This window comes from Duganella margarita (assembly GCF_009857535.1).
GTDB lineage: Bacteria > Pseudomonadota > Gammaproteobacteria > Burkholderiales > Burkholderiaceae_D > Rugamonas > Rugamonas margarita.
On the sequence record NZ_WWCS01000015.1, the window covers coordinates 57672 to 150438 of the forward strand.

Here is a 92767-nt window from a genome sequence, read left to right on the forward strand (position 1 = left end):
GCGTGCGCCACCAGGTGCAGGCCCAGTGCGTGGCAACGCGCAAACACGTTGGCAAACTTCTCCGGCGGATTGCCAACTTCCGACGAGTCCAGTCCGACGCCGATGAACTTGTCGCGGTACGGCAGCGCCGCCTCCAGCGTGGCGATCGCATCTTCTTCGGACAGGTGACGCAGGAAGCACAGGATCAGCGTGGCGCTGACCGGGCTGTCCTGGCAGGCGCGGTAGATGCCGTCAATCACCACCTTGATGTCGACGCCGCGCGCGGTGTGCGTTTGCGGATCGAAGAAGATTTCGGTGTGACGCACATTGTCTTCTTCCGCGCGCTTGAGGTAGGCGGCGGTCATGTCGTAAAAGTCCTGCTCCTTCAACAGCACGCTGGCGCCAGCGTAGTAGATGTCGAGGAAGGATTGCAAATCGGTAAAAGCGTACGCCGCGCGCAACTCTTCCACCGAACCGTACGCCAGCTTGACGCCGTTGCGTTCGGCCAGCGCAAAGATCAGTTCGGGCTCCAGCGAGCCTTCGATATGGATGTGCAGCTCGGCTTTGGGCATCTGCTGCAAAACACGGCGTAATTGATCGTTCAACATTTGATTTATTCCTGTTACCTGGTTCCTGAATTGATCCATCTTATCTCATGCGGCGGAGAGTGTGGCAGCACATCTTCGCAAGCCGTGTTACTGTGGTGTTGAAGGACCAAAAAACACCACGAAATTGACGTGATTAAATCGATATTTTCTTTTTAAATCATGAAGTTACAAAAGAGTATTAACGATATTACGACATACCTTTTGACTTCCTGCGGCAATAGCGCAATAATCAATTTCATAGACGTAAGAAGCGTTACGACCAACACATAAAAGCCGCCATCCGGCCAGAAAGCCAGCTCAAAGGCACGGGCAATCCGTGCCACCCAAGAGAAGCTGACCAGAAGAAAAATAAGAACGAAAGGGATTATACAAATCAGAGCCAGGGCAGGCGAACTGCCGGTGACTCGTGACCAGCAGGTTTTCATCATCAAAGGACATTCACATGACCATTTTTGACAACTACGCCGCACGATACGAACGGACCAAAGAAGAAGAGATGTCCATGAAGGAATATCTCGAACTTTGCAAGAAAGACCGGCTGACCTATGCCAGCGCCGCCGAGCGCATGCTGGCCGCCATCGGCGAACCCACCCTGATCGACACGCGCAACGACACGCGCCTGTCGCGCATCTTCGCCAACAAGATCATCAAGATTTATCCGGCATTTCGCGAGTTCTACGGCACCGAGGAAGTCATCGAGCAAGTGGTGTCCTATTTCCGCCACGCGGCGCAGGGGCTGGAAGAACGCAAGCAGATCCTTTACCTGCTGGGCCCGGTAGGCGGCGGTAAGTCGTCGATCGCGGAAAAGCTCAAGTCGCTGATGGAACATGTGCCCTTCTATTGCCTGAAGGGTTCGCCGGTGAACGAGTCGCCGCTGGGCCTTTTCAACGAGGAAGAGGACGGCACCATCCTCGAAGAAGACTACGGCATCCCGCGCCGCTACCTGCGCAATATCCCATCGCCGTGGGCGGTCAAGCGCCTGCACGAATTTAACGGCGACATCAACCAGTTCCGTGTGATCCGGCGCTACCCGTCGGTGCTGAAACAGATCGGCATTTCCAAAACGGAACCGGGTGACGAGAACAACCAGGATATTTCCTCGCTGGTCGGCAAGGTCGATATCCGCAAGCTGGAAGATTATTCGCAGGACGATCCGGACGCCTACAGCTACTCCGGCGGGCTGTGCCTGGCCAACCAGGGGCTGATGGAATTCGTCGAGATGTTCAAGGCGCCGATCAAGGTGCTGCACCCGCTGCTGACCGCCACGCAGGAAGGCAACTACAAGGGCACCGAGGGCTTTGGCGCGATTCCGTTCGACGGCGTGGTGCTGGCGCACTCGAATGAGTCCGAGTGGAAAACCTTCAAGAATAACCGCAACAACGAGGCTTTCCTCGATCGTATCTACATCGTCAAAGTGCCGTACTGCCTGCGCGTCAGCGACGAGATCAAGATCTACGACAAGCTGCTGTTCAATTCCTCGCTGTCGAGTGCGCCTTGTGCGCCGGGCACCTTGCGCATGATGGCGCAGTTCGCCATCCTGTCGCGGCTGAAAGATCCGGAGAACTCCAGCATCTTCAGCAAGATGCTGGTGTACGATGGCGACAACCTCAAGGATACCGATCCGAAGGCCAAGTCGATCCACGAGTACGTCGACTACGCCGGCGTCGACGAGGGCATGAACGGGCTGTCGACGCGCTTTGCGTTCAAGATCCTGTCCAAGGTGTTTAACTTCGACAACACGGAAGTGGCGGCCAATCCGGTGCACCTGCTGTACGTGCTGGAGCAACAGGTCGAGCGCGAGCAGTTCCCGCCTGAGCTGGAGCAGAAATACTTCTCGTACATCAAGGAGCACCTGGCGCAGCGCTATGTCGAATTTATCGGCAAGGAGATTCAGACCGCGTACCTGGAATCGTATTCGGAATACGGCCAGAATATCTTCGACCGCTACGTCACCTTTGCCGACTTCTGGATCCAGGACCAGGAATACCGCGATCCGGATACCGGCGAGAGCTTCGACCGCGAATCGCTGAACAACGAGCTGGAAAAAATCGAGAAGCCGGCCGGCATTTCGAATCCCAAGGATTTCCGCAACGAGATTGTCAACTTCGGATTGCGGGCGCGCGCTAATAATGGGGGCAAGAATCCCGCGTGGACCAGTTATGAAAAGTTCCGCACCGTGATCGAGAAGAAGATGTTCTCCAACACGGAAGAGCTGCTGCCGGTGATTTCGTTCAACGCCAAGGCCAGCGCGGAGGACGCCAACAAGCACGCCGACTTTGTCGCGCGCATGGTGGAGAAAGGCTACACCGCCAAGCAGGTCCGCTTGCTGTGCGAATGGTATCTGCGCGTGAGGAAGTCGTCATAAAGCCCGTCGCTCCCGCGCAGGCGGGAGCCCATAGAACGCGTGAATGCACGCTCAGCATGGGTTCCCGCTTTCGCGGGAACGACGCGGCAGGTATTCTGTAGGAGGCATCTTTTGACTTACCTCATCGACCGTCGTTTGCAAGGCAAGAACAAGTCCGCCGTCAACCGCGAACGCTTCTTGCGGCGTTACAAATCGCAGATCAAGGACGCGGTGGGCCGCGCCATCAAGGGCCGCTCCATCACCGACGTTGAGAACGGCGAAAAGGTCTCCATCCCGGTCAAGGATGTGAGCGAGCCCTCCTTTGGCCACGCCCATGGCGGCGTGTGGGAAGTGGTCAACCCCGGTAACCAGGAATACCTGAAAGGCGACCAGATCAACCGGCCCAAGGGCGGCGGCGGTTCCGGCCGCGGCAAGGCCGGCAATAGCGACCAGATGACCGAAGACGACTTCATCTTCGAACTGTCGCGCGAAGAATTCATGAACTACTTCTTCGAGGACCTGGAACTGCCGCACATGGTCAAGACCCAGCTGACCGCCAGCACCGATTTCAAGAACCAGCGCGCCGGCTACAACATGTCCGGCACGCCGTCGAACATCCACGTGCTGCGTTCGCTGCGCGGCGCCCTGGGCCGGCGCATCGCGGTCGGCGGCGGTTCGCGCAAGCGCGTCGCCGAGGCCGAGCGCGAACTGGAACAGCTGCTGCTGGACGGCGCGCCGCTGCTGGACCCGCGCGTGATCGAGCTGAAGAAACTGATCCACCACCTGCACACCCGCCTGCTGGCGATTCCCTTCATCGATCCGTTCGACCTGCGCTACACCAACCGCATCAAGGTGCCCAAGCCGATGACGCAGGCGGTGATGTTCTGCATCATGGACGTGTCCGGTTCGATGGACGAGACGCGCAAGGACACCGCCAAGCGCTTCTTCATCCTGCTGTACCTGTTCCTCAAGCGCGTGTACGACAAGATCGAGGTGGTGTTCATCCGCCACCATACGGCAGCGGCGGAAGTGGACGAGGAAGAGTTCTTCCACTCGCGCGAATCGGGCGGCACGGTGGTGTCGTCGGCGCTGCATCTGCTGGACAAGATCATCGACGAGCGCTACGGCGGCGGCAGCTACAACGCCTACGTGGCGCAGGCGTCGGATGGCGACAACTGGGACAACGACTCGGTGCTGTGCCGCCAGCTGCTGGTCAACACCATCATGCCCAAGGTCCAGTATTACACCTACGTCGAAATTACCGATGGCCCGCCGCAAAACCTGTGGGAACAATATTCGCATGTGCCCGACCACCATCAGCATTTCGCCATGCAGAAAATCGTCACGCCGGCCGATATCTATCCGGTATTCCGTGAACTGTTCAAGAAGCAGCCGAAGTAGTGGATCCCATCTATGAATGACATGACCGCCAAACCGCGTCACCCCAATGCCCTGCCCGAGCAATCGGAATGGACCTTTGAGCTGATCGAACAGATTCACCAGGAAATCCGCCGCGTGGCCGAAGGCTTCGGGCTGGATACGTATCCAAACCAGCTGGAGATCATCACCGCCGAGCAGATGATGGACGCCTACACCTCGGTCGGCATGCCGGTGTCGTACAACCACTGGTCGTTCGGCAAGCATTTCCTCAGCACCGAGAAGGGCTACAAGCGCGGGCAGATGGGACTGGCGTACGAGATCGTCATCAACTCCAATCCCTGCATCGCCTATCTGATGGAGGAAAACAGCCTGACCATGCAGTCGCTGGTGATCGCGCATGCGGCCTACGGCCACAACTCCTTCTTCAAAGGCAATTACCTGTTCCGCACCTGGACCGATGCCGAGGCCATCGTCGACTACATGGTGTTCGCCAAGAACTACATCGCCGAGTGCGAACAGCGCCACGGCATCGACGCGGTCGAGACGCTGCTCGATTCCTGCCATGCGATCCAGAACTACGGCGTCGACCGCTACAAGCGGCCAGCCAAGCTGTCGTTGATGGAAGAGCGCGCGCGGCAGAAGGAACGCGAAGCCTATGTGCAGTCGCAGCTTAACGACCTGTGGCGCACCTTGCCGCGCCGCGAGGAGGAAGAAACCGCCAAGGCGGCCAAGCGCTTCCCGGTCGAGCCGGAAGAAAACCTGCTGTACTTCATCGAGAAGTACGCGCCGCTGCTGGAGCCGTGGCAACGCGAGATGGTGCGGATCGTCCGCAAGATCTCGCAGTACTTCTACCCCCAGCGCCAGACCCAGGTGATGAATGAGGGCTGGGCCACCTTCTGGCATTACACCATCCTCAACCAGTTGTACGATGAGAGCGTGATCGGCGACGGCTTCATGATGGAGTTCCTCAAGAGCCATACCAACGTGGTGTACCAGCCGCCGGTCAACAGCCCGCACTACAGCGGCATCAACCCGTATGCGCTGGGCTTTGCGATGATGACCGACATCCGCCGCATCTGCGAAAACCCGACCGACGAGGACCGCGAATGGTTCCCCGACATCGCCGGCAGCGACTGGCAAAAGACGCTCGATTTCGCCATGCGCAATTTTAAGGACGAGAGCTTCATCGCCCAGTACCTGTCGCCCAAGCTGATCCGTGAGTTCCACTTCTTCGCCGTGCTGGACGACGACAATAACGAGAAGCTCAACGTCTCGGCCATCCACGACGACAGCGGCTACCGATACGTGCGCCAGCAACTTGCGGAACAATATAATCTGGGTAACCGTGAGCCCAACATCCAGGTATGGTCGGTCAACACCCAGGACGACCGCGCGCTGACCTTGCGCCATACCCAGTTCCAGCGCCGTCCGCTCAACCAGCAGGCTGGCGAGGTGCTGAAACATGTTGCCCGCTTATGGGGCTTCGACGTCCATCTGGAAACAGTGGCGCCAAACGGCGAAGTCATCAGTACCTTGGAGGTCAGACGGGAGAAACGCGGCAGGATCCCGTGACCAACTAATATATAAGGCTTTTTTCAGGCGTCGTGTCTGCACCAGTTTCAGGCACGGCTCTTGCAAGAGTCAAAACCGGGGGCAGCGACGGCGCGCTGACCCCGGTTTTTTTTCGCGAATGCATGAGGCGGGACAGAAGTCAATATTTTTCTGAAGCTACTTGTATAGTAGTGCCCGCTAGAATTTCACGAAAGAAACATTTACGGCCAAATTATCAACTGCCTGTAGTAAAACTACCGGCATAAAATTCCGTTTTTGGCCTTAAGGGAAAACTAAGTAACGTCGTGGTGCGTGTACGCCCAAAAATGCGCCGTAGAGTCTTGCTCGTTGAGCCAGAACGGTGCAAAGGGAGCGCTACCACATAGGAAAACCCTATGAAATTTAACCGGTTTTAGGGATGAAAATTCTATGTAAAATCAAGAATTCGTATGTATAATTCGCCGACGTCCCGGATGCGGCTGTTGTTTTGTGTCGCCATTTTGGGGTTTAAGTAGCACCAAAGAGAGTTGGTATTGGAGAAAGCAGGCATGAATTTCACGCACAACGAGAAAAGCACCGGGAAGAACTTTACAGGCATTACGATTGTCGTTTTGTTGCACATCCTGGTTGCTTATGGGATCGTGACGGGCTTGGGAAAACGTCTGGTGGCCAAAATGGTCGAACCAGTGGAGACCAAGATCATTGAGGAGGTCAAACCTCCTCCACCGAAGGAACTCCCACCACCGCCACCTCCGCCAGAGATGAAAGCGCCACCGCCGCCATTCATCCCGCCAGTTGAGGTGAACGTGCAGCAGCCGCCACCGCCGCAAAACGTGATCGCTAACGCGACCAACGTCAAGCCGGCGACCACCGAGCTCCAGAAAGCACCGCCAGCACCGCCTGCGGCGCCGCCTGGTCCGGCCAAAACCGGTGTGCGTACTGCAGCAGTGGTTGACTTCAGCACTTGCGCCAAGCCGGAATGGCCGAAGTCGTCGCTGCGTAACGAAGAAACCGGTACCGTGCAGCTGTCGTTCCTGATTGCAGCCGATGGCCGCGTCGCCGAAGGCAAGATCGTGAAATCCAGTGGTTTCCGCGATCTGGACAAGGCCGCGATTGCCGGTATCACCAAATGCCGCTTCAAACCGGCAACGGAAGATGGCGTACCAAAAGAAGGCTGGCAGCAGATGCAATACGTCTGGACGCTGGAGTAAAAACGAGGCAGAACACCGTCTCACATGTAGTTTTCGTTGTCATTACGCCAGCGATCTGATTATTTTATCAATTTGGAGGAAGCATGTTTAAGAATACCCGTTTGTCCGCTGTACTGGCCGCTGTGCTGTTCTCGGTGACCGCAGCCACCGCCCTGGTTAGCTCGGCTCAAGAGCAAGCCTCGGCAGCCGCTTCGGCTCCAGCAGCAGATGCAGCAGCAGCGCCTGCGCCAGCAGCGCCAGCAGCGGATGCGGCAGCAGCGCCAGCAGCAGAAGCGCCAGCAGCAGCTAAAGGCGGCAAAGAAGAAGTGGAAAATCCATACGGCTTCGCTGCTGTGTGGGAAGCTGGTTTCGTATCGCGCGGCACCCTGATCATCCTGTCGCTGATGTCGATGGGTTCGTGGTACATCATCATCACCAAACTGATCGACCAGACCAAGATCTTCAAACAATCGAAAGAAGCGTCGGCCAAGTTCTGGAAAGCTTCGTCGATCGCTGCTGGTTCGGCTTCGCTGGCCGACGGTTCGCCATTCCGCTTCATCGCTGAAACCGGCACCAAGGCTACCGCGCACCACGACGGCGCCCTGCTGGAACAAATCGACCTGTCGACCTGGGTGACCATGTCGATCCAGCGCGCTGTTGAGAAAGTCCAATCGCGTCTGCAAGATGGCCTGTCGTTCCTGGCAACCGTGGGTTCGACCGCACCGTTCATCGGTCTGTTCGGTACCGTGTGGGGTATTTACAATGCACTGATCGCCATCGGCATGTCGGGTAACGCCTCGATCGACAAAGTGGCAGGTCCAGTGGGTGAAGCGCTGATCATGACCGCTTTCGGTCTGTTCGTGGCAGTGCCAGCCGTTCTGGGTTACAACTGGCTGGTGCGTCGTAACAAGTCGGCAATGGAAGACGTACGTGCTTTCTCGGCTGACGTTCACTCGGTGCTGATCTCGGGCGCCATGTCGACCGCTACCGGCAACAAAAAAGTTGGGTAATTAACCATGTCCATGTCCGTAGGCTCCGATAGCGGAGACGAAGATCAAGTCATGTCAGAAATCAACACGACGCCCCTGGTGGACATCATGTTGGTGCTGCTGATTATCTTCCTGATCACGAGCCCGGTTGTTCTGAAGCTGATCAAGATCAAGCTGCCAGAGGAAACCAACCAGGTTATCCAGACCAAGCCGGAAGACGTCAACATTGTCGTTAGCAAAGATGGCGACATCTATTGGAATCAGCGCAAAATGCGCGACGCCAATGAGCTGTTCGACAATCTGAAGGTGGAAGCTGTGAAACTGCCTCAGCCGGAAGTTCATGTACGTGGCGACCAAGAAACCAAGTACGAAGCCATCGGCAAGGTTATTTTCACTACCCAGCGTGCTGGTATTCAGAAGGTCGGCTTCATCACCGAACCGCCTGATAAGGGTTAATACCCGACAGTGCATCGCAGGCCTGTCCGCAGGCCTGCCCTTCTCAAAAGGAAAACATCATGAGTATGAATGTGGGCTCCCCTTCCGCAGGCGCGGATCCGGAACCAATGATGGAAATGAATATGACGCCCCTCATCGACGTGATGCTGGTGCTGATTATCATGATGATCATTACGATTCCTAAGGCCAACCACTCGGTGAACCTGAATATGCCAGTCGGCACCCCGCCGCCTCCGACCAAGGAGCCAGTGGTGGTAACGATTGACGTCGACTTCGACGGGACGATTCTGTGGGATAACGCGGTTGTGCCTGACCGCGCCACCCTGGAAGCGAAACTGACCGACGTCGCCGCGCAAGCGGATCAGCCGGAAGTGCATCTGCGTCCGAACAAGCTGGTCTCGTACAAAGTTGTCGCAGGCGTCATGGCTTCGGCCCAGCGTCTGGGCGTGACCAAAATTGGTCTGGTCGGTAACGAACAGTTCCAGTAAACAGTCACATGTACAATAATAGGCAGGACCATTCCTGCCTATTTGCTTTTTTGAAGAAAGAAAATTCACCCATGACCAAGTTTCGTCTCGCTCATCTCGGCCTGGTAATGGCCGCTATTGGTTTTACCGCAGCAGCTCCCCTCGCAGGTTTCTCGTCGGTCGCCTACGCCGCCGAAACGGTACGCGCAGAAATCGGCAAACCATTGCAAGAAGCACAGAAACTGGCCGCGGCCGGCAAGAACAAAGAAGCACTTGCCAAACTGAAAGAAACTGACTCCGTCGGCGGCAAATCCGCCAACGAAACCTATTTGATCGAGCGCACCCGCGCCTCGGCTGCCGCTGCTGCCGGCGATAACGACGCCGCCGCCAAAGCCTTTGAATCGGTCATCAATTCGGGCAAGCTCTCGGCTGCCGAACAACCCAAATTCACCCAGGCCCTGGCCGGTATCTACTACCGCGCCAAGGACTACCCAAAAGCCATCACCTGGATCCAGCGCGCGCTGAAAGACAATCCAAACGATACCCAGATGCATGACCTGCTGATCCAGACCTACTACATCAGCGGCAAGTACGCTGAAGCAGCCAAGGAACTGTCGAGCGCCAAGGGTGCATCCGAACAAAACCTGCAAATGCTGGCCAATATCCAGCTGAAACAGAACGACAAGGCCGGCTACGTCCAGACGCTGGAAAAACTGGCCGGTTCGTATCCCAAAACCAGCTACTGGGCCGACCTGCTGAACCGCGTCTCGGGCAAGCCAGGCTTCTCGCCGACCCTGTCGCTGGACGTGCTGCGCCTGCGCCTGGTCAACGGCCTGCTGTCGAAACCGTCGGAATACATGGAAATGGCCCAGCTGTCGCTGCAGGCCGGCAACCCTGCTGAAGCGATCAAGATCATTGACCAGGGCTACAAAAAAGGCATTCTGGGCACCGGCGCCGACGCGCCGCGCCACCAGCGCCTGAAAGACCTGGCAGCCAAGACCCAGACCGAGTTCGACGCCAAAGCCGCCACCGAAGAAGCCGAAGCCGTCAAGGCCAAGGATGCGGACGCACTGGCCAACCTGGGCTACGGTCTGGTGTCGGCTGGCAAAGCCGACAAGGGCCTGGCGCTGATGGATCAAGCCGTCAAGCTGGGCACCGGCCGCAATCCGGAAGCCATCAAGCTGCACTACGGTATCGCCCAGAGCATCGCCGGCAAGAAAGCCCCGGCCCTGGCAACCTTGAAAACCGTTAAAGGCACCGACGGCACCGCCGATCTGGCCCGCTACTGGACCCTGAACATTAACCACCCGATGTAATTCGGGCGGTTGATCAGCAAAGCGCTGCTCCGGCCCAGCCGGACAGCGCTTTTTTTTCGCTTTGAGGGATTCCCCGTATAATCCCGTATTTGCGACAAGTTTTCCCCAGATTCCCATGAAGGTATTTCGAGGTCTTCCCAATGCTGCGGCGCGCGCGCCGTGCGCGCTCACGATCGGCAATTTCGACGGCGTCCACCTCGGCCACCAGGCCCTGCTGGCCCGCGTGCGCGCTGCCGCCACCGGTCTGGGACTGGAAGCGGCCGTGATGACCTTCGAGCCGCATCCGCGCGAGTTTTTCGCCCACAAAGCCGGCGACCTGTCACGCGCGCCGGCCCGCATCGCCAACCTGCGCGACAAGCTGCAATCGCTGTCCGACAACGGCATCGACCGCGTCATCGTCGAGCATTTCTCGGCGCCGTTCGCGGCGCTGACGCCACAGGAGTTCACCGAAAAAGTGCTGGTCGAAGGCCTGCACGTCAAATGGCTGATGGTCGGCGACGACTTCTGCTACGGCGCCCGCCGCGCCGGCAATGTGCAGATGCTGCTGGAAGCCGGCCAGCAATACGGCTTCCACGTCGAGACCCTGCCGACCGTGATGAACGGCAGCACCCGCATCTCTTCCTCCGCCGTGCGCGCCGCCCTGAACGAAGGCGACTTCCCGCACGCCGAAGCGCTGCTGGGTCATCCATACGCCATCTCCGGCCACGTGATCCACGGCCAGAAGCTGGGCCGCACGCTGGGCTTCCCGACGCTGAACCTGCGCGTGCCGCACCGCCCTGCGCTGTCCGGCATCTTCATCGTGCAGGTGCACGGCCTGGCCGATCATCCATTGCCGGCCGTCGCCAGCCTGGGCGTGCGTCCAACCGTCGACGACAGCGGCCGCGTGCTGCTGGAGGTGCACGTGTTCGACTTCGACCAGGGCTGCTACGGCCGTCAGGTGCGCGTCGAATTCCTGCAAAAGATCCGCGACGAAGAAAAATACATCGACCTGCCGACGCTGACAGCCGCCATCCACCGCGACGCCGACATCGCCCGCGCCTTCTTCGCCCAGCGTATAGCAACCGCCGCTACCGACCGAATTTGACCGCGCGATTTAGCTACGCGCGCCGGCTACCCAGCATTCCCGAATAAATCACTGAAGACCACTATGTCCGATAACAAATCCGCAAAAAAGCCTGAAAGCAAATACCCGGTTAACATGACCGAAACCCCGTTCCCGATGCGCGGCGACCTCGCCAAGCGCGAGCCGAACTGGGTCCAGCAATGGCAGACCAAGAAGATCTACGAGCGCGTGCGCAAGGCCGCCGCCGGCCGGCCGAAATTCATCCTGCACGACGGCCCACCGTACGCCAACGGCGACATCCACCTGGGCCACGCGGTCAACAAAATCCTCAAGGACATGGTGATCAAATCGCGCTCGCTGGCCGGCTTCGACGCCCCTTACGTGCCGGGCTGGGATTGCCACGGCATGCCGATCGAGATCCAGATCGAAAAACTGTACGGCAAAAACCTGCCGACCGCCGACGTGCTGACCAAGGCGCGCGCTTACGCGCTGGAGCAGGTCGACCGCCAGCGCAAGGACTTCATCCGCCTGGGCGTATTGGGCGAATGGCAGAACCCGTACCTGACCATGAACTACTCCAACGAGGCCGACGAACTGCGCGCGCTCGGCACCATGCTGGAAAAAGGCTATGTCTATCGCGGCCTGAAGCCGGTCAACTGGTGCTTCGACTGCCAGTCGGCGCTGGCCGAAGCGGAAGTGGAATACCAGGACAAGCGTGATCCGGCGATCGACGTCGGCTTCAAGTTCGCCGAATTCGACAAGCTGGCCAACGCCTTCGACCTGACCCAGTTGCCGACGCACGAAGGCTACATCGTCATCTGGACCACCACGCCGTGGACCATCCCGGCCAACCAGGCGCTCAACGTCAATCCGGAAGTGACCTACGCGCTGGTGCAGACCGAGCGTGACGGCCAGCTGCTGCTGCTGATCCTGGCGCAGGACCTGGTGGAATCGTCGCTGGCCCGCTTCAAGCTGGAAGGCGTGACCATCGCCACCTGCAAGGGCGAAGACCTGTCCGGCATCAGCTTCCTGCATCCGCTGCACGCCGCCGACACCTTCTACAACCGCCTGTCGCCGATGTACCTGGCCGACTACGTGACCACCGAGAGCGGTACCGGTGTGGTGCACTCGGCGCCCGCCTATGGCCTGGACGACTTCATCTCCTGCAAAGCCCACGGCATGCAGGACGACCACATCCTGACCCCGGTGATGGGCGACGGCAAATACGTCTCGACTCTGCCGCTGTTCGGCGGCATGACCATCTGGGAAGCCTCTAAGCCGATCTGCAACGCGCTGCGCGAAGCCGGCGCGCTGTTTGAAGTCAAGATGTTCGACCACAGCTACATGCACTGCTGGCGTCACAAAACCCCGATCATCTACCGCGCCACCTCGCAGTGGTTCGCCGGCATGGACATCAAGCCGAAAGACGGCGGCGCCAGCCTGCGCGAGACCGCGCTCAAAGGCATCGCCGAAACTAAATTCTTCCCGGACTGGGGCCAGGCGCGCCTGCACGGCATGATCGCCAACCGTCCTGACTGGACCCTGTCGCGTCAGCGCCAGTGGGGCGTGCCGATGGCCTTCGTGGTCCACAAGGAAACCGGCGCGCTGCATCCACGCACGCCGGAACTGCTGGAGCAAGTCGCCCAGCTGATCGAAAAGAGCGGCATCGACGCCTGGCTGGCGCTGGACCTGAAAGACCTGATCGGCGACGAAGCGTCCGACTACGTCAAGAACAAGGACACGCTGGACGTCTGGTTCGACTCCGGCACTACCCACCAGACCGTGCTGCGCGGTTCGCACAAACAGCAGCTGGCCTTCCCGGCCGACCTGTACCTGGAAGGTTCGGACCAGCACCGCGGCTGGTTCCACTCGTCGCTGCTGACCTCCTCGATGCTGAACGGCGCGCCGCCGTACAAAGCGCTGCTGACGCACGGCTTCACCGTCGACGGCGAAGGCAAGAAAATGTCCAAGTCGCTGGGCAACACGCTGGCGCCGCAGAAAATCTCCGACACCCTGGGCGCCGACATCCTGCGCCTGTGGATCGCCTCGACCGACTACACCGGCGAGCTGTCGATCTCGGACGAGATCCTGAAACGCGTGACGGAAGCCTATCGCCGCATCCGCAACACGCTGCGCTTCCTGCTGGCCAATATCTCCGACTTCAACCACGCGCAGGACGCCGTGCCGGTCGCCGAGCTGCTGGAAATCGACCGCTACGCGATCGCCAACATGGCCGCGCTGCAGAAGGAAATCGAAGCGCACTACGAACAGTATGAATTCCAGCCGGTCTACTCCAAGCTGCAGAACTACTGCTCGGAAGACCTGGGCGGCTTCTACCTGGACGTGCTGAAGGACCGCCTGTACACCACCGCCGTCACCTCGCACGCGCGCCGTTCGGCGCAGACCGCGCTGTGGCACATCACGCAAAGCCTGCTGCGCATCATGGCGCCGGCGCTGTCGTTCACTGCGGAAGAGGCATGGGCAATCTTCGCCGGCGAAGAAGCCTTCAAGGCCAGCGACGAAACCATCTTCACGCAGACCTGGTGGCAGCTGCCGGAACTGGCGGACGGCGACGCGCTGCTGGCCAAGTACGCAGCGCTGCGCGCAGTGCGCACCGACGTCACCAAGCAGCTGGAAGACCTGCGTACTTCGGGCGCGATCGGCTCGTCGCTGCAGGCGGAACTGGGCATCAAGGCGGCCGGCGACAAGTACCAGCTGCTGGCCAGCCTGGAAGATGACCTCAAGTTCATCTTCATCACGTCGCTGGCGAAAGTGACGGAAGTGGCGTCGGAAGCGGAAGAAGCGGTCACCGTGGCCGCATCGACCGCCGAGAAGTGCGAGCGCTGCTGGCACTACCGCGCCGACGTCGGCGCCCACGCCGACCACCCTACCCTGTGCGGCCGCTGCTACAGCAACCTGTTTGGTGCGGGCGAAAAACGCAAGTTCGCTTAATATGACGCACCGTCATTCCGGCGAAAGCCGGAATCCATACGTCGCTTGCTCTCATGCGTTCTATGGATTCCGGCGTGCGCCGGAATGACGGGTTTGAAGCTACGTAAATTAAATAACATGGCCACCAAAAAAATCTTCCCGACCAAATCCTCGGCCAGCATCACGCCTTGGCTGTGCGTCGCTGCGCTCGTGATCCTGATCGACCAGCTGACCAAGATCACCATCACCAAGACCTTCCAGCTGGGCGAAGAAAAAGTCATCACCTCGTTCTTCAACCTGGTGCTGGCGTATAACAAGGGTGCCGCCTTCAGCTTCCTGAGCAATAGCGGCGGCTGGCAGCGTTACTTCTTCACCGGCATCGGCATCTGCGCCGCCATCTTCATCGTCTACCTGCTGAAAAAGCACAGCGGCCAGCGCATGTTCGCGTGGGCGCTGTCGCTGGTGCTGGGCGGCGCGCTGGGCAACGTCATCGACCGTCTGCTGTATGGCCACGTGGTCGATTTCCTCGACTTCCACTGGCAAGGCCTGGGCCACTTCCCGGCCTTTAATGTCGCCGATTCGGCCATTTGCGTCGGCGCCGCCCTGTTCATCCTGGACGAACTGCGCCGGGTGAATAAATAACGGAGCCGCACCATGATGGAACTGACTGGTAAAAAAATCGTCCTCGGCCTGTCCGGCGGCGTGGCCTGCTACAAGGCGGCGGAACTGTGCCGCGCCTTCACCAAGGCCGGCGCTTCGGTGCAGGTGGTGATGACGGAAGCGGCCACCCACTTCATTACGGCGGTCACCATGCAGGCGCTGTCCGGCCGCCCGGTGTACACCGACCAGTGGGATGCGCGCGTCAACAACAACATGGCTCACATCGACGTCACCCGCGACGCCGACGCCATCATCATCGCCCCCTGCTCCACGGACTTCATCCGCAAGCTGGCGCACGGTGCCTGCGACGACCTGCTGTCGACGCTGTGCGTGGCGCGTCCGCGCCATGTGCCGCTGCTGATCGCGCCGGCCATGAACGTCGAGATGTGGCTCAATCCCGCCACCCAGCGCAACGTGCAGACGCTGCGCGACGACGGCATCGCTATCTTCGGCCCGGCGGCCGGCGACCAGGCCTGCGGCGAAGTTGGTTTCGGCCGCATGCTGGAACCGGAACAGCTGCTGGAAGAAGTCATCGCCGCCTTCCAGCCGAAAGTCCTGGCTGGCAAACGCATTTTGATCACCGCCGGCCCGACCTTCGAGCCGATTGACCCGGTGCGCGGCATCACCAATCTGTCCTCGGGCAAGATGGGCTACGCCGTGGCGCGCGCCGCGCGCGAAGCCGGCGCCGAAGTGATGCTGATTTCCGGCCCGGTGGCCTTGCCGACGCCGTTCGGCGTGCAGCGCATCAACGTCCAGAGCGCGCAGCAGATGTATGACGCGGTGATGGCCAATGTCGACCACCAGCACATCTTCATCGCGGTGGCGGCGGTGGCCGACTGGCGCATCGCCAACGCCAGCGACCAGAAACTGAAGAAGAACCCGAACGGCACCGCGCCGGACCTGAAGTTCGAGCAGAATCCGGACATCCTGGCTTCAGTGGCCGCGCTGACCAACCTGGCCGGCCATCCATACTGCGTCGGCTTTGCCGCCGAATCGGAAAACCTGGTGCAGTTCGGCGCCGACAAGCGCGAGAAAAAAGGCATCCCCCTGCTAGTAGGGAATATCGGCCACCACACCTTCGGCCAGGACGACAACACCATCATCCTGTTCGATGAAAACGGCCACACCATTTTGCCGCGCGCCGACAAGCTGACGCTGGCGCGCCAACTGATTTCCGAGATCTCGAAACGCATCTCGCAGAACTCTCTCTTTGCCAAGTAAATGAAAACTGTAGACGTAAAAATCCTCGACCCGCGCATGAAGGACCAGCTGCCGGCCTACGCCACCCCGGGTTCGGCCGGCCTGGACCTGCGCGCCTGCATCGACGCGCCGCTGGTGATCGAAGCCGGCCAGACCGTGCTGATCCCGACCGGCCTGGCGATCCACGTCGCCGATCCGGGCTATGCCGCCATGATCCTGCCGCGCAGCGGCATGGGGCACAAAAACGGCATCGTGCTGGGGAATCTGGTAGGCTTGATCGACTCCGACTATCAGGGCCAGTTGATGATTTCGACCTGGAATCGCGGTCACAGCGCCTTCACGCTGAACCCGATGGAGCGCCTGGCGCAGCTGATCATCGTGCCGGTACTGCAAGTCGGCTTTAACGTTGTGGAAGAATTCGAATCGAGCGAGCGTGGTGTCGGCGGTTTCGGCAGCACCGGCAAACAATAAAATGGAGACGGAGTGCAGGGATGAATATGACGAATAAATTTGGCAACTTCTCCCTTGTACCGGTGATTGCCGCCGGTGCGCTGCTCTCCGCCTGTTCCACTTTCCAATCGCAACCGGCCGCGCCGGAGCCGGCGCCGGCGGTGGTCAGCACCGTCACCGAAGCGCCGCCGGTGGTCACCGCCAAGATGGCCGCCGCGCGCCAGCAACTGAGCCAGATGGTGGCGCTGCAGGATCGCCTGTACCGCGTCGCCGGCCCGCTGCTGATCAACAATGCAGACCTGTGCCGCAACCAGGCGCGCAACCTGCTTGGCTTCACCGCCAAGAACAAATACTCCTACTCCGGCGAATTCGTCGACGCCGCGCAAGCGGTGCTGAACTACGGCGACCGCCTGGAAGTGGCCAGCGTGCTGGCCGGCAGCGGCGCCGCCCGCGTCGGCCTGCGCAAGGGCGACGTCCTGGTGGCCGCCGATGGCAAGCTGCTGCCGGTAGGGACCAATGCGGAAACCGAAGCGGCTGCGGTACTCGGTCCGCTGGTCAGCGCCAACAAGGTGCTGACGCTGACCATCGCGCGCGGCGGCAGCAACCAGCAGCTGCGGGTGCCGGTCACGCGCGCCTGCGCCTTCAAGATCGACATCGGCAACTCGGATAACATCAACGCCTATTCCGACGGCCAGCGCGTGATGATCACGCGCGGCATGGTCAACTTCGCGCAGAGCGACGACGCTATCGCCTACGTGCTGGCCAAGGACATCGCCCACAATGTGCTGGGCCACGCAGCCACCACCAAGCAGGCTTACACGATCGGCAGCATCATCGACAACCTGGTGGCGGTGCGTCCCGATCTGTCGATGCTGATCGGCACCGCCGGCGTCAAGCCGATGCCGCAGGAGCTGGATGCGGCGGCCGACAACCTGTCGCTGTACATGGTGGCGCGCGCCGGCTACAACGTCGATGGTGCGCGTGTCTTCTGGCAGCGCCTGGCCACGCAATATCCGGCCACGGTGTTGAACGGCTATACCGCCAACCATCCTGCCGTGGCTTATCGCCTGTCCACCATCGACAAGACCGTGGCGGCGATCCGCAACAAACGGTCGGCCAAGCAGCCGCTGGTTCCTTAATCGAGAGAGAACGCCATGAACAAGTCCGGCCTGATCGCAATCATCCTGATGTTGGCGGCCGGCTGGGCCCAGGCGGCGCAGTGGGTGCGCGTGGGCGGCAACAAGACCGCCACCTACTACATCGACAAAGCCAGCGTGATCCCGATCGACAAGACCCGCAAGGCATGGTCGATGCAAACCTATGCCCGCATGCAGAAGACGCCCGAAGGCAAGCTGTATAAGTCGGTGAAGATGCTGCACGTGTATGGCTGCGACGACCACACCACCACGCTGCTGGCGCAGGTCTATTACCCGGAAGCGATGGGCAAGGGCGAGCCGGTGGAGAACTACAAGTTCGAGAAGTTCAATCCTGAAGACATCGTGCCCGACAGCCCGTTCGACGCCACGCTGGCCGCCGCCTGCAAAAGCTAGCCGGGGAAGTTGGGGAACACGGTCGCCATCAGCCAGGTGAGGAAGGCGCACAGCAGCACCGCGCAGATCAACACGATCAATAATCGGCCGAATTTAGGGCTACCGTCGTCTTCCTTTTGAGGCATGTCCGTTCCCTGCAAGCTTTGATGAGCCGTAGTATATTCCATTCATGGACTCTATCGACCTCGAAGTATTAAAAACCAGCGTCGCGTGGATCGCATCCGGGCGCCGCTGTGAGCTGATCACCGTCATCAAGACCTGGGGCTCCAGCCCGCGTCCGGTCGGCGCCACGCTGGCCATCTGCGAAGACGGCACGGTGGTCGGCTCGGTCTCGGGCGGCTGCATTGAAGATGATTTGATCGCGCGCGTGCGCGACGAAGGCATCAGTCGCACGATTCCGGAAATCGTCAGCTACGGCATTACCGCCGACGAGGCGCACCGTTTCGGCCTGCCTTGCGGCGGCACGATTGAACTGTCGATCGAACCGCTGTCGGCGCACAGCCGCATCAACGAGCTGCTGGCGCGGCTGGAACAGCACGAACTGGTGCAGCGCCGGCTGGACCTGCGCAGCGGCGAAGTGGAACTGTCCAAAGCCGGCGCCGGCGCGCAGATGCAAGTCAGCGAGCAGGCCATGGTGACCTTGCACGGCCCGCGCTGGCGGCTGCTGATCATCGGCGCCGGCCAGCTGTCGCGCTTCCTGGCGCAGATCGCGCTGGCGATGGACTACAGCGTCACCGTCTGCGATCCGCGCGAAGAATACCGCGCCGGCTGGCATGTCGACGGCGTGCAGCTGGTGCACGACATGCCGGACGACGTAGTCCTGGCAATGAACCTGGACCACCGCAGCGCGGTCGTCGCGCTGACCCACGATCCCAAGCTGGACGACCTAGCGCTGATGGAAGCGTTGAAGTCGGACGCGTTCTACGTCGGCGCCATCGGCTCGCGCCTGAACAACAGCAAGCGCCGCGAGCGGCTGCTGGAATTCGACCTCACGCCGGAACAGCTGGCGCGCCTGCATGGCCCGATCGGCCTGTACATCGGTAGCAAAACGCCATCCGAAATCGCCATCTCCATCCTGGCCGAAATGACGGCGATCAAAAACGGCGTGCCGACCAATCTGATCGTGCCGCACGCCGCCGCGCCGACCAAGGCCGGCGATGCCGTGTGCGTGGTGGACAGCGGCGCAGTTTAAAAGCAAGAAACGAATAGCGCCACGCGGGCGGCTGGGCGACAATAGCGGACCGCCGCCGCTACCGTTCACCCACTGGAACCCGCATGAGCACCGCCAACCTGTTACGCCTTATCCTGCTTGCCGCCATCTGGGGCGGCTCCTTCCTCTTCATGCGCATCGCCGCGCCGGTGCTGGGCGCTGCGGTGCTGATCGAATACCGCGTGCTGTTCGCCGCCATCTTCCTCGCAATCGTCGGCGTATTCCTGAAAAAATCGCTGATGTGGAAGCAGCACTGGAAGCACTTCTTCATTCTCGGCCTGTTCAACTCCGCCCTGCCCTTTTTGATGTTTGCCTTCGCCGCGCGCACCTTGTCGGCTTCCGTGCTGGCGGTGCTGAACGCCACCACGCCGCTGTGGGGCACGCTGATCGCCGCCGTCTGGTCGCGCACCATGGTCAGCGGCAAAGTGCTGATGGGCCTCGGACTGGGCACCTGCGGCGTCGCGCTGCTGGTCGGCTTTGATCATGTCAGCACCAAGCCCGGCGCCGGCATCGCCATCGCCGCCGTGCTGTTCGCGTCCTTCAACTACGGCATCGCCAGCAACTACGCCAAGCAGGCCAAGGCGGTCGAACCGTTCGCCAACGCGCATGGCTCGATGTGGGCCTCGGCGCTGCTGGTGCTGCCGGTGGTGCCGTTCTTCCCGCCGCCGGCCGAGCCGACCATCGGCATCATGAGCGCAGTGATTGCGCTGGCGGTGCTGTGCAGCGGCGTGGCTTACCTGATCTACTTCCGCCTGATCCAGGACGTCGGCCCATCGTCGGCGTTGACAGTGACCTTCCTCAGTCCTTTGTTCGGCATCCTGTGGGGCGTGATGTTCCTCGGCGAGACGGTCGGCTGGTACACCTTTGCCGGCGCCGCCATCGTCATCACCGGCACCGCGCTGGTGACGGGATTCCGTCCGAGCTTCCGCCTCAAACCGCGCGCCGCATGAAGCCCTACACGCTGCCGCTGCCGGACGACTACCGCGCCGACGACGTGCTGGCCTTCCACCGCCGCGACATCGAAAGCGTCGCCGAAGACGTCAGTGCCGAACGGTTTCGCAAAGGCGTGCTGCTGGACGACGTGCCGGTGGTGCTGGACGTCGCGCTGTCGCCCTCCGCCGCCCACGTGACGGTGCATGCGGACGCCAAACTGACCGCAGCAGCGCAGCAGCAGGCGCGCGACGCCGTGCTGAATATCCTCGGCCTGCGCATCGATCCCGCGCCGTTCTGCGCCTTCGTCAAAAAGGACAAATTGTTTGCCGCGCTGGCGCGCAAGCAGCCCGGCCTGCGCATCGTACAATCGGCCACCGTGTTCGAAGCGCTGACATGGGCCATCATCGGCCAGCAGATCAACCTGTCGTTTGCGATCGCGCTACGCCGCACTTTCATACTGCTGGCCGGCCGTCAGCACAGCAGCGGCTTGTGGTGCTATCCCGACGCCCACCGCGCCGCCGCACTGACGCTGGAAGACCTCACCAGCCGCAAATTCTCGCGCGCCAAGGCCGAAACCATACTGCGTCTGGCCGCGCTGATCACCAACGGCGAACTGCGACTGGCGCCGGCGGACGACAACAGCATCGACCAGATCTCCGCCGCACTACTGGCCGTCAAAGGCATCGGCCCGTGGACCGTCAACTACGGCCTGCTGCGCGGCTACGGCCACGCCGATTGCTCGCTGCATGGCGATGTCGCCGTGCGCGCCGCGCTGCAAGCGCTGCTCGGCGAAGACGTCAAGCCGGACATCAAACGCACCGAAGAAATCCTCGCCCGCTACAGCCCCCACCGCACCATGGCCGCCGCCCATCTGTGGGCCAGTCTGCATCCGCGCGACTAAATTCCGCTTGAGCCTCACGTAACGTCAGGCTTTACGCTCTTCTCATCAACCACTAGGAGAGCACAATGCAGAAACCCAGCGCCTGGATGACCGCCACCGCCCGCGCCGCCCACCAGTTGTACGACCAGCCACTGATCCTGAACGACCCGCTGGCCGTGCGCCTGCTCGGCGTAGAACGCGAAGCGGAACTGCGCGCCGACGCCCAACGCCAGCAGCATCCATTGGCCGCCGCCATGCGCGCCACGATGGCGGTGCGCGCCCGGCTGGCGGAAGACAGCTGGCTGGCAGCGCAAGCGCGCGGCGTGCAGCAATACGTCATCCTCGGCGCGGGTCTTGACACCTACGCCTACCGTGCCGAGCACACCGCGCACATTTATGAAGTCGACCTGCCAGCCATGCAGCATTGGAAGCGCGACTGCCTGCGCGCCGCCGATATCAGCGAACCGGCCAACGTGCGCTACGTCGCCAACGACTTCACCGACGGCAGCCTGCTGGAAGACCTGCAACAGCAAGGCTTCGACGCCGCGCAGCCGGCGTGCTTCTCATGGCTGGGCGTCAGCATGTATTTGCAGCCGGATGAAGTCATGCGCACCTTGCGCGACATCGCCGACTGCGCGCCCGGCAGCAGCATCGTGTTCGACTACAGCGTGCACCGCCGGCACCTCAACGACAACGAGCGCGCGGGCCTGGACTTCGTCACCGCCGCGCTGGCGGCGCAAGGCGAACCTTTGCAGAGCAGCTTCGAACCGCCACTGCTGGAACACATGCTGCGCCACCACGGCTATCGTCACGTCGAGAATTTCGGCGCGGAGAAATTGAGTACGCTGTATGGTCCTCGCCTGAGCGGAATTTTCCGCCTGATCCGCGCCACGGTTTAAACTACGGGGCATGGAAAAAACCGTACTGAAAATCGGCGAACTGGCCGCGCGCTCCGGCCTCACGGTGCGCGCGCTGCACCACTACGACAGCATCGGACTGCTGACGCCATCGGCGCGCGCCGATTCCGGCTATCGGCTCTACAACCGCGACGACGTCGAACGCCTTCACAAGATCCAGGCGCTGCGCAAATTCGGCATGTCGCTGGCGGACATCGGCACCTTCCTCGCCAGTCCGGACGCGCAGTTTGCCGACATCGTCGCGCAGCAGATCGCTGCGCTGGACCAGCAGATCAAGCAGGCCAGCACGCTGCGCGACCAACTCAGCCTGCTGCAGCGGCAGATGCCGAGTGAGGAAGCGCCGGCACTGGAAGACTGGCTCGGCGCGCTGGAGCACATGAAGCTGTACGAACAATACTTCACGCCGGAGGAGTTGCGCCGCCTGCCGTTCTGGCAGCAGAGCGCGCGCCGCAACGCCAAATGGCGCGGGATGGTGAGCGAGCTGCAATCGCTGATGGAACGCGGCGTCGCCACCGACAGCGAAGAAGCCAGCGCCTTGTCGCAGCGCTGGATGGAGACGCTGGAGCACGACACCGCCACCAATCCCGCCTTCGCGCATCGCATGACGCAGTTGCTGCAGCAGGAGCGCACGGAAGGCCGGCGTTCGCCGATTACCGAAGCGATGCAGCACTACATTGGCGCCGCCTTCAACGCCCGCAAGATGGCGCTGTACGCGAAATATCTGAACGACGACGAGATGCGCTACCTGCGCGAGAACAGCCGCAAGTATCAGCAAGAGTGGATACTGCTCTTCATCGAGGTGCACAAGCAGATGGAGCAAGGTGTGCTGCCGGAAGCGCCGTCGTCGCAAGCGCTGGCGCAAGAGTGGATGCGCCTGTTCCACGCGCGCGCCGGCAGCGATCCGCAGACGCAAGCAAAAATCCGCCACGCCCACGAAACCGAGCCGGAGCTGCTGAAAGGCACCTGGGTCAGCCAGGACACCATCGCCTACATCCGCCAGGCCCTGGCCGCTTGCGGACCGGTTTGATACGACATAAAGTGTAAGCACACTCCCCGTTCTACGATGGTGTCTTATGGACGATCATCTCAACAACCTCTACGAAACCGACGCCCTGATCTGGACCGAAACCCAGATCGCCCTGCTGCGCGCCGGCAAATTCGATCAGCTGGATCTGGAAAACATCATTTCAGAACTGGGATACCAAGTGCGAAAAGACAAACGTCAGGTGGCGCACCGCATGGTGGGCTTGCTTAGCCATCTGTTGAAATACCAGTACCAGCCGCAACGCATCAGTAAAAGCTGGATCCACACCATCCACAACCACCGCATGAAGATCGACAGGATACTCAAGCAGATGCCCAGTCTGGCGCCAGTGCTGGACGAATACATCATGGACGCGTATCCCCGCGCGGTGCGAGAGGCCGCGCTGGAAACGCGCTTGCCGCCATCCACCTTCCCCAGGAAATGTCCTTTCTCGCAACAGCAAATCTTTGACGAAGATTTTTTCCCGGGCGAAAACGAAAAAGCCGTTGAACCTTAACGGTATCAACGGCTTTTGAATTTGGTTGCGGGGACAGGATTTGAACCTGTGACCTTCGGGTTATGAGCCCGACGAGCTGCCAGACTGCTCCACCCCGCGTCTGTATGCATGTATTATAGGGCAGATCAGGTGATTAGGCAATATTAATCCTTGAATCCGGCACGATAGATCGAATAAATGCTGAGCCGCGTGCGTAGCGGGCATGCCGTAGCGCTGGCAATCGGTGTAAAGTAAGCATAAACCGACCTCACGACTAGTTTATGAAATTTTGTTCCGAATGCGCTTCCCCTGTCAGCCTCAGCATCCCGGCTGGCGATAACCGTCCCCGTTATGTCTGCAGCCAGTGCGCCACCATCCATTACCAGAATCCGAAAATGGTGCTGGGCTCGATCCCGGTCTGGGAACGCGACGGCGAACTGAAGGTGTTGCTGTGCAAGCGCGCCATCGAGCCGCGCCATGGCTACTGGACGCTGCCGGCCGGCTTCATGGAAAACAATGAGACCACCGGCGAGGCCGCCATCCGCGAAACCGAGGAAGAAGCGGGCGCCAATATCAAGCTGGGTAAGTTGTTCAGCTTGCTCAACGTGGCGCGCGTGCACCAGGTACATATGTTCTACCTGGCCGAACTGCTGGACCTCGACTTCGCCCCCGGCGAGGAAAGCCTGGACGTGCGGCTGTTTGCGGAAAGCGAGATTCCGTGGGACGACCTGGCCTTCCCCACCATCCACACCACGCTGGAACTGTTCTTCGCCGACCGCGTCAAGATCCGCGAAGGCGGCGGCTACGGTTTTCACACCCAGGACATCACGCGCGCGATGCGCTCCGACGACCAGCCAACCTGACGCGGCCGCATGATTCCCTGGCTCGACACCGACACGCCTTTCCCCGACGTTAGCCAAGCGCTGACCACTGACGCGCCCGGCCTGCTGGCGGCCGGCGCCGACCTGTCGCCGCAGCGTTTGCTGATGGCCTACCGGCACGGCATCTTCCCGTGGTTCTCGGAAGGCCAGCCCATCCTGTGGTGGAGCACCGATCCGCGCATGGTGCTGCACACCGCGCAGTTCCGCATTTCCGACTCGCTGAAGAAAACCCTGCGCAGGGTCGAGCGCAGCCGCCAGGAAGACGGTCGCTGGCAGATCCGCTTCGACAGCGCCTTCGAGCAGGTAATGCGCAACTGCGCCGCCCCGCGCCGCGACGGCCCCGGCACCTGGATCTCGGAAGAAATCATCGCCGGCTACAGCGGCCTGCACCGCATGGGCCACGCGCACTCGGCCGAAGTCTGGCTTGATGGCGAACTGGTCGGCGGCGCCTACGGCGTCTGCCTGGGCCGCATGTTTTATGGCGAATCGATGTTCGCACGCGTCACCGACGCCTCCAAGATCGCCTTGGCCTACCTGGTGCGCTTCCTGCACGCCCATGGCGTGGCGATGATCGATTGTCAACAGGAGACCGGCCACCTGGCCTCGCTGGGCGCGGCGCCGATTGCACGATCCCAATTCCTGGCGCATCTGCGCAACAGTATCGACTTGCCGCAGATCACCGAATGGGCACCCATTGCACCTCTGGGCCCGGACGGTGTTAAGCTAGCCACAGACTCCACCACCGCTCGATAGGACGTGCATGACGCACCTGAACGACCTGCCTTTCGCGACGCTGCAGTTTTACACGACGGCGCCCTACCCTTGCAGCTACCTCGACGCGCGCCAGGCGCGCTCGCAGGTGGCGACGCCGTCGCACCTGATCAATGCGGATGTCTACTCGGAACTGGTGAAGAACGGCTTCCGCCGCAGCGGCATCTTTACTTATCGTCCATATTGCGACGGCTGCCAGGCCTGCATCCCGGTGCGCGTGGTGACCGACGCGTTCCGTCCCAACCGCACCCAGCGCCGCGCCTGGATGAAGCACGCCGAGCTGATCGCCGGCGTCGCCACGCTGTCGTTCTCCGACGAGCATTACGACCTCTACCTGCGCTACCAGAGCCGGCGCCACGCCGGCGGCGGCATGGACCAGGACAGCCGCGACCAGTACGCGCAGTTCCTGCTGCAAAGCCGCGTCAACACGCGGCTGGTGGAATTCCGCGAACCGGGCGGCACGCTGCGCATGGTCAGCATCATCGACGTGCTGTCGGACGGCCTGTCGTCGGTGTACACCTTCTTCGATCCGGATATGGAAGGCGCGTCCTACGGCACCTTCAACGTGCTGTGGCAAATCGAGCAGGCGCGCGAGCTCAAGCTGCCGTACGTCTACCTTGGCTACTGGATCAAGGAAAGCCCGAAGATGTCCTATAAAACCAACTTCAAACCGCTGGAAGCGCGGGTGAAAGGCGTGTGGGGCGTGCTGGACGCCTGATAAAATACGGGCGATCCACAACCTGAGCGCCCCATGTCCAACAAATTCCTGTATTCCCTGGCCCGTCCGCTGCTGTTCTCGATGGACGCCGAAGCCGCCCACCACTTCACCCTTCCCGCACTGAAACGCGCCGCCGCGCTGGGCCTGACCAAGCTGCTGGTATCGCAGCAGCCCAAGGCCGATCCGCGCACCGTGATGGGGATTACCTTCAAGAACCCGGTCGGCCTCGCCGCCGGCCTGGACAAGGACGGCGCCTACATCGACGCGCTGGCCGACCTCGGTTTCGGTTCGATCGAGGTGGGCACCGTGACGCCGCGCGCACAGCCGGGCAACCCCAAGCCGCGCATGTTCCGCCTGCCGGAAGCGCACGCCATCATCAACCGCATGGGCTTTAACAACGGCGGCGTCGACGCCTTTGTGGCCAATGTGCAGGCCTCGCGCTTCTACCAGAACAAGGAAGGCGTGCTGGGCCTGAACATCGGCAAGAACGCCGACACGCCGATCGAGCGCGCCACCGACGACTACCTGCACTGCCTGGAAAAAGTCTATCACTACGCCAGCTACGTCACCGTCAACATTTCGTCGCCGAACACCAAGAACCTGCGCCAGCTGCAAGGCGGCTCGGAACTGGATGGCCTGCTCAGCACGCTAAAAGAAGCGCAGCTGCGCCTGGCCGACCAGCATAAGCGCTACGTGCCGCTGGCGCTAAAAATTGCGCCGGACATGGACGGCGACCAGGTCAAGAACATCGCCGACGCGCTGCTGCGCCACAAGATCGACGGCGTCATCGCCACCAACACCACGCTGAATCGCGACGCCGTCACCGGCATGCTGCATGGCGCCGAAGCGGGCGGCCTGTCCGGCGCGCCGGTATTCCAGTTCTCCAACACCGTGATCCGCTTGCTGAAGGCCGAGCTGGGCGATGCGCTGCCGATCATCGGCGTCGGCGGCATCATGCAGGGACTGGACGCGCGCATGAAGATGGAATGCGGCGCGCAGCTGGTGCAGCTGTACAGCGGACTGATCTACGCCGGCCCGGCGCTGATCAAGGATTGCGCCGACGCCTTGCGCGGCCACTAACCCGGAGCTCGGCATGGACAAGGTACAACTGGGCAACAGCCACCTCAACGTCAGCAAAATCTGCCTCGGCACCATGACCTGGGGCGAGCAGAACACCGAAGCGGAAGCGCACAGTCAGCTTGATTACGCGATCGAGCGCGGCATCAACTTCATCGACACGGCGGAAATGTACCCGGTGATGACGCGCGCCGAAACCCAGGGCGCGACCGAGCGCTACATCGGCAGCTGGCTGAAGAAAAGCGGCCGGCGCGACCAGCTGGTGATCGCCACCAAGGCGGCCGGGCCGAACGCCAGCATCACGTGGCTGCGCGGCGGCCGTGCGCGCAACTTCGACGCCGCCAACCTGAAGGCGGCGGTGGAGACCAGCCTGAAGCGGCTGCAAATCGAGCATATCGATTTATACCAATTGCACTGGCCGAGCCGCAACGTGCCCATCTTCGGCAACAACGTCTTCAACCCCAGGCAGGAACGCGCCGCCGTCGCGATTGAAGAAACGCTGGCCGCGCTGGGCGATCTGGTCAAGGAAGGCAAGATCGGCGCGATCGGCGTCTCCAACGAATCGTGCTGGGGCGTGAGCGAATTCATCAAGCAGTCCGAGATGAACGGTCTGCCGCGCATCGCCACCATCCAGAACCTGTACAACCTGACCGCGCGCCACTACGAAACCAGCCTGCTGGACGAGACCTGCTACCGCGAGAACGTCAGCCTGCTGGCGTACAGCCCGCTGGCCTTCGGCCAACTGACCGGCAAATACCTCGACGATCCGGCCGCGCACGGCCGCCTGACCATCTTCCCGGCCAACTGGAGTCCGCGCTACGTACGGCCGGCAACCGTGGAAGCGGCACGGCGCTACGTCCAGCTGGCGCGCGAGCACGGCCTGACGCCGGCGCAACTGGCGCTGGCGTGGTGCTACTCGCGCTGGTTCGTGGCCTCGACCATCATCGGCGCCACCAGCCTGGCACAATTGCAGGCCAATATCGACGCCTACAGCATTGTGTTGCCGCTGGACGTCATCAGGCAAATCGACCAGATCCACGCCGAGATCACCAATCCTGGCCAGTAAATCCGGGCGCCGTAACAACAATATTCAAAATTCACATATGTTAATTGCTAACGAGTAGTGTGCTTTAGGGGACGTGGCATATAAGATTTACGTATTAATGCCACTTGAGAAAGAACCTCACCATGCAGAACCGCCGCACCGCTCCCCGCTTCGCTCTTGCCCCGCTGCCTCGCGCCCTGTTGTTGGGCGGGCTGATGGTGACTACTTTTGCCGTGGAGGCGCAGGAAAGCAGCGTAACGGACGGCGAATTGCAGTCCGTCGTCGTCACCGGCACCTACGCCAAGAACCGCCGCACCGTCGACTCCGAATCGCCAATCGACATCATCGGCGCCAAGGAACTGCAAGCCAGCGGCTCGACCGAGCTGGCCACCGTGCTGGGACGCGTGCTGCCGTCGCTGAATTTCCCGCGCCCATCCGGCGCCGACGCCTCCGACGCCGTGCGTCCGGCGCAATTGCGCGGCCTGTCGCCGGACCAGGTACTGGTGCTGGTCAACGGCAAGCGCCGCCATACGTCGGCAGTGGTCAACGTCAACGGCACCCAGGGCCGCGGCTCGGCGCCGGTCGACCTGAATGCAATTCCGCTGTCGGCCATCGACCACATCGAGGTGCTGCGTGACGGCGCCGCCGCCCAGTATGGCTCCGACGCGATTGCCGGCGTGATCAACATCATCCTGAAAAAAGGCGCCAGCGGCGGCGAAGCCGAAATCGGCTTTGGCGAGTACCAGAAACGTGACGGCCGCCAGCGCTCGGTGCGCGCTTCGGGCGGCCTGGCGCTGGGCGAAAACGGCTGGGTACGTCTGGCAGTCGATGCCGCCGACCGCGATCCGACCAACCGCGCCGGCGCCGATTTCCGCAATCCCGCCGAGCCGCTGTACGGCAAGGTCACGCAGCGCTTCGGCGATCCGGACACCAAGCCGGCCTCGCTGTTCCTCAACAGCGAATACCGCGTCAACGACGATATCGACTGGTACGCCTTCGCCAATTACGGCCAGCGCGACACCTCGGCGGCCGCCACCTGGCGCACCGCCTTCAACGGCACTGCGCTGCGCTCGCCGCTGTTCCCGCAGGGCTTCCTGCCGCTGGAAAACAGCCGCTCGACCGACACCGCGCTGGTAACCGGCGTGCGCGGCGAAAACACCGGCTGGCGCTGGGACCTGAGCGTTAATTACGGCGAGAACGAATTCAAGCTGAACCTGGACAACACCGTCAACCAGGACCTCGGCGCCAACAGCCCGACCCATTTCTATGCCGGCCGCCTGAAGAACTCGGAAACCGTGCTCAACTTCGACGTCGCCAAGGACTTCCCGGTCGAAGCCTTCAGCGGCCCGGTCACCGTGGCGCTGGGCACCGAGTACCGCAAGGAAACCTATGAAATCGGCGCCGGCGATGTGGCCTCGTACAGCGGCACCGGCGCGCAAGGCTTCTCCGGCTTCCGCCCGGTCAATGCCGGCAGCAACAGCCGCAACAACAAATCGATCTACGCCAACGTCGAAGCGGAAATCACCAAGCAGTTCTCGGCCTCCGCCGCGCTGCGTCACGAACGCTACAGCGATTTCGGCAACACCACCTCGGCCAAGGGCTCGGCCCGCTACGCCTTCAACGAGATCGTGTCGCTGCGCGCCACCGCTTCGTCGGGCTTCCGCGCGCCGTCACTGGCGCAGCAGTTCTACACCATCACCACCACCAACTTCTCGGTGGTCAATGGCGTCAATACGCCGATTGAAACCGGTACCTTCGCGGTCGGCAGCGCCGCCGCCACGGCGCTCGGCGCGACTCCGCTGAAGGCCGAGAAAGCCCGCAACTACAGCCTCGGCCTGGTAGTGCAGCCGAGCCGCAACTGGACTACCACGGTGGACGCCTACCGCATCAATATCGACGACCGCGTCGCGCTGTCGGCCAATATGACGCTGAACCAGACGCTGAAGAATGCGCTGGCCACGCAAGGCATCCTGGTCGGCGCCGGCCGCTACTTCACCAACGCCATCGACACCCGTACCACCGGCGTCGATGTACTGAGCACCTACCGCTGGGACACGCGTGACTACGGCCGCTTCGACTTCACCGGCGCGTACAACCACAACAAGACGGATGTGGAAGGCATCAAGGCCAACCCGGCGATCCTGACCGCCAACGGCCTGACGCTGATCGACCGCCAGACCGTCAACCGCCTGACCGTCGGTTCGCCGAAAGACAAGCTGAGCCTGACCACCGACTGGGCCATCAGCAACTGGGGCCTGCGCGCGGTGGTCAACCGCTACGGCAGCTTCACGGTGCCGCAGAATAATGCCACGCTGGACCAGACCTACGATCCGCAATGGACGCTGGACCTGTCGGGCAACGTCAAGCTGGGCAAGAACTGGCGCCTGACGGCCGGCGTGGATAACGCCACCAACCGCTACCCGGACCAGGTAACGTCGGCGGGCAACCTCAACACCAACGGCATCTACCCGTACAGCGGCTGGGCGCCGAACGGCTTCAACGGCCGCTACTACTACGCCAAGGCCAGCTACACCTGGTAACCCGCACGGCGGCGAGCTGGGGTCTGACCCGTGCCGGGTCAGACCCCGATGTGCCCGGGTTTAGCGTTACGGCTCACGCCACCGCCAGCCGATTCACGCACGGTTTTGCTGGCGGCGGGGTCCCCGCCAGCTTGAACACGCTCACCGCCTGCGCCAACAGGTCCGCCTGGTCGCGCATGCTTTGCGCGGCGGCGGCGGCCTGTTCCACCAGCGCCGCGTTCTGCTGCGTCACATCGTCAATCGACACAATCGCCTGATTCACCTGCTCGATCCCGGTGCTCTGCTCGCTGCTGGCGGCGCTGATCTGGTGCATGATCGCCGCCACCTGCTGCACCGACTGCACAATACCCTGCATGGTCGCCCCAGCCTGGCTGACCAGCGCCGCGCCGGCGTCTACCGTCTCCACCGACCGTCCGATCAGCTCCTTGATCTCCTTGGCCGCCGAGGCCGACCGCTGCGCCAGGTTGCGCACTTCCGACGCCACCACCGCAAAGCCCCGCCCCTGTTCGCCGGCGCGCGCCGCCTCCACGGCCGCGTTCAACGCCAGGATATTGGTCTGGAACGCAATGCCGTCAATCACGCTGATGATGTCGACGATCTTGCTGGAACTTTCCTTGATCGCGCCCATCGTGGTCACCACCTGGCCGACCACCTGGCCGCCCTGGGTGGCGTAGTCGCTGGCGGTCACCACCAGCCTGGTCGCCTGGCGCGCGTTTTCGGCGTTCTGTGACACGGTCGAGGTCAGCTCTTCCATTGACGACGCCGTTTCCTCCAGGCTGGACGCCTGCTGCTCGGTGCGTGACGACAGGTCCAGGTTGCCGCTGGCGATTTCATTCGACGCCGTGGCAATCGTGTCCGTACCTGATCGCACCTGCCCCACCGTGCGCGCCAGCGCGTCGTTCATGTCGATCAGCGCGCGCAACAGCTGGCCGGTTTCATCGGTGGTGTGGCATTCCATGCGCATGGTCAGATCGCCGCCGGCCACCGCCTGCGCCATGCCCACCGCGCGGTTGAGCGGCTGCGTGATGCTGCGCGTGATCACATACAGCACCCACGCCGCCAGCGCGGCCGCCACCAGCGTCAGCACAATCATCGTGGTGCGCGAACTGGCGTAGGAGCGCTCCGCCACGGCGCTGGTCTCCTCCACGGCGGCAATCTGAAACTTGACCATGTCGGTCAAGGCATTCAGATAGGCGGTCTGTTCCTTGCGCACCGTGGTCAGCAGATATTTGACCGATTCGTCGCGCTGGCCCTGATCGCTGGACATCTTCAGGAACGCGCTCTGCACCACCGCGTATTTTTCCCGCGCATCGAGCACCGCTTGCAGCTTGACTTTGCTTTGTGGATCTTCATCGTCGGCGATCAGCTTGCCCAGCTTGTCGAGCCGCTCGCCGTTTTCCACGCGCCGTTTCTCCACGCGCTCCAGTTCGGCCCTGACCACCGCCGGATCGGTCGACAGCATGGCGTTGCGCATCGCGCGCGCCACATCGTTCAAACCGCCTATCGTTTCGTAAGCCAGTATGACCTTGGGAACCTTATCGACCGCGAGATCCTTGGTGTTGCTATTGAGCTTGCCAAGATTGCTGATGCCTTCGACGGCGATCCCGATCATGAAGAGGATGGCCATGCCCAGACCGGCCGCCAGGCGGTAGCCGATTTTCCAATTACCGATACCCATGTGCGCTCCCAAAGTTGGTTGCAGGGATTCAGTATATGGTCATTTCGATATTAAAATACAAAAAATTCAATAACTGTTTTGCTGCCGCCACAACTGATGCGGCGGCAGCAACTGATCAGGCCAGATCGCCGCCGTTGAGGGCGGCGTCGATATCGGCGCGGGTCAGGTCCGGCGCGAATTCCTGGATGAAGTGGTAGGCATACGAGCGCAGGTATGCCCCCTTGCGGACTGCAAGCCGCGTGGTGTTCTGCGCGAACAGGTGCGAGGCTTCCACAGCGCGCATGCCCTTGTCGCGGCCGTGGTCGAACGCCATCGAGGCGACGATGCCGACGCCCAGGCCCAGCGACACGTACTGCTTGATCACGTCCGAGTCCATCGCGGTCAGCACGATGTCCGGCTTGACGCCGGCCTGCGCGAACGCCGCATCGATATGGCCGCGGCCGGTAAAGCCGACGTCATAGGTAATCAGCGGGAACTCGGCCAAGTCTTCCAGCCTGATCGGCGAGCGCGACAGCAGCGGATGGCCGTCCGGCACCACGATCAAATGGCTCCAGCGGTAGCACGGAAACGACACCAGGTCCGGGAACTGCGACAGGCCTTCGGTGGCGATGCCGATGTCGGTCTTGCCGGACAAGATCCATTCGGCGATGTGCTCGGGCGCGCTCTGCTGCAAGGCGATGCGCACGTCCGGATAGGCGGTGCGGAAACTCTGCACCACTTTCGGCAGCGCATAGCGCGCCTGCGTATGGGTGGCCGCCACGCTCAGCGTGCCGCTTTGCTGGCCGGTATATTCCAGGCTGGCCTGTTGCAGATTCTCGGCCTCGATCAGCAGGCGGTCGATGATCTTCAGGATGCCTTTGCCCGGCTCGGTCATGCCGGTCAGGCGCTTGCCGTTACGCTCGAAAATCACGACGCCCAGTTCGTCTTCCAGCTCGCGGATCTGGCGCGACACGCCAGGCTGCGAGGTGAACAGGGCATTCGCCACTTCGGTCAGGTTGTAGCCACGACGGGCTGCTTCGCGGATGGACCGCAGCTGTTGAAAATTCATATGGATGCTCCTTCGTCCACGAACACCCGCAGGCGCTTGGGACGTACAACTAACGTTTCGCCTTCTTTCAGGCCCAGGGCGCTGAAGCGCTCATTCGGAATCACGGCTTCAATCAATTCGTTGGTATCGTCGCGCTCCAGGTCCAGCTGGGCCAGCGGGCCGATCGCATGCGCGCGGCGCAGCTTGACCACGATGCCTTCGGCGCCCGGCGTGTAGCGGTCCACTTCCAGCTCGTGCGGACGGACGTAGGCGGTGCCCTTGCCGGCTGCGCCGCCTTCGCCCGGCACGGTAAAGCTGGCGTCGCCGCTGGCGAGGATGCCGTCCTGCACGCGGCCGTGGAATACGTTCACATTGCCGAGGAAGCCATAGACGAAGGGCGAGGCCGGATGGTTGTAGACCTCGTCCGGCGCGCCGATCTGTTCGACGTTACCCTTGTTCATCAGCACCACCTGGTCGGCCACTTCCAGCGCCTCCTCCTGGTCGTGGGTGACGAAGATGGACGTGACGTGCAGCTCGTCGTGCAGGCGGCGCAGCCAGCGGCGCAATTCCTTGCGCACCTTGGCGTCCAGTGCGCCGAACGGTTCGTCCAGCAACAGCACGCGCGGTTCCACCGCCAGCGCGCGCGCCAGGGCGATACGCTGACGCTGGCCGCCCGACAGTTGCGGCGGATAGCGGTCGGCCAGCCAGTCCAGCTGCACCAGTTCCAGCAGGTCTTTGACCTTGCGGCGGATCTGGTCTTCCGATGGGCGTTCGCTGCGCGGTTTGACGCGCAGGCCGAAGGCGACGTTTTCAAACACGGTCATGTGCTTGAACAGCGCGTAATGCTGGAACACGAAGCCGACCTGGCGCTCGCGCACATGGCTGCGGGAGGCGTCCTGCCCTTCCAGCAATACCTGGCCCGAGTCCGGATGTTCGAGGCCGGCGATACAGCGCAGCAGCGTGGTCTTGCCGCAGCCTGACGGACCGAGCAGCGCGGTCAGCTCGCCTTGCGGGAAATCCAGCGACACGTTGTTGAGGGCGACAAAATCGCCGAAACGCTTGTTGATGTTTTTAACTTGGATCGTCATGGTATTACTCCGAAAGGCGGGCGTCGTCAGCGACGGATTCGTTCAGGCGCCAGGCGATAAAGGTTTTCACTACCAGCGTCACCAGGGCCAGCAGCGCCAGCAGCGACGCCACGGCAAAGGCGGCGGCAAAGTTGTATTCGTTGTAGAGAATCTCCACTTGCAGCGGCATGGTGTTGGTCTCGCCACGGATGTGACCGGACACCACCGACACCGCGCCGAACTCGCCCATGGCGCGGGCGTTACACAAGATCACGCCGTACAGCAGGCCCCACTTGATATTCGGCAGCGTCACGCGGCGGAAGGTGTCCCAGCCCGACGCGCCCAGCACGATGGCGGCCTCTTCTTCTTCGCTGCCCTGCGCCTGCATCAGCGGGATCAGCTCGCGCGCCACGAACGGGAAGGTGACGAAGATGGTGGCCAGCACAATGCCCGGCACCGCGAACAGGATCTTGATGTCGTGGTCCATCAGCCATGGCCCGAAGTAGCCCTGCGCGCCGAACAGCAGCACGTAGATCAGGCCGGAAATCACCGGCGACACCGAGAACGGCAGATCGATCAAGGTCAGCAAAATGCTCTTGCCGCGGAACTCGAACTTGGCGATACACCACGAGGCGGCCACGCCGAACACCAGGTTCAGCGGTACGGCGATGGCGGCGGTGATCAGCGTCAGCTTGATGGCCGAGATGGCGTCCTCGTCAATGATTGCGGCGACATAGGCGTCCCAGCCTTTTTTCAGGCCTTCGTAGAATACCGAGACCAGCGGCACGAACAGGAACAAGGTCAGGAAGATCAGCGCAACGGCGATCAGGACGACGCGCACCCAGCCTGGTTCCAGGCTCTTCGGCGCCGACGGCAGTTCGCCGCGACGCGGTGCAGTGACAGGCGTAGCACTCATGATTATTTCCCCGACTTTCCGCGTGCCCAGGCCTGCAGCAGATTGATCCCCAACAGCATCAGGAAGGACACCACCAGCATCACCGTCGCAATCGCGGTGGCGCCGGCGTAGTCGTACTGCTCCAGCTTGGTGATGATGAACAACGGCGTGATTTCCGACACCATCGGCATATTGCCGGCGATGAAAATCACCGAGCCGTATTCGCCGGTGGCGCGGGCGAAGGCCAGCGCGAAGCCAGTCATCAGCGACGGCATAATGGTCGGGAACACCACGCGCGAGAAGGTCTGCCAGGCGTTGGCGCCGAGGCTGGCGGCGGCTTCTTCCAGTTCGCGTTCGGCGTCTTCCAGCACCGGTTGCACGGTGCGCACCACGAACGGCAGGCCGATAAAGGTCAGCGCGATCACCACGCCGATTGGCGTGAACGCCACCTTGATGCCCCACATGCCTTCGATCACCTGGCCGAGCCAGCCGTTGGCCGAATACAGCGCGGTCAGCGTAATGCCGGCCACGGCGGTCGGCAGCGCGAACGGCAGGTCGACCAGCGCGTCGATAATGCGCTTGCCGGGAAATTCATAGCGCACCAGCACCCAGGCCACGATGCCGCCGAAGATGACGTTGATGAACGCGCCCAGCAGCGAGGCGCCGAACGTCAATCGGTACGAGGCCATCACGCGCGCCGAGGTCACCGTGGCCCAGAACGATTCCCAGGTCAGCGTGAACGTTTTGAGGAATACGGCAGACAGCGGGATCAGGACGATCAGCGTCAGGTAAAAAATGGTGAACCCCAGCGAGAGCCGGAATCCCGGCATCACGCGGAATGGTGCGCCCCGCTTGGCCACTGGCGGGGTGACCTCGGATGCTGCAAGAACAGCTGACATGAATGCTCCCTTATTACAAAACCTTCTATAAGGGCTGCATGTTCTCACCTCTGCTTCATAATACAAACGAAGCAATAGTCATTTGATTAGATGATTCAGCTATATACGAGCTTTGCCGCCACGGCAACAAGTGTTACCGCAAGCAAGCCCCGCAACAGGCGTTCCGGCACCGCGCGCGCGGCGTAGGCGCCGATGGTGATGCCGGGCAGCGAACCGACCAGCAGGGTCAGCAGCAAGCTCCAGTTGATCGAGCCCAGCCACCAATGCCCGACGGCGGCGATGGCGGTCAGCGGCACCGCATAGGCGATGTCGGTGCCGGCCACTTCGGCGGCGGTCAGGCGCGGATAGAGCATCACCAGCAAGGTGGCCCCAATCGCGCCGGCGCCGATGGAGGAAATCGTCACCAACGTGCCCAGCACGGCGCCGGAAACGATGGTGGCGGTGCTCAGCGCGCGGCCTTGCAGCTGGCGTTCGGGATGGGCGTTGATCCAGGCCAGCATCTTGCGTTTGAACAGCAGCGCGATCACGGTCAGCAGCACCGAGCTGGCGATCATGTAGCGGATGATCTGGCCCATCTCCTTGTTGAGGGTGCCGAAGTGCTTGAGCGCCAGGCTGGCGCAGAAGGCGGCCGGCAATGCGCCGATGCACAGGCGGCGGACAATGTCCCAATGGACGGTGCCGCGCATTCTATGGGTGAAGGTGCCGACGCCCTTGGTCAGCGAGGCAAACGCCAGGTCGGTACCGACCGCCACGGCGGGCGTGACACCGAACAGCAAGGTCAGCAGCGGCGTCATCAGCGAACCGCCGCCGACACCGGTCATGCCGACCAGTAAGCCGACTGCGAATCCTGAAACGACGAATTGCACATCCATGCGATTTCCCCAAAGTAAGCCCGAAGGTTATCCTACTCTGGGGAAAGATCCAAACAACGGAAAACTAATAAGCTTATTTGCTCGCTTATTTATTTGGTTGCGGAGTCACGCGCAGGTACGGACGCTCGGCGGTGAAGCCCTTTGGATACTTCTGCTTCAGTACTTCCGGATCCTGTACAGTCAGCGGAATGATGACGTCGTCGCCATCTCTCCAGTTGCCCGGCGTGGCCACGGTGTAGCCATCGGTCAGTTGCAGCGCATCGATCACGCGCAGCACTTCGTCGAAGTTACGGCCGGTGCTCATCGGATAGGTGATGGTCAGGCGCACTTTCTTGTTCGGATCGATCACGAACAGCGAACGCACGGTGGCCGTGGCCGACGCTTCCGGGTGGATCATGTCATACAGGCCCGACACCTTGCGGTCCGCATCGGCGATGATCGGGAAACCGACCACGGTCTTCTGCGTTTCTTCGATGTCCTTGATCCAGGCCTTGTGCGACTCGGCCGGGTCAACCGACAGCGCGATGGCTTTGACATTGCGCTTGTCGAATTCAGGCTTCAGCTTGGCAGTCAGGCCCAGCTCGGTGGTGCAGACCGGCGTGAAGTCGGCCGGATGCGAAAACAGCACCACCCACGAATTGCCAGCCCACTCGTGGAACTTCAGTGGGCCGATGGAAGAATCTTGTTCGAAATCAGGCGCGGTATCGCCCAGGCGGATAGTCATAGTTGGTCTCCAGAATAGAAAAAAGCATCACGTTGACAGCACGTCATTGTGCACCTGACTGGCCAGGAAGTACAAGGTTTCCAGGCCTTCCGGCCAATCGCCCAGACCGGACTCGGCGTTGATATGCCCCAGCGGCCCACCGTTGATAAAGCGGCTGTCCCAGCGCTGCGCCCACAAGGCGGCGCGCGGGGCGGCCATCCACGGATCGTTGGTGCTGCCGACCATGATGGACGGCACGGCCAGCGCCTGCTGCGGCAGCAAGGCCGCCACGTTGAATTTGTCGGGATCGGCCGGCGCCACCAGCAGCAGGCCAGCTACGCCGTCGGCGTGGCGCGCCACGCTATGCACGGTGGCCAGCGCGCCGAAACTGTGGGCCACGATCAAGACCGGCCGTGGATCGTTGTCACGCTGACGCAACTGATCGACCCGCGCCGACCAGCGCGGCAGGTCCGGCACTTCCCAGTCATCCTGCTGCACCCGCTCGAAGGCGGGGAACAGCCGTTGCCAGCGGCTTTGCCAGTGATCCGCTCCGCTGTCATGCAGACCGGGCGCGATCAGCACGCGAAACTGTTCAAAGACGCTGGTCATTAGCTTACCTCGCAGATTACTTGTTGGGCTGGTAGATCTGGTCGAACAGGCCGCCGTCGGCGAAGTGGGTCTTCTGCGCCTTGGTCCAGTCGCCGGCCACATCAGCCAGGGTGAACAGCTTTACTTTCGGGAACTGGCCGGCGTATTTCTTGGCGGCTTTCTCGGTGGCGGGACGGTAGTAGTTCTTGGCGATGATGTCCTGCGCTTCGTCGGTGTACAGGAAGTTCAGGTAAGCCTCCGCCACCTTGCGGGTGCCGCGCTTGTCGACCACTTTATCGACCACGGCCACTGGCGGTTCCGCCAGGATCGAGACCGATGGCGCGATGATGTCGAACTTGGTCGGGCCCAGTTCCTTCACGGCCAGCAGCGCTTCGTTTTCCCAGGCGATCAGCACGTCGCCGATGCCGCGCTCGACGAAGGTGGTGGTGGCGCCGCGCGCGCCGGAATCGAGCACCGGCACGTTTTTATACAGCTTGGTCAGGTAGTCCTTGGCGCTGGCTTCGCTACCGCCCGGCTGGCGCAGCGCGTAGCCGTAGGCGGCCAGGTGATTCCAGCGGGCGCCGCCGGAGGTTTTTGGATTCGGGGTAATCACCGATACGCCTGGCTTGACCAGGTCGGCCCAGTCCTTGATGCCCTTAGGATTGCCCTTGCGGACCAGGAACACGATGGTCGAGGTGTACGGCGTGCTGTTGTGCGGCAGCTTTTTCTGCCAGTCCGGCGACAGCAGCTTGTGTTCGGCGATGGCGTCGATGTCGTAGGCCAGGGCCAGCGAGACCACGTCGGCTTCCAGGCCGTCGATCACAGCGCGGCCCTGCTTGCCGGAACCGCCGTGCGATTGCTTGATCTTGACGGTGTCGCCGGTCTTGGTTTTCCACTCTTTGGCAAATGCGGTGTTGACGTCCTGGTACAGCTCGCGCGTTGGGTCATACGACACATTCAACAGCGAGATGTCCGCTGCCATTGCTGGGGCGACGGCGGAAATGGCGAGAACAGCAGCGGCAATAATTTTTTTGGACAGCATTTGATTCCCCTAGTAGTGAAGGTCTCCAGATTACTGCCGCGCCTTATAAATGAGAACTAAGCTTTTATCAGTTCTATATACCGAAAAATCATATGAACCGGTTATACAGCACCACCGCCCAGGTGGCGATCGCCAGCAAACAGGTCAGCAACACGGCCGCGCTGCCAAAATCCTTGGCGTTCTTGGACAAGGGGTGGCGTTCCAGCGAGACCCGGTCCACCACCGCTTCGATCGAGGAATTGATTAGCTCGACAATCAGGATCAGCATCAGCACGCCGATCAGCACCAGCTTTTCAAATGCCGACACGCGCAACAGCAGGGCAATGATGGTGCCGACCACGAACACGCTGACCTCCTGGCGGAAAGCGTGTTCATTCCGCCACGCCGAGCGGAAACCATCGAGCGAATAGAAAAACGCCTGGTGGATACGTTTGAGACCACTTTTACTCTTGAATTCGCTGATCGGTTGCATGGGGAATAGTGTGCGTTGTGAATAGCATATTATGCACCTTTTACCACATTATGGTATAAATCAGGTATCCCTTACCGCATTGCACCAACCACATCATGAAAATCGAATCCGTTCCCGAGCAGAAGACCACCATCCAGGTGATCGAACGCATGGTGGCGCTGCTCGATGCGCTGGCCAAGTATCCCGACCCCGTCAGCCTCAAGGAATTGTCCAAGGTCTCGGGGCTACACCCGTCCACCGCTCACCGCATCCTGAACGACATGGTGGTGACCCGCTTTGTCGACCGGGTCGAACCGGGCACCTACCGGCTCGGCATGCGCCTGCTGGAACTGGGCAATGTGGTCAAGAGCCGGCTATCGGTGCGCGAAGCGGCGCTGGATTTTATGCGTGCACTGCACAAAAAAACCCAGCAGACCATCAACCTGTCGGTGCGCCAGGGCGACGAGATCGTCTACATCGATCGCGCCTTCTCGGAGCGCTCGGGCATGCAGGTGGTGCGCGCCATCGGCGGCCGCGGCCCGCTGCACCTGACCTCGACCGGCAAGCTGTTCCTGTCGGTGGACGAGCCGAAAGCCATCCGCGCCTACGCCACGCGCACCGGGCTGGCCGGGCACAACAAGAATTCGATTACCGATCTGGGTAAGCTGGAGCGCGAACTGGGTCTGGTGAAGTCACGCGGGTACTCTCGCGACAATGAAGAACTGGAGCTGGGGGTGCGTTGCATGGCCGCCGGTATCTATGACGACAGCGGCAAACTGATTGCCGGGCTGTCGATCTCGGCGCCGGCCGACCGTCTGCAGGAAGACTGGCTGGAAGATCTGGTGCTGACTGCGCGCCAGATCTCCGTCACGCTGGGTTACATGCCGGTCGAATAAGCACCGGTGCTGCTGCCGCCGCCGACCAGGTTGGCCGGACGCAGCGCTTCCAGCCATTTGCGCATGCGGCCGGCGTCCGCCGTCCGCGACTGCTTGCCCTTGGAATCGAGGAATACCATGATGACCGAGCGGCCTTCGATGACGGCCTGCATCATCAGGCACCGCCCTGCTTCATTGATGAAACCGGTTTTCTGCAGGCCGATCGCCCAGTCCGGGCTGGCCACCAGATGGTTGGTGGTGCCGAACTGCATCGGCCGGCCGTTGCTCAGTTCCACCGTGGCTTTCGGATCGGTGGAGAACTGGCGCAGCATCGGCTGCTGATAGGCCGCCATCGCCAGCTTGGCCAGATCGCGCGCGCTGGCCACATTCATTTTCGACAAGCCGTTGGAATCGACGTAATGGGTGTCGCTCATGCCCAGCTCACGCGCCTTGGCGTTCATCGCTTCGACAAACGCCGGACGGCCGCCCGGATAGTTGCGGCCCAGCGCCGAGGCGGCGCGGTTTTCCGAACTCATCAGCGCGATGTGCAGCATATTGGCGCGCGTCATCTGCGTGCCGACTTTCAGGCGCGAGCTGCTGAATTTTTCGCGGTCCACGTCCTCGTCGGTGACGGTCAGGATCTCGTCCATGTCCTGCTTGGCTTCCACCACGATCAGGCCGGTCATCATCTTGGTGATGGAGGCGATCGGCAGGGCAACGTTGGAATTCTTTTCAAACAGCACTTCCGAGTTGGCCTGGTCCAGCACCAGCGCCACATTGGACTTCAGGTCCAGCGGATCGTGCGTCTGGCTCAGGCCGGCGAGATCGCCCATGGTCGGCACCGCCGGCGCGGCGGCCAGCACGCGCTGATACACCACCTTGCGCTTGCCCTTGACCTTGATCACGCGCTTGACCATGCGGTCGCTCGCATCGGCGGCGGCCACCCGCACCGGTTGGCGTTTCTTCAGCACCAGCTTTTTATTGGGCGCGCTGCCGGCATCGGCTGCCTGCACGGTAATGGCTGCGGAAGCAAACATCAGCGAAATAAGGGCGCTTAATGCGAGTTTGATCATTCGTATCCCCAAAAAAGAAATCAGCCAAGACCGTTGCAGTGTAGCAAAACGCTGCGCCAGCGCAAGGAAATTTAACACTCATCGCACCAATGGTTGTGTTGGCGCAATAGCGGAAAAAACAAGCTAGTCCTACTCGACAAATTTAACAAATTCTGTGAGCGGCATCCGCTCAGTAATCAAAGAGTTTTCGATCTTGCTCAAATCCGCCACACCTAGCGACATGCCGCAGACTACCGTTTCGCTTTCCGGCAACTGCAATTGCTCATCAATGATGCGGTGATACTGGGTAAAAGCTGCTTGCGGGCAGGTGTCGAGGCCGCGCGCGCGGGCCGCGACCATGATGTTCTGCAGGAACATGCCGTAATCCAGCCACGACCCCTGCGCCATCACGCGGTCGATGGTGAAGATCAGGCCAACCGGGGCGCCGAAGAAATCGTAATTCTTTGCATGTTGGGCGGCCATGCCGGCTTTGTTGTCGCGAGTCAGGCCCAGCAGCGAATACAAATCCCAGCCAACCTTGCGGCGGCGGTCTATATAAGGCGACACCCATTCCTGCGGGTAATAGGCGTACTCTTCCTTGTGCTGACTGGCCTGCTCTGGATCACTATATGCGGCCAATATTGCCGAAGACAACTGCTGTTTGCGTTCGCCTTGCAACACATAGACTTTCCACGGCTGCGTGTTGGTGCCCGACGGCGCGCGGCCGGCCACCTGCAAAATCTGCTCGATATCCTCGCGCGCGACCGGCGTCGGCAAAAAGGCGCGCAGGGAGCGGCGCGACATGATCGCGGCGTCGACCGCCTGCTGCTCGGGAGTTGAAATCATGCTTCCTCGCTCACTTGGATTTCTTGACTACAAATATCACGCCCGTCACCGCCAGCGCCATGCCAGCCATGCCGAGGGCATTAAAAGCTTCGCCAAACATCAGCCATGCCATGATAGCGGTGGTCGGCGGCGTCAGATACATCAAACTGGTGACGTGGGTGGCGTCATTTCTGCGGATCAACGCAAACAGCAAGAAAATCGCGCCGATCGACAAGCCCAGCACCGACCACAGTAAGGCTCCCACGAAGCGCGGTGTCCACTGAACCGCAGCAAAATCCGGGCCAAGCCCTTCGAAGTACATCGCCAGGGGCAATACCACCAGCGATGAGGCGGCAAACTGGATCACCGTGCCCACCCGCAGGTCGAACTGCGGGCAGTGATGTTTCTGGTACAGCGTGCCAGCGGTGATACTCAATAGTGCAAGCACGCACAACAAAATGGCATTCGCCGAAAGTCCGACCAGCTGGATCTTGGCAGCGACCACCAGCCCTACCCCGCCGAGGCCAAACAACAAGCCCAACCATTGGCGCGGCAGCACTTTTTCACCAATCAGCGGCGCCGCGAACGCCGTCAGGATCGGCTGCATGCCGACGATCAACGCCGACAAACCGGCCGGCATACCCTGCTTGATGGCGCACCAGACACCGATCAGGTAGCCGGCCTGCACCAGCAGCCCGGCCAGCGCGATGTGTCCGATCTTGCCATGCGGCCAAGGTGCGCGCAGCACCAGCACGGCCGGCACCAGGAAGGCCAGCACGCCGAGAAAGCGCAACAGCAGGAACGTTAGCGGCGGCGCGTAAGGCAGGCCGAACTTGGCAACGATGAAGCCACTGCTCCATAACAGCACGAAAAACAGAGGCAACGGCGACCAAAAACTGGCCTGCCGGGCAGTTTGCGCGGCGTGGGGCGTATCGGGCATCGGAATAACTTGTGAACTAAAAGGCAATCGGCGCCAGCAGGTGGCGCCGATTCGGGTCGGACTGAGTCTAACACGGCAGCAATTTTTCCACCGGAAAGCCGCTGTTTGCCTCATTCTTAAGGAATAGTTCTTTAGGAAAATATTTTCAATAGATGAACTTCAACTTCTTTGATGCAACGCACAAAAAATCGCTTGACTTAATTTCTGGAGGTCGTAAAATCGGGTTTGTTGCGTTGCACAATTTGTTGTTCGGTCTGAAACGTAGTTGGGCTGTTTCTCACCGACGGTAGAAACACACACAAGCAGTTATTTTAATGAACGACTATTTTCTGGAGAACCAAATGTTTTCGATTCCTGAGCAATTTTCCAATGCGACCAAAGCCAATTTCGAAGCGCAATTCGCAATCTTCTCGACCCTGACCAATAAAGCATTTGAAGGCGTAGAGAAATTCGTCGATTTGAATCTGACCGCTGCCAAGGCTTCGCTGGAAGAAACGTCGGCCACCACCAAGCAATTGCTGGCTGCTAAAGATCCACAAGAATTCTTCTCGCTGGCTACTGCTCAAGCTCAGCCGAATGCAGAAAAAACCCTGGCGTACGGCCGTCACCTGGCAACCATCGCCAGCACCACGGGCGCTGAATTCAGCAAAGCCGCTGAAAACCAAATCGCCGAAACCAATCGTAAAGTGATTTCGCTGGTGGATGAAGTCAGCAAAAACGCGCCAGCCGGCAGCGAAAATGCCGTGGCACTGTTTAAATCGGCAATCGGCAATGCCACCGCTGGTTACGAGCAGTTCACCAAAACCGCCAAACAAGCTGTTGAATCGATGGAAAGCAATGTGAATGCCGCCGTGAGCCAATTCAACGCTGCTGCCGCGAAAGTAACGCCTAAGAAATAAATACAGATAAGACGGCACGGTAGGGTGCCATCTATCTCGTAAGAAGCCCCGGTTCATCCGGGGCTTTTTTTATGTCCGCTCTACGCCAGAAAACGGCGTATACACGCCAATTTTTGGCATGAACTGGGCAATAAAAAAGCCGCACAGCGTGTGCTGTACGGCTTGTGCCGGAGTGGTGCTGCAGCTTCGCGTTTATTCGCCCAGGTAGGCGGCCTTGACGCGTGGATCGTCCAACATATCCTTGGCATTGCCGGTCATGGTGATATTGCCGGATTCCATGACATAACCACGGTGCGCCGCTTGCAGGGCGAGTTTCGCATTCTGTTCCACCAGCAGCACGGTAATACCCTCTTTCGAGACATTGCGTATCACCTCGAAAATCTTTTCCACCATAATCGGCGACAAGCCCATCGACGGCTCATCCAATAACAGCAACTGGGGATGCGACATTAATGCACGGGCCATTGCCAGCATTTGCTGTTCGCCACCCGATAACGTTCCCGCCAATTGCTGCGCACGTTCCTTCAGGCGTGGGAATATGTCAAACCACTTGGCAATATCCGCTTCAATCCCGGCCTTATCATTGCGAGTATAGGCACCCATCATCAGATTCTCTTGAATCGACATCCGGGTAAATACACCACGGCCTTCCGGAACCATTGCGAGTTTCTTCTCAACCAAATGAAAAGATTTACTGCCTTTCAGCGATTCACCCTGATAAGTAATCGTACCTTCGACTTTACACGGCGGCAGCGTGCCGGTAATCGCTTTCAGCGTGGTGGTTTTACCGGCGCCATTGGCGCCGATCAAAGCAATTAACTCGCCTTTATTCACTTCCAGATCGATACCCTTGACGGCTTTAATGCCGCCGTACGCGACTTTCAGTCCCGATACTTTAAGAACATTGTCGCTCATTAATGCGATCCTCCCAGGTAGGCGTCAATCACCGCCTGATTACTTTGTATCTCCGCCGGCAGTCCTTCTGCAATCGGCTTGCCATACTCCAGCACCATCATGCGGTCGCACAAGCTCATCATCATCTTGACATCGTGTTCAATCAGCAACACCGTCCGGCCCTGTTCTTTGATTTTGATCAACAATTCGCGTAATGCCAGTTTCTCGGTGGCGTTCATGCCGGCCGCCGGTTCGTCCAGCGCCAGCAGTTGTGGATCGGTCGCCAGCGCGCGGGCGATTTCCAGGCGGCGCTGATCGCCGTACGACAGGAATTTCGAGGTGCGGCTGGCAAACTTGCCGATGCCGACAAAATCCAGCAGCTCCTGCGCGCGCTGGCGGATCGCCGCCTCTTCGTCGCGCGCCGCCTTGTGGCGGAAGATGGCGCCGAACACCCCCTGTTTGGAGCGCACATGACGACCGACCATGACGTTTTCCAGCGCCGTCATCTCGCCGAACAGGCGGATGTTCTGGAAGGTGCGGGCAATGCCAGCCTTGGCCACCTCGTGCGGGGCGGACGGCGAATACGGCTTGCCGGCCAGCTCAAAGGTGCCGGTGTCTGGCTGGTACAGGCCGGTAATCACATTGAAGAATGTCGTCTTACCGGCGCCATTGGGGCCGATCAGGCCGTAAATCTGGCCTTTCATGATCTTGATGCCAACATCGGTCAGCGCCTGCAAGCCGCCGAAGCGCTTGTTGACGCCGGCGATCTGGAGAATTACCTGTTCACTCATGTCTGGGTTCCTTACGCCGCGATCACGCCGGACGATTGATTCTTGGTGTCGGAGTCGCCATCCGGCCGGTCTTCATGCTTGGGCGCGGGCCACAAGCCGGCCGGCCGCAGCAGCATAGTCAGCACCAGCGCCAGGCCGTACAGCAGCTGGCGCAGCACTTCCGCCTCGATCAGCACGTGCCCGAAAAGCTTCTCCTGCAGCGGCTCGACCACGTGGCGCAGCACTTCCGGCAGGGCCGCCAGCAGCGCCCCGCCAAGGATCACGCCCGGGATGTGGCCGATACCGCCCAGCACCACCATCGCCAGCACCACGATCGATTCGGTCAGCGAGAACGACTCCGGCGACACAAAGCCCTGGAACGAGGCGAACATGGCGCCCGCTACGCCGCCGAACGACGCACCCATCGAGAACGCCAGCAGTTTGACGTTGCGGGTGTTGATGCCCATCGCCTTCGCGGCGATTTCATCTTCGCGGATCGCCACCCAAGCGCGGCCCAGGCGCGAATGTTGCAGGCGCGAAGTGACGAACACCACCGCCACGCACAGCGCCAGGAACAGGAAATAGTAGGCGTTGACCGAAGGAATGCCGAAGCCGCCGACAAACACGGTGGCGCGCGAACCGGCCTCGCCGCCCAGGTTGACGCCGAACACGCGGATCGGGTCGATCATATTGATGCCCTGCGGACCGTTGGTGAAATTGATCGGCTCGTTCAGGTTGTTCATGAAGATGCGGATGATCTCGCCAAAGCCCAGCGTGACGATGGCGAGGTAGTCGCCGCGCAGCTTCAGCGTCGGCGCCCCCAGCAGCGCGCCGAAGAAGCCGGCCAGCGCCGCCGCCATCGGCACAATCGCCCAGACCGACAGGTGGATGCCGTTCTGCTGGATTTCCGGTCCCAGGATCGCCACCAGCGAATCGCCTAGCACCGGGTACTGGTTGATGATGGATTCCAGCAGCGCCGCAAACTGCGGCGAGGCCAGCAGGCCGGCCAGGTAGGCGCCGACCGCGTAAAACGCGATATAGCCCAGGTCCAGCAGGCCGGCAAAGCCGACCACGATGTTCAGGCCCAGCGCCAGCATGATGTACAGCAGCGCCATGTCGGCGATGCGCACCCAGGAGTTGCCGAACTGCTGCGCAAAGAACGGGAAGATCAGCAACAGCGCCACCAGCACCGCCGTGCTGACAGCGGCCTTGCGCGGATTGCGTTGAAAGTCGAAATTAATCAGTGCCATGGTCGTCTGCCCTTATGCCCGGTCCGCCACGCGCTCGCCCATGATGCCGGACGGACGCACCGTCAGCACCAGGATCAGCACCACGAAGGCGAAGATGTCCTGGTAGTGGCTGCCGAGGAAGCCGCCGGTCAGGTCGCCGATGTAGCCAGCGCCGAGACTTTCAATAATGCCCAGCACAATGCCGCCGACCATCGCGCCGTAGATATTGCCGATGCCCCCCAGCACCGCCGCGCAGAACGCTTTGAGGCCCGGCAGGAAGCCCATCGTAAATTGCACGGACGCATAGTTGGCGCCCCACATCACGCCGGCCACGGCCGCCAGCGCCGCGCCCAGCGCGAAGGTGGCGACGATGACCAGGTTCGAATCGACGCCCATCAGCCCGGCGACGCGCGGGTTTTCCGCCGTCGCCCGCATGGCGCGGCCCATCTTGGTTTTTTCCACCAGCAGCACCAGGCCGGCCATCGACACCAACGCCAGCGCCAGCAGCAGGATCTGCGTCGGGGTGATGACAGCGCCGCCGATCATGACCGGGTCGGACGGCAGCAGTTGCGGGAAGGGCAGCGGGTTGCGGTCCCAGATCATCATGGCAAACACGTTCAGCAGGGTCGACACGCCGATCGCGGTGATCAGCGGCGCCAGCCGTGGCGCATTGCGCAGGCGGCGGTACGCCACGCGCTCGATGATGATGTTGACGATCATGCAGACCGGAATGGCGCCGCCGATGGCGATGGCCAGTTTAACGGCGCCCGGCATGTCGGGGAAATGGGTGTTAAGGAAATTGAGGATCGTCAAGCCGGTCATGGCGCCGATCATCAGCACATCGCCGTGGGCGAAGTTGATCAGATTCAGTACGCCGTACACCATGGTGTAACCCAGCGCGACCAGTGCGTACATGCTGCCTAGCACTAGCCCGTTAATAATTTGTTGGATAAAAGTATCCATGCTCTGCCTTTACCTATTGTTATGCGTCCATGTAACAAAAACGGCACCCGGGTGTCCCCGTAGTGCCGCCGTTGACTACACGTTCACGATGCAAGTTTCATGCCTGCCTGGTGCCTCCATCGCCCGGTTTTATTAAGCCGAAAGGACAACTTTTTAGGGCGAGGCAAATAATAACGAGAATTCCAGAAAACTAATCCCGGAATAACGCGAACAGAACGGAATTATATTCCGTTTTTAAAGGTAAAGGATCAGACCGTGCCCTCGATTGGTGCAGTTTTTGGCCCGCCGTCCAGACCTTTGGGCAGCGGGAAGGTGACATTCTCCTCCACGCCCTCCAGCGGACGCACGCTGCGCACGCCCAGTTCCTTCAGGCGGTCGATCACTGCCTGGACCAGCACTTCCGGCGCCGAGGCGCCAGCGGTGACGCCGACCCGCAGCTTGCCTTCGAGCCATTCCGGCTTGATCTGCGTGGCATTGTCGACCATATACGCTGGCGTGCCCTTCTTCTCCGCCACTTCGCGCAGGCGGTTGGAGTTGGAGCTGTTCGGGCTGCCGACCACGATCACCACTTCCACCTGCGGCGCCATGAACTTCACGGCTTCCTGGCGGTTGGTGGTGGCGTAGCAGATATCGCCCTTCTTCGGCTCGATGATGGCGGGATATTTGACCTTCAGCGCGGCAATAATGTCGGCGGTGTCGTCGACCGACAGCGTGGTCTGCGACACGTAAGCCAGCTGGTCCGGCTTGGCGACCTGCAGCGTGGCCACATCGGCCACGGTTTCCACCAGATACATGCCCTCTTCGGTCTGGCCCATGGTGCCTTCCACTTCCGGATGCCCGTCGTGGCCGATCATGATGATCTCGCAGCCCTGCTTGCGCATCTTGGCCACTTCCACGTGTACCTTGGTGACCAGCGGGCAAGTGGCGTCAAAGATGCTGAAGCCGCGCGCGTCGGCTTCCGCCCGCACCGCCTTCGACACGCCGTGCGCCGAGAACACCAGCGTATTGCCGGGAGGGACTTCGTTCAGATCCTCGATAAAGACCGCGCCCTTGGCGCGCAGGTCGGCCACCACATAGGCGTTGTGGACGATTTCGTGGCGCACGTAGATCGGCGCGCCAAACTGTTGCAGCGCGCGTTCGACGATTTCGATGGCGCGGTCGACGCCGGCGCAAAAGCCGCGCGGCTGGGCCAGCAGGAGTTCTTTATCGCTCATGCATTCCTCACAGTACGGAAATCAGTTGCACTTCAAACTTCAGCGGCTGACCGGCCAGCGGATGGTTGAAGTCGAACACGCAGGTTTCATCGCCCAGTTCGCGCAGGATGCCGGCGAAGCGGCCGCCGCCCGGCGCGGCGAAATCAACCAGGTCGCCGATCTTGTAGTCGGCGTCCGGCGCCGAGTTCTGGTCCAGCGTGGCGCGGCTGACTTCGCGGATCAGCTCCGGATTGCGCGGGCCGAAGCCGACGCCCGGTTCCAGGTCGAAGGTCTTGTGCGTGCCTTCAGGCAGACCGATCAGCAATTCTTCCAGCACCGGCGCCAACTGGCCCTGGCCCATCAGCAGCGTGGCGGGCGTGGCGCCAAAGGTGGTGACAATATTGTTGCCATCCAGCGAGGCCAGACGGTAATTCAGGGTGAGATACGACGACGCGGTGACAACAGGTTGCTCGTTAGACATGACTTAAGCTTCGTTGGACTGGGAAAGGCCATATTGTAAGCCACCTTTGATCCGCATCGCTTTGTCCGGCCGCGACTGATGCAAAGTAAATGGTGATTGAGGGAGAATCCACATGCCGATCCTGGACTGGCCGCAAGAAAAACGCCCGCGCGAGCGGCTCATACGCGAAGGCGCGCAGGCGCTGTCGGAGGCCGAGCTGCTGGCAATCTTCCTGCGCACCGGCGTGGCCGGCAAGGATGCGGTCCAGCTGGGCCAGGAGATGATGCACCATTTTGGATCGCTGCAGCGGCTGTTCGGCGCCACCTTGCCGGAATTCGCCGTGGTGCACGGGCTGGGGCCGGCCAAGTTTGCGCAGTTGCAGGCGGTGATGGAACTGGCGCGGCGCGCCATTCTTGAAGAGATCAAGGCCGGCGCCATGCTCAGTTCGCCGCGCGCGGTGAAGGAATACCTGCGCACCGCCTTTGCCGGCAAGCCGTTCGAATCCTTCCACGTGCTGTTCCTGGATGTGAAGAACCGCCTGATCGACGCCAAGGAAATGTTCCGCGGCACCTTGACGCATACCTCCGTGTATCCGCGCGAGGTGGTCAAGGAAGCCTTGGCGCGCAATGCCGCCAGCGTGATGCTGGCCCACAATCATCCGTCCGGCACGCCGGAGCCGAGCGAGTCCGACCTGCTGCTGACGCGGGCCCTGATCCAGGCGCTGGCGCTGGTCGATATCCGCATCCTCGACCATTTTGTGGTGGCCGGGCATCAAGTTCATTCGTTTGCCGAGCATGGACAACTGTGAGTTTACCCCTATCGGCTCAAGGGTTTACGAGCGAATACACAATTGTTAAATAAATCCACAATATCAAGACACAATTGTTTTTCGTAAGTGATTGAAAATCCTGCTGTTTTTGGATATACTCTCGTTTTTCCAATTGTGGAATGTCTTTTAAGGAGTGCGTTATGGCACGTGTTTGCCAAGTTACTGGGAAGAAGCCGATGGTCGGCAACAATGTTTCCCACGCAAACAACAAAACCAAACGTCGTTTCCTGCCTAACCTGCAGAACCGTCGTATTTTTGTTGAATCTGAAAACCGCTGGGTCTCCCTGCGTCTGTCCAACGCTGGTCTGCGCGTAATCGACAAAGTCGGCATCGATGCCGTACTGGCCGACATGCGCGCCCGTGGCGAAAAAGTCTAAATAGGGAGCTATCATGGCAAAAACTGGCCGCGACAAAATCAAGCTGGAATCGACCGCAGGTACGGGTCACTTCTACACCACGACCAAAAACAAGCGCACGATGCCTGCTAAAATGGAGATCACCAAGTTTGATCCTAAAGCACGCAAGCACGTGATCTACAAAGAAACCAAGATCAAGTAATTCGATCTCGCTTCTCTGTAAAAGAGCCACTCATCGAGTGGCTTTTTTTTGTCTGTTGAAAACGTCCAGGCAAAAAAAATGGCCCCGAAGGGCCATCTGCATTGCAGTGTCACGCGTAGCTACGCAGGCGCAGCGAGAAGTCTTCCAGCGACTTGATGCCTGACGCTTCGGCCCGGTTGCACCAGTCCTGCAGCTTGTGCAGCAGCTGGTCGCGGGTGAAATGCGAACGCTCCCAGATCACGCCCAGTTCCACGCGCATATTGTGCATGGTTTCCAGCGCTTTGCTGTGCTGGAACAGTTCCGACAGCTGCTGCTGCTGCGGCGCTGCCAGCTTGGCCGGCTCGCGCTGCATCAGCTTGCGCGACGATTTGAGGAAGCGCGTTTCCAGCTGGGCCTTGTCCTTCAGGTGCTCCAGCTCTTCTTTCCACGCATGCTTCATCGACTTGGCGTACTTGGCCATCACGTCGTAGCGGTTGGCGATCACCGATTGCAGCGTGTCGAAGTCGGCTTCCAGCTTGTCCTTGGCGAACTTCGGCGCCGGCGCCAGTTTTTTCACCTTGGCCAGGCCGACCATTTCCAGCGCGCGGATGTAGCCCCAGCCGATGTCGAACTCGTACCATTTCGACGACAACTTGGCCGAGGTCGCAAAGGTGTGGTGGTTATTGTGCAACTCTTCGCCGCCGATCAGGATGCCGAACGGGATGATGTTGGTGGCGGCGTCGGCGCAATCATAGTTGCGATAGCCCCAGTAGTGGCCGATGCCGTTGATGATGCCGGCCGCCGTCACCGGAATCCACATCATCTGCACCGCCCACACGGTAATGCCGATCACGCCGAACAGCGCGAAGTTGATCACCAGCAGCGCCACCACGCCAGCCGCGCTGTGGCGCGTGTAGACGTTGCGTTCCATCCAGTCATCCGGCGTGCCATGGCCGTACTTCTCCATGGTTTCCAGGTTTTTCGATTCGGCGCGATACAGTTCGGCGCCTTCCCAGAATACTTTCTTGATGCCGCGCGTAACCGGGCTGTGCGGATCTTCCTCGGTATCGCACTTGGCGTGGTGCTTGCGGTGGATCGAGGCCCACTCCTTGGTCACCTGGCCGGTGGTCAGCCACAGCCAGAAGCGGAAGAAGTGACTGACCATCGGATGCAGGTCCAGCGCGCGGTGCGCCTGGCAGCGGTGCAGGTAAATCGTCACACTGGCAATGGTGATGTGGGTGACCACCATCGTGTAGAAGAACACTTCCCAGCCACTCAGACGGGTGATGCCGTTCGACAAGAAATCCAATACTGCGTATAAATCCATTACTACTCCAAAGGATGGCCGGAGGGCCAAGATTGTGTTTTCGACAGGCGTACGGTCACCCGCCAGTTATAACTTTTGGACGACATTGTACGCTGAAACAAGCGGGGTCTACTGACTATTCTTTAGGCACGGTCGTGCTTTCCGGTTCCGCCAGGACGGCCGGCACCGGGCCGAGGATGCGCATCTCCCGTTGTGGGAATGGCACAGAGATATTGTTTTCTTTGAGTGTACGCCAGATCGCCCGGTTGACGTCGGACGTTACGCCGCCGCGGCCGTTCTGCGGATCGTTGATCCAGAAACTGACCGACAACTCCAGTCCATCGGCGCCAAAGCTGCTCAGGTAGACCGACGGCGATTTGTCCTTCAGCACCCGCTCGACCGTCAGGGTGGCGTCGGTCAGCAACTGGATCACGAAGTCAACATCAGTGTCATACGCCACCGATACCTTGGTCGAGATATTCAGCAGACTGTTCGACAGCGACGAATTCTGCACCGCCCCCGACACCAGCATTTCATTCGGCACGATCGATTCCATGCCGTCCAGGCTTTGCAGCACCGTGTAGCGGGTGTTGATCTGCGTCACCTTGCCGCTGTATTTGTCGACCGTGATCATGTCGCCGATGGTCAGCGAACGGTCCAGCAGGATGACAAAGCCGGACACATAATTACTGGCGATCTTCTGCAAGCCCAGGCCGAGGCCGACACCCAGCGCACCGCCGAACACCGACAGCACGGTCAGGTCGATGCCGACCAGCGACAAGCTCATCAGCACAGCCACCAGGATCAGCACCGCGCGCGCCGTGCGCGACGCCACCACCCGCAGGTTGGTGTGCATGCCCGGCATTTTCATCAGCCACTCTTCCAGCGCGGCGCCGGCCCACAGCGCCAGCATCAGCAGCACCACCACCGACACCGTCGCCTGCAGGATGTCGGCAATCGACACTTTGTATTTACCCAGCGGCAGCACGGTGTCGTCCATGAACTGGAACACATCGACCCACAGCCCGGTGATGTACAGCACGAAGGCCAGCCACACCAGCAACTGGAACACTTTCTCGAACGCCAGCATGTTCGGGCTGATGGTGCGGCCATTGCGCGCGAACACGCGGCGCATCAGATAGAAGGTGAAACGGATCACCGCCAGCGAACCGAAGATCGGCATCGCCACCCGGATCCAGTTGACGTGGGTGTAGTGATACTTGGCCAGGATCAGGCGCGACAGGGCCAGCAGGCCGATCACCGCCAGCGGCGCCATCACGCGGCCAAAGCTTTCCACGCCAAAACCCAGCACGCCGGTGTGCGCCTCGTGGTGGCGGCCGAAACGCTTGCGCAACAGCCGCGCCAGCCCGAAGCCGAGCAGCACCGACAGCGCGATCGCCAGCAGCTGCCATAGCAGGCTGGGTTCATGCAGGTCACCGGTCAGGTCGTCGATCAGATTGAGCAGAGGCTGTTGTTGGGTCATTGCGCGCAACTGTAAGTGAGAGATGGGTAGATTAACGTAAAACAGGCCGGAATCTCCGGCCTGTTGCATTACTCGTCGGCTTCCTCAGCCGGTTCTTCTTGCTTGACCTTTTTGGCCATCGGCTTGCGCTCGAACACGGCGGCGAAGAAGCCGTCGGTCTGGTGCTTGTGCGGCAGCAGCTTCAGATAGTCGCCCATCTCCAGCTCGATCTTCTGCTCGGCCAGCGCCTTGTTCATCGGCACCAGCTCGAAATCCGGATGGCTTTCCAGGAATTGCTTGGCGATGAACTCGTTCTCGTCTTCCAGCACCGAGCAGGTGGCGTAGACCAGGCGGCCGCCGCCTTTGACCAGACGCGCTGCGCCGTCCAGGATGGCGGCCTGCTTGACTTGCAGTTCGCCAATGGCTTCCGGCTTCTGGCGCCATTTGACGTCCGGATTGCGGCGCAAGGTGCCCAGGCCCGAGCATGGCGCATCGACCAGCACGCGGTCGATCTTGCCGGCCAGACGCTTGATCTTGGCGTCGCGTTCATGCGCGATGACCACCGGGTGCACGTTCGACAGGCCGCTGCGCGCCAGGCGCGGCTTCAGCTTGGTCAAACGCTTTTCCGACACGTCAAACGCGTACAGGCGGCCGGTGTTGCGCATGATCGCGCCCAGCGACAGCGTCTTGCCGCCGGCGCCGGCGCAGAAGTCCACCACCATCTCGCCGCGCTTGGCTGCGACCAGGGCCGACAGCAGCTGGCTGCCCTCGTCCTGCACTTCGATGTGGCCGTCCTTGAACAGCGGCAGGTTTTGCAGCTGCGGCTTTTGCAGCACGCGCAGGCCCTGCGGCGCGAATGGCGTCGGGGTGGCGCGGATCGGCGCTTCAGCCAGCTTGGCGATGACGTCGTCGCGGTTGGCCTTGAGCGTGTTGACGCGCAGGTCCAGCGGTGCCGGCTGGTTCAAGGCGTCGGCCAGTTCCAGCGACTCTTCTTCGCCGTACTGCTCCACCAGTTTCTCGAACAGCCATTTCGGCATGTTGGAACGGCTGGATTTATGCATCACCTTGCGGTCGATTTCCAGGATGCGGGTGACCCACGCCACTTCGTCTTCGCTCAGGCCGCCCAGCGAGTCCAGGCCGACGGCGTCGGCCATGCCCAGCAACGTCAGGCGGCGCATGGTGGCGCCACCGCCGGCTTCGGAGAAGTCGGTGTAGAAGTTCTTGTTGCGCAGCACGTTATACACGGACTCGGCAATGGCGCCGCGTTCGCGGCCGCCCAGGCGCGGGTGGTCTTTGAAATAGCGCGACAGGGTGGTATCGGCTGGCGCGGCAAAGCGCAAAATCTCGCGCAACACTTCTTCGGCGTTGGCGAGTATCGCTGGAGGCAATCTCATGGAATTCCTTGGTTAATTTTTACTTGCTGTGGTCCACCTGGACCGCGCCCTGCGCCACCGTCAGCCGGTCTTCTACGAACCAGCGCACCGCGCGCGGGTAGATGACATGCTCTTGTTCCAGTACGCGGGCCGACAGGGTTTCGACCGTATCTTCCGGCTGCACCGGCACGCTGGCCTGCACCACCATCGGCCCGTGGTCGAGTTCGGCCGTTACGAAATGCACCGTGGCGCCATGCTCGCGCACGCCGGCGGCCAGCGCCTGCGCATGCGTTGCCAGCCCGGGGAACAGCGGCAGCAGCGACGGATGGATGTTCAGCATGCGGCCCGCGTAATGCGTGACGAATGCTTCGGTCAGGATGCGCATGAAGCCGGCCAGCACCACCAGATCCGGCGCAAAGCCGTCGATCACGGTTTGCAGCGCGGCGTCGAATTCGGCGCGGCTGGCGTAGTCCTTGTTGGCCACCACCGCCGTCGCGATGCCGTGCGCGGCCGCAAAAGCCAGGCCGGGCGCGTCAGCGCGATTGCTGATGACAGCGGCAATGCGGGCCGGCCAGCGCTCGGACTGCAGCGCCCGGACGATGGCTTCCATATTGCTGCCGCGACCAGAAATCAGAATGACGATGTTTTTCATAACCCGGCATTGTACCGCGTCCCACCTCGCAGGGCCACTAAAAGGCAAGAATTGTTGCGATGCAGCAGGCGCGCGCCGGCCTACTCGAAGGAGTAAAAGACCCGGAACGGCACTTTTTTGTCGGCCCAGTAGTCGGCCGCGTCACGGAACACGTCCAGCAGGGTTTCCCGTGCTTCCTTGTCAAATTTCTGGGTATTGGGCAATTGTTCCAGCACCACCAGGAAGCCGGTTTGCGTGCCGGCCTGGAACATGGTGTCGGTCAGCGTGGTGCGCAGACCGTCGAAATTCTTGCCTACCCCTTTGGGAAACAGGAACGATTCCGCAATCAGCCCCAGCACCTGCTGCTTGGTGGCGCCGGTATTCGGATGCGCATACAGGAAGTGCTGCCCCAGGCGGGCCGCCTCTTCCTGCAGCTCGCCGACGCGGAACGCGCGGATTGACTGCACGAGGTTGGCCGGCACGCTGGCCAGCAAGCTCTCGTCTCCCTCAATTTGACCTGGTATGTACGGAGTGTCCACTTTGCTGTCGGGAGTGCCTAACTTGTGAATTAATGAGTAAATAATTTGAGCACCTGTCCACGAAACATGGCTGACGGGTCGGCGCCGGCCATGGTTGATTCAATATGTTTCTGAATCCCATACGCATATTAGGGTAACGTGTTGTTCCTTCCAGATCAACACGTATATGATATTCAACGCAATATTTGTTAAAAACAGAAGATTTTCACCGGGTTTAGCGGTGAAATCGGCACAATTCGCTTGATGTCCGCTGTTACAATTTGTTGCCACAGATACCGAAGGGGGACTAGCGGTGCTTCGTCGTCGGGATTACCATACGATTCATGCAATATCAGAATCCCCCTGATAGACACCCTGAACACAACGAGGTCTCAAAATGAACTTGCAAGCCAAACTGATCGCAACCGCCCTGTGCGCCAGCGCCCTGCCTTTTGCCCAGGCCGCCGATTTTGAAGATTTCGGCCGCGTGGTGAATGTCGTGCCACAAGTGCAACAAGTCAACAGCCCGCGCCAGGAATGCCGCACCGAGTACGTGCAGGTCCAGCAACCGGCGCCGGAACGCGGCGTCGGCGGCGCCATCCTGGGCGGCCTGGTGGGCGGCCTGGCCGGTAACCAGATCGGCGGCGGCTCCGGCCGTTCGGTCGCGACCGCAGCGGGCGCCATCGCCGGCGCGCTGGTCGGCGACCGCGTCGACAACGCCAACACCCCGAACAGCGGCGGCGTGCAGGAACAGGCGGTCAAGCAATGCCGTACCGTCGACCACTGGGAGTCGCGCACTTCGGGCTACCAGGTGACCTACAGCTACCAGGGCCGCAACTACACCACCCCGATGTCCTACGACCCGGGCGACCGCATCCGCCTGCGCGTGGTGGTTGAGCCATCGCAACGCTAAGCCAATCAGCTTACGTCTTTTCAATGCCGGCCTTGCGCCGGCATTGTCGTTTTCAGATAATGCCGGTTCCTCTCCCCCTATTCCTCCCACTGCCGCCCTAATGTTAATCAAACGTAAATCCATCGAACAAGAAGAATCCTCGCGTCCGGCAGCCTCGGCGCCGGCCGCCAAACCGGCGCGCAAGCCGAAATATGCGCCGGTGACGTTGTCGGAGTTCGATGGTGTGCGTTACCTGCACTTCGGCACCGAGTGGGTGCAGGGCGCGATGCGCATCCGCAAGCCGAACTGGCTGGAGCTGGAATACGCGCAGCAGATGATGGCCTGGATGCTGTGGCTGGAACAGCCGCGCCGCATCGCCCAGCTGGGCCTCGGCACGGCGGCGCTGACCAAGTTCTGCTACACCACCTTCGCCGACGCGCAGGTCACCGCGATCGAACTGAATCCGTCGGTGATCACCATCTGCGAAACCATGTTCAAGCTGCCGCCCAACGACACGCGTCTGCAGGTACTGGAAATGGACGCGCTGGACTTCGTCAACGACAAGGCCAACGTCGACACGCTGGACGCGCTGCAGGTCGACCTGTACGACGCCACCGCGCGCGGCCCGGTGCTCGACACGCCGGAGTTCTACCAGGCCTGCAACGCCTGCCTGACCGACGACGGCGTGATGACCATCAACCTGTTCGGCGACCACCCGAGCTACGCGCGCAACCTCAAAGCGATCAAGTTCGCCTTTGCGCAGGTGATTTGCCTGCCGCAGGTGCATGATGGTAACGTAGTCGCGATCGCCTTCAAGCACGCCCGCCCGGTCGACATGGAAGCGCTCACGGCGCGCGCCGCGCAGATCGTCGCCGCGACCAAACTGCCGGCCAAGTCCTGGGTCAAGGGCATCGCCGCAAAATAACGGAAAGGTGGCCGCACAGATGAATTCAGCAATCGCCCCGAGCAAAGCGGCCCCGCTCGACCTGCAACAGATTTACACCTGGCTGCTGGCCGACGGCATGATCCGCAAGGCCGAGGTCAAGGAGCTGTACGCGCAGAGCTCAGCCATTTTGAAGAACACCAGCGGCTATATGCATCCCTTGTGCGCGGTGGCGCACGCCAAGCTGCTGTCGGCGCAGCCGCCGCACCGGCTGCTGACGCTCGACGCGCTGTGCGAATGGCTGGCGGCGCGCGTCAACCTGCCCTTCATCCGCATCGATCCGCTGAAGATCGACTTCACCAAGGTGGCCGATGTGATGTCGGCCAGCTACGCCGCGCGCTTCAACATCCTGCCGGTGGAACTCAACGCCGACACGCTGGTGGTGGCCACCGCCGATCCGTATTCGCACGATTGGGAAGCCGAGATCGCCAAGATCTCGCGCCGCGCGGTGCGCCGCGTGATCGCCAATCCGCTCGACATCGCGCAATACATCACGCAGTTCTTCAGCCTGGCCAAGTCGATCAAGAAGGCCAACAAGACCGGCGGCAACGACCTGTCGCTGCGCAACAACTTCGAGCAACTGGTCGAACTGGGCAAGAGCAACAAGCAGGTCGACGCCAACGACCAGCACGTCATCAACATCGTCGACTGGCTGTGGCAGTACGCGTTTGAACAGCGCGCCTCCGACATCCACCTCGAACCCAAGCGCGACATGGCGGCGATCCGCTTCCGCATCGACGGCGTGCTGCACCAGGTGTACCAGGTGCCGGCGGTGGTGATGATCGCCATGACCGCGCGCATCAAGCTGCTGGGCCGCATGGACGTGATCGAAAAGCGCCGCCCGCAGGACGGCCGCATCAAGACCCGCACCGCCGGCGGCCAGGAAGTCGAGCTGCGCCTGTCGACCTTGCCGACCGCGTTCGGCGAGAAGCTGGTGATGCGGATTTTCGATCCCGAGGTGGTGGTGAAAACCCTGCCCGAACTGGGCTTCCCGCTCGACGACGCCGCGCGCTGGGACGCGCTGACCCAGCGTCCGCACGGCATCATCCTGGTGACCGGACCGACCGGCTCCGGCAAAACCACCACGCTGTACACCACGCTGAAAGCGCTGGCCACTTCCGAGGTCAACGTCTGCACGGTGGAAGATCCGATCGAGATGGTCGAGCCGGCCTTCAACCAGATGCAGGTCCAGCCCGGCATCGACCTGTCGTTTGCCGACGGCGTGCGGGCGCTGATGCGGCAAGACCCGGACATCATCATGGTCGGCGAGATCCGCGACCTGGCGACGGCCGAGATGGCGATCCAGGCGGCGCTGACCGGCCACCTGGTGCTGTCGACGCTGCACACCAACGACGCACCGTCGGCCGTGATGCGGCTGCTGGAGCTGGGCGTGCCCTACTACCTGCTGGAAGCCACACTGATCGGCATCATGGCGCAGCGCCTGGTGCGCACACTGTGCGAAGACTGTAAGGCCGAGGGCGGCGAACTGAGCGACGAGATCTGGGCCAGCCTGGCGGGCGAATGGCAGTTGCCCAAGCCGGCAACCGTCTACAAGCCGGTCGGCTGTCCGGAATGCCGCCAGACCGGCTATCGCGGCCGCACCGGATTGTATGAACTGCTGACCGTGACCGAGGCCTTCAGCGCGCAGGTGCGCGAAGAAACCGACATCCAGGCGCTGCGCCGGCAAAGCCTGGCCGACGGCATGAAACCACTGCGCATCGCTGGCGCCTTGAAGATCCAGGAAGGCGCCACCACCGCCGACGAAGTGCTGAAAGTCACGGCCGCCCTGGGCATGAAATAAAAGAACTTTGCAATTATCGGCGGACTGTATATAATACGGCCTCTTTCGGGGGTCGTTAGCTCAGCTGGTAGAGCAGCGGACTTTTAATCCGTTGGTCGCAGGTTCGAATCCCGCACGGCCTACCACCGAATTCCTAAAAAAGCTTCCAGTCTGGAAGCTTTTTTTTCGCCTGCGGCAAATCAAGGCGCTGCGCAAGGCGCGGCGTATAATCGGCCATCATGTCCAGCCTCCCCACACCAGAACAAGAAGGATTCGCCACGGCGGAAGAAGCCGAGTCTTACGATCGCTGGTATCGCGCCAAAGTGCAAAAGTCGCTGCATGATCCGCGCCCCAGCGTCCCGCACGACGCGATGATGGCCGAGGTGACGGCAATTATCGAAACCAAGATTGAAGCCCAGCGGAAAGCCGCCCATGCTTCCGGTGACCTGGAGCCACGCAGCTAGGGCAGACCTGACCAGCATCGTCGAATACATTGCCGAGCACAGCCCCTCGGCTGCACTTGCCCTGCGCGACGCTTTGATACGCGCTGCGGCAAAAATCCCCCAGCGGCCCCTGCTCTATCGACCCGGCCGAGTCGCCAACACCCGCGAACTGGTGGTCCATAAAAATTACGTCCTCGTCTACGAAGTCCGCAGCACCGAAATCCGGGTGCATGCGGTACTGCATACAAGACAGCAATATCCATAGCTTCCTCAACTAGCGGCCACTGGTGTAAGCTAGGGTCATAGAGCGCGAGGCGCCGGACTTTTGGGGACGTTATGGCAGGCATGGACAGCATACGGGCAGTGCTGCTGGGAGCGGCGTTCTGGCTGCCCGCGCTGGCCGCCGCCGCACCGCCGGTGCTGTTGCGCACCGCGGCCCAGGAGGGGTCCGAACCCAAATTCATTGCCGACGGCAAGGACAGGATCGTCGGCCTGTGTACCGACATCATGCGCGCGGTCGAGCAGAGCGATCCCGGCCTGCGCTTCGTCGGCGACCAGCAATGGAAGCCGCTGATCCGCGTCCTGGCGGAGCTGGCCAACGGCACCGAGGACGTCAGCTGCGCGATCCAGCCCACGCCGGAGCGCGAAAAACTCTTCAACTTCATCGGCCCGGCACTGTACGCCATCGACTATCACTTCCTGGCCCGCAGCGACGACAACATCGTCGTCAACAACTGGGACGACGTGCGCAAGCTGGGACCGGGCGCAGTGGTGCTGGTCAACCGCGGCTATGCGGCCGGCGAGATCCTCACCGCCATGGGCGGCTTCACAGTCGACGCCAGTTCGCCGCGCGCGGAACTGAACCTGCAAAAGCTGGTCGCCGGCCGCGGCCGCCTGTACTTCCATCGCGCGCCCGGCTTGAACAGGCTGCTGCAACGCACCGGCACCGCCGGCCAGGTCAAAATTCTGCCGCAGGTCATGGCCAGCGCCAAGTTATACTTCGCCGCCAGCAAACAGCTGGACCGCGAGACCCGCGACCGCGTCGCGGCCGCGCTCTTCTCGCTGGAAAAAAAAGGTGAACTGGAAAGGCTGATGCACAAATGGGATTGAGGGTGACACCACGATGGCAAGCGATACTGCTGTTCAGCGGCGCGCTGCTGTGCGCGCCGCTGGCGTGGGCCCAGCCGACCGTGCTGAAGGTGGTGGCGCAAGAAGGCACCGAACCCAAGTTCATCCCGGCCGGCATTGGCCGCGTGGTCGGCCTGTGCGTCGATCTGTACCGCGCCATCGAACGGGTCGATCCCGGCCTGCAGTTTGTCGGCGACCAGCAATGGCTGCCGCTGCTGCGCGCGCATTCCGAACTGGCCAGCCACCAGCATGACGCCTTGTGCGCCGTGCAGCGCACCGACGAGCGCACCCGCCAGTATGTCTTCCTCGACCCGCCGCTGTTCCAGTTCCGCTACCAGCTGATTGCACGCGCCGACGATCCGGCCGTCATCGCCAACTGGGACGATGTGCGCAAGCTTGGCGCGCAAGGCGTGGTGCTGACCAACCGCGGCTACACCACGCCGGAAATGCTGGAGCGGATCGGCGGCCTGCGGGTGGATTCCAGCGCCACCAGCCCGGCCATCAACCTGCACAAGCTGGTGGCCGGACGCGGCCGCTTCTTCCTGCACCGCGCACCCGGCATGCAGGGTTTTATCGCCCGCGCCGGCGTGGCCGGCAAGGTCAAGATCCTGCCGGCGGTGATGGCTTCCACCGATGTCTACATGGCGATGGGCACCCACGTCGATCCCGCCGTGCGGCTGCGCGTGCAGCGCGCGGTGGAGCAGCTGGACCGCAGCGGCGAACTAGCCAAGCTGCTGAAGAAGTGGGACTGAGCGACCTTATTCGCCCAGCCAGCGCGCGCTGCCCGCCACCCGGATCGAACTCCCCTGCTCAACCGGAATCTGCGCTTGCAGATGGCAAGGCGCGCCCATGTCCTCGCCCTGGATAATCTCGATCGCGCCGCCGTGCGGCCAGTCGAGATCGCGCAGATAGCCGGCCAGCGCCGCCGCCGCTGCGCCGGTGGCCGGATCCTCATACACGCCGCCCGATGCAAACGCATTGCGCGCATGGAAGCGCTGCGGCGTTTCCGCATAGATCAGCGAGATGGTGGCAAAACCATGGCGGCGCATCAGCTCGCGGCCGGCCGCCAGTTCGTAGCGCATCGCGCGCAGCTTGTCGCGGCTTTTCAGCGCCAGAATCAGATGGTGCGCGCCGCCATTCGCCACCGCCGGCGGAATGCGGTCGTCCAGGTCGGCCAGCGTATAGCCGAACAGCGCCAGCGCCTCCTGCACCAGCGCCGGCGTCGCGGGCGAACTGTGCGTGGCCGGCGATTGCAGCGCCGCATGCGCGCCGTTGGCGTGCGCGCGCCCCTCGACCGTCACCCGCGTGTGATTGGTGGTCAGCGGAAAAATGCCGTCGCCATTCTGCTGCGCCAGCACGGCGCCCAGCGCGATCGTCGCGTGGCCGCAGAACGGCACCTCGCCGTCCGGCGAAAAATAGCGCACGCGCCAGCCGTCTTCGTGCGGCGCTGCAAACACGGTTTCCGAGTAGCCCATCTCGGTGGCAATACGCTGCATCGCCGGCTCTTCCGGCAGCGCCGCGCGAATCATCACGCCGGCCGGATTGCCGCCCTGCTCGCCGGCGGTGAACGCCGCAACTTTGTGAACTTTGGTAATCGTCTGCATGTTGTCTCCTGGCTGGGAAAGTTGCGGATACTTGATTGACAGCAATGAGGGATGTGGCCACTATCGTTGTTTTCACTGACTTTATTACCGAACTCGCCATGACTATACCGCGACTTTCCGTTCTTGCCTTCATCATTTCGGCCCAGTTGACTTGCGCCGCGCTGGCCGCCGATGCGGTCCCGGCCAAGCACGCCATCACCCACGAAGACGTCTGGCTGATGAAGCGCGTCGGCGCACCGCAGCCGAGTCCGGACGGCCGCTGGGCCGTGTTCTCCGTCACCGATCCGGCCTACGACAGCAAGGAACAATGGTCGGACCTGTGGATCAAATCGCTGACCGACGACACGCCGGCGCGCCGCCTGACTTTCAGCAAAGGCAGCGAAGGCTCGGTCAACTGGTCGCCGGACAGCAGGCAACTGATCTTCATCGCCAAGCGCGACGGCGACGACGCCGGCCAGATCTACCGCATCGACGTCGCCGGCGGCGGCGAAGCCCAGCGCCTGACCACGCTGACCCTGGGTGCGCGCACACCGAAGTTCAGCCCGGACGGCAAGCAGATCCTGTTCGTCAGCGACATCTTCCCCGGCAACGCCAGCGAAGACGACGTCAAGAAAACCGCCAAGGAACGCAAGGACCGCAAATACTCGGCGCGCGCGTACGAAAGCTTCCCGCCGCGCTACTTCGACAAATGGCTGGACGACAAACAGGTGCGCCTGTTCGTGATGGACGCCGCCACCGGCGCCAAGCCGCGCGACCTGCTGAGCGGCAGCAAGCTGGCGGCGCTGCCGGGCTTCGGCGGCGGCCAGGGCGACGAAGGCCAGTCGCTGGACGCGATCTGGGCGCCGGACGGCAACAGCATCGTCTTCTCGGCCTCGACCAACCGCGACGAACAGGCGCGCAACGCGGCTTACACGCAACTGTTCAGCGTGCCGGTGACGGGCGGCGAGGCCACCCAGCTGACCGCCGACAAGCACAGCTACAACAACCTGAAATTCAGCGCCGACGGCAAGACCCTGTTCACGCTGACCGAAGCGGAAGAGCCAGGCAAGGTCTACGACGTCAGCCGCCTGGCCAGCTTCGCCTGGCCGATCGCCAGCGCCGCGCCGAAAATCCTGACCGCGTCGCTGGACCGCTCGATCACGCGCTACGCGCTGCCGGCCGGCAGCAACCGCGTGGTGTTCAGCTTCGAATACGCCGGCCTCGAGCAGCTGCACTCGATCAACTACGCCGGCGGCGACCTGCGCGACGAAGCATCGCTGCCGACCGGCAGCATCAATTCGCTCAACGCCGGCGGCAAGGCGGTGGTGGGAGTGTGGGAATCGGCGATCAATCCGCCCGAGGTGTACGCCTTCGGCAACGGCGCGCCGAAGCGCCTGACCGCCTTCAACACCGCGCGCGCGGCCGGCATCGACTGGCAGGCGCCGGAACACTTCTGGTTCAAGGCCAGCGACGGCCGCATGATCTACAACATGCTGATCAAGCCGGCCAACTTTGATCCAAGCAAAAAATATCCGCTGTTCGCAGTGATCCACGGCGGCGCCGCCAATATGTGGCGTGACCAGTTCGTGCTGCGCTGGAACTACCACCTGCTGGCGCAGCCTGGTTACGTGGTGCTGCTGACCGACTACAAAGGTTCGACCGGCTACGGCGAAGCATTCGCCCGCGCCATCCAGGGCGATCCGCTGAAAGGTCCGGCCGACGAAATCAACGAAGCGGTCGATGAAGCCATCAAAAAATACAGCTACATCGATGGCAGCAAACTGGCGGCCGGCGGCGCCAGCTACGGCGGCCACCTGGCCAACTGGCTGCAAGCCACCACCACCCGCTACAAGGCGATCGTCTCGCACGCCGGCGAGATGGACCTGATGATGCAATGGGGCAGCAGCGACAGCATCTGGGGACGCGAAGTCAACAGCGGAGGCCCGGTCTGGGGCGACCAGGCCGTGTGGCGCGAACAAAGCCCGGTGCTCCAGGGCGGCAACCACGCCAAGGGTACCGGCTTCACGACGCCGATCCTGATCTCGGTGGGCGAGCTGGACTACCGAGTCCCCGCCAACAACGCCCTGATGAACTTCGCCACCCAGCAGCGACTACAGGTACCGAGCAAACTGCTGGTCTTCCCCGACGAAAACCACTGGATCCTCAAAGGCGAGAACAGCCGCTACTTCTACAACGAAGTGCACGGCTGGCTGGCCAAATACCTGAAATGAAATCCGGGGTCAGGTCCCCCATTTCTACACGAACTGAAGCGTAGCTATTGCTACAGCCTAGCTCGTGTTGAATTGTGAGACCTGACCCCGGATTATTAGTTGAAGCTCAGTGCGCTGCTGCTGGCGTTGCTGAGCTTCTGCGCTTTCAGGTCGATCGTGAAGTGGTCGCTTGGCTTGCCGGAGCCGAGCCCTTTCAGGATCGCGAATACTTGCTTGAACTGCGACTGGAACGCCACCTGCACCGGGTTCTGGTCCGACAGCTGGTCGCCGATCTTGACGATCGCCGCCGGCGACGCCGGGAAGGCGTTCATCAGCACCTTGTATTGCGCCACCCGCTCGGCGCCCATGTCGCGCAAGGCCAGTTCGCCGGCGTACACGGTGCGGTGGAAGTCGCCATAGAATTCATAGGCGCTGATCTTGGCGAAGTCGGCCAGCTTGAGGTTGGCGGCGGCGGCCACCTGCTCGGCCTTGGCGGTGGCCGTGGCCCAGTCCGCCGTCAGCTGGCTGGCAGCGACGCTGTCGCCCGACGCCGCACCCTTGGCGGCGCAGGTCGCGGTGATCGGCAGCACCGACGGGTTGTCCTTCAGCTGCGCCAAGGTGACCTTGGTTTGCAGCTGCGACAAAATCAGCATCTGGCGCGCATCCAGCGACATCGCCGCTTCCTTCATTTCGCACGGCCAGTAGTCGCTCATGAAGCGCAGCCGCGACAGTTCGCCGAAGTAGGTGCGGGTGAATTCGCCATACGATTTGCTGTCGAGGATGCTGCGGTTCCAGCGCTTGGCGACGTCGCCGGCGGCGCTGCTGCCTTGCAGATAGTCATACTCCACCTGGTACAGCGGGAACAGTTCGTTGTGGCGCGCCACGCTGTTCAGGCCCACGGTCTGCACGTCGATCACGTCCTTGCTCTGGTAGCTGACGATTTTGTACGCCGCGCCAAACACCGCCAGCGACGGCGACTGCACGTTGACCAGGTAGTTGCCGGCGCTGTCCTTGTAGTCGTTGCTGCCGTTGAAGTGCATGTGGCCGCCGATGTGCAGCGGCAGGCCGGTCGCCGCCAGCGCAGCGGTGGTGGCCGCCGCCGGCATGCGCGACACCTGGAACGCGCCCGGCTTGAACACGGCCTTCATCGCATCGGTCTGGTTGGCGTAGAAGTCCATGGTCGGATAGTGCGAGAACGCCATCAGCTGCTTGCCCTGCGCCCTGGCGCGCGCGGTCACCGATTTGATCCATTCCATCTGGTGGATCTTGTGCGTCTGCACCTTGTTCCAGCCGGCGTCGCCGGCGTTGTCGAAGCCTTTGAAGGCGGTCGGATTGGCCGGGTCGAAGTTGGCGTTCGGCACGTGCACATTGGCGTCCAGCGCCAGCAGCCAGACACCCTTGACCGGTTCCACCAAATAGCTGGCGTCGATGATGCTGGCGCAGCGGCTGTAGGTCTTGCCGGCCACCTTGTACTTGCCGCCCTCGCCTTCGCTGCAAATTTCGAACTTGCGCTTGCTCAGGTCGGCCGCTGCGGCGGCAGCGTCATAGCTGTACTTGCCGTCGGCATAGGTGGTGAACGGGGTTTCCCAGTAGACGTCGTTCTTGTTCGGCGCGTAGCCAAATTCGGCCAGCTTGGTCAGCAGCTTGTCGTAGCCCTGTTCCATCAGCTGGTTGGTGCACACCACTGCCGGGTCTTTGGCTTTGCAGGCGGCGTTGTTGACGGCGTAGATTTTCTGTTCCTTGCCATCCTTGGTCAGGAAGTCGTTCTTGCCGGCTTCGTCGTCGTCGAACGGTTCGTTCGGGTCGTGGTTGCCGGGGGCGATGAAGAAGCGCATGCCCTTGGCCTGGTATTCGTGCAGGATGTCGGTCAGGCCGTCGATGTTGATCGGCTGGGCGTCGTCCGAGATATCGCCCGGCAGCGCCACCAGACGCAGGCCTTTGCTGTAGGCGTCGTCGAGCGCGGCGCGGAAGGCGAAGTAGTTTTCGTTGAACAGCCGCGTCGAGGTCAGTTGCGCGTACATGGTGCGGATGGTGGCGTTCTTGCCATCCTTGGTCGGAATGCCGGCGAACTGCGTGCTTTTCAGATCGCCGTAAATGTTCTCGAAGTGGACGTCGCTCATGAAGGCGACCGCAGTCTGGTTGACCGTGTCGGCCGGCGCGGTGGCGGCAGCGGGTTGGTTGTCGCTGCCGCAGGCGGCCAGCAGCGCGGATGTGACAATCGCGGCAGCGGCCGTGATGGCCGCTGCAGGCAAGGCGTAACGCATACAAAACTCCATCAGGCTGGTTGCAAACCGCCGCATTGTCACATCGGCAAATGACAACCTGATTACATTTTGGAAGCGCTCCCAGTTTTTATGCGGCCTTGGCTTGCCCCGGCGCGGCGGCGCTGGCGGCGGCCGGCTTGCGGATGATCCAGACCATCGCGGCCGCCGTCAGGCAGGCGGCGCCGGCAGCGAACAGCGCCGGGTCGTAGGTCAGCAGCAAGGTGCGCACGCGGCCGGCGCCATACGCGGCCACCGCCGCCCCTAACTGGTGGGCAGCGAAGATCCAGCCGAACACCATGCCGGCCTTTTCCTTGCCGAAGGTGGCGGCGGTCAGGCGCACGGTCGGCGGCACGGTGGCAATCCAGTCAAGGCCGTAAAACATGGCGAACACCGACAGGCCGTACAAGGTGAATGCCGAATACGGCAGCCACAGCAGCGACAGCCCGCGCAGGCCATAGTACATGAACAGCAGCTTGCGGTTGTCATAGCGATCCGACAGCCAACCGGAGGCGATGGTGCCGACCAGGTCGAACGCGCCCATCATCGCCAGCACCGAGGCGGCCGGTACCGGCCCCAGCCCGGCGTCGCCGCACAGCGAGATGAAGTGGGTCTGGATCAGGCCGTTGGTGCTGAGGCCGCAAATGAAGAAGGTGCCGGCCAGGACCCAGAACACCCGCTGCTGCGCGGCTTCGGCCAGGACCTTGAATGGCGTGGCGAAGGTGATGCGCATGGCCGGCGCGCCTGTCGCCAGCGGCGTGCCGGGGGCGGCGCCGAATGGCGTCAGGCCGACGTCGGCCGGCCGGTTGCGCATCAGCAGCAATACCGCCACCGCCACCAGCGCGCAGGCGCTCAGCACCGGCAACACCGCCAGCCGCCAGCCGAAGTGCTGCACCAGCCACGCACCCACCGGCAGGAAGATCAGCTGGCCGGTGGCCGAACTGGCGGTCAGCAGGCCGACCACCAGGCCGCGGTGGCTGTCGAACCAGCGGTTCGATACCACGGCGCTGAGCACCAGCGCGGTCAGCCCGGAGCCAACGCCGAGCATCACGCCCCAGAACAGCACCAGCTGCCAGAACTGGGTCATCTGCGTGGCCAGCGCCATGCCGGCCGCCACCAGCGTCAGCGCCGTGACCACCACGTTGCGCACGCCAAAGCGCTCCATCAGGATGGCGGCGAACGGTCCCATCAGGCCGAACAGGGCGAAGCGCAGGGCCAGCGCGGACGAGATCTGCTCGACGTCCCAGCCGAATTCCTTGGACAGCGGCTGCAGCAGCGCGCCCGGCAGCCCCAGCGCCGCCGACGAGCTCAGCGCGGTCAGGAAAGTCAGGGCCACAATCACCCAGGAAAAGTGCAGGCCACGGCGTTGCAGCCAGTCGGATAACGGTTGGGCAAACATCAGTTCCTCGCAAGGCAGTGCGCGCCGGCAGCGCGCTTGCCTGCATTTTAAATTACGGTCATAATGAATGCAATCAAAAAAAATGCCGTACGGCGGTGGACGCGCTATCCCCGCCACCCTTGATGCAGGGCGGCGCGCCAATGCGAACACCCGGCCGCGTCAGTGAAGACTCGGCCGGGCGTCAGGGAGAAGGCGGCGGTGGGGGAGGTCCGCCCTACCCTTTACTTGATGCGCAGCGAACTTTGCACCTTGTTCACACCCTTGACGTTACGGGCGACGTCAACGGCTTTGTCGACTTCCGCTTGCGACGGCACGAAGCCGCTCAGCATCACGGTGCCGTTATTGGTTTCCACATGCACGTCCAGCGATTTCAGTGCCGGTTCGGCCATCAGTTCGGTTTTGACTTTGGTGGTGATGGCGGTGTCGGCCAGTGCATCCTTGGTCAGCGCGGTTTTCGAACGGGCTTCGCACGATGCCTTGTCGGTGCCGGTCATGGTGCTGCAATCGATACCGGTCTGGGCGGTGTCGGCGGCTTTCTTGCCGGCCTTGGCGTCGTTGACCCAGGCGGTGTGCTGTTGTTTCGCGCCGCTCAGGCAGCTGTCCTTGTCGGCGCCGGTGCGGGTGGCGCACTGGGCTTTGGCGAGGTCGTAGTTGGCGTCGGCCACATTGATCTGGGCTTTTTCGACCGATTTCTTATCGTTCTTGTACTGCAGGGCGGCGGTCGACTCGGCGTTGGCGCGGGTGACTTTGGCCTGTTCCTGGCAGACGTCCTTGGCATTACCCGATTGTGCATCGCAGGCGGCCTTGGCGGTTTTGTAGGCAGCGTCCGACTGGTTGATGGCAGCCTTATAGGCCACGGTGTCGTTGGTCGGGGTGGCGGCGAAGGCGGCGCTGGCGGCGGTGGCCAGCACGAAGCAGAGTAATTTATTCATGATCGTGTCCCTCTTGTGGTGGTTGATGGACACATTAAACCCCTGCCGCGTTACGGCCTCCGTGCGGAAACGTACACAGAACCGGTTTTCATTGTTCTTGCAACAAGCCCTGGCGCCACACCAGGCTGGCTTGTTCAAACACCGGCAGACCCGGCGTGAAGGCGGCGCCGGTCGAAGCCAGTTGCAGCCAGTTCAGCGTGCTGTGGCTGCCGGCGGCGGGCGACGGCGCGCGCACCTGGCGCATCCAGGTCGCCACGGTGGCGTACTGATCGGGATGGCGCTGCTGGATCCACGCCAGCGCCACCAGGTCGGCATAGCCTTCCTCGCGGCGGGTGTCGCGCAACTGGTCGGCGGCGGCTTCGTGCGGCGTGGCCTGGTTCTGGCTGGCTTCAAAGCCGGCTGGCAGCACATGCCACACACCCTGCGCATAACGCCAGCAGTGGCCGATTTCATGCGCCACCATGGCCTCAATCATCAGCGGGCGTTGCGCGGGAGCTACATTGTTCAGGATGTCTTCGGCATTGGGGTTGCCGCGCATCGACAGCACGAGCTTGCAGCGGCCCTTGTCGTAGCCCAGCGCCAGCGGCACGTCGTTGGGGCCGGCCTGCGGTTGGACGGTGATATCGAGCGGCAGCTTCAGGTCCTGCTTGGCGTAGGACAGCACGGCGGCGCCGGCGCTCAGCCAGCGGATTTCCATCTCGGTCAGGTCGGCAGCGGAGGCCAGACCGGACGTCAACAATAGCAAGGGGAGGAAGGCGCGCTTGATCATGGTGATCAAACTGTAGCATGCACCGGGCAAGAATTATTGCCCGGTGGCAGGTAAATTACTACGTAGAAAAACCTGAATGATTAAGGTTTTAGAATGCTACTTGCCCAGCAGGGTATTGGCGGTCTGGAATTCCGGACGGATGTCGTTCGGTACAGCTTTCATTTTATCCAAGGCCTTTTGCACGTCCGGACGGATCACCACATACTTGGTCATCAAGGCCTTGGCGCGCGCGTAGTCGCCGGTGGCTTCGATGGTCAGGAACTCGCGGTCGAGGTCGGTCACGGCCTGCTTGATCTTGCCGAAGTCGACCGCAAAAGTGCCGTCGCCGTGCGACACGAAGCCGCCCTTGTCGAGGATGTAGTTGACCTGGATCGCCATGCCGCGCGCGTGCGAGTCGGTCAGGCCGAAGTGCAGCGTGCGGAAGGCCGAGGCCAGGAAAGTGGTGTACAGCTTGCGCTCGGCCGCCTCGCCCTGCCCCAGCGTGCCTTTCAGCTGGCCCTTGTCCATCATGTAGGCCAGCGCGTACAGGCCGGTGATGTCGGCCTTGGCTTCCTCGATGGTGGAATAGGCTTCCTTCAGGTCCTGGCGCGGGGTCGATGCCTTGCCGCCGGCTTTGGTGATGTGCGGGCCCAGGCCGTGGGTGATTTCATGCGCCAGGATGTGGGTAAAGAAGGAATCGAAATCCACATCCTTCTGGTCCGCCGGGCGCAGCACCAGTCTGGAGATCGGCGTCAGCGTGGATTTGAATTTGGCTTGCTGCACGTTCTTCAGCATCACGCGCTTGGAGCCGCGCTGGCTGATGATGCGCTCGTCGTTCGGCAGATTATAGGCGGCGGTCTGCACGCCCATGTTGCCGTCGCCGGCGCCGTACACCTGATTGACCACCACCATCGGCGCCAGCGCGCCGACTTTCGGATTGCGGTATTGCGCGTCGATCGGCAGGTTGTCTTCCAGCTCCTGCATGTGCTTGGCGAAGAAGTTCAGCTTCTGGGTTTCCTTCTGGTCGCGGATGTTGACGTAGGCTTCAAACGCGGCCTTGTAGCCGAACAGTTCGTCGTTGTAGGTCTCGTAGGGGCCGATGATGATATCGACCGGCGCCTCCAGATCCATCCACGCGAAGTCGGAGGCCAGGTAGTCGTTGCTGAGGAAAGCGTCGGCGCGCAGCTGCAGGAATTTTTTCAGTGACGCATTGTCGGTATCGGCGGCGGCCTGCTTCAGCAGCGACGCAGCTTTTTGCAGCTCGGCCTTGTATTCATCGGAATACTTGACGATGGCGAACTTGCCATCCTGATTCTTGCGGATCACGGTGAAGAACCACTGCGCCTGCTCCTTGTCGGCGGCCGGCAGCGCGTTCATCCAGGTTTCCAGTTCGGCCTTGGTGGCGCCGGCCGGATAGAAATTGCCGCCTTCCGGCTTCTTGGCTGGCACCTGGATGCCGGCCACTTCGGCCGGCAGGAAGGACTGGTGATCGTCGAGGATCGACCATGGGCCTTTGTTGAGCCAGAAGTAGTTCAGGCGCGCCTTGCCCAGTGGCGTGGTGTCTTTTTGCAGCGCGGCCCACAGCGCTTCGTTGCCGGACCAGCGCTGGCGCAGTTGCAGCACGTCGACGATCTTGGCCGCTTCGATCAGCTTGGCGATGGCTTTCTTGTCGCCGGCCGAGAGCTGGCTGGTGTCGGCGGTCAGCGCGACCGGCGCGTAACGCTGGCTCATCTGGTTGAGTTGATTGACGTCGGCCGGGCCGGCCCAGGCGGTGGCGCAGGCGACTACCAGCGCCAGCGGGAGCAGGATTTTTTTCATGTGGTCCTCTTGTGCAGTGAGGACCACATTGTAAAGCACTGCGGCTTACCAGGCCCTGTAGACCTGCCCGGTTTGCGCGCCATCGACACTGCGCGCGTACGACAACGCAACGCGGCTGGCGGCAACCGGTTCGAAGCCGATGAAGAGCGGGCCGTGGGTGCCCATCGATTCCTGCAGCACCGTCGGGCTGACCACGTTAATGCGCAGTCCGCGCGGCAGTTCGATCGCCGCCGCCCGCACAAACCCCAGCACGCCGGCATTGGCGGTCGACGCCGCGACCGCGCCGCGTATCGGATGCTCGGTATCGACGCCGCTGGTCAGCGTGATGGAGCCGCCATCATTCAAATACTGCTGCGCAGCCAGGGCCACGTTGACCTGCCCCATCAGCTTGCCCCTGAGGCCGACGTGGAAATGCTCCGGCGCCAGCTGCGCCAGCGGCCCGACATGCAACGCGCCGGCAGCCACCACCACCGCATCCAGACTGCCAACTTGCGTCAACAGGCGCTGTACCTGGAGGAAGTCTTCGATGTCCACCTGATGCTGGCCGCTGCGCGAGCCCACCGCAATCACCTCGTGCCGTTGCGCCAGCTCGCGCGCCACGGCGGAGCCGATGGCGCCGGTGGCGCCGATCACCATCACTTTCATGCGTGTCCTCCCGCGCGGTACACTTGCCCGGTCTGGGCGCCATCGACGCTGCGCGCATATGACAGCGCGGCGCGGCTGGCGGCGATCGGTTCGAAGCCGATGAAGAACGGGCCATAGCTGCCCATTGATTCCGCCAGCACGGTCGGGCTGACGACGTTGATGCGCAGGCCGCGCGGCAGCTCGATCGCCGCCGCCCGCACAAAGCCTTCGACGGCCGCGTTGACCATGGTGGCGCTGGCGCCGTTGCGGATCGGCTCCTCCGCCACGATGCCGCTGGTGAGCGTGATCGAGCCGCCATCGTTCAGATATTCCTGCGCCACCAGCGCCACATTCACCTGCCCCATCAACTTGCTGTTCAGCCCCACGTAGAACTGCTCCGGCGTAAAGCTGCCGAGCGGCGCAAAGTGCAGCGAGCCTGCCGCCACCACCACCGCATCCACCTTGCCCACCTTGGCGAACAGGGATCGCACCGAAGCGATATCGGCGAAGTCCACCTGATGCTGGCCGCCGCGCGCCCCCACCGTTACCACCTCATGGCGCTGGCCCAGCTCCGCCACCACCGCCTTGCCTACAGCGCCCGTTGCGCCGATCACAATCACTTTCATGCTGAACCTCCGTCTCAAAAATCCAGTATGGTCTCCTTCCACCAAAGAATAAATGCGCTACCATGAACAACATTACCAACCCACAGTTAGCAATCAATGGACAAGTTGCGCAGCATGGAAATCTTCGTCGCGGTGGTCGATGCCGGCAACTTCACCGCCGCCGCCAGCCGCTTCAACCTGTCGCCGGTGATGGTCGGCAAACACATCGCGCAACTGGAAGCCACGCTCGGCGCGCGCCTGCTGGCGCGCACCACGCGGCGCCAGAGCCTGACCGAAATCGGCAGCCAATACGCCGACCAATGCCGCGCGATTCTGGCGCAGATTGAAGCCGCCGAACGCGGCGCCGAAGCCATGCGCAGCGTGCCGCGTGGCCGCCTGCGGGTCACCGCCTCCACCTCTTTCGGCAACGAATGGCTGGCGCCGGCGCTGACCGACTACCTGCGCCGGCATCCCGAAGTGAGCGTGGACCTGAACCTGAACGACCGCACCGTCGATCTGGTGGACGAGGGCTACGACGCCGCCATCCGCATCGGCGCGCTGGACGACTCGGGCATGATCGCCCGCCCGCTGCAACCGTACAAGATGGCCATCTGCGCCTCGCCCGGCTACCTGCGGCAGCGCGGCACGCCGCACACGCCGCAGGAACTGGCGCAGCATGAATGCCTGGATTTCGTGGTGGGAGATATCGGTGTCAGCTGGCGCCTGCAATCGGTGCACGGCAAGCATGCGCTGCCGCCGAGCCGCTTCCGCGCCAACAATGGCCAGGCTTTGCGCATGGCCGCGCTCAAGGACTTCGGGATTGTGATGCAGGCCGAGGTGCTGCTGGCGCAGGACATCGCCGCCGGCCGGCTGGTGCCGATTTTGAGCGACTACCTGCCGGCGCCGCGCGCCATGCACGTGGTCTATCCGCGCGATCGCCGCGCGACGCCCAAGCTGACCACCTTCATTGACTTTATTCTGGAACGCTTAGGACCAGCGGCACCGTTGCCGCTGGCCTCTTCGCGTAAAAGGACGGCGCTTACTGCGCCTTGATATTGCCGTTCTGCGCCACTTGCGACAGCTGTGCAGAAGGCTGCCAGCCGGCGCCCAGCGCGCGCGCCACCGCCACTGCCGCCAGCAGGCGCTGGGTGTTGATCTGCACCGCCGCGCGGTCGGCCGTCAGCGCGCTGCGCTGCGCATCGGTGACGTCGAGGTAGTTCGACACGCCGCGTTCATAACGCGCACGCGCCACCAGGTAGCCGCGCGCCGCCGCCACTTGCGAGGCTTGCTGTGCATCGCCCTGCTGCTGGCGTTGCTGCACGTCCGACAGCGCATCTTCCACTTCGCGCAGTGCCGTCAGCAGCTTGGTCTGGTGATTGGCAATCGCTTCTTCGTAGCGCGACTTGGCAATCGCCAGGTTGGCCTTGTTGCGGCCACCGTCGAACACCGGCAGCGACAAGGCCAGCGGACCGACGCTGAACTGGCGCGAATCGCCCTTGGCCAGGTTGCTCAGGCTTTCCGAGGCAAAGCCGAAGTTACCGGTCAGCGAGAACGATGGATAGAACGCGCCTTCGGCCACGCCGATCTGCGCATTGGCGGCACGCAGCGTCGCCACGCTGCCAGCCAAATCAGGACGCTGCGCCAGCAGGCTGGCCGGCAGGCCGACCGGAATCGCCGGCGGTTGCGGCAGCACGGCGGCATCGGCCTTCGGCGCCGTCAGCAGCGACGACGGCGAAGCGCCGACCAGCGTCGCCAGGCTGTGTTCCAGCAGGTTGCGCTGGCGCTGCACTTCATGCAGGTCGGCTTGCGCATTGGCGCGCTCGATGCGCGCGCGCGAGACATCCAGTTCGTTCGACAGGCCGGCGTCAAAGCGCGCCGTCACCAGCTGCTCGCTTTCGCGGCGGGTATCGAGCGCGCCGTTCAGGATGGCGATTTCCGCATCCAGGCCGCGCAGCTGCCAGTAGGTGGTGGCCAGTTGCGACGACAGCATCAGCAGCACGCCGTCGCGGTCCGCTTCCGCCGCCAGCGCTTGCGCGTCGGATGCTTCCACCAGACGGCGCACGCGGCCCAGCAGGTCCACTTCATACGAGAAGCTGGAGCCGACCGAGTAGTTGTTACCCTTGATCGCGCGGCCGCCCAGCGCCAGGCCTTGCGAAGTTTCGGCCGAGGTGCGCGAGTTGGAGATGCCGGCGTTGACGCTCAACTGCGGCTGCTGGTTGGCGCGTGATACGCCGGCCTGCTCCAGCGCCTGCACCAGGCGTTCGGCGGCTGCCTTCACGCTGGGATTATCGCGCAGCGCGGTTTCTTCCAGCTGGTTCAGGGTGGCGTCGTTAAACACGGTCCACCACTGCGCCGGCAGGTGCGCCTGGCTGGCGCCGGCCTGCGGCAGATGGCGGAACGAGGCGTCGGCGACATTCGCCGGCGCTTTGAAGTCACTGCCCACAGTGGCGCAGCCAGTGACGGCCAGGGTGACGGAAACAGCGAGCGTCAGGCGCTTCAGAGCTGAATTCAACATGTGATTACCTCTAAGATTAAACAGTTATCCCGTCGTTCCCGCGCAGGCGGGAACCCATACTCAGCATGGATTCCCGCTGGCGCGGGAACGACGGCGTTATTAGTGCGCGCCGCCGCCACCGCCGCCGCCAGGGGCTTTGACTTTGTCCGAGAACCACAGCACGCCGATGCAGCCAAACAGCACCATCGCCACCAGGAAGAAGCCGTCGTTATAGGCCATCACATACGCCTCGCGCCGCACGATGCCGTCCACCGCCTTGAGCGCCATGTCGGCCGCGGTGGCACTATCGAAGCCGTTATTGATGAACGACGACGTCAGCGTCGACAGGCGCTCCTGCGTGGTCAGCGCGTAATTGCTGACCGACTCGCCGATGCGGGCCGAGTGGAAGTGTTCGCGGTTGGTCAGCGCGGTGGCCAGCAGCGCGATGCCGATCGAACCGCCCAGGTTACGGGTCATGTTGATCAGGCTCGACGCCGATGGAATATCCTTGGGCGGGATGCCGTTCATCGCGAAGTTCGACAGGGTCAGCATCACGAACGGCTGGCCCAGCGCGCGCACGATCTGCGACAGCAGCAGCTGGTCGTAGCCGGTGGTGGCGTCCATATAGGAGTTCATCAGGCACGAACCGCCGAACAGCAGCAGGCCGAAGGTGCACAGCACGCGGTTGTCGATCTTGGACGACAGCTTGGCCACGAACGGCATGATGAACAGCTGCGGCAAGCCGGCCCACATGATCACTTCACCGATCTGCATCGGCGAGTAGCCTGGAATCTGCGCCAGGAACAGCGGCAGGATGAACGCCGAACCGTACAGGCCCATGCCCATCGCCATCGACAGCGCGGTGGCGGCGGCGAAGTTGCGCTGGCCATACAGGCCCAGGTTCACAAACGGCTGCTTGCGCAAGGTGCTGTTGACCACCCAGCCCAGCAGGCCGACCACGGCCAGCGCGGCAAAGGTGTTGATGAACGGCGAGTCGAACCAGTCCTTGGTATTGCCCTCTTCCAGGAACACGGTCAGGCTGCCCAGGCCGACGGCCATGAAGGCGATGCCCAGCCAGTCGGCGCCCAGCAGGGCCGACAGGTTGCGCTTGTCTTTATCCAGGCCGACGGCGATACCCCCGATCAGCAGCAAACCAGGCACCCAGTTGATGAAGAAGATCGACGGCCAGCCATACAGGTCGCTCAGGTAGCCGCCCAGCGTCGGCCCCATCGACGGCGCCAGCGTGGCGGTCAGGCCGAAGATGGCCATGCCGGTGGCGCGCTTGGACGGCGGCAGCTTGGCCATCACCAGCGTCATCGCCATCGGAATCAGCGCGCCGCCGGTAAAGCCCTGCAGCATGCGGAAGGCGATCATGCTCGGCAGGTTCCAGGCGAAGCCGCACAGCGTCGAGAAGCCGAGGAACAGCGTGGTGGTGCCGATCATGTAGGCGCGCATGCCGAACACGCGCACGAACAGGCCGGTCATCGGAATGACGATGATTTCCGCCACCAGGTAGGCGGTGGCGATCCACGAGCCCTCTTCCTGGGTGGCGGACAGCGCGCCGAGGATGTCCTTCAGCGACGAGTTGGTGATCTGGATGTCGAGCACCGCCATGAAGGCGCCCAACATGCCGGCGGCCACCGCCAGCCAGGTGCGGCCGGAGACCTTTTCGCTCGGCGCGGCCGGGGCGGCAGCCTTCCCGCCGGCCGGCGTATCGATTGTGGTGCTAGCCATGACGCGCTCCTTAGCGGGCGGCGTGGTCGGACTTCAGCGACACTTCGGCGATCGCCGACATGCCCGGCACCAGACGGCCGCTCAGGGCCTTGACGTCTTCCGGCTTGAAGGTGATCTTGACCGGCACGCGCTGGACGATCTTGGTGAAGTTGCCGGTGGCGTTATCGGCCGGCAGCAGCGCGAACTGCGCGCCCGAGGCTGGCGAGAAGCTGTCGACCTTGCCGATCAGTTCCTTGCCCGGCAGCGCATCGACGCTGACTTTGACTTCCTGGCCCGGCTTCAGTTCGGCCAGCTGGGTTTCCTTGAAGTTGGCGGTCAGCCAGACGTTTTCCTGCACGATGGCGGTCAGCTGCTGGCCCGGCTGCACGCGCTGGCCGACTTCGATGGTGCGCTTGCCGATCCGGCCCGACACCGGCGCCAGGATCTTGTTGTACGCCAGCTGCTGCTGCGCGTCTTTCAGCTGCACCTGCAGCACGGCGACCTGCGCCTGCGCCACATCGCGCGCCGACTTGGCCGACTCGATCTGGGCCTTGGCGGCAGCGGTGCTGTCCTTGCGCGCGGCCACATCGGCCACGGCGCTGGCGCGGGCGGCTACGGCGGCGTCCAGCTCCGACTTCGACACGGCTTTCATCTGGCTGTTGTACAGCTGGCCGAAGCGCTCGGCGTCCTGGTTGGCGCGCACCAGTTGCGCCTGCGACTGCGCCACTTGCGCGGCGGCGGCGCTGGCTTGCGCCTGCACCTGCACGATCTGGGCGTCGGCCTGCACCACCTGCTGCTTGGCCGAGGCGATCTGCGCCTGGATCTGCTCGACGCGCACGCCCTGGTCAAACGGGTCCAGCTCGGCGATGACGTCGCCTTCCTTGACCAGCTGGTTATCATCGATCAGCACCTTGGTCACCACACCGGCGATGCGCGACGACACCGGCGTCACATGGCCGGCCACATAGGCATTGTCGGTCTCGACATAGTAATGGCTGCGGTACCACATGCGTCCACCGACACCGATCGCGGCCAGCGCGACGATGGCGGCCACGATCAGCACGCGGCGGTTCGGGCCCTGCGCCGCTGGCGCGGCCGGGGCGGCTGGTGCTGCCGCTGGAGGAACGGCACTGATTTTTTGTTCTTGGGTGGACATGGACAGCTCCGAGAAAATGAAATGAGATGGGAGCATTATGGCGGGTTTCTGCGCAAAGTCAAGAAATGAAACGGTTGCATTTCATTTTTTTTTGGACTAGCATGGCGGCATTCGCTATCATTCGACCGCCATGAATACCACCGCCCCCACCGAGGCCGCCGTACTGGACGAGCAAGATTGTCCGGAAGGCCAGTACTCCCCCGATTCGCCGTGCTTCGGCAAGGCCGCCGGCCGCCCGCGCGCCGCCGACAAGGCCGCCCGTCGCGCCGCCCTGCTGCACACCGCCGGCCAGCTATTCCTGGAAAAAGGCTACAGCAAGGTCAGCCTGGAAATGATCGCCCGCGAAGCCCATGTGGCGGTGCGCACCATCTACGTCAAATTCGGCGGCAAGGTCGGCCTGCTGGAAGCCATCATCACCGACGGCCGCGCCAACTACATGGCCGGCGTGGCCGACATGCAAACCGATCCGCGCCCGATGCAGCAAATCCTGGCCGACTTCGCCGTGCGCTTCCTGGAGCTGATCTCGCTGCCGACCTTCACCAGCCTGCACCGCATGGTGGTGGCCGAAGCCAAGAGCACGCCGGAACTGGCGGCCGCCTTTTTCGAGGCCGGCCCGCTGCGCACGCGCCAGGAGCTGGGCCGCTTCTTCGCCCGGGCCGACGTCCAGGCGCAGCTGCGGCCGGACCTGCGCCCCGACCTGCTGCCGGTGTTCCTGATCAACTGCCTGATGGGCGACCACATGGCGCGCCTGCTGTTCCCGGCCGAGCAGCCGGCCAGCCGGGACGAACTGCGCCGGCAGGCCAGCGAGGGGCTGGACCTGTTCCTGCGCGGCGTGCTGCGCTAAGTTCGCTAGCGCACATCAAAAGACGCCCGAAATTTGCCTTTTGTTCTATACTGGTTTTTTGAATACCGGAGCGCACATGAGCAAAATGAATCGTCTGGACTGGAGCAAGCAAATCACGCTCATGAATGAGCGCATCAAGACCTTCCAGGCCAACCCCGGCCAGGAACAGCTGGAAGCGGTGATCGTTGAACTGCAGGCGTACGCGGAAGCGGCGCGCAGCGGCGGCATCGAAATCCCGGCCCGCTTTACGGTCAACTAGGCGTCGCCGGACATGAAAGCGCTGCGCCTGGTCGTGCTGGTTCTGGTGCTGGCCGGCGTGGGCGCCGCCGGCTATTACTACATCCGCAATCCCGAATCGCAGACGCTCAATACCGTGGCGCGCCGCGACGCCCAGGCGCCCGGCGATTACCTCACGCTGGGCGACGGCGTCACCCATTATGAAGTGGCCGGCCCGGACAACGGCCGGGTGGCAGTGCTGGTGCACGGCTTTTCGGTGCCGTCCTACATCTGGGACCCGACCTTTGCCGCGCTGCGTGACGCCGGCTACCGCGTGATCCGCTACGACCTGTACGGCCGCGGCCTGTCGGACCGGCCGGACGCCGCCTACGACGGCGCCTTCTACGACCGCGCCTTCTACGACCGCCAGCTGGACCAGCTGCTGGCCGCGCTCAAGGTGGACGGCAAGATCGATTTGTTCGGCCTGTCGTTCGGCGGCTACGTCAGCGCGCACTATGCCTCCACCCACCCGCAACGCATCCGCACGCTGAACCTGGTCGATCCGTCCAACAGCGCCCCCCAGCTGGGCTGGCAGATGACCACGCCGCTGCTCGGCCCCTACCTGTTCCAGACCGGCGCCGTGCCCGGCATGGCGGACCACCAGAGCAGCGACTTCCTGCATCCCGAACAATTCCCCGGCTGGGCCGACCGCTACCGCCAGCAGATGCAGTACCACGGCTTCGGCCGCGCGCTGTACCGCTCGCGGGTGGCGCTGGCGCGCGAGGATTTTGACGGCATCTACGCCGCCATCGCCCGCGCCGGCACGCCGGTGCACCTGGTGTGGGGCAAGCAGGATCCGACTATTCCGGTGGCGCAAGCGGCGCATATCCGCAACGCGATTCCGTCGACTGTATACCGCGAGATCGACCAGTCCGGCCACCTGCCGCAGATGGAGCAGGCGGCCTTATTCAACCACGACATGCTGACTTACCTGGCGGCCCATCCATGAACATCCGCACCCTGCAAGCCGACGACGTCGACCGCCTGCTGGCGTTTGAAACCGCCAACCGCGCCTGGTTCGAGCAGCATGTCGAAGCGCGCGACGCCAACTTTTATTCAGCAGCCGGCGTCGCCGCCCACATCGCCGACTACCTGGACAGCTACCAGGCCGGCGCCATGCATCCGTGCGTACTGACCAGCGACGACGGCGCCGCCATCATCGGCCGCGCCAACCTGCGCCAGATCGACCACGCCGCCGGCAGCGGCGAGGTGGGCTACCGCATCGGCCAGGCGCAGGCGCGCCAGGGACTGGGCAGCCAGGCGTTGCAGCATTTGATGGCGTTGGCGCGGACGCGCTACGGGCTGCGCATCCTGAACGCCTGGATCTCGCCGCAGAATCTGGGCTCGCGGCGGGTGGTGGAGAAATGCGGCTTCACGCGCGACGCGCTGGCCGCACCGGTGGTCAGCCAGGTGAACGGCGTCGGTCACGCCTCCCACCTGTACCAGTGCCACCTGTAGAGCTTACTTCTTGCCGGCGCGCGCCTGCGCCACCAGCGCATCGAGCACCTGCAGCGTCGCCGCGTTCAGCTGCTGGCGCGGCGTGCCCGGATTGCTGGCGTCGACCATGGTCGGATTGGTAACGTAGCGGCCATCCACCACCAGCGTCGGCGTGCTGTTGACTTCATACGTGCTGGCCACGCGGCCGGCGTTTTTCAGGCGCGTCATCACCGCGAACGAAGTGTACATGGCGGTGAACTTCTGCTTGTCGATGCCGTTCTTGACCGCCCAGTCGATATTCGCCTCGTCGCTGTTCAGGCGGCGGCGCTCGACGTGCCAGGTGCTGAGGATCCTGGCGTGCAGCTGCTCTTCCAGCTTCATCGCTTCCAGCGTCAGGAACATATGCGCTTCCGGATCGTTCTCGCCGGTCAGCGGCAGGTGGATGCGGCGGAACACGATGTTGTCGCCCTGCTTCTTGACCCAGGCCAGCATGTCGGGCTCCAGCGCGTAGCACGCCGGGCAGTGATACATGAAGAACTCGATCACCTCGACCTTCTGGCCCTGCGCCTGCACCGGCTGCGGGGCTTTCAGGGTGGTGTATTCGGCGCCGTTCCGCGGCGCGGTCGGCGAAGCAAACGCAGTGGCGGCGCACAGGCCGGCGACCACCAGGGCCATCTTCAACAAACGCATGATCATCCTCAAAAGAGCAAAGACAGCAGATTATCACTTCTGTGGCGGACGCGCTTCCAAACCGGCCATATCCTGCATCAGCGCGATCAGCCGCGCCGCGCCCAGGCCGGCCGTCGTGCAGCATGCGCTGCAAGGCGTCCTGCGGCGCGTTGTTATCTGAATCAAGGAAATACCATGCAAGGCATGAAACGCAAAGTGGTCTACGCATCCCTGTTTGAACTGATCGCCATCGGCCTGACCAGCAGCCTGCTGAAGTTCGGCGTCGTCGAGCGTCGCCTTCGTCTGGCACTTCGTGTTCAACTCGGCGTTTGAAGCGTGGGAAGCGCGCCAGGTCACGCGCGGCCGCAACTGGAAGCGCCGCGTCGTCCATACGATCGGCTTCGAGGGTGGACTGGTGGTGATGCTGGTGCCGCTATTCGCCTGGTGGCTGCGCATTTCGCTGTGGGACGCGCTGGTGCTGAATCTCGGCCTGCTGCTGCTCTTTATGGTATATACGTATATTTTCAGCCTCACGTTCGACCGCATTTTCGGCCTGCCCGCATCGGCGCAAGGCTAAGCCACCAACCACTGGAGACCCTATGAAGTTGCATCCGCTTGCTGTCGCAGTCCTGGCCCTGACCTTCGGCGCGGCGCATGCCGACGCACTCTCCCCCACCGAGCAGAAAATCGTCGCCGAAGTGAAAGCCCATGCGCCGCAGGGACTGGAACTGCTGGAACGCTCGGTCAACATCAACAGCGGCACCATGAACCACGACGGCGTGCGCGCGGTCGGCAAGCTGTTTGGCGAGCAGTTCGCGCAACTGGGCTTTGCCACGCGCTGGTCGGACATGCCGGCCGCGATGCAGCGCGCCGGCCATTTGATCGCCACGCGCGAGGGCAAGCAAGGCAAGCGCCTGCTGCTGATCGGCCATCTGGACACGGTATTTGAAAAGGACAGCACGGTGCAGCTGTGGCAGCGCAATGGCGACCGCGTACGCGGCCAGGGCGTCAACGATATGAAGGGCGGCGACGTGATCATCGTCGAAGCGCTGCGCGCCTTGCAGCGCGTGGGTGCGCTGGACAACACCAATATCACCATCGTCTTCAGCGGCGATGAAGAGAATGCCGGCGAACCGATTGCCGTCTCGCGCGCCGACATGGTCAACGCCGCCAAGCGCAGCGACATCGCCCTGGCCTTCGAGGCCACGGTGCGCGACAAGAGCGGCCGCGATACCGGCACCATCGGCCGCCGCTCGTCGTCATCGTGGGAATTGAAAGTCAGCGGCAAACAGGGCCACTCCAGCGGCATCTTCAGCGAGAGCGCCGGCTATGGCGCCATCTACGAAGCAGCGCGCATCCTCGACGGCTTCCGCCAGCAGGTGATTGAACCCGACCTGACCTTCAGCCCCGGCCTGATCGTCGGCGGCACCGACACCACCACCAACGCGCTCGGCACCACCGGACAGGCGGCCGGCAAGAGCAACGTCATCGCGCGCAGCGCCACCGTGGAGGGCGACCTGCGCTACCTGACCTACGAACAGCGCGACCGCGCGCACGCGAAAATGAAGGCCATCGTCGCCCAGAACCTGCCGGGCACCAGCGCCAGCATCAGCTTCCGCGACGCCTACCCGCCGATGTCGCCGACCGCCGGCAACCTGGCGGTGCTGAAGGCCTATTCGCAGGCCAGCCAGGACGCCGGCCTGGGCGAGATCCCCGCCCTGCCGCCAGGCCAGCGCGGCGCCGGCGACATCCAGTTCGTCGCCCCGCTGCTCGATTCGCTGGACGGCTTGGGCGCCACCGGCAACGGCGCCCACTCGCCCGACGAAGACCTGGAAATCGCCTCCATCGAACGCGCCACCGTCCGCATCGCCATCCTGCTGTATCGTCTGACGCGTTGAGCCGGGGATAGATCAAACTCTGCTGAAATACTGGGTGCTACCATGGCTGAATCATTCAGGAGACAGCCATGGAAACCACAACGACAGTCAATGCTGATGGGACCGTCACGATTCCAGCAGAAATAAGAAAACGCTACGGCATCAAGCCCGGCGCCGAGGTTTGCTGCGTGATGAATGGCTACCAGCTTGAGATGCGCATCGTAGGTACCCAACTTCCCGAATCCAACACCAAGCCGGTCAGCGGTTTCGGCATGATCAAAAGTGATGTGCCTTCCGTCGACCCTCACGTTGGACTCTGATGGCCATCCACCATGATCGGGCTCGACACCAACGTGCTGGCACGCTACTACATCGATGATCACACCGATGCAGAAGCAAAACTGTAGCGTCCATTAGCACAACGCCTGATCGATTCCGGCCAACCGCTAGCTGTCTGCAAGACGGTCATCCTCGAACGAGAGTGGCTGATGCGAAATAACTACCACCTGGAGCGCGCAGCAATTCTCGCCACGTTGCATCACATGGTGAGCGTGGCCCACTTGACGATAGAAGATCGGCCCGCCATCACTCACGCCATAACGAACTACGCGCGGGGAATTGCATTCACCGATGCGCTGCATCACGCCAGCTATCAAAACTGCGACAGGAAGATCTAGTTCGACGATCAAAAATTATCTCTTCAAACGGCGACATTGGTCTAATGCCGCGAGAGGCGATGTTACATTGAGACGTTAGCTCTTTGTCATTGCGGGAAGCAAGTTTCATCAGGGTTACCGGGGGATGCATTTGGTACCTCCGCCCGGTATGGCGTGTTTGAGTGGCATAAAGTACGAAGAACACAACGAATCGATCTCCATATTGGGAGACGTGAACGCTAGCCTATCGGCTATAGCTTGCTGTCACACCTCGTGTTCATGTTCTGCACAACGTTCGACTAGGGCTTTATCAATAAATCACTAGTCTTACAAATGTGACTATTGGATAGTTTTGCACTTTAAAAAATAGTCATAATATTCCTTGGATGCATTCACCCATACCTCCAAGGAAAAAAGCATGTTACAAACGGCACTCATAATTTCTCTTCCGTCTCAGCATTCCCATCATGCACAAATTCTGGCGGACCTAAAAAAAGCCTTTAATATTAAGGAGCTTTCATTAAATCCAATGAATGGTGCTCCTTGCAATCAAAAAATTTTAATAGATTCAGCATTAAATAATGTCTCCCTGGTCGTTATCACTCTTTCGAACAAAACAAAAAATGATGATTGTATTTGTTATGCAATACAGTCTGCCACTGCCAAAGGAATTAAAGTACTTGGCATATGGGACTCAGGAGCTCATGTTGAAGATATTACGCCTTGCATGGTGAAAAGCGGTGACTTCGTTACAAACTATCCAAGCGATTTAATTGATATTATTAGACAAAAGCCTAGTATTTGGATAGATCCCAATGGAGAAACAATTGAAAAAAGATCTATAAAAAAACATATTTGTGGCTAATTATGAAAATTCATTCTTACGTGGTGGCACGAGACTTTGGTTTTGCTCCGAATCCTTTTTTTGATTACTGTACTCTTGCGACATGCAAACCTATAATACGTCGCACAGCTCAAGTAGGGGATATAGTAATTGGTACTAGAGCATCTCCCAAAGATTATGAATTGGTTTTTTTCTTAGAAATAAGTGAAATATGTACTTTCGAGCAGTACTGGCAAGATCCACGGTTTATAGAAAAAAAGCCAAATTTTTCGGCAAGCATAAAACATGCTTTTGGTGATAATATTTATCATAAAGATTCAAAACAAAACTGGGTACAGGAAGATTCCCACCATACAAATTATGATGGAACTCCAGTTAAGGAAAATATCGATAAAGATACATCAGGGTTAAATGTCCTTATAGCGAAAAATTTTAGCTACTGGGGACGTGAAAGTATCCCAATACCTGAAGATCTCAGATTAATTAAGAAAATTGGACCTGGGCATAAAAGTGATTTCAACAATCTACAAAAATTAAAAATAATCGAATGGTTAAAAACTCTTCCAAGTGGCGTTCAAGGCCTGCCAATAGATTGGGGGGTATAAATGAATATTGAAGAATATTTTTTTAAATTAAAGGCTTTAGATAAGTTAAATGATATCACCGATGTGAAATTAGGGCTTTTTGGCGAAGTTGGAAGTATATTAACTACTGCAAAAAAGAAAAGCCGAGAAGGCAACTCTTTTGATTATATTCCCCACTTAACTGAGGAGCTCGGCGACGCACTATGGTATTTTTGTAGACTAACCGATCGTTTGGGATTAGAATTTAGCGAAATTGTGAGTTTTGAAGATTTCAAAGCCGGAAATAGTAATATATTAGCTACCGATCTATATTCTAGTCCGCTAGCACATGCCCCAATCGTTGAAACTGCTAATTTTCCAGCAACACTTCAACTTTTGGGTAGCGCTGCCGCCAAACTATTACATGTCGAACTTGATAAGAAAATTGATGCGAAGATGGCTCTTCAGGAATTCTTCCGTTATTTTTTAAGTATAGTTGCCGCTACTGAAATAAAATTTTCGTCTGTTTTATCATTTAATCTTCAAAAAAGTGAGGGAAGATTTTCAGAACTCGACATAAATCGCCTTCCAAATTTTGATAGAAATTTTGATAGTGACGAGAGATTACCAGAAAATTTCGAAATAAAAATTATACAACGGTCAAATGGTAAATCATATATGAAGTTAAATGACGTCTTCATTGGCGATCCTTTGACAGATAACATCTCAGTAGAGGATGGGTATAGATTTCATGACGTTTTTCACATGGCGAATGCAGCCATCTTACATTGGTCTCCAACTTTTAGATCTTTAATTCGTCACAAAAGAAAAAGTGACTCGAGAATTGATGAAGCTGAAGATGGCGGTCGTGCCATAGTCATAGAAGAAGGTTTAACTGCATGGATCTTCTCTTATGCGAAAGAAGTAGATTTTTTTGCAAATAGAACTAGCATTTCATTTGACATTTTAAAGTCAATTAAGCAATTTGTAAAAGGCTATGAAGTTGAGAATTGCCCTGTCTCTTTATGGGAAAAATCTATTCTAGATGGTTATGCGGTTTTTAGAGAATTAAAAGCTCATAAAAGTGGAACCATCTTAGGAGACAGAGGAAGGCGTACAATAGAATTTCGGAGGTAAAATGAAGTCTAATGAATTTATTAACTCGCTAGCGTCGTTAAGCGTTGCCAATACTTTTAATCCTTACTCAGAAGTATGCGAGAAATTCGATATAAAAAATGCGGATAAAACCAGAAAAAAAATTTTGCATTTGCTTTTAAAAAAAGCTGAGTATAGCGAAGTGGATTCACTTTGGATCGGTAGAGATCTTGGACATCGCGGGGGAAGACGTACGGGTTTAGCATTGACAGATGATGTAAATGTTAAATCTCATACTCAGAGATGGGGTATTGAATATGAGCCAGTAACCATAGGGCCACCTGTTACTGAACGCACTGCGGCAGTCATTTGGAGTGTATTAAATCAGATTCCAGAAAAAATATTTCTTTGGAATGTTTTCCCATTACATCCATTTGAGCCACATGATCCCTTTACTAATCGATCCCACAACTCCGCAGAAAGGAAAATCGGCGAGGAAATATTGGCCAATTTAATTTCCGTAATCAAACCAAAAAGATTAATTGCGATTGGAAATGATGCAGCATCATCAGCAATGAAAGTCGGCGGCAATATTGAGATATTGAAAATAAGACATCCGAGCTATGGAGGGCAAAACATATTTCTTTCGCAAATTCTTGAAATATATGGAGTTTCTCCGCCAGAAAAACAGTGCAACCTTTTTTAGTATTGATATTAAATTTAGATGCATTTATCCCAAAACTAAACCCTGCATCAGCGCGCTTAGCACAACCGGCCATGCGGCTGGCAAAACCAACGTCATCTCGCGCAGCGCCACCGTGGAAGGCGACCTGCGCTACCTGACCTACGAACAGCGCGACCGCGCGCACGCGAAAATGAAGGCCATTGTCGCCCAGAACCTGCCGGGCACCAGCGCCAGCATCAGCTTCCGCGACGCCTACCCGCCGATGTCGCCGACCGCCGGCAACTTGGCGGTGCTGAAGGTCTACTCGCAGGCCAGCCAGGACGCCGGCCTGGGCGAAATCCCCGCCCTGCCGCCAGGCCAGCGCGGCGCCGGCGACATCCAGTTCGTCGCCCCGCTGCTCGATTCGCTGGACGGCCTGGGTGCCACCGGAAACGGCGCCCACTCGCCCGACGAGGACCTGGAAATCGCCTCCATCGAACGCGCCACCATCCGCACCGCCATCCTGCTGTATCGCCTGACGCGCTGATTTTATTGAAGCTAATTCCTGATCAAATCCACGGTGGTGATGCAGTCTCCGGTTTGAACCACGCGCAAATACATTTCACTGTCGCTGTGGCCGGGAAAAACAAACTGGTAGGTGCGGACGGGGATGTAGGGACCCGCCCCGAGCGCGGTCGCCTCTCCGCACGTTTTCTCCAGCTTCACATCCAGCGCCTTCGCTACCTGCTCCGGCGAGATACGCTCAGGCGACAAAGCCAGGGACTTCATTGCAGCCAGTTTGCGTGCAGTATCGATATCGGCATCCGCATGAGCAATGGCGCATAACGCAGCAAGAAGAAGCGCGGTGCAAACAGTTTTCATGGTTTTAGTCCGCAGCGGCGTCGATGGCGCGGCGCGACCAATGCAGAAGTTGGCCGGGATCGTCGAGCAGGAATTCCGGGGCGGTGTAGAACTTGCGGACAGTGACTTCGCCCTTTTTGGTGGTGTACTTGAAGGGCTGCGCGCCTTCTGCTTCAAAGTCGGCGCGGGTCGTATCGCCCACGCGCAGGTACAGCGTGCTGCCGATGATCCAGGCGAATTGCCGGCCGTGATATTTGAGCGCGCGGCCGCCGAAAAACGGGCCCGTTGTCAAAGAGCCCAATGGCGCCAGCAGTTCTTCGATGTAGCGTACAAATTCAACATTTGCGGCCATGCGCGTCTCCGATAGAAATCAGTGCATCATCGCCGAATGCATCACCGCCCACACCATCACCAGCGGCACCAGCAGGCCGTAGGCGATCAGCGACAGCATGGCGGCGCCTTTGCTGCCTACCGGCTTGCCGTCCAGCGTACGGGCGCGCGCAGCGAGATACCAGGCGCCAATGCCCACCTGGATCACTACGCTGGCCGCAACCGCCACCAAGTCAGGAATCACATCGCCGGACAAGCGGTTGAGCAGCATGCCTGCACCCAACAAAAGCAATAAAATCAGGCTGAAGATGCTGGCGTCGCGCCAGCTCAAACGGGCGCGCTTGTACAGCAAGGCCGCCAGCTTGACGCTGCCGGCGTACAGCGCCACGATCAGCAGCAGAAACAAAAAAGAAAAAGAGCTCATGGTCAAACCTCACAAATAAAAAAACCGGGAGCATGTCCCGGTTTTCTGTTGCCACTACCTGCTTAGCGCTTGCGCGGTGGCGGCAGGTCGGTGCAGACGCCTTCGTAGACTTCGGCGGCCATGCCGATCGATTCGCCCAGCGTTGGATGCGGGTGGATCGTCTTGCCGATGTCGGTGCCGTCGGCGCCCATTTCGATGGCCAGCGCGATTTCGCCGATCATGTCGCCGGCGTGCGTGCCGACCATGGTGCCGCCGATGATGCGGTGCGTTTCAGCGTCGAACAGCAGCTTGGTGAAACCTTCGGCGCGGCCATTGGCCACGGCGCGGCCGCTCGCTGCCCAAGGGAAGTGGCCCTTCTCGACCTTGATACCCTTGGCTTTCGCTTCGTCTTCGGTCACGCCGACCCACGCCACTTCCGGATCGGTGTAGGCCACCGATGGAATCACCTTCACATCGAAGTGCGACTTCTGGCCCGCTGCGGCTTCCGCCGCCACATGACCTTCGTGCACCGCCTTGTGCGCCAGCATCGGCTGGCCCACCAGGTCGCCGATGGCGAAGATGTTCGGCACGTTGGTGCGCATCTGGCTGTCAACCGGGATGAAGCCACGGTCGGTCACCACCACGCCAGCCTTGTCGGCGGAGATCTTCTTGCCGTTCGGGCTGCGGCCAACGGCCACCAGCACCAGGTCGTAGACCTGTGGCGCAGGCGACGGCGCACCGGCTTCCGCTGCTTCGAAGGTGACCTTGATCCCTTCCGGCAGCGCTTCCACGCCGACGGTTTTGGTCTTGGTCATGATGTTGTCGAAGCGGGCTTCGTTGTACTTCTGCCAGACCTTGACCGCATCGCGGTCGGCGCCTTGCATCAGGCCGTCCATCATTTCGACCACGTCGATGCGCGCGCCGAAGGTGGAGTAGACGGTAGCCATTTCCAGGCCGATGATGCCGCCGCCGATGACCAGCATGCGTTTCGGGATCTGACGCAGTTCCAGCGCGCCGGTCGAATCGACGATGCGCGGATCTTCCGGCACGAACGGCAGCTTCACTACCGACGAACCGGCGGCGATGATGGCCTGCTTGAACTGCACCACTTTCCTGGTGCCGTCGTTGGCGGTGACTTCGATATGGTTCGCGCTCAGGAACTGGCCGACGCCGGTGACAACCTGCGTCTTGCGTGCCTTGGCCATGCCGGCCAGACCGTTGGTCATGTTCTTGATGACGCTTTCCTTGTGCTTGCGCACCTGGTCGATGTCGATGGTCGGCTTGGCGAAGGTCACGCCGGTCTTGGCCATGTGCGAGGTTTCGTCGATCACGGCGGCCACGTGCAGCAGTGCTTTCGATGGGATGCAACCCACGTTCAGGCACACGCCACCTAGCACGTCGTAACGCTCGACCAGCACGGTGTTCAGGCCCAGGTCCGATGCGCGGAACGCAGCCGAGTAGCCGCCAGGGCCGGAACCCAGCACCATCATGTCGCAGTCGATGTCGACCTGGCCGGTGTAGCTGCTACCGGCTGGCGCGGCGATCGGTGCGGCAGGGGCAGCAACAGCGGCAGCTGGTGCCGGCGCAGGTGCGGCGGCGGCAGGCGCTGGCGCAGCGGCGGCTGGCGTAGGAGCGGCGGCACCTTCGGTGGCTTCAACCACCAGCAGCGCCACGCCTTCCTTGACCTTGTCGCCAACCTTGACGCGCACTTCCTTCACCACGCCGCTGTGCGACGATGGGATTTCCATGCTGGCCTTGTCCGATTCCACGGTAATCAGCGACTGATCGACCTTGATCGTGTCGCCCACCTTGACCATCACTTCGATTACTTCTACTTCCGCGAAGTCGCCGATATTCGGCACTTTTACTTCTGTGCTCATCATGGCTCCTTACAGCAGAATTTTACGCATGTCGCCGAGCACTTCGCTCAGGTACACGGAGAAGCGCGCGCCCATCGCGCCATCGACCACACGGTGATCGTAGGACAGCGAGGTACCCATCAGCAGGCGAGGCTGGAACGCCTTGCCATCCCACACCGGCTTGAGCGACGCCTTGGACAAGCCGAGGATCGCCACTTCCGGCGCGTTGACGATCGGCGTGAAGTGCGTGCCGCCGATGCCGCCCAGCGACGAGATGGTGAAGGTCGCGCCTTGCATGTCGGTCGGTTTCAGCTTGCCTTCGCGCGCCTGCAGCGACAGCTCGGTCATCTCTTTGGCGATCTGCGTGACCGATTTCTGGTCGGCGTTTTTGATCACCGGGACCACCAGGCCATTCGGCGTGTCGGCGGCGAAGCCGATGTTGTAGTACTTCTTCAGAATCAGGTTCTCGCCCTTTTCGTCCAGCGACGAATTGAAGGTCGGGAATTTCTTCAGCGCGGCGACCGATGCCTTGATCACGAAGGCCAGCATGGTCAGCTTGGTGGCGTCCTTGTTCTTGGCGGTAGCGGCGTTCGACTCAACGCGGAAGGCTTCCAGGTCGGTGATGTCGGCGTCGTCGAACTGCGTGACGTGCGGGATCTGCACCCAGTTGCGATGCAGGTTAGGACCGGAGATCTTCTTGATGCGCGACAGCGGCAGCAGTTCGGTCTCGCCGAATTTGCTGAAGTCCAGCGAAGGCCATGGCAGCACGCTGAAGTTACCACCGCCACCGACGGCGCCACCAGCGGCGCCCGAGGGTGCAGCGACGGTACCGGCGATCACGCCCTTGACGTAGTTCTGCACGTCGATCTGGGTGATGCGGCCTTTAGGACCGGAACCTGGCACTTTGCCCAGGTCCACACCCAGTTCGCGGGCGAACTTGCGGATCGACGGCGAGGCGTGCGCCAGCTTGCCGGTGGCGACCGAGCCTTGCGATGCGGTCGGCGCGGCGGCGGCGGCAGGAGCCGGCGACGGCGCTGCGACCGGCGACGGCGCAGG

At 61.3% G+C, this 92767-nt stretch carries 96 protein-coding genes, 2 tRNA genes and 1 pseudogene (1 of these 99 running past the window's edge); 55 read left to right on the forward strand and 44 right to left on the reverse strand.

Annotated elements, in window-relative coordinates; all coding sequences use genetic code 11:
* Positions 1 to 587, reverse strand: partial view of an adenosine deaminase gene (locus GTP55_RS20770; RefSeq protein WP_161046761.1) — the 5' portion only. 421 nt of this gene lie to the left of the window's left edge; 587 of the gene's 1008 nt are visible here — the first part of the coding sequence; the start codon lies at positions 585 to 587; its stop codon lies beyond the left edge, outside the window.
* Between the two features lie 442 nt (positions 588 to 1029).
* On the opposite strand from GTP55_RS20770, the gene GTP55_RS20775 reads away from it, so the two are divergent.
* The 15 genes from GTP55_RS20775 (at position 1030) to GTP55_RS20845 (ending at position 18134) form a co-directional block, all read left to right on the forward strand.
* On the forward strand, positions 1030 to 2952 hold the full coding sequence (locus tag GTP55_RS20775) for a PrkA family serine protein kinase (protein ID WP_110844776.1): 1923 nt from the start codon (positions 1030 to 1032) through the stop codon (positions 2950 to 2952).
* A 111-nt stretch (positions 2953 to 3063) separates the two neighbouring features.
* Complete coding sequence (locus GTP55_RS20780) at positions 3064 to 4332, forward strand: YeaH/YhbH family protein (protein WP_161046762.1); 1269 nt, start codon at positions 3064 to 3066, stop codon at positions 4330 to 4332.
* Between the two features lie 12 nt (positions 4333 to 4344).
* Entirely contained in the window at positions 4345 to 5883 is a 1539-nt protein-coding gene (locus GTP55_RS20785) for a SpoVR family protein (RefSeq protein ID WP_161046763.1), read from the forward strand.
* A 527-nt stretch (positions 5884 to 6410) separates the two neighbouring features.
* A complete protein-coding gene (locus tag GTP55_RS20790) occupies positions 6411 to 7073 on the forward strand; it encodes an energy transducer TonB (protein ID WP_161046764.1) in 663 nt (220 codons plus the stop codon).
* An 83-nt stretch (positions 7074 to 7156) separates the two neighbouring features.
* Positions 7157 to 8062 (forward strand): MotA/TolQ/ExbB proton channel family protein, encoded by a 906-nt coding sequence (locus GTP55_RS20795; protein ID WP_202423809.1) that lies wholly within the window; start codon positions 7157 to 7159, stop codon positions 8060 to 8062.
* Positions 8063 to 8068: 6 nt separating this feature from the next.
* The gene (locus GTP55_RS20800) at positions 8069 to 8497 is read left to right on the forward strand and encodes an ExbD/TolR family protein (protein ID WP_110844780.1); all 429 of its coding nucleotides are present in this window, start codon (positions 8069 to 8071) and stop codon (positions 8495 to 8497) included.
* 59 nt (positions 8498 to 8556) lie between these two features.
* A complete protein-coding gene (locus GTP55_RS20805; RefSeq protein ID WP_174864391.1) occupies positions 8557 to 8985 on the forward strand; it encodes an ExbD/TolR family protein in 429 nt (142 codons plus the stop codon).
* 71 nt (positions 8986 to 9056) lie between these two features.
* Positions 9057 to 10280, forward strand: a complete 1224-nt coding sequence (locus GTP55_RS20810) for a tetratricopeptide repeat protein (RefSeq protein ID WP_229258085.1) — start codon at positions 9057 to 9059, stop codon at positions 10278 to 10280.
* Between the two features lie 115 nt (positions 10281 to 10395).
* A complete protein-coding gene (locus tag GTP55_RS20815; RefSeq protein WP_161046765.1) occupies positions 10396 to 11364 on the forward strand; it encodes a bifunctional riboflavin kinase/FAD synthetase in 969 nt (322 codons plus the stop codon).
* 63 nt (positions 11365 to 11427) lie between these two features.
* Complete coding sequence (gene ileS, locus GTP55_RS20820; RefSeq protein ID WP_161046766.1) at positions 11428 to 14295, forward strand: isoleucine--tRNA ligase; 2868 nt, start codon at positions 11428 to 11430, stop codon at positions 14293 to 14295.
* Between the two features lie 117 nt (positions 14296 to 14412).
* Positions 14413 to 14916, forward strand: coding sequence for a signal peptidase II (lspA, locus tag GTP55_RS20825; protein WP_161046767.1), 504 nt, complete (start codon positions 14413 to 14415; stop codon positions 14914 to 14916).
* 15 nt (positions 14917 to 14931) lie between these two features.
* Positions 14932 to 16155, forward strand: a complete 1224-nt coding sequence (gene coaBC, locus GTP55_RS20830; RefSeq protein WP_202423815.1) for a bifunctional phosphopantothenoylcysteine decarboxylase/phosphopantothenate--cysteine ligase CoaBC — start codon at positions 14932 to 14934, stop codon at positions 16153 to 16155.
* Entirely contained in the window at positions 16156 to 16605 is a 450-nt protein-coding gene (dut, locus tag GTP55_RS20835; protein ID WP_161046769.1) for a dUTP diphosphatase, read from the forward strand.
* Positions 16606 to 16631: 26 nt separating this feature from the next.
* The gene (locus tag GTP55_RS20840) at positions 16632 to 17723 is read left to right on the forward strand and encodes a M48 family metallopeptidase (RefSeq protein WP_229258086.1); all 1092 of its coding nucleotides are present in this window, start codon (positions 16632 to 16634) and stop codon (positions 17721 to 17723) included.
* 15 nt (positions 17724 to 17738) lie between these two features.
* A complete protein-coding gene (locus GTP55_RS20845; protein ID WP_161046771.1) occupies positions 17739 to 18134 on the forward strand; it encodes a surface-adhesin E family protein in 396 nt (131 codons plus the stop codon).
* On the opposite strand, the gene GTP55_RS30095 is transcribed toward GTP55_RS20845, so the two are convergent.
* Positions 18131 to 18259, reverse strand: a complete 129-nt coding sequence (locus GTP55_RS30095; protein WP_267876089.1) for a hypothetical protein — start codon at positions 18257 to 18259, stop codon at positions 18131 to 18133. The two genes, GTP55_RS20845 and GTP55_RS30095, sit on opposite strands and share 4 nt — an antisense overlap.
* Before the next feature lie 44 nt (positions 18260 to 18303).
* Between GTP55_RS30095 and GTP55_RS20850 the strand changes: the two genes are divergently transcribed.
* From GTP55_RS20850 to GTP55_RS20875, 6 genes are all read left to right on the forward strand, one after another.
* A complete protein-coding gene (locus tag GTP55_RS20850; protein WP_161046772.1) occupies positions 18304 to 19326 on the forward strand; it encodes an XdhC family protein in 1023 nt (340 codons plus the stop codon).
* An 83-nt stretch (positions 19327 to 19409) separates the two neighbouring features.
* Positions 19410 to 20294 carry a DMT family transporter gene (locus GTP55_RS20855; RefSeq protein ID WP_161046773.1) on the forward strand — a complete coding sequence of 295 codons (885 nt, stop codon included), beginning with the start codon at positions 19410 to 19412 and terminating at the stop codon, positions 20292 to 20294.
* The gene (locus tag GTP55_RS20860; RefSeq protein WP_161046774.1) at positions 20291 to 21178 is read left to right on the forward strand and encodes a DNA-3-methyladenine glycosylase family protein; all 888 of its coding nucleotides are present in this window, start codon (positions 20291 to 20293) and stop codon (positions 21176 to 21178) included. The genes GTP55_RS20855 and GTP55_RS20860 overlap by 4 nt, the downstream gene beginning before the upstream one ends.
* Positions 21179 to 21243: 65 nt before the next feature.
* On the forward strand, positions 21244 to 22056 hold the full coding sequence (locus GTP55_RS20865) for a class I SAM-dependent methyltransferase (protein WP_161046775.1): 813 nt from the start codon (positions 21244 to 21246) through the stop codon (positions 22054 to 22056).
* A gap of 10 nt (positions 22057 to 22066) precedes the next feature.
* The gene (locus GTP55_RS20870) at positions 22067 to 23101 is read left to right on the forward strand and encodes a MerR family transcriptional regulator (RefSeq protein WP_161046776.1); all 1035 of its coding nucleotides are present in this window, start codon (positions 22067 to 22069) and stop codon (positions 23099 to 23101) included.
* A gap of 46 nt (positions 23102 to 23147) precedes the next feature.
* Positions 23148 to 23615 carry a DUF29 domain-containing protein gene (locus GTP55_RS20875; RefSeq protein ID WP_161046777.1) on the forward strand — a complete coding sequence of 156 codons (468 nt, stop codon included), beginning with the start codon at positions 23148 to 23150 and terminating at the stop codon, positions 23613 to 23615.
* Between the two features lie 22 nt (positions 23616 to 23637).
* On the opposite strand, the gene GTP55_RS20880 is transcribed toward GTP55_RS20875, so the two are convergent.
* Positions 23638 to 23714: transfer RNA gene (locus tag GTP55_RS20880), tRNA-Met, on the reverse strand.
* 161 nt (positions 23715 to 23875) lie between these two features.
* Between GTP55_RS20880 and GTP55_RS20885 the strand changes: the two genes are divergently transcribed.
* From GTP55_RS20885 to GTP55_RS20910, 6 genes are all read left to right on the forward strand, one after another.
* Complete coding sequence (locus tag GTP55_RS20885; protein ID WP_161046778.1) at positions 23876 to 24457, forward strand: NUDIX hydrolase; 582 nt, start codon at positions 23876 to 23878, stop codon at positions 24455 to 24457.
* A 9-nt stretch (positions 24458 to 24466) separates the two neighbouring features.
* Positions 24467 to 25228, forward strand: a complete 762-nt coding sequence (aat, locus tag GTP55_RS20890) for a leucyl/phenylalanyl-tRNA--protein transferase (protein ID WP_161046779.1) — start codon at positions 24467 to 24469, stop codon at positions 25226 to 25228.
* A 7-nt stretch (positions 25229 to 25235) separates the two neighbouring features.
* Entirely contained in the window at positions 25236 to 25964 is a 729-nt protein-coding gene (locus GTP55_RS20895) for an arginyltransferase (protein WP_161046780.1), read from the forward strand.
* Between the two features lie 33 nt (positions 25965 to 25997).
* Positions 25998 to 27044 (forward strand): quinone-dependent dihydroorotate dehydrogenase, encoded by a 1047-nt coding sequence (locus GTP55_RS20900; RefSeq protein WP_161046781.1) that lies wholly within the window; start codon positions 25998 to 26000, stop codon positions 27042 to 27044.
* 13 nt (positions 27045 to 27057) lie between these two features.
* Complete coding sequence (locus GTP55_RS20905; RefSeq protein WP_161046782.1) at positions 27058 to 28107, forward strand: aldo/keto reductase; 1050 nt, start codon at positions 27058 to 27060, stop codon at positions 28105 to 28107.
* A gap of 194 nt (positions 28108 to 28301) precedes the next feature.
* Positions 28302 to 30626 (forward strand): TonB-dependent receptor plug domain-containing protein, encoded by a 2325-nt coding sequence (locus GTP55_RS20910; RefSeq protein ID WP_229258087.1) that lies wholly within the window; start codon positions 28302 to 28304, stop codon positions 30624 to 30626.
* 73 nt (positions 30627 to 30699) lie between these two features.
* Here GTP55_RS20910 and GTP55_RS20915 read toward each other — a convergent pair whose 3' ends face one another.
* The 10 genes from GTP55_RS20915 to GTP55_RS20960 form a co-directional block, all read right to left on the reverse strand.
* The gene (locus GTP55_RS20915) at positions 30700 to 32304 is read right to left on the reverse strand and encodes a methyl-accepting chemotaxis protein (protein ID WP_161046784.1); all 1605 of its coding nucleotides are present in this window, start codon (positions 32302 to 32304) and stop codon (positions 30700 to 30702) included.
* Positions 32305 to 32419: 115 nt separating this feature from the next.
* Positions 32420 to 33352: a CysB family HTH-type transcriptional regulator gene (locus GTP55_RS20920; RefSeq protein ID WP_161046785.1), complete on the reverse strand. Its 933-nt coding sequence runs from the start codon at positions 33350 to 33352 to the stop codon at positions 32420 to 32422.
* Entirely contained in the window at positions 33349 to 34419 is a 1071-nt protein-coding gene (locus tag GTP55_RS20925; protein ID WP_161046786.1) for a sulfate/molybdate ABC transporter ATP-binding protein, read from the reverse strand. The genes GTP55_RS20920 and GTP55_RS20925 overlap by 4 nt, the downstream gene beginning before the upstream one ends.
* 4 nt (positions 34420 to 34423) lie before the next feature.
* Positions 34424 to 35314, reverse strand: a complete 891-nt coding sequence (cysW, locus tag GTP55_RS20930) for a sulfate ABC transporter permease subunit CysW (RefSeq protein WP_161046787.1) — start codon at positions 35312 to 35314, stop codon at positions 34424 to 34426.
* Between the two features lie 2 nt (positions 35315 to 35316).
* Positions 35317 to 36192, reverse strand: coding sequence for a sulfate ABC transporter permease subunit CysT (gene cysT, locus GTP55_RS20935; RefSeq protein ID WP_161046788.1), 876 nt, complete (start codon positions 36190 to 36192; stop codon positions 35317 to 35319).
* Positions 36193 to 36287: 95 nt separating this feature from the next.
* A complete protein-coding gene (locus GTP55_RS20940) occupies positions 36288 to 37064 on the reverse strand; it encodes a sulfite exporter TauE/SafE family protein (protein ID WP_161046789.1) in 777 nt (258 codons plus the stop codon).
* Between the two features lie 85 nt (positions 37065 to 37149).
* On the reverse strand, positions 37150 to 37788 hold the full coding sequence (locus tag GTP55_RS20945; RefSeq protein ID WP_161046790.1) for a peroxiredoxin: 639 nt from the start codon (positions 37786 to 37788) through the stop codon (positions 37150 to 37152).
* Between the two features lie 27 nt (positions 37789 to 37815).
* A complete protein-coding gene (locus GTP55_RS20950) occupies positions 37816 to 38376 on the reverse strand; it encodes an RBBP9/YdeN family alpha/beta hydrolase (RefSeq protein WP_161046791.1) in 561 nt (186 codons plus the stop codon).
* Positions 38377 to 38392: 16 nt separating this feature from the next.
* Complete coding sequence (locus GTP55_RS20955; protein ID WP_161046792.1) at positions 38393 to 39397, reverse strand: sulfate ABC transporter substrate-binding protein; 1005 nt, start codon at positions 39395 to 39397, stop codon at positions 38393 to 38395.
* Between the two features lie 88 nt (positions 39398 to 39485).
* The gene (locus GTP55_RS20960) at positions 39486 to 39869 is read right to left on the reverse strand and encodes a diacylglycerol kinase (RefSeq protein WP_110844809.1); all 384 of its coding nucleotides are present in this window, start codon (positions 39867 to 39869) and stop codon (positions 39486 to 39488) included.
* A gap of 95 nt (positions 39870 to 39964) precedes the next feature.
* Here GTP55_RS20960 and GTP55_RS20965 point away from each other — a divergent pair, with 95 nt between their 5' ends.
* Entirely contained in the window at positions 39965 to 40744 is a 780-nt protein-coding gene (locus tag GTP55_RS20965; RefSeq protein ID WP_110844810.1) for an IclR family transcriptional regulator, read from the forward strand.
* Here GTP55_RS20965 and pbpG read toward each other — a convergent pair.
* From pbpG to GTP55_RS20980, 3 genes are all read right to left on the reverse strand, one after another.
* Entirely contained in the window at positions 40726 to 41796 is a 1071-nt protein-coding gene (gene pbpG / locus GTP55_RS20970) for a D-alanyl-D-alanine endopeptidase (RefSeq protein ID WP_161046793.1), read from the reverse strand. The two genes, GTP55_RS20965 and pbpG, sit on opposite strands and share 19 nt — an antisense overlap.
* A gap of 129 nt (positions 41797 to 41925) precedes the next feature.
* Positions 41926 to 42621: a nitroreductase gene (locus tag GTP55_RS20975; protein WP_161046794.1), complete on the reverse strand. Its 696-nt coding sequence runs from the start codon at positions 42619 to 42621 to the stop codon at positions 41926 to 41928.
* A 10-nt stretch (positions 42622 to 42631) separates the two neighbouring features.
* Positions 42632 to 43540: a DMT family transporter gene (locus GTP55_RS20980; RefSeq protein WP_161046795.1), complete on the reverse strand. Its 909-nt coding sequence runs from the start codon at positions 43538 to 43540 to the stop codon at positions 42632 to 42634.
* 341 nt (positions 43541 to 43881) lie between these two features.
* Between GTP55_RS20980 and phaP the strand changes: the two genes are divergently transcribed.
* Positions 43882 to 44439, forward strand: a complete 558-nt coding sequence (gene phaP, locus GTP55_RS20985; protein WP_161046843.1) for a TIGR01841 family phasin — start codon at positions 43882 to 43884, stop codon at positions 44437 to 44439.
* A gap of 192 nt (positions 44440 to 44631) precedes the next feature.
* Here phaP and GTP55_RS20990 read toward each other — a convergent pair whose 3' ends face one another.
* From GTP55_RS20990 to GTP55_RS21015, 6 genes are all read right to left on the reverse strand, one after another.
* Positions 44632 to 45354, reverse strand: coding sequence for an ABC transporter ATP-binding protein (locus tag GTP55_RS20990; protein WP_161046796.1), 723 nt, complete (start codon positions 45352 to 45354; stop codon positions 44632 to 44634).
* Positions 45354 to 46124, reverse strand: coding sequence for an ABC transporter ATP-binding protein (locus GTP55_RS20995; protein WP_161046797.1), 771 nt, complete (start codon positions 46122 to 46124; stop codon positions 45354 to 45356). The genes GTP55_RS20990 and GTP55_RS20995 overlap by 1 nt, the downstream gene beginning before the upstream one ends.
* Positions 46125 to 46135: 11 nt before the next feature.
* The gene (locus GTP55_RS21000) at positions 46136 to 47353 is read right to left on the reverse strand and encodes an ABC transporter permease subunit (protein ID WP_161046798.1); all 1218 of its coding nucleotides are present in this window, start codon (positions 47351 to 47353) and stop codon (positions 46136 to 46138) included.
* A 12-nt stretch (positions 47354 to 47365) separates the two neighbouring features.
* The gene (locus tag GTP55_RS21005) at positions 47366 to 48295 is read right to left on the reverse strand and encodes a branched-chain amino acid ABC transporter permease (RefSeq protein ID WP_161046799.1); all 930 of its coding nucleotides are present in this window, start codon (positions 48293 to 48295) and stop codon (positions 47366 to 47368) included.
* A gap of 248 nt (positions 48296 to 48543) precedes the next feature.
* Positions 48544 to 49509 carry a 4-hydroxy-3-methylbut-2-enyl diphosphate reductase gene (gene ispH, locus GTP55_RS21010; protein WP_161046800.1) on the reverse strand — a complete coding sequence of 322 codons (966 nt, stop codon included), beginning with the start codon at positions 49507 to 49509 and terminating at the stop codon, positions 48544 to 48546.
* Positions 49510 to 49516: 7 nt separating this feature from the next.
* A complete protein-coding gene (locus GTP55_RS21015) occupies positions 49517 to 49969 on the reverse strand; it encodes an FKBP-type peptidyl-prolyl cis-trans isomerase (RefSeq protein ID WP_161046801.1) in 453 nt (150 codons plus the stop codon).
* Positions 49970 to 50081: 112 nt separating this feature from the next.
* On the opposite strand from GTP55_RS21015, the gene radC reads away from it, so the two are divergent.
* The 3 genes from radC to rpmG all read left to right on the forward strand — a co-directional run bounded on the left by radC (position 50082) and on the right by rpmG (position 51335).
* On the forward strand, positions 50082 to 50756 hold the full coding sequence (gene radC, locus GTP55_RS21020) for a RadC family protein (protein WP_161046802.1): 675 nt from the start codon (positions 50082 to 50084) through the stop codon (positions 50754 to 50756).
* A gap of 161 nt (positions 50757 to 50917) precedes the next feature.
* The gene (gene rpmB, locus GTP55_RS21025) at positions 50918 to 51154 is read left to right on the forward strand and encodes a 50S ribosomal protein L28 (RefSeq protein WP_008451488.1); all 237 of its coding nucleotides are present in this window, start codon (positions 50918 to 50920) and stop codon (positions 51152 to 51154) included.
* 13 nt (positions 51155 to 51167) lie between these two features.
* On the forward strand, positions 51168 to 51335 hold the full coding sequence (gene rpmG / locus GTP55_RS21030) for a 50S ribosomal protein L33 (RefSeq protein WP_005665735.1): 168 nt from the start codon (positions 51168 to 51170) through the stop codon (positions 51333 to 51335).
* A 109-nt stretch (positions 51336 to 51444) separates the two neighbouring features.
* Here rpmG and GTP55_RS21035 read toward each other — a convergent pair whose 3' ends face one another.
* The 5 genes from GTP55_RS21035 to GTP55_RS21055 form a co-directional block, all read right to left on the reverse strand.
* Positions 51445 to 52641 carry a DesA family fatty acid desaturase gene (locus tag GTP55_RS21035; RefSeq protein WP_161046803.1) on the reverse strand — a complete coding sequence of 399 codons (1197 nt, stop codon included), beginning with the start codon at positions 52639 to 52641 and terminating at the stop codon, positions 51445 to 51447.
* 115 nt (positions 52642 to 52756) lie between these two features.
* Positions 52757 to 54103, reverse strand: coding sequence for a mechanosensitive ion channel family protein (locus GTP55_RS21040; protein ID WP_161046804.1), 1347 nt, complete (start codon positions 54101 to 54103; stop codon positions 52757 to 52759).
* Between the two features lie 68 nt (positions 54104 to 54171).
* On the reverse strand, positions 54172 to 55476 hold the full coding sequence (locus tag GTP55_RS21045; RefSeq protein ID WP_161046805.1) for an RsmB/NOP family class I SAM-dependent RNA methyltransferase: 1305 nt from the start codon (positions 55474 to 55476) through the stop codon (positions 54172 to 54174).
* A 19-nt stretch (positions 55477 to 55495) separates the two neighbouring features.
* Complete coding sequence (gene purN, locus GTP55_RS21050) at positions 55496 to 56107, reverse strand: phosphoribosylglycinamide formyltransferase (RefSeq protein ID WP_161046806.1); 612 nt, start codon at positions 56105 to 56107, stop codon at positions 55496 to 55498.
* A gap of 80 nt (positions 56108 to 56187) precedes the next feature.
* On the reverse strand, positions 56188 to 56580 hold the full coding sequence (locus GTP55_RS21055; protein ID WP_202423810.1) for a barstar family protein: 393 nt from the start codon (positions 56578 to 56580) through the stop codon (positions 56188 to 56190).
* A 421-nt stretch (positions 56581 to 57001) separates the two neighbouring features.
* Between GTP55_RS21055 and GTP55_RS21060 the strand changes: the two genes are divergently transcribed.
* The 8 genes from GTP55_RS21060 (at position 57002) to GTP55_RS21095 (ending at position 62542) form a co-directional block, all read left to right on the forward strand.
* Positions 57002 to 57517, forward strand: a complete 516-nt coding sequence (locus GTP55_RS21060; RefSeq protein WP_110844826.1) for a glycine zipper 2TM domain-containing protein — start codon at positions 57002 to 57004, stop codon at positions 57515 to 57517.
* Between the two features lie 100 nt (positions 57518 to 57617).
* Entirely contained in the window at positions 57618 to 58421 is an 804-nt protein-coding gene (locus GTP55_RS21065; RefSeq protein ID WP_161046807.1) for a spermine/spermidine synthase domain-containing protein, read from the forward strand.
* Positions 58422 to 58440: 19 nt separating this feature from the next.
* Entirely contained in the window at positions 58441 to 60240 is a 1800-nt protein-coding gene (tfpB, locus tag GTP55_RS21070) for a type IV pilus assembly ATPase TfpB (RefSeq protein WP_161046808.1), read from the forward strand.
* Positions 60241 to 60289: 49 nt separating this feature from the next.
* Positions 60290 to 60365: transfer RNA gene (locus GTP55_RS21075), tRNA-Lys, on the forward strand.
* 93 nt (positions 60366 to 60458) lie between these two features.
* Complete coding sequence (relB, locus tag GTP55_RS21080; RefSeq protein WP_161046809.1) at positions 60459 to 60683, forward strand: type II toxin-antitoxin system RelB family antitoxin; 225 nt, start codon at positions 60459 to 60461, stop codon at positions 60681 to 60683.
* A complete protein-coding gene (locus GTP55_RS21085; RefSeq protein WP_161046810.1) occupies positions 60652 to 60927 on the forward strand; it encodes a type II toxin-antitoxin system RelE/ParE family toxin in 276 nt (91 codons plus the stop codon). The genes relB and GTP55_RS21085 overlap by 32 nt, the downstream gene beginning before the upstream one ends.
* Before the next feature lie 80 nt (positions 60928 to 61007).
* Positions 61008 to 61772, forward strand: coding sequence for a substrate-binding periplasmic protein (locus tag GTP55_RS21090; protein WP_229258088.1), 765 nt, complete (start codon positions 61008 to 61010; stop codon positions 61770 to 61772).
* A gap of 2 nt (positions 61773 to 61774) precedes the next feature.
* Complete coding sequence (locus tag GTP55_RS21095; protein WP_371868389.1) at positions 61775 to 62542, forward strand: substrate-binding periplasmic protein; 768 nt, start codon at positions 61775 to 61777, stop codon at positions 62540 to 62542.
* 6 nt (positions 62543 to 62548) lie between these two features.
* Here the strand turns inward: GTP55_RS21095 and GTP55_RS21100 are convergent, their stop codons facing one another.
* The gene (locus tag GTP55_RS21100; protein ID WP_161046813.1) at positions 62549 to 63394 is read right to left on the reverse strand and encodes a PhzF family phenazine biosynthesis protein; all 846 of its coding nucleotides are present in this window, start codon (positions 63392 to 63394) and stop codon (positions 62549 to 62551) included.
* 98 nt (positions 63395 to 63492) lie between these two features.
* Here GTP55_RS21100 and GTP55_RS21105 point away from each other — a divergent pair, with 98 nt between their 5' ends.
* Positions 63493 to 65604, forward strand: a complete 2112-nt coding sequence (locus GTP55_RS21105; RefSeq protein WP_161046814.1) for a dipeptidyl-peptidase 5 — start codon at positions 63493 to 63495, stop codon at positions 65602 to 65604.
* A 95-nt stretch (positions 65605 to 65699) separates the two neighbouring features.
* Here the strand turns inward: GTP55_RS21105 and GTP55_RS21110 are convergent, their stop codons facing one another.
* From GTP55_RS21110 to GTP55_RS21140, 7 genes are all read right to left on the reverse strand, one after another.
* The gene (locus GTP55_RS21110; protein ID WP_229258089.1) at positions 65700 to 67847 is read right to left on the reverse strand and encodes a metallophosphoesterase family protein; all 2148 of its coding nucleotides are present in this window, start codon (positions 67845 to 67847) and stop codon (positions 65700 to 65702) included.
* An 88-nt stretch (positions 67848 to 67935) separates the two neighbouring features.
* Complete coding sequence (locus GTP55_RS21115) at positions 67936 to 69243, reverse strand: MFS transporter (protein WP_161046815.1); 1308 nt, start codon at positions 69241 to 69243, stop codon at positions 67936 to 67938.
* 221 nt (positions 69244 to 69464) lie between these two features.
* Entirely contained in the window at positions 69465 to 70175 is a 711-nt protein-coding gene (locus GTP55_RS21120; RefSeq protein WP_161046816.1) for a BON domain-containing protein, read from the reverse strand.
* A gap of 88 nt (positions 70176 to 70263) precedes the next feature.
* A complete protein-coding gene (locus GTP55_RS21125) occupies positions 70264 to 70944 on the reverse strand; it encodes a hypothetical protein (protein ID WP_202423816.1) in 681 nt (226 codons plus the stop codon).
* Positions 70945 to 71040: 96 nt separating this feature from the next.
* Positions 71041 to 72741 (reverse strand): dipeptidyl-peptidase 3 family protein, encoded by a 1701-nt coding sequence (locus GTP55_RS21130; RefSeq protein WP_161046818.1) that lies wholly within the window; start codon positions 72739 to 72741, stop codon positions 71041 to 71043.
* 45 nt (positions 72742 to 72786) lie between these two features.
* Positions 72787 to 73386: a short chain dehydrogenase gene (locus GTP55_RS21135; protein ID WP_161046819.1), complete on the reverse strand. Its 600-nt coding sequence runs from the start codon at positions 73384 to 73386 to the stop codon at positions 72787 to 72789.
* Complete coding sequence (locus GTP55_RS21140; protein WP_161046820.1) at positions 73383 to 73991, reverse strand: short chain dehydrogenase; 609 nt, start codon at positions 73989 to 73991, stop codon at positions 73383 to 73385. The genes GTP55_RS21135 and GTP55_RS21140 overlap by 4 nt, the downstream gene beginning before the upstream one ends.
* Positions 73992 to 74087: 96 nt before the next feature.
* Between GTP55_RS21140 and GTP55_RS21145 the strand changes: the two genes are divergently transcribed.
* Positions 74088 to 75023: a LysR family transcriptional regulator gene (locus GTP55_RS21145; protein WP_161046821.1), complete on the forward strand. Its 936-nt coding sequence runs from the start codon at positions 74088 to 74090 to the stop codon at positions 75021 to 75023.
* On the opposite strand, the gene GTP55_RS21150 is transcribed toward GTP55_RS21145, so the two are convergent.
* From GTP55_RS21150 to GTP55_RS21160, 3 genes are all read right to left on the reverse strand, one after another.
* Complete coding sequence (locus GTP55_RS21150) at positions 75010 to 76485, reverse strand: efflux transporter outer membrane subunit (protein ID WP_161046822.1); 1476 nt, start codon at positions 76483 to 76485, stop codon at positions 75010 to 75012. The genes GTP55_RS21145 and GTP55_RS21150 overlap by 14 nt on opposite strands.
* A 99-nt stretch (positions 76486 to 76584) precedes the next feature.
* Positions 76585 to 78198 (reverse strand): DHA2 family efflux MFS transporter permease subunit, encoded by a 1614-nt coding sequence (locus GTP55_RS21155; RefSeq protein WP_161046823.1) that lies wholly within the window; start codon positions 78196 to 78198, stop codon positions 76585 to 76587.
* 10 nt (positions 78199 to 78208) lie between these two features.
* Entirely contained in the window at positions 78209 to 79333 is a 1125-nt protein-coding gene (locus tag GTP55_RS21160) for an HlyD family secretion protein (RefSeq protein ID WP_161046824.1), read from the reverse strand.
* A 130-nt stretch (positions 79334 to 79463) separates the two neighbouring features.
* Here GTP55_RS21160 and GTP55_RS21165 point away from each other — a divergent pair, with 130 nt between their 5' ends.
* The 4 genes from GTP55_RS21165 to GTP55_RS21175 all read left to right on the forward strand — a co-directional run bounded on the left by GTP55_RS21165 (position 79464) and on the right by GTP55_RS21175 (position 81911).
* Positions 79464 to 80177 (forward strand): TetR/AcrR family transcriptional regulator, encoded by a 714-nt coding sequence (locus GTP55_RS21165; protein ID WP_161046825.1) that lies wholly within the window; start codon positions 79464 to 79466, stop codon positions 80175 to 80177.
* 76 nt (positions 80178 to 80253) lie between these two features.
* On the forward strand, positions 80254 to 80436 hold the full coding sequence (locus GTP55_RS29620; RefSeq protein WP_202423817.1) for a hypothetical protein: 183 nt from the start codon (positions 80254 to 80256) through the stop codon (positions 80434 to 80436).
* A gap of 12 nt (positions 80437 to 80448) precedes the next feature.
* Positions 80449 to 81402, forward strand: a complete 954-nt coding sequence (locus GTP55_RS21170) for an alpha/beta fold hydrolase (RefSeq protein ID WP_161046826.1) — start codon at positions 80449 to 80451, stop codon at positions 81400 to 81402.
* A complete protein-coding gene (locus GTP55_RS21175) occupies positions 81399 to 81911 on the forward strand; it encodes a GNAT family N-acetyltransferase (RefSeq protein WP_161046827.1) in 513 nt (170 codons plus the stop codon). The genes GTP55_RS21170 and GTP55_RS21175 overlap by 4 nt, the downstream gene beginning before the upstream one ends.
* A gap of 3 nt (positions 81912 to 81914) precedes the next feature.
* Here GTP55_RS21175 and GTP55_RS21180 read toward each other — a convergent pair whose 3' ends face one another.
* The gene (locus tag GTP55_RS21180) at positions 81915 to 82580 is read right to left on the reverse strand and encodes a thiol:disulfide interchange protein DsbA/DsbL (protein ID WP_161046828.1); all 666 of its coding nucleotides are present in this window, start codon (positions 82578 to 82580) and stop codon (positions 81915 to 81917) included.
* Positions 82581 to 82754: 174 nt separating this feature from the next.
* On the opposite strand from GTP55_RS21180, the pseudogene GTP55_RS21185 reads away from it, so the two are divergent.
* The 9 genes and pseudogenes from GTP55_RS21185 to GTP55_RS30100 all read left to right on the forward strand — a co-directional run bounded on the left by GTP55_RS21185 (position 82755) and on the right by GTP55_RS30100 (position 88805).
* A pseudogene (locus tag GTP55_RS21185) lies at positions 82755 to 83136 on the forward strand (PACE efflux transporter).
* Positions 83137 to 83158: 22 nt separating this feature from the next.
* Positions 83159 to 84457 carry a M20/M25/M40 family metallo-hydrolase gene (locus GTP55_RS21190; protein WP_161046829.1) on the forward strand — a complete coding sequence of 433 codons (1299 nt, stop codon included), beginning with the start codon at positions 83159 to 83161 and terminating at the stop codon, positions 84455 to 84457.
* Between the two features lie 68 nt (positions 84458 to 84525).
* On the forward strand, positions 84526 to 84756 hold the full coding sequence (locus tag GTP55_RS21195; RefSeq protein ID WP_161046830.1) for an AbrB/MazE/SpoVT family DNA-binding domain-containing protein: 231 nt from the start codon (positions 84526 to 84528) through the stop codon (positions 84754 to 84756).
* A gap of 168 nt (positions 84757 to 84924) precedes the next feature.
* Positions 84925 to 85113, forward strand: a complete 189-nt coding sequence (locus tag GTP55_RS21200; RefSeq protein WP_161046831.1) for a PIN domain-containing protein — start codon at positions 84925 to 84927, stop codon at positions 85111 to 85113.
* Between the two features lie 397 nt (positions 85114 to 85510).
* Positions 85511 to 85957 carry a TIR domain-containing protein gene (locus GTP55_RS21205; protein ID WP_161046832.1) on the forward strand — a complete coding sequence of 149 codons (447 nt, stop codon included), beginning with the start codon at positions 85511 to 85513 and terminating at the stop codon, positions 85955 to 85957.
* 2 nt (positions 85958 to 85959) lie between these two features.
* Positions 85960 to 86541, forward strand: a complete 582-nt coding sequence (locus GTP55_RS21210) for an Nmad2 family putative nucleotide modification protein (protein ID WP_161046833.1) — start codon at positions 85960 to 85962, stop codon at positions 86539 to 86541.
* Positions 86542 to 87636, forward strand: coding sequence for a nucleoside triphosphate pyrophosphohydrolase family protein (locus GTP55_RS21215; protein WP_161046834.1), 1095 nt, complete (start codon positions 86542 to 86544; stop codon positions 87634 to 87636).
* A gap of 1 nt (position 87637) precedes the next feature.
* Positions 87638 to 88300, forward strand: a complete 663-nt coding sequence (locus tag GTP55_RS21220) for a uracil-DNA glycosylase (protein ID WP_161046835.1) — start codon at positions 87638 to 87640, stop codon at positions 88298 to 88300.
* A 112-nt stretch (positions 88301 to 88412) separates the two neighbouring features.
* Positions 88413 to 88805 carry a zinc-binding metallopeptidase family protein gene (locus GTP55_RS30100; RefSeq protein ID WP_371868390.1) on the forward strand — a complete coding sequence of 131 codons (393 nt, stop codon included), beginning with the start codon at positions 88413 to 88415 and terminating at the stop codon, positions 88803 to 88805.
* Between the two features lie 11 nt (positions 88806 to 88816).
* Here GTP55_RS30100 and GTP55_RS21230 read toward each other — a convergent pair whose 3' ends face one another.
* The 5 genes from GTP55_RS21230 to GTP55_RS21250 all read right to left on the reverse strand — a co-directional run.
* Positions 88817 to 89140 (reverse strand): hypothetical protein, encoded by a 324-nt coding sequence (locus GTP55_RS21230; protein ID WP_161046836.1) that lies wholly within the window; start codon positions 89138 to 89140, stop codon positions 88817 to 88819.
* A 4-nt stretch (positions 89141 to 89144) separates the two neighbouring features.
* Positions 89145 to 89471, reverse strand: coding sequence for a TfoX/Sxy family protein (locus GTP55_RS21235; RefSeq protein WP_161046837.1), 327 nt, complete (start codon positions 89469 to 89471; stop codon positions 89145 to 89147).
* 18 nt (positions 89472 to 89489) lie between these two features.
* On the reverse strand, positions 89490 to 89873 hold the full coding sequence (locus GTP55_RS21240) for a hypothetical protein (RefSeq protein ID WP_161046838.1): 384 nt from the start codon (positions 89871 to 89873) through the stop codon (positions 89490 to 89492).
* A gap of 62 nt (positions 89874 to 89935) precedes the next feature.
* A complete protein-coding gene (lpdA, locus tag GTP55_RS21245; protein ID WP_161046839.1) occupies positions 89936 to 91735 on the reverse strand; it encodes a dihydrolipoyl dehydrogenase in 1800 nt (599 codons plus the stop codon).
* Between the two features lie 6 nt (positions 91736 to 91741).
* Positions 91742 to 92767, reverse strand: a 1026-nt coding sequence (locus GTP55_RS21250) for a 2-oxo acid dehydrogenase subunit E2 (protein ID WP_202423812.1), incomplete at its 5' end; no start/stop codon positions are given.

Excerpts from the sequence above, each read along its gene's own strand:
- lpdA (WP_161046839.1), bottom strand. The coding sequence starts at position 91,735 with ATGATGAGCACAGAAGTAAAAGTGCCGAATATCGGCGACTTCGCGGAA.
- GTP55_RS20960 (WP_110844809.1), bottom strand. The coding sequence starts at position 39,869 with ATGCAACCGATCAGCGAATTCAAGAGTAAAAGTGGTCTCAAACGTATC.
- pbpG (WP_161046793.1), bottom strand. The coding sequence starts at position 41,796 with ATGATCAAACTCGCATTAAGCGCCCTTATTTCGCTGATGTTTGCTTCC.
- GTP55_RS21115 (WP_161046815.1), bottom strand. The coding sequence starts at position 69,243 with ATGTTTGCCCAACCGTTATCCGACTGGCTGCAACGCCGTGGCCTGCAC.
- GTP55_RS21100 (WP_161046813.1), bottom strand. The coding sequence starts at position 63,394 with ATGCAGACGATTACCAAAGTTCACAAAGTTGCGGCGTTCACCGCCGGC.
- GTP55_RS21105 (WP_161046814.1), top strand. The coding sequence starts at position 63,493 with ATGACTATACCGCGACTTTCCGTTCTTGCCTTCATCATTTCGGCCCAG.
- purN (WP_161046806.1), bottom strand. The coding sequence starts at position 56,107 with ATGAAAAACATCGTCATTCTGATTTCTGGTCGCGGCAGCAATATGGAA.
- GTP55_RS21200 (WP_161046831.1), top strand. The coding sequence starts at position 84,925 with ATGCGAAATAACTACCACCTGGAGCGCGCAGCAATTCTCGCCACGTTG.
- GTP55_RS21210 (WP_161046833.1), top strand. The coding sequence starts at position 85,960 with ATGAAAATTCATTCTTACGTGGTGGCACGAGACTTTGGTTTTGCTCCG.
- GTP55_RS21040 (WP_161046804.1), bottom strand. The coding sequence starts at position 54,103 with ATGACCCAACAACAGCCTCTGCTCAATCTGATCGACGACCTGACCGGT.
- GTP55_RS21140 (WP_161046820.1), bottom strand. The coding sequence starts at position 73,991 with ATGAAAGTGATTGTGATCGGCGCAACGGGCGCTGTAGGCAAGGCGGTG.
- GTP55_RS20815 (WP_161046765.1), top strand. The coding sequence starts at position 10,396 with ATGAAGGTATTTCGAGGTCTTCCCAATGCTGCGGCGCGCGCGCCGTGC.
- GTP55_RS20915 (WP_161046784.1), bottom strand. The coding sequence starts at position 32,304 with ATGGGTATCGGTAATTGGAAAATCGGCTACCGCCTGGCGGCCGGTCTG.
- GTP55_RS21160 (WP_161046824.1), bottom strand. The coding sequence starts at position 79,333 with ATGTCCACCCAAGAACAAAAAATCAGTGCCGTTCCTCCAGCGGCAGCA.
- radC (WP_161046802.1), top strand. The coding sequence starts at position 50,082 with ATGCCGATCCTGGACTGGCCGCAAGAAAAACGCCCGCGCGAGCGGCTC.
- GTP55_RS21065 (WP_161046807.1), top strand. The coding sequence starts at position 57,618 with ATGTTAATCAAACGTAAATCCATCGAACAAGAAGAATCCTCGCGTCCG.
- GTP55_RS21220 (WP_161046835.1), top strand. The coding sequence starts at position 87,638 with ATGAAGTCTAATGAATTTATTAACTCGCTAGCGTCGTTAAGCGTTGCC.
- GTP55_RS20975 (WP_161046794.1), bottom strand. The coding sequence starts at position 42,621 with ATGATTTCAACTCCCGAGCAGCAGGCGGTCGACGCCGCGATCATGTCG.
- GTP55_RS20980 (WP_161046795.1), bottom strand. The coding sequence starts at position 43,540 with ATGCCCGATACGCCCCACGCCGCGCAAACTGCCCGGCAGGCCAGTTTT.
- GTP55_RS29620 (WP_202423817.1), top strand. The coding sequence starts at position 80,254 with ATGAGCAAAATGAATCGTCTGGACTGGAGCAAGCAAATCACGCTCATG.
- GTP55_RS20875 (WP_161046777.1), top strand. The coding sequence starts at position 23,148 with ATGGACGATCATCTCAACAACCTCTACGAAACCGACGCCCTGATCTGG.
- dut (WP_161046769.1), top strand. The coding sequence starts at position 16,156 with ATGAAAACTGTAGACGTAAAAATCCTCGACCCGCGCATGAAGGACCAG.
- GTP55_RS21135 (WP_161046819.1), bottom strand. The coding sequence starts at position 73,386 with ATGAAAGTGATGGTGATCGGCGCCACCGGCGCCATCGGCTCCGCCGTG.
- GTP55_RS21205 (WP_161046832.1), top strand. The coding sequence starts at position 85,511 with ATGTTACAAACGGCACTCATAATTTCTCTTCCGTCTCAGCATTCCCAT.
- GTP55_RS20865 (WP_161046775.1), top strand. The coding sequence starts at position 21,244 with ATGCAGAAACCCAGCGCCTGGATGACCGCCACCGCCCGCGCCGCCCAC.
- GTP55_RS20905 (WP_161046782.1), top strand. The coding sequence starts at position 27,058 with ATGGACAAGGTACAACTGGGCAACAGCCACCTCAACGTCAGCAAAATC.
- GTP55_RS21195 (WP_161046830.1), top strand. The coding sequence starts at position 84,526 with ATGGAAACCACAACGACAGTCAATGCTGATGGGACCGTCACGATTCCA.
- GTP55_RS21235 (WP_161046837.1), bottom strand. The coding sequence starts at position 89,471 with ATGGCCGCAAATGTTGAATTTGTACGCTACATCGAAGAACTGCTGGCG.
- relB (WP_161046809.1), top strand. The coding sequence starts at position 60,459 with ATGTCCAGCCTCCCCACACCAGAACAAGAAGGATTCGCCACGGCGGAA.
- phaP (WP_161046843.1), top strand. The coding sequence starts at position 43,882 with ATGTTTTCGATTCCTGAGCAATTTTCCAATGCGACCAAAGCCAATTTC.
- GTP55_RS21150 (WP_161046822.1), bottom strand. The coding sequence starts at position 76,485 with ATGTTGAATTCAGCTCTGAAGCGCCTGACGCTCGCTGTTTCCGTCACC.
- GTP55_RS20990 (WP_161046796.1), bottom strand. The coding sequence starts at position 45,354 with ATGAGCGACAATGTTCTTAAAGTATCGGGACTGAAAGTCGCGTACGGC.
- rpmB (WP_008451488.1), top strand. The coding sequence starts at position 50,918 with ATGGCACGTGTTTGCCAAGTTACTGGGAAGAAGCCGATGGTCGGCAAC.
- GTP55_RS21240 (WP_161046838.1), bottom strand. The coding sequence starts at position 89,873 with ATGAGCTCTTTTTCTTTTTTGTTTCTGCTGCTGATCGTGGCGCTGTAC.
- GTP55_RS20850 (WP_161046772.1), top strand. The coding sequence starts at position 18,304 with ATGGACTCTATCGACCTCGAAGTATTAAAAACCAGCGTCGCGTGGATC.
- GTP55_RS21125 (WP_202423816.1), bottom strand. The coding sequence starts at position 70,944 with ATGATCAAGCGCGCCTTCCTCCCCTTGCTATTGTTGACGTCCGGTCTG.
- rpmG (WP_005665735.1), top strand. The coding sequence starts at position 51,168 with ATGGCAAAAACTGGCCGCGACAAAATCAAGCTGGAATCGACCGCAGGT.
- GTP55_RS21145 (WP_161046821.1), top strand. The coding sequence starts at position 74,088 with ATGGACAAGTTGCGCAGCATGGAAATCTTCGTCGCGGTGGTCGATGCC.
- GTP55_RS20920 (WP_161046785.1), bottom strand. The coding sequence starts at position 33,352 with ATGAATTTTCAACAGCTGCGGTCCATCCGCGAAGCAGCCCGTCGTGGC.
- GTP55_RS20795 (WP_202423809.1), top strand. The coding sequence starts at position 7,157 with ATGTTTAAGAATACCCGTTTGTCCGCTGTACTGGCCGCTGTGCTGTTC.
- GTP55_RS20840 (WP_229258086.1), top strand. The coding sequence starts at position 16,632 with ATGACGAATAAATTTGGCAACTTCTCCCTTGTACCGGTGATTGCCGCC.
- GTP55_RS20870 (WP_161046776.1), top strand. The coding sequence starts at position 22,067 with ATGGAAAAAACCGTACTGAAAATCGGCGAACTGGCCGCGCGCTCCGGC.
- GTP55_RS20995 (WP_161046797.1), bottom strand. The coding sequence starts at position 46,124 with ATGAGTGAACAGGTAATTCTCCAGATCGCCGGCGTCAACAAGCGCTTC.
- GTP55_RS21045 (WP_161046805.1), bottom strand. The coding sequence starts at position 55,476 with ATGAGATTGCCTCCAGCGATACTCGCCAACGCCGAAGAAGTGTTGCGC.
- GTP55_RS20950 (WP_161046791.1), bottom strand. The coding sequence starts at position 38,376 with ATGACCAGCGTCTTTGAACAGTTTCGCGTGCTGATCGCGCCCGGTCTG.
- GTP55_RS20955 (WP_161046792.1), bottom strand. The coding sequence starts at position 39,397 with ATGCTGTCCAAAAAAATTATTGCCGCTGCTGTTCTCGCCATTTCCGCC.
- GTP55_RS21000 (WP_161046798.1), bottom strand. The coding sequence starts at position 47,353 with ATGGCACTGATTAATTTCGACTTTCAACGCAATCCGCGCAAGGCCGCT.
- GTP55_RS20810 (WP_229258085.1), top strand. The coding sequence starts at position 9,057 with ATGACCAAGTTTCGTCTCGCTCATCTCGGCCTGGTAATGGCCGCTATT.
- tfpB (WP_161046808.1), top strand. The coding sequence starts at position 58,441 with ATGAATTCAGCAATCGCCCCGAGCAAAGCGGCCCCGCTCGACCTGCAA.
- GTP55_RS20800 (WP_110844780.1), top strand. The coding sequence starts at position 8,069 with ATGTCCATGTCCGTAGGCTCCGATAGCGGAGACGAAGATCAAGTCATG.
- ileS (WP_161046766.1), top strand. The coding sequence starts at position 11,428 with ATGTCCGATAACAAATCCGCAAAAAAGCCTGAAAGCAAATACCCGGTT.
- GTP55_RS20855 (WP_161046773.1), top strand. The coding sequence starts at position 19,410 with ATGAGCACCGCCAACCTGTTACGCCTTATCCTGCTTGCCGCCATCTGG.
- cysW (WP_161046787.1), bottom strand. The coding sequence starts at position 35,314 with ATGAGTGCTACGCCTGTCACTGCACCGCGTCGCGGCGAACTGCCGTCG.
- lspA (WP_161046767.1), top strand. The coding sequence starts at position 14,413 with ATGGCCACCAAAAAAATCTTCCCGACCAAATCCTCGGCCAGCATCACG.
- GTP55_RS30095 (WP_267876089.1), bottom strand. The coding sequence starts at position 18,259 with ATGCCTCAAAAGGAAGACGACGGTAGCCCTAAATTCGGCCGATTATTG.
- GTP55_RS21035 (WP_161046803.1), bottom strand. The coding sequence starts at position 52,641 with ATGGATTTATACGCAGTATTGGATTTCTTGTCGAACGGCATCACCCGT.
- GTP55_RS21110 (WP_229258089.1), bottom strand. The coding sequence starts at position 67,847 with ATGCGTTACGCCTTGCCTGCAGCGGCCATCACGGCCGCTGCCGCGATT.
- GTP55_RS20895 (WP_161046780.1), top strand. The coding sequence starts at position 25,236 with ATGACGCACCTGAACGACCTGCCTTTCGCGACGCTGCAGTTTTACACG.
- GTP55_RS21170 (WP_161046826.1), top strand. The coding sequence starts at position 80,449 with ATGAAAGCGCTGCGCCTGGTCGTGCTGGTTCTGGTGCTGGCCGGCGTG.
- GTP55_RS20845 (WP_161046771.1), top strand. The coding sequence starts at position 17,739 with ATGAACAAGTCCGGCCTGATCGCAATCATCCTGATGTTGGCGGCCGGC.
- GTP55_RS21215 (WP_161046834.1), top strand. The coding sequence starts at position 86,542 with ATGAATATTGAAGAATATTTTTTTAAATTAAAGGCTTTAGATAAGTTA.
- GTP55_RS20860 (WP_161046774.1), top strand. The coding sequence starts at position 20,291 with ATGAAGCCCTACACGCTGCCGCTGCCGGACGACTACCGCGCCGACGAC.
- GTP55_RS21015 (WP_161046801.1), bottom strand. The coding sequence starts at position 49,969 with ATGTCTAACGAGCAACCTGTTGTCACCGCGTCGTCGTATCTCACCCTG.
- GTP55_RS20805 (WP_174864391.1), top strand. The coding sequence starts at position 8,557 with ATGAGTATGAATGTGGGCTCCCCTTCCGCAGGCGCGGATCCGGAACCA.
- GTP55_RS21175 (WP_161046827.1), top strand. The coding sequence starts at position 81,399 with ATGAACATCCGCACCCTGCAAGCCGACGACGTCGACCGCCTGCTGGCG.
- GTP55_RS20790 (WP_161046764.1), top strand. The coding sequence starts at position 6,411 with ATGAATTTCACGCACAACGAGAAAAGCACCGGGAAGAACTTTACAGGC.
- GTP55_RS20900 (WP_161046781.1), top strand. The coding sequence starts at position 25,998 with ATGTCCAACAAATTCCTGTATTCCCTGGCCCGTCCGCTGCTGTTCTCG.
- GTP55_RS20910 (WP_229258087.1), top strand. The coding sequence starts at position 28,302 with ATGGTGACTACTTTTGCCGTGGAGGCGCAGGAAAGCAGCGTAACGGAC.
- GTP55_RS21090 (WP_229258088.1), top strand. The coding sequence starts at position 61,008 with ATGGACAGCATACGGGCAGTGCTGCTGGGAGCGGCGTTCTGGCTGCCC.
- GTP55_RS21120 (WP_161046816.1), bottom strand. The coding sequence starts at position 70,175 with ATGAATAAATTACTCTGCTTCGTGCTGGCCACCGCCGCCAGCGCCGCC.
- GTP55_RS21005 (WP_161046799.1), bottom strand. The coding sequence starts at position 48,295 with ATGGATACTTTTATCCAACAAATTATTAACGGGCTAGTGCTAGGCAGC.
- GTP55_RS21165 (WP_161046825.1), top strand. The coding sequence starts at position 79,464 with ATGAATACCACCGCCCCCACCGAGGCCGCCGTACTGGACGAGCAAGAT.
- GTP55_RS20925 (WP_161046786.1), bottom strand. The coding sequence starts at position 34,419 with ATGACGATCCAAGTTAAAAACATCAACAAGCGTTTCGGCGATTTTGTC.
- GTP55_RS20785 (WP_161046763.1), top strand. The coding sequence starts at position 4,345 with ATGAATGACATGACCGCCAAACCGCGTCACCCCAATGCCCTGCCCGAG.
- GTP55_RS20940 (WP_161046789.1), bottom strand. The coding sequence starts at position 37,064 with ATGGATGTGCAATTCGTCGTTTCAGGATTCGCAGTCGGCTTACTGGTC.
- GTP55_RS21190 (WP_161046829.1), top strand. The coding sequence starts at position 83,159 with ATGAAGTTGCATCCGCTTGCTGTCGCAGTCCTGGCCCTGACCTTCGGC.
- GTP55_RS21060 (WP_110844826.1), top strand. The coding sequence starts at position 57,002 with ATGAACTTGCAAGCCAAACTGATCGCAACCGCCCTGTGCGCCAGCGCC.
- GTP55_RS21180 (WP_161046828.1), bottom strand. The coding sequence starts at position 82,580 with ATGCGTTTGTTGAAGATGGCCCTGGTGGTCGCCGGCCTGTGCGCCGCC.
- aat (WP_161046779.1), top strand. The coding sequence starts at position 24,467 with ATGATTCCCTGGCTCGACACCGACACGCCTTTCCCCGACGTTAGCCAA.
- GTP55_RS21085 (WP_161046810.1), top strand. The coding sequence starts at position 60,652 with ATGCTTCCGGTGACCTGGAGCCACGCAGCTAGGGCAGACCTGACCAGC.
- GTP55_RS20885 (WP_161046778.1), top strand. The coding sequence starts at position 23,876 with ATGAAATTTTGTTCCGAATGCGCTTCCCCTGTCAGCCTCAGCATCCCG.
- GTP55_RS20945 (WP_161046790.1), bottom strand. The coding sequence starts at position 37,788 with ATGACTATCCGCCTGGGCGATACCGCGCCTGATTTCGAACAAGATTCT.
- GTP55_RS21155 (WP_161046823.1), bottom strand. The coding sequence starts at position 78,198 with ATGGCTAGCACCACAATCGATACGCCGGCCGGCGGGAAGGCTGCCGCC.
- GTP55_RS20775 (WP_110844776.1), top strand. The coding sequence starts at position 1,030 with ATGACCATTTTTGACAACTACGCCGCACGATACGAACGGACCAAAGAA.
- GTP55_RS20965 (WP_110844810.1), top strand. The coding sequence starts at position 39,965 with ATGAAAATCGAATCCGTTCCCGAGCAGAAGACCACCATCCAGGTGATC.
- GTP55_RS21130 (WP_161046818.1), bottom strand. The coding sequence starts at position 72,741 with ATGAAAAAAATCCTGCTCCCGCTGGCGCTGGTAGTCGCCTGCGCCACC.
- cysT (WP_161046788.1), bottom strand. The coding sequence starts at position 36,192 with ATGTCAGCTGTTCTTGCAGCATCCGAGGTCACCCCGCCAGTGGCCAAG.
- GTP55_RS21230 (WP_161046836.1), bottom strand. The coding sequence starts at position 89,140 with ATGAAAACTGTTTGCACCGCGCTTCTTCTTGCTGCGTTATGCGCCATT.
- coaBC (WP_202423815.1), top strand. The coding sequence starts at position 14,932 with ATGGAACTGACTGGTAAAAAAATCGTCCTCGGCCTGTCCGGCGGCGTG.
- ispH (WP_161046800.1), bottom strand. The coding sequence starts at position 49,509 with ATGAGCGATAAAGAACTCCTGCTGGCCCAGCCGCGCGGCTTTTGCGCC.